Origin of the sequence: Pseudomonas sp. WS 5410, assembly GCF_012985645.1 — a bacterium.
Classification (GTDB): Bacteria; Pseudomonadota; Gammaproteobacteria; order Pseudomonadales; family Pseudomonadaceae; genus Aquipseudomonas; species Aquipseudomonas shahriarae.
This window is the reverse complement of sequence record NZ_JAAQWS010000003.1, coordinates 172,727-286,098: the sequence shown is the minus strand read 5'-3', so window position 1 is coordinate 286,098 and position 113,372 is coordinate 172,727. Positions and strand designations below refer to the sequence as shown.

General features: G+C 59.8%; 102 protein-coding genes, 2 tRNA genes and 1 pseudogene (2 of these 105 running past the window's edge). 36 read left to right on the top strand and 69 right to left on the bottom strand.

Annotated features, from left to right (window positions below; translation table 11 throughout):
• The 12 genes from HBO24_RS07100 to HBO24_RS07045 form a co-directional block, all read right to left on the bottom strand.
• A protein-coding gene (locus HBO24_RS07100) for a class I SAM-dependent methyltransferase (protein ID WP_115127146.1) crosses the window boundary here: on the bottom strand, positions 1–415 show its 5' portion. It extends 221 nt beyond the left edge of the window; 415 of the gene's 636 nt are visible here — the first part of the coding sequence; the start codon lies at positions 413–415; its stop codon lies beyond the left edge, outside the window.
• 40 nt (positions 416–455) lie between these two features.
• Positions 456–1,100 (bottom strand): methionine ABC transporter permease, encoded by a 645-nt coding sequence (locus HBO24_RS07095; protein ID WP_057957985.1) that lies wholly within the window; start codon positions 1,098–1,100, stop codon positions 456–458.
• Positions 1,090–2,205: an ATP-binding cassette domain-containing protein gene (locus tag HBO24_RS07090; protein WP_115127147.1), complete on the bottom strand. Its 1,116-nt coding sequence runs from the start codon at positions 2,203–2,205 to the stop codon at positions 1,090–1,092. Before HBO24_RS07090 ends, HBO24_RS07095 begins: the two co-directional genes overlap by 11 nt.
• 2 nt (positions 2,206–2,207) lie before the next feature.
• On the bottom strand, positions 2,208–3,017 hold the full coding sequence (locus tag HBO24_RS07085) for a MetQ/NlpA family ABC transporter substrate-binding protein (RefSeq protein ID WP_169959980.1): 810 nt from the start codon (positions 3,015–3,017) through the stop codon (positions 2,208–2,210).
• 43 nt (positions 3,018–3,060) lie between these two features.
• A complete protein-coding gene (locus HBO24_RS07080; protein ID WP_170044771.1) occupies positions 3,061–4,422 on the bottom strand; it encodes an LLM class flavin-dependent oxidoreductase in 1,362 nt (453 codons plus the stop codon).
• Entirely contained in the window at positions 4,422–5,615 is a 1,194-nt protein-coding gene (locus HBO24_RS07075) for an SfnB family sulfur acquisition oxidoreductase (RefSeq protein ID WP_170059479.1), read from the bottom strand. The genes HBO24_RS07080 and HBO24_RS07075 overlap by 1 nt, the downstream gene beginning before the upstream one ends.
• A 23-nt stretch (positions 5,616–5,638) precedes the next feature.
• Positions 5,639–6,880, bottom strand: a complete 1,242-nt coding sequence (locus HBO24_RS07070) for an SfnB family sulfur acquisition oxidoreductase (RefSeq protein ID WP_057957990.1) — start codon at positions 6,878–6,880, stop codon at positions 5,639–5,641.
• Positions 6,881–7,064: 184 nt separating this feature from the next.
• Positions 7,065–7,841 carry a hypothetical protein gene (locus HBO24_RS07065; protein WP_170059478.1) on the bottom strand — a complete coding sequence of 259 codons (777 nt, stop codon included), beginning with the start codon at positions 7,839–7,841 and terminating at the stop codon, positions 7,065–7,067.
• Between the two features lie 305 nt (positions 7,842–8,146).
• Positions 8,147–8,893: an L-cystine ABC transporter ATP-binding protein TcyN gene (gene tcyN / locus HBO24_RS07060; RefSeq protein ID WP_057437038.1), complete on the bottom strand. Its 747-nt coding sequence runs from the start codon at positions 8,891–8,893 to the stop codon at positions 8,147–8,149.
• Positions 8,894–8,896: 3 nt separating this feature from the next.
• On the bottom strand, positions 8,897–9,562 hold the full coding sequence (gene tcyL, locus HBO24_RS07055; protein WP_170059477.1) for a cystine ABC transporter permease: 666 nt from the start codon (positions 9,560–9,562) through the stop codon (positions 8,897–8,899).
• On the bottom strand, positions 9,562–10,356 hold the full coding sequence (gene tcyJ, locus HBO24_RS07050) for a cystine ABC transporter substrate-binding protein (RefSeq protein WP_057437040.1): 795 nt from the start codon (positions 10,354–10,356) through the stop codon (positions 9,562–9,564). Before tcyJ ends, tcyL begins: the two co-directional genes overlap by 1 nt.
• A gap of 177 nt (positions 10,357–10,533) precedes the next feature.
• The gene (locus HBO24_RS07045; protein ID WP_057437042.1) at positions 10,534–11,526 is read right to left on the bottom strand and encodes a D-cysteine desulfhydrase; all 993 of its coding nucleotides are present in this window, start codon (positions 11,524–11,526) and stop codon (positions 10,534–10,536) included.
• A gap of 166 nt (positions 11,527–11,692) precedes the next feature.
• Here HBO24_RS07045 and epsC point away from each other — a divergent pair, with 166 nt between their 5' ends.
• Positions 11,693–12,619, top strand: a complete 927-nt coding sequence (gene epsC / locus HBO24_RS07040) for a serine O-acetyltransferase EpsC (protein ID WP_057957992.1) — start codon at positions 11,693–11,695, stop codon at positions 12,617–12,619.
• Positions 12,620–13,011: 392 nt separating this feature from the next.
• On the top strand, positions 13,012–14,976 hold the full coding sequence (gene betT, locus HBO24_RS07035; protein WP_162947780.1) for a choline transporter BetT: 1,965 nt from the start codon (positions 13,012–13,014) through the stop codon (positions 14,974–14,976).
• 49 nt (positions 14,977–15,025) lie between these two features.
• Here betT and tauD read toward each other — a convergent pair whose 3' ends face one another.
• The 7 genes from tauD to HBO24_RS07000 all read right to left on the bottom strand — a co-directional run bounded on the left by tauD (position 15,026) and on the right by HBO24_RS07000 (position 23,235).
• The gene (tauD, locus tag HBO24_RS07030; RefSeq protein ID WP_057437048.1) at positions 15,026–15,862 is read right to left on the bottom strand and encodes a taurine dioxygenase; all 837 of its coding nucleotides are present in this window, start codon (positions 15,860–15,862) and stop codon (positions 15,026–15,028) included.
• Positions 15,863–15,874: 12 nt separating this feature from the next.
• Positions 15,875–16,702, bottom strand: a complete 828-nt coding sequence (gene tauC, locus HBO24_RS07025; RefSeq protein ID WP_170059476.1) for a taurine ABC transporter permease TauC — start codon at positions 16,700–16,702, stop codon at positions 15,875–15,877.
• Entirely contained in the window at positions 16,699–17,478 is a 780-nt protein-coding gene (tauB, locus tag HBO24_RS07020) for a taurine ABC transporter ATP-binding subunit (protein ID WP_170044768.1), read from the bottom strand. The genes tauC and tauB overlap by 4 nt, the downstream gene beginning before the upstream one ends.
• Positions 17,479–17,494: 16 nt before the next feature.
• On the bottom strand, positions 17,495–18,472 hold the full coding sequence (gene tauA / locus HBO24_RS07015; RefSeq protein ID WP_057957996.1) for a taurine ABC transporter substrate-binding protein: 978 nt from the start codon (positions 18,470–18,472) through the stop codon (positions 17,495–17,497).
• A 244-nt stretch (positions 18,473–18,716) separates the two neighbouring features.
• Entirely contained in the window at positions 18,717–20,300 is a 1,584-nt protein-coding gene (gene gshA, locus HBO24_RS07010; RefSeq protein WP_169990608.1) for a glutamate--cysteine ligase, read from the bottom strand.
• Positions 20,301–20,515: 215 nt separating this feature from the next.
• Positions 20,516–20,899 carry a PaaI family thioesterase gene (locus tag HBO24_RS07005; RefSeq protein WP_057437056.1) on the bottom strand — a complete coding sequence of 128 codons (384 nt, stop codon included), beginning with the start codon at positions 20,897–20,899 and terminating at the stop codon, positions 20,516–20,518.
• Complete coding sequence (locus tag HBO24_RS07000; RefSeq protein ID WP_170059475.1) at positions 20,899–23,235, bottom strand: Tex family protein; 2,337 nt, start codon at positions 23,233–23,235, stop codon at positions 20,899–20,901. The genes HBO24_RS07005 and HBO24_RS07000 overlap by 1 nt, the downstream gene beginning before the upstream one ends.
• A 334-nt stretch (positions 23,236–23,569) precedes the next feature.
• On the opposite strand from HBO24_RS07000, the gene ompR reads away from it, so the two are divergent.
• The gene (ompR, locus tag HBO24_RS06995) at positions 23,570–24,310 is read left to right on the top strand and encodes a two-component system response regulator OmpR (protein ID WP_032856582.1); all 741 of its coding nucleotides are present in this window, start codon (positions 23,570–23,572) and stop codon (positions 24,308–24,310) included.
• Between the two features lie 116 nt (positions 24,311–24,426).
• Positions 24,427–25,740, top strand: a complete 1,314-nt coding sequence (locus HBO24_RS06990; protein WP_057437058.1) for an ATP-binding protein — start codon at positions 24,427–24,429, stop codon at positions 25,738–25,740.
• A 126-nt stretch (positions 25,741–25,866) separates the two neighbouring features.
• Here HBO24_RS06990 and rimK read toward each other — a convergent pair whose 3' ends face one another.
• Together rimK and HBO24_RS06980 are read right to left on the bottom strand one after the other, a co-directional pair.
• On the bottom strand, positions 25,867–26,772 hold the full coding sequence (gene rimK, locus HBO24_RS06985; RefSeq protein ID WP_057957998.1) for a 30S ribosomal protein S6--L-glutamate ligase: 906 nt from the start codon (positions 26,770–26,772) through the stop codon (positions 25,867–25,869).
• The gene (locus tag HBO24_RS06980; RefSeq protein ID WP_169960036.1) at positions 26,769–27,218 is read right to left on the bottom strand and encodes an ATP-dependent zinc protease; all 450 of its coding nucleotides are present in this window, start codon (positions 27,216–27,218) and stop codon (positions 26,769–26,771) included. The genes rimK and HBO24_RS06980 overlap by 4 nt, the downstream gene beginning before the upstream one ends.
• A gap of 315 nt (positions 27,219–27,533) precedes the next feature.
• On the opposite strand from HBO24_RS06980, the gene HBO24_RS06975 reads away from it, so the two are divergent.
• Entirely contained in the window at positions 27,534–27,941 is a 408-nt protein-coding gene (locus HBO24_RS06975; protein ID WP_057437060.1) for a S4 domain-containing protein, read from the top strand.
• A gap of 41 nt (positions 27,942–27,982) precedes the next feature.
• Here HBO24_RS06975 and HBO24_RS06970 read toward each other — a convergent pair whose 3' ends face one another.
• Entirely contained in the window at positions 27,983–28,783 is an 801-nt protein-coding gene (locus HBO24_RS06970; RefSeq protein WP_170059474.1) for a phosphatase PAP2 family protein, read from the bottom strand.
• A 126-nt stretch (positions 28,784–28,909) separates the two neighbouring features.
• Here HBO24_RS06970 and hslO point away from each other — a divergent pair, with 126 nt between their 5' ends.
• Positions 28,910–29,812, top strand: a complete 903-nt coding sequence (gene hslO, locus HBO24_RS06965; RefSeq protein WP_057437064.1) for an Hsp33 family molecular chaperone HslO — start codon at positions 28,910–28,912, stop codon at positions 29,810–29,812.
• Positions 29,813–29,991: 179 nt separating this feature from the next.
• Positions 29,992–31,533 carry a phosphoenolpyruvate carboxykinase gene (locus HBO24_RS06960; RefSeq protein WP_057437065.1) on the top strand — a complete coding sequence of 514 codons (1,542 nt, stop codon included), beginning with the start codon at positions 29,992–29,994 and terminating at the stop codon, positions 31,531–31,533.
• A gap of 115 nt (positions 31,534–31,648) precedes the next feature.
• Here HBO24_RS06960 and HBO24_RS29485 read toward each other — a convergent pair whose 3' ends face one another.
• Positions 31,649–32,284 carry a DUF1493 family protein gene (locus tag HBO24_RS29485; protein ID WP_233092020.1) on the bottom strand — a complete coding sequence of 212 codons (636 nt, stop codon included), beginning with the start codon at positions 32,282–32,284 and terminating at the stop codon, positions 31,649–31,651.
• A gap of 4 nt (positions 32,285–32,288) precedes the next feature.
• Complete coding sequence (locus HBO24_RS06950) at positions 32,289–32,771, bottom strand: hypothetical protein (RefSeq protein ID WP_170059473.1); 483 nt, start codon at positions 32,769–32,771, stop codon at positions 32,289–32,291.
• A 292-nt stretch (positions 32,772–33,063) separates the two neighbouring features.
• Here HBO24_RS06950 and HBO24_RS06945 point away from each other — a divergent pair, with 292 nt between their 5' ends.
• The 3 genes and pseudogenes from HBO24_RS06945 (at position 33,064) to HBO24_RS06935 (ending at position 36,907) form a co-directional block, all read left to right on the top strand.
• Positions 33,064–34,239 carry a tetratricopeptide repeat protein gene (locus HBO24_RS06945; protein ID WP_057437068.1) on the top strand — a complete coding sequence of 392 codons (1,176 nt, stop codon included), beginning with the start codon at positions 33,064–33,066 and terminating at the stop codon, positions 34,237–34,239.
• A 273-nt stretch (positions 34,240–34,512) separates the two neighbouring features.
• Positions 34,513–36,452 (top strand): annotated as a pseudogene (locus HBO24_RS06940) (RecQ family ATP-dependent DNA helicase).
• Positions 36,453–36,475: 23 nt separating this feature from the next.
• Positions 36,476–36,907 carry a thioesterase family protein gene (locus tag HBO24_RS06935; protein WP_057437070.1) on the top strand — a complete coding sequence of 144 codons (432 nt, stop codon included), beginning with the start codon at positions 36,476–36,478 and terminating at the stop codon, positions 36,905–36,907.
• Positions 36,908–37,041: 134 nt separating this feature from the next.
• Here HBO24_RS06935 and HBO24_RS06930 read toward each other — a convergent pair whose 3' ends face one another.
• The 4 genes from HBO24_RS06930 to HBO24_RS06915 all read right to left on the bottom strand — a co-directional run bounded on the left by HBO24_RS06930 (position 37,042) and on the right by HBO24_RS06915 (position 41,913).
• On the bottom strand, positions 37,042–37,521 hold the full coding sequence (locus HBO24_RS06930) for a glycine zipper domain-containing protein (protein WP_057437072.1): 480 nt from the start codon (positions 37,519–37,521) through the stop codon (positions 37,042–37,044).
• Between the two features lie 222 nt (positions 37,522–37,743).
• Positions 37,744–40,092: an FdhF/YdeP family oxidoreductase gene (locus HBO24_RS06925; RefSeq protein ID WP_170059472.1), complete on the bottom strand. Its 2,349-nt coding sequence runs from the start codon at positions 40,090–40,092 to the stop codon at positions 37,744–37,746.
• Positions 40,089–40,928 carry a formate dehydrogenase accessory sulfurtransferase FdhD gene (gene fdhD / locus HBO24_RS06920; protein ID WP_170059471.1) on the bottom strand — a complete coding sequence of 280 codons (840 nt, stop codon included), beginning with the start codon at positions 40,926–40,928 and terminating at the stop codon, positions 40,089–40,091. Before fdhD ends, HBO24_RS06925 begins: the two co-directional genes overlap by 4 nt.
• 115 nt (positions 40,929–41,043) lie before the next feature.
• Positions 41,044–41,913, bottom strand: a complete 870-nt coding sequence (locus tag HBO24_RS06915; protein WP_057444600.1) for a LysR family transcriptional regulator — start codon at positions 41,911–41,913, stop codon at positions 41,044–41,046.
• Between the two features lie 133 nt (positions 41,914–42,046).
• Here HBO24_RS06915 and lysM point away from each other — a divergent pair, with 133 nt between their 5' ends.
• A complete protein-coding gene (gene lysM, locus HBO24_RS06910) occupies positions 42,047–42,487 on the top strand; it encodes a peptidoglycan-binding protein LysM (RefSeq protein WP_057437074.1) in 441 nt (146 codons plus the stop codon).
• Positions 42,488–42,614: 127 nt separating this feature from the next.
• Here the strand turns inward: lysM and yrfG are convergent, their stop codons facing one another.
• On the bottom strand, positions 42,615–43,277 hold the full coding sequence (yrfG, locus tag HBO24_RS06905) for a GMP/IMP nucleotidase (protein WP_057958005.1): 663 nt from the start codon (positions 43,275–43,277) through the stop codon (positions 42,615–42,617).
• Positions 43,278–43,368: 91 nt separating this feature from the next.
• Here yrfG and nudE point away from each other — a divergent pair, with 91 nt between their 5' ends.
• Positions 43,369–43,935, top strand: coding sequence for an ADP compounds hydrolase NudE (gene nudE, locus HBO24_RS06900; protein ID WP_057958006.1), 567 nt, complete (start codon positions 43,369–43,371; stop codon positions 43,933–43,935).
• Positions 43,932–44,768 carry a 3'(2'),5'-bisphosphate nucleotidase CysQ gene (gene cysQ, locus HBO24_RS06895; RefSeq protein ID WP_057958007.1) on the top strand — a complete coding sequence of 279 codons (837 nt, stop codon included), beginning with the start codon at positions 43,932–43,934 and terminating at the stop codon, positions 44,766–44,768. The genes nudE and cysQ overlap by 4 nt, the downstream gene beginning before the upstream one ends.
• Before the next feature lie 81 nt (positions 44,769–44,849).
• Here the strand turns inward: cysQ and HBO24_RS06890 are convergent, their stop codons facing one another.
• Genes HBO24_RS06890 through rfbB form a run of 6 tightly spaced genes read right to left on the bottom strand, consistent with a single transcriptional unit; the run spans position 44,850 to position 51,396 of the window.
• Positions 44,850–45,305, bottom strand: coding sequence for a thioesterase domain-containing protein (locus HBO24_RS06890; protein WP_057958008.1), 456 nt, complete (start codon positions 45,303–45,305; stop codon positions 44,850–44,852).
• A 26-nt stretch (positions 45,306–45,331) separates the two neighbouring features.
• A complete protein-coding gene (locus HBO24_RS06885) occupies positions 45,332–46,714 on the bottom strand; it encodes a sigma-54 dependent transcriptional regulator (protein ID WP_057958009.1) in 1,383 nt (460 codons plus the stop codon).
• On the bottom strand, positions 46,711–48,519 hold the full coding sequence (locus HBO24_RS06880; protein ID WP_115129342.1) for an ATP-binding protein: 1,809 nt from the start codon (positions 48,517–48,519) through the stop codon (positions 46,711–46,713). The genes HBO24_RS06885 and HBO24_RS06880 overlap by 4 nt, the downstream gene beginning before the upstream one ends.
• 35 nt (positions 48,520–48,554) lie before the next feature.
• On the bottom strand, positions 48,555–49,445 hold the full coding sequence (rfbD, locus tag HBO24_RS06875) for a dTDP-4-dehydrorhamnose reductase (RefSeq protein ID WP_233092021.1): 891 nt from the start codon (positions 49,443–49,445) through the stop codon (positions 48,555–48,557).
• Positions 49,442–50,317 carry a glucose-1-phosphate thymidylyltransferase RfbA gene (gene rfbA, locus HBO24_RS06870; RefSeq protein WP_057437086.1) on the bottom strand — a complete coding sequence of 292 codons (876 nt, stop codon included), beginning with the start codon at positions 50,315–50,317 and terminating at the stop codon, positions 49,442–49,444. The genes rfbD and rfbA overlap by 4 nt, the downstream gene beginning before the upstream one ends.
• Positions 50,314–51,396 (bottom strand): dTDP-glucose 4,6-dehydratase, encoded by a 1,083-nt coding sequence (gene rfbB, locus HBO24_RS06865; RefSeq protein ID WP_170059470.1) that lies wholly within the window; start codon positions 51,394–51,396, stop codon positions 50,314–50,316. The genes rfbA and rfbB overlap by 4 nt, the downstream gene beginning before the upstream one ends.
• Before the next feature lie 198 nt (positions 51,397–51,594).
• Between rfbB and HBO24_RS06860 the strand changes: the two genes are divergently transcribed.
• The 4 genes from HBO24_RS06860 (at position 51,595) to HBO24_RS06845 (ending at position 57,163) form a co-directional block, all read left to right on the top strand.
• Positions 51,595–54,504, top strand: coding sequence for an aminotransferase (locus HBO24_RS06860; RefSeq protein ID WP_170059469.1), 2,910 nt, complete (start codon positions 51,595–51,597; stop codon positions 54,502–54,504).
• 212 nt (positions 54,505–54,716) lie between these two features.
• The gene (gene aguB / locus HBO24_RS06855) at positions 54,717–55,595 is read left to right on the top strand and encodes an N-carbamoylputrescine amidase (RefSeq protein WP_170059468.1); all 879 of its coding nucleotides are present in this window, start codon (positions 54,717–54,719) and stop codon (positions 55,593–55,595) included.
• Between the two features lie 5 nt (positions 55,596–55,600).
• Positions 55,601–56,707, top strand: coding sequence for an agmatine deiminase (gene aguA / locus HBO24_RS06850; protein ID WP_170059467.1), 1,107 nt, complete (start codon positions 55,601–55,603; stop codon positions 56,705–56,707).
• 243 nt (positions 56,708–56,950) lie between these two features.
• Complete coding sequence (locus tag HBO24_RS06845) at positions 56,951–57,163, top strand: hypothetical protein (RefSeq protein ID WP_057437095.1); 213 nt, start codon at positions 56,951–56,953, stop codon at positions 57,161–57,163.
• Between the two features lie 186 nt (positions 57,164–57,349).
• Here the strand turns inward: HBO24_RS06845 and HBO24_RS06840 are convergent, their stop codons facing one another.
• Positions 57,350–59,416: a TonB-dependent siderophore receptor gene (locus tag HBO24_RS06840; RefSeq protein WP_170059466.1), complete on the bottom strand. Its 2,067-nt coding sequence runs from the start codon at positions 59,414–59,416 to the stop codon at positions 57,350–57,352.
• 460 nt (positions 59,417–59,876) lie between these two features.
• Between HBO24_RS06840 and HBO24_RS06835 the strand changes: the two genes are divergently transcribed.
• Positions 59,877–61,172 carry an OprD family porin gene (locus tag HBO24_RS06835; RefSeq protein WP_170059465.1) on the top strand — a complete coding sequence of 432 codons (1,296 nt, stop codon included), beginning with the start codon at positions 59,877–59,879 and terminating at the stop codon, positions 61,170–61,172.
• Between the two features lie 75 nt (positions 61,173–61,247).
• Here HBO24_RS06835 and HBO24_RS06830 read toward each other — a convergent pair whose 3' ends face one another.
• From HBO24_RS06830 to HBO24_RS06815, 4 genes are all read right to left on the bottom strand, one after another.
• Positions 61,248–62,813, bottom strand: coding sequence for a M48 family metallopeptidase (locus tag HBO24_RS06830; RefSeq protein ID WP_115127163.1), 1,566 nt, complete (start codon positions 62,811–62,813; stop codon positions 61,248–61,250).
• A gap of 12 nt (positions 62,814–62,825) precedes the next feature.
• On the bottom strand, positions 62,826–63,191 hold the full coding sequence (locus HBO24_RS06825; protein ID WP_057437096.1) for a hypothetical protein: 366 nt from the start codon (positions 63,189–63,191) through the stop codon (positions 62,826–62,828).
• A gap of 37 nt (positions 63,192–63,228) precedes the next feature.
• The gene (locus tag HBO24_RS06820; protein WP_170059464.1) at positions 63,229–64,575 is read right to left on the bottom strand and encodes a CHASE2 domain-containing protein; all 1,347 of its coding nucleotides are present in this window, start codon (positions 64,573–64,575) and stop codon (positions 63,229–63,231) included.
• 136 nt (positions 64,576–64,711) lie between these two features.
• Positions 64,712–65,590, bottom strand: a complete 879-nt coding sequence (locus tag HBO24_RS06815; protein WP_057958020.1) for an EamA family transporter — start codon at positions 65,588–65,590, stop codon at positions 64,712–64,714.
• Between the two features lie 119 nt (positions 65,591–65,709).
• On the opposite strand from HBO24_RS06815, the gene HBO24_RS06810 reads away from it, so the two are divergent.
• On the top strand, positions 65,710–66,507 hold the full coding sequence (locus HBO24_RS06810; RefSeq protein ID WP_170059463.1) for a helix-turn-helix transcriptional regulator: 798 nt from the start codon (positions 65,710–65,712) through the stop codon (positions 66,505–66,507).
• Between the two features lie 43 nt (positions 66,508–66,550).
• On the opposite strand, the gene HBO24_RS06805 is transcribed toward HBO24_RS06810, so the two are convergent.
• The 6 genes from HBO24_RS06805 to HBO24_RS06780 form a co-directional block, all read right to left on the bottom strand.
• Positions 66,551–66,841: a DUF3077 domain-containing protein gene (locus tag HBO24_RS06805; RefSeq protein ID WP_057958022.1), complete on the bottom strand. Its 291-nt coding sequence runs from the start codon at positions 66,839–66,841 to the stop codon at positions 66,551–66,553.
• 894 nt (positions 66,842–67,735) lie between these two features.
• Positions 67,736–69,340, bottom strand: coding sequence for a hypothetical protein (locus HBO24_RS06800; RefSeq protein WP_170059462.1), 1,605 nt, complete (start codon positions 69,338–69,340; stop codon positions 67,736–67,738).
• Positions 69,327–70,367: a hypothetical protein gene (locus tag HBO24_RS06795; RefSeq protein ID WP_170059461.1), complete on the bottom strand. Its 1,041-nt coding sequence runs from the start codon at positions 70,365–70,367 to the stop codon at positions 69,327–69,329. Before HBO24_RS06795 ends, HBO24_RS06800 begins: the two co-directional genes overlap by 14 nt.
• A gap of 150 nt (positions 70,368–70,517) precedes the next feature.
• Positions 70,518–70,925, bottom strand: coding sequence for an SHOCT domain-containing protein (locus HBO24_RS06790; protein WP_170059460.1), 408 nt, complete (start codon positions 70,923–70,925; stop codon positions 70,518–70,520).
• A gap of 418 nt (positions 70,926–71,343) precedes the next feature.
• A complete protein-coding gene (locus HBO24_RS06785; RefSeq protein ID WP_170059459.1) occupies positions 71,344–71,958 on the bottom strand; it encodes an NADAR family protein in 615 nt (204 codons plus the stop codon).
• Between the two features lie 41 nt (positions 71,959–71,999).
• On the bottom strand, positions 72,000–72,983 hold the full coding sequence (locus HBO24_RS06780; RefSeq protein WP_170059458.1) for a hypothetical protein: 984 nt from the start codon (positions 72,981–72,983) through the stop codon (positions 72,000–72,002).
• Between the two features lie 463 nt (positions 72,984–73,446).
• Here HBO24_RS06780 and HBO24_RS06775 point away from each other — a divergent pair, with 463 nt between their 5' ends.
• Together HBO24_RS06775 and HBO24_RS06770 are read left to right on the top strand one after the other, a co-directional pair.
• Positions 73,447–73,956 carry a hypothetical protein gene (locus HBO24_RS06775; protein WP_170059457.1) on the top strand — a complete coding sequence of 170 codons (510 nt, stop codon included), beginning with the start codon at positions 73,447–73,449 and terminating at the stop codon, positions 73,954–73,956.
• Between the two features lie 7 nt (positions 73,957–73,963).
• Positions 73,964–74,848 carry a Kiwa anti-phage protein KwaB-like domain-containing protein gene (locus HBO24_RS06770; protein ID WP_178124527.1) on the top strand — a complete coding sequence of 295 codons (885 nt, stop codon included), beginning with the start codon at positions 73,964–73,966 and terminating at the stop codon, positions 74,846–74,848.
• Between the two features lie 221 nt (positions 74,849–75,069).
• On the opposite strand, the gene HBO24_RS06765 is transcribed toward HBO24_RS06770, so the two are convergent.
• From HBO24_RS06765 to HBO24_RS06750, 4 genes are all read right to left on the bottom strand, one after another.
• Complete coding sequence (locus tag HBO24_RS06765) at positions 75,070–75,381, bottom strand: hypothetical protein (RefSeq protein ID WP_170059455.1); 312 nt, start codon at positions 75,379–75,381, stop codon at positions 75,070–75,072.
• The gene (locus HBO24_RS06760; protein WP_170059454.1) at positions 75,378–76,358 is read right to left on the bottom strand and encodes an integrase domain-containing protein; all 981 of its coding nucleotides are present in this window, start codon (positions 76,356–76,358) and stop codon (positions 75,378–75,380) included. Before HBO24_RS06760 ends, HBO24_RS06765 begins: the two co-directional genes overlap by 4 nt.
• A gap of 911 nt (positions 76,359–77,269) precedes the next feature.
• Complete coding sequence (locus tag HBO24_RS06755; RefSeq protein ID WP_170059453.1) at positions 77,270–78,592, bottom strand: integrase arm-type DNA-binding domain-containing protein; 1,323 nt, start codon at positions 78,590–78,592, stop codon at positions 77,270–77,272.
• Between the two features lie 172 nt (positions 78,593–78,764).
• Positions 78,765–78,840 (bottom strand) — tRNA-Thr (locus HBO24_RS06750).
• A gap of 253 nt (positions 78,841–79,093) precedes the next feature.
• Between HBO24_RS06750 and HBO24_RS06745 the strand changes: the two genes are divergently transcribed.
• Together HBO24_RS06745 and bcsQ are read left to right on the top strand one after the other, a co-directional pair.
• Entirely contained in the window at positions 79,094–79,942 is an 849-nt protein-coding gene (locus tag HBO24_RS06745; protein ID WP_170059452.1) for an SDR family NAD(P)-dependent oxidoreductase, read from the top strand.
• 190 nt (positions 79,943–80,132) lie between these two features.
• Positions 80,133–80,984: a cellulose biosynthesis protein BcsQ gene (bcsQ, locus tag HBO24_RS06740; protein ID WP_115129343.1), complete on the top strand. Its 852-nt coding sequence runs from the start codon at positions 80,133–80,135 to the stop codon at positions 80,982–80,984.
• A 230-nt stretch (positions 80,985–81,214) separates the two neighbouring features.
• On the opposite strand, the gene HBO24_RS06735 is transcribed toward bcsQ, so the two are convergent.
• From HBO24_RS06735 to HBO24_RS06715, 5 genes are all read right to left on the bottom strand, one after another.
• Positions 81,215–82,438 (bottom strand): methyltransferase, encoded by a 1,224-nt coding sequence (locus HBO24_RS06735; protein ID WP_170059451.1) that lies wholly within the window; start codon positions 82,436–82,438, stop codon positions 81,215–81,217.
• Positions 82,419–83,108, bottom strand: a complete 690-nt coding sequence (locus HBO24_RS06730) for an ABC transporter permease (protein WP_029295855.1) — start codon at positions 83,106–83,108, stop codon at positions 82,419–82,421. The genes HBO24_RS06735 and HBO24_RS06730 overlap by 20 nt, the downstream gene beginning before the upstream one ends.
• Positions 83,109–83,146: 38 nt before the next feature.
• Positions 83,147–83,842, bottom strand: coding sequence for an ABC transporter permease (locus tag HBO24_RS06725; protein WP_057437111.1), 696 nt, complete (start codon positions 83,840–83,842; stop codon positions 83,147–83,149).
• Between the two features lie 74 nt (positions 83,843–83,916).
• Entirely contained in the window at positions 83,917–84,669 is a 753-nt protein-coding gene (locus HBO24_RS06720; protein WP_057437113.1) for an ABC transporter substrate-binding protein, read from the bottom strand.
• 13 nt (positions 84,670–84,682) lie between these two features.
• On the bottom strand, positions 84,683–85,456 hold the full coding sequence (locus HBO24_RS06715; RefSeq protein WP_057437115.1) for an ABC transporter ATP-binding protein: 774 nt from the start codon (positions 85,454–85,456) through the stop codon (positions 84,683–84,685).
• Positions 85,457–86,009: 553 nt separating this feature from the next.
• On the opposite strand from HBO24_RS06715, the gene gabP reads away from it, so the two are divergent.
• Positions 86,010–87,401: a GABA permease gene (gabP, locus tag HBO24_RS06710; protein ID WP_057437117.1), complete on the top strand. Its 1,392-nt coding sequence runs from the start codon at positions 86,010–86,012 to the stop codon at positions 87,399–87,401.
• A gap of 255 nt (positions 87,402–87,656) precedes the next feature.
• Here the strand turns inward: gabP and HBO24_RS06705 are convergent, their stop codons facing one another.
• Together HBO24_RS06705 and HBO24_RS06700 are read right to left on the bottom strand one after the other, a co-directional pair.
• Positions 87,657–88,070 (bottom strand): hypothetical protein, encoded by a 414-nt coding sequence (locus tag HBO24_RS06705; protein ID WP_057437118.1) that lies wholly within the window; start codon positions 88,068–88,070, stop codon positions 87,657–87,659.
• A gap of 70 nt (positions 88,071–88,140) precedes the next feature.
• Positions 88,141–89,049 (bottom strand): alpha/beta fold hydrolase, encoded by a 909-nt coding sequence (locus tag HBO24_RS06700; protein ID WP_120731284.1) that lies wholly within the window; start codon positions 89,047–89,049, stop codon positions 88,141–88,143.
• Positions 89,050–89,371: 322 nt separating this feature from the next.
• On the opposite strand from HBO24_RS06700, the gene HBO24_RS06695 reads away from it, so the two are divergent.
• Positions 89,372–91,012, top strand: a complete 1,641-nt coding sequence (locus HBO24_RS06695; protein ID WP_170059450.1) for a glycosyltransferase family 39 protein — start codon at positions 89,372–89,374, stop codon at positions 91,010–91,012.
• A gap of 29 nt (positions 91,013–91,041) precedes the next feature.
• On the opposite strand, the gene HBO24_RS06690 is transcribed toward HBO24_RS06695, so the two are convergent.
• The 6 genes from HBO24_RS06690 to HBO24_RS06665 all read right to left on the bottom strand — a co-directional run bounded on the left by HBO24_RS06690 (position 91,042) and on the right by HBO24_RS06665 (position 98,027).
• The gene (locus HBO24_RS06690) at positions 91,042–93,117 is read right to left on the bottom strand and encodes a TonB-dependent siderophore receptor (protein ID WP_057437686.1); all 2,076 of its coding nucleotides are present in this window, start codon (positions 93,115–93,117) and stop codon (positions 91,042–91,044) included.
• A 303-nt stretch (positions 93,118–93,420) separates the two neighbouring features.
• Entirely contained in the window at positions 93,421–94,089 is a 669-nt protein-coding gene (locus HBO24_RS06685; protein ID WP_057437122.1) for a hypothetical protein, read from the bottom strand.
• Between the two features lie 206 nt (positions 94,090–94,295).
• Positions 94,296–94,371: transfer RNA gene (locus HBO24_RS06680), tRNA-Phe, on the bottom strand.
• A gap of 103 nt (positions 94,372–94,474) precedes the next feature.
• The gene (locus HBO24_RS06675) at positions 94,475–94,747 is read right to left on the bottom strand and encodes an oxidative damage protection protein (RefSeq protein WP_038445278.1); all 273 of its coding nucleotides are present in this window, start codon (positions 94,745–94,747) and stop codon (positions 94,475–94,477) included.
• Complete coding sequence (gene mutY / locus HBO24_RS06670; protein WP_057958032.1) at positions 94,744–95,811, bottom strand: A/G-specific adenine glycosylase; 1,068 nt, start codon at positions 95,809–95,811, stop codon at positions 94,744–94,746. The genes HBO24_RS06675 and mutY overlap by 4 nt, the downstream gene beginning before the upstream one ends.
• Positions 95,808–98,027: an AsmA family protein gene (locus HBO24_RS06665; protein ID WP_170059449.1), complete on the bottom strand. Its 2,220-nt coding sequence runs from the start codon at positions 98,025–98,027 to the stop codon at positions 95,808–95,810. The genes mutY and HBO24_RS06665 overlap by 4 nt, the downstream gene beginning before the upstream one ends.
• A gap of 296 nt (positions 98,028–98,323) precedes the next feature.
• Here HBO24_RS06665 and HBO24_RS06660 point away from each other — a divergent pair, with 296 nt between their 5' ends.
• The 7 genes from HBO24_RS06660 (at position 98,324) to HBO24_RS06630 (ending at position 104,107) form a co-directional block, all read left to right on the top strand.
• A complete protein-coding gene (locus tag HBO24_RS06660; protein WP_057958034.1) occupies positions 98,324–99,985 on the top strand; it encodes an OFA family MFS transporter in 1,662 nt (553 codons plus the stop codon).
• Between the two features lie 254 nt (positions 99,986–100,239).
• A complete protein-coding gene (gene hisB / locus HBO24_RS06655; protein WP_003218037.1) occupies positions 100,240–100,833 on the top strand; it encodes an imidazoleglycerol-phosphate dehydratase HisB in 594 nt (197 codons plus the stop codon).
• Positions 100,833–101,471, top strand: coding sequence for an imidazole glycerol phosphate synthase subunit HisH (hisH, locus tag HBO24_RS06650; protein WP_057437127.1), 639 nt, complete (start codon positions 100,833–100,835; stop codon positions 101,469–101,471). Before hisB ends, hisH begins: the two co-directional genes overlap by 1 nt.
• Positions 101,471–101,728 (top strand): DUF2164 domain-containing protein, encoded by a 258-nt coding sequence (locus tag HBO24_RS06645; RefSeq protein ID WP_029295898.1) that lies wholly within the window; start codon positions 101,471–101,473, stop codon positions 101,726–101,728. Before hisH ends, HBO24_RS06645 begins: the two co-directional genes overlap by 1 nt.
• Before the next feature lie 39 nt (positions 101,729–101,767).
• The gene (gene hisA, locus HBO24_RS06640) at positions 101,768–102,505 is read left to right on the top strand and encodes a 1-(5-phosphoribosyl)-5-[(5-phosphoribosylamino)methylideneamino]imidazole-4-carboxamide isomerase (RefSeq protein ID WP_038445290.1); all 738 of its coding nucleotides are present in this window, start codon (positions 101,768–101,770) and stop codon (positions 102,503–102,505) included.
• A gap of 9 nt (positions 102,506–102,514) precedes the next feature.
• Positions 102,515–103,285 (top strand): imidazole glycerol phosphate synthase subunit HisF, encoded by a 771-nt coding sequence (hisF, locus tag HBO24_RS06635; protein ID WP_003171107.1) that lies wholly within the window; start codon positions 102,515–102,517, stop codon positions 103,283–103,285.
• A 66-nt stretch (positions 103,286–103,351) separates the two neighbouring features.
• Positions 103,352–104,107: an ABC transporter substrate-binding protein gene (locus HBO24_RS06630; protein ID WP_170059448.1), complete on the top strand. Its 756-nt coding sequence runs from the start codon at positions 103,352–103,354 to the stop codon at positions 104,105–104,107.
• Between the two features lie 3 nt (positions 104,108–104,110).
• Here HBO24_RS06630 and HBO24_RS06625 read toward each other — a convergent pair whose 3' ends face one another.
• The 4 genes from HBO24_RS06625 to gpmI all read right to left on the bottom strand — a co-directional run bounded on the left by HBO24_RS06625 (position 104,111) and on the right by gpmI (position 109,294).
• On the bottom strand, positions 104,111–104,884 hold the full coding sequence (locus HBO24_RS06625; RefSeq protein WP_170059447.1) for a divergent polysaccharide deacetylase family protein: 774 nt from the start codon (positions 104,882–104,884) through the stop codon (positions 104,111–104,113).
• Between the two features lies 1 nt (position 104,885).
• Positions 104,886–106,193, bottom strand: coding sequence for a S41 family peptidase (locus HBO24_RS06620; RefSeq protein WP_057958036.1), 1,308 nt, complete (start codon positions 106,191–106,193; stop codon positions 104,886–104,888).
• Positions 106,194–106,222: 29 nt separating this feature from the next.
• Positions 106,223–107,509, bottom strand: a complete 1,287-nt coding sequence (locus tag HBO24_RS06615) for a murein hydrolase activator EnvC (RefSeq protein ID WP_169959946.1) — start codon at positions 107,507–107,509, stop codon at positions 106,223–106,225.
• Positions 107,510–107,767: 258 nt separating this feature from the next.
• Positions 107,768–109,294, bottom strand: coding sequence for a 2,3-bisphosphoglycerate-independent phosphoglycerate mutase (gene gpmI, locus HBO24_RS06610; protein WP_057958038.1), 1,527 nt, complete (start codon positions 109,292–109,294; stop codon positions 107,768–107,770).
• Between the two features lie 151 nt (positions 109,295–109,445).
• On the opposite strand from gpmI, the gene HBO24_RS06605 reads away from it, so the two are divergent.
• Genes HBO24_RS06605 through secB form a run of 3 tightly spaced genes read left to right on the top strand, consistent with a single transcriptional unit; the run spans position 109,446 to position 110,645 of the window.
• Positions 109,446–109,859, top strand: a complete 414-nt coding sequence (locus tag HBO24_RS06605; protein ID WP_029295907.1) for a rhodanese-like domain-containing protein — start codon at positions 109,446–109,448, stop codon at positions 109,857–109,859.
• A gap of 1 nt (position 109,860) precedes the next feature.
• The gene (gene grxC / locus HBO24_RS06600; protein WP_115127178.1) at positions 109,861–110,115 is read left to right on the top strand and encodes a glutaredoxin 3; all 255 of its coding nucleotides are present in this window, start codon (positions 109,861–109,863) and stop codon (positions 110,113–110,115) included.
• Positions 110,116–110,159: 44 nt separating this feature from the next.
• Positions 110,160–110,645, top strand: a complete 486-nt coding sequence (gene secB / locus HBO24_RS06595; protein WP_057437139.1) for a protein-export chaperone SecB — start codon at positions 110,160–110,162, stop codon at positions 110,643–110,645.
• A gap of 157 nt (positions 110,646–110,802) precedes the next feature.
• Here secB and HBO24_RS06590 read toward each other — a convergent pair whose 3' ends face one another.
• Complete coding sequence (locus HBO24_RS06590) at positions 110,803–111,258, bottom strand: tRNA (cytidine(34)-2'-O)-methyltransferase (protein ID WP_057437141.1); 456 nt, start codon at positions 111,256–111,258, stop codon at positions 110,803–110,805.
• Between HBO24_RS06590 and HBO24_RS06585 the strand changes: the two genes are divergently transcribed.
• Positions 111,257–111,697: a hypothetical protein gene (locus HBO24_RS06585; RefSeq protein ID WP_057958040.1), complete on the top strand. Its 441-nt coding sequence runs from the start codon at positions 111,257–111,259 to the stop codon at positions 111,695–111,697. The genes HBO24_RS06590 and HBO24_RS06585 overlap by 2 nt on opposite strands.
• 352 nt (positions 111,698–112,049) lie before the next feature.
• On the opposite strand, the gene ntrC is transcribed toward HBO24_RS06585, so the two are convergent.
• Positions 112,050–113,372, bottom strand: the 3' portion of a protein-coding gene (ntrC, locus tag HBO24_RS06580; RefSeq protein WP_057958041.1) for a nitrogen regulation protein NR(I). Its footprint extends 114 nt past the window's final position; only the last 1,323 of its 1,437 coding nucleotides appear in the window; its start codon lies off the right edge, out of view — the gene reads right to left on this strand; it ends in the stop codon at positions 112,050–112,052.

Here is a 113,372-nt window from a genome sequence, read left to right as displayed (position 1 = left end):
GCGCAGCCTGCAGTTGCTGGAGAATGCGCGGCAGTTCCTGCTTGGGGATATGAAACAGCACCGCATTGGCAAAAATCCCGTCGAAGCGCGCGGCCGGCAGATCCAGTTTGAGGAAGTCCTGGTGCAGTACTTCACAGCCGCTGTCCTGGCGCGCCATCTGCGCGAAACGCTCGGCGCCATCCAGGCCTACGGCGATATGCCCAAGCCGGGTGAAGGTCTGCAAATCCCGCCCCGGCCCGCAGCCGAAGTCCAGCACGGTAAACGGCGCCTGCGCCTGGATATGCCGCAGCAACGCGTCGATGTTCTGGCTCACATCATGGTCGCGGGTACCTTCGCGAAAATCTTCGGCCACCTGGTTGTAGTGACCCAGGGTGGTAGAGGTGATCTGGTCGAGGTCGTCGGGGGCGAGTTTCATGGCAGTCGGCACCAGGGCAAAGAGAGGTGCCGACTATACCTCAGCGCTTGTTCAGCCCGCGCGCCAGGCGATCGCCGCCCAGTTGGATCGCGGCCACCAGCAGGACCAGCAACACAATCACCGTGAGCATGATCTGGCTGTCGAAACGCTGGTAGCCGTAGCGGTAGGCAATATCCCCCAGGCCACCGGCGCCAATCGCTCCGGCCATGGCCGACGAGTTGATCATGGTCACCAGAGTAATGGTGAACCCGCCGACAATCCCCGGCAGCGCTTCCGGCAACAGCACATGCCTGACGATATGCCAGCGCCGGCAGCCCATGGCCTGGGCGGCTTCGATCAGGCCATGGTCGACTTCGCGCAGGCTGACCTCGGCGATTCGCGCAAAGAACGGCGTGGCGGCGATGGTCAGTGGTACCACGGCGGCCCACACACCGTAGGTGGTGCCCACAATCAGCCGGGTGAAGGGGATCAGCGCCACCATCAGAATCAGGAACGGGATGGAGCGGAACAGATTGACGAACGCCCCCAGCACCCTATTCAACGCGGGGGCCTGGTAGATGCCGCCCTTGTCGCTGGTGACCAGGAACACCGCCAGCGGGATACCCACCAGCAGCGCGATCAACGACGACACGCCGACCATCAACAAGGTGTCGATGGCGCCCTGCAATAAACGATCAAACCACATAGCCCAGCACCTCCACCTGTTGTGCCCAGCGCGTGGCGCGGGTGCGTAATGTGTCGGCGTCCAGGGCGGAGCCGGTCACTGCCAGCAGCAATTGCCCCAGGGCGTGGCCCTGGATGCGCTCGACCCCGCCTTGCAGCAGGCGCACGCGCCCACCCAGGGCGCTGAACAGTGCGGCGAGGTCCGGTTCATCCGCGCTGGCGCCGGTAAATTGCAGGCGCAGCACCACGGCCGCATCCGCCGACGCTGGCGTGGCCCGCAGGCGCTTTTGCAGTTCCTCGGGCAAGCCATGTTGCAGGGGCGCGAGCAGGGTTTTACTGACCTGATGCTTGGGGTTGCCAAACACTTCCCACACCGGGCCTTGCTCGACGATCCGCCCGTGTTCCAGCACCACCACGCGGTCGCAGATTTCGCGGATCACCGCCATCTCGTGGGTGATCAGCACGATGGTCAGGCCCAGGCGCTGATTGATCTCGCGCAACAGGCCGAGGATCGACTGGGTGGTCTCCGGGTCCAGGGCCGAGGTGGCTTCGTCACACAGCAGGATCTGCGGGTCGTGCACCAGCGAGCGGGCGATGCCCACCCGTTGCTTCTGCCCGCCGGACAACTGCGCCGGGTACGCCTGGTGCTTGTCCTGCAAACCCACCAGCTCCAGCAGCTCGCGGACCTTGTGCTCGCGTTGCGGCTTGGGCACACCGGCGACTTTCAGTGGCAGCTCGACGTTCTGCCACACGGTCTTGGCCGACATCAGGTTGAAGTGCTGGAAGATCATGCCGATGCGTCGCCGCAGGGCCACCAGACGGTCTTCGTCGAAATCGCCGATATCCACCTGGTCGATCAGCACTCGGCCGCTGCTGGGTTGTTCCAGGCGGTTGATGGTGCGGATCAGCGACGACTTGCCGGCGCCGCTGCGGCCGATGATGCCGAACACTTCGCCACGCTGGATCGCCAGGTCGATGCCTTGCAGCGCATGCACCGTGCCGTCGTAGGTTTTGCCCAGGTTGATAAAGCGCACATGGGCGTGGTTCAAGTCAGGGTGTAGCTCTGTCTGTTGCGCGTCCCTGGGCAATGTGCCCAGGTCGCGCAGTTGGGCATTGGCGGCGCTCATATTCAGCCTTCCCAGCCGACTTGGTACAGCGTGCCCAGGGATTTATCCAGGGCCGCGCGGACCACCGGCGAATGCTGGTAGATCTCGACGAACTTGATCACCCGTGGGTCGGTTGTGCCCTTGGGCTGGGTCACGAACTGGATCACGTATTCCGGGTGGTCAAGGCCATCGAACAGCAGCGCCGACTCGGCATTGAAGGTCTTGGACAGGCGGATATAGGCCGGGTAGCCCTGCACCAGGTCGGCGTCGTCATAGGCGCGCACCAGCTGCACCGCTTCGACCTGCAGGATCTTGAGCTTTTTCGGGTTGGCGACGATGTCGTCTTCGGTGGCCTTGTAGCCCACGCCCGGCTTGAGGGTGATCAGGCCGGCCTTGGCCAGCAACTGCAGGCCGCGCCCGCTGTTGATCGGGTCGTTGGCGATGGCCACGCTGGCGCCCTGGGGCAGCTCATCGAAGCTTTTGAATTTTTTCGAGTACAGACCGACGTTGTTGATGATCCCCGGCTTGAACGGCACCAGGTCAAAACCGGCGGCGGCCTTGGCGTTTTCCAGGAACGGAATGTGCTGGAAGTAATTCACGTCGATATCGCCGGCGGCGAGGCTGACGTTGGGCGCGATCCAGTCGGTGAACTCCACCAGCTCGACTTTCAGGCCCTGCTTACCGGCCTCTTCGACGGCGGCTTCGAGGGGAATGGCGAAGGCCGCCGTGGTGCCGACTTTCAGCGGCGCATCGGCGGCAAACACCGCCGAGCTGAACAGGCCGAGGGCCAGGGCCAGTGCTTTGACTGGGTGGGAGAGCAGTGTTGTTTTCATGGTCGATTTCCAGTCATAAGGTGTTGGTATGAGCAATAAAGGTCTAAATGTGGGAGTGGCGGTAGGTGGAACCGGTGTGTTGTTCGGGTAAGTGCGCTTCGCGGTGGAAGACCTTTTCTCGCAAGGTTCCGGTCTCATAAGCAGTCTTGTATGACCCACGCCTTTGCAACTCGGGAATCACCAGCTCGATAAAATCCACATAGCTCTCCGGCGTAACAATGCGCGTCAGGTTGAAGCCATCCAGCCCGGTCTCGCTGATCCAGGATTCCAGCTCATCAGCCACCTGCGCAGGCGAACCCACCAGGGTGATATAGCGCCCACCCAACGCGTGTTGTTCCAACAACTTGCGCCGGGTCCAGTCGTTGTTCTGCAAGGCTTTAGTGGCTGATTGGATCGCGTTGCTCTTCACGTACTGGATCGGTTCGTCCAGCTCGTATTGCGAGAAGTCGATGGCGGTGGAGGCGCTGAAATGTGCCACGCCGGCCTCGGCGCTGGCGTAGCTCAGGTACTCGGCATGCTTGGCCCAGGCCAGCGCCTCGGTGGCGCCGACAATCACGTTGAGCCCCATGAACACCTTGATGTCGTCTGGGTTGCGCCCGGCTGCGACCGCACTGGCGCGTACCTTGTCCACTTGCACCTTGGTCGCAGCCTTGTTCTGCCCGCTGATAAACACGCACTCGGCATGGCGCCCGGCAAACACCAGGCCGCGCTCCGAACTGCCGGCCTGGAACAGCACTGGCGTGCGCTGCGGCGAGGGCTCGCACAGGTGATAGCCCTGCACCTGATAGAACTCGCCATGGTGTTCGACCTTGTGCACCTTGCCCGGTTGGGCATAGATCCGTTGTTGCGGGTCGTTGAGTACCGCGCCGTCTTCCCAACTGCCTTCCCACAGCTTGTACAGCACCTCCAGGTACTCGTCGGCCTGGTCGTAGCGCCGGTCATGCTCGACCTGCTCGGTGAGGCCCATGGCCTTGGCGGCGCTGTCCAGGTAGCCGGTGACGATGTTCCAGCCCACCCGGCCACGGCTCAGGTGATCGAGGGTGGACATGCGCCGGGCGAACAGATACGGCGGCTCGTAAGTCAGGTTGGCGGTCAGGCCGAAGCCGAGGTTTTTCGTTACGGCGGCCATGGCCGAGACCAGTAGCAGTGGGTCGTTGACTGGCAGTTGGATCGACTCCTTGAGCGGCACCTCGACCGAGCCTTGATAGACGTCGTACACGCCAACGATGTCGGCGATAAACAAGCCGTCGAACAGCCCACGCTCCAGTAGTTGCGCCAGTTCGGTCCAGTATTCGACGGTCTTGTACTGGGTCGAGGTGTCCCGTGGATGCGTCCACAGGCCATGGTTGATATGCCCGATGCAGTTCATGTTGAAGGCATTGAGCAGGATCTTTTTCTTCAACATCAGAGAGTCCCCCGTAGCGGCGGGTTTTCATCGTTGAGGTAGTAATTGCCGACGGCGTGGTACTTCCAGCGCACCGGGTCGTGCAGGGTGTGCACCCGGGCGTTGCGCCAGTGGCGGTCCAGGCCATGTTCGGCGAGGGTTGCCTGGCTGCCGGCGAGTTCGAACAGGGTGCTGCCGGCGGCCAGGGAAATCTCGGTGCTCAGGGCACGTACTTCAGCCACGGCAATCGACGCCGCCGCGACGGTTTGCGCATTGCTGTCGGCCTGGGCGCGGTCGAGGAATTCGCCGGAGCGCTCCAGCAGGGCTTCGGTGGCGTGCAGGCGGATGCTCAGGTGGCCGAAGCTTTTCAGGGTCAGCGGGTCTTCGCTGGCCGTGTCATTGCCCGAGTCGATCCACGGCCGGGTCTTGGTGCGCACAAAATGCAGGGCATCTTCAAAGGCGGCGCGGGCGATGCCGGTGTCGATGGCCGCGTGAAGGATCTGCGCCAGCGGGCCCACGGTGGTCGGGCGCTCGAAGGCGCTCTGGAACGGGATCACGTCTTCGGCTGCGACCCACACATTGTCGAACACCACCGAACCGCTGCCGGTGGTGCGCTGGCCGAAGCCGCTCCAGTCGTCGATCACCGTCAGGCCCTGGCTGTCATGCGGCACAAAGGCCAGTTGCTGCACGCCGTGCTCATCCACCACCGAGGTGGGAATGCGCTGGGCGTAGATCGCGCCGGTGGCGTAGAACTTGCGGCCGCTGATGCGAAAATTGTCGCCGTCGCGCACAAGTTTCGTCACCCGGTCATGGGCGGTCTTGGTGCCCAGTTCCGCCAGGGCATTGCCAAAGCGCTGGCCGGCCAGCACCTCGGCATACAGGCGTTGTTGCTGCGCCGGGCTGCCATTGATGCGCAGCACTTCCAGGGCATAAAAATGGTTCTGCGGGATCTGCCCCAACGAGGCATCGGCCTGGGCGATCAGGGCAATGACCTTGGCCAGGGTGACGTTGGACACGCCAGCGCCGCCGTATGCCTTGGGCACGCTGATGCCCCACAGGCCGGAGCGGGAAAAGGCTTCCAGTTCGGCGAGTGGCAGGCGGCGTTCACGGTCGCGCAGGGCGCTGTCGCGGCGAAAGTCTTCGGCCAGGTCGCTGGCGACAATCAGGGCTTGTTCATCGCTGGTGATGACCGCGACGGAATGGGAAAGCGTCATGTTTTTCTCCAGAGGTCTGGTCGTCAGATCCAGGAATGCCGGGCCGGCAAGGTTCCGTTGAGGTGCCAGGCGCCCACCGCGTGATACTTCCAGCGCACCGGGTCGTGCAGGGTGTGCACCCGTGCATTGCGCCAGTGGCGGTCGAGGTTGAACTCGGCGAGGGTGGCGCGGCTGCCGGCCAGTTCGAAGAGTTTCTCGCTGACCAGCAGCGAGACTTCGGTGGTCAGCACCTTGGCTTGTGCCACGGCAATCGAGGCCCGGGCGGCGGAGTGTGCGGTGATGGGCGCGGCGCTGACCTGGTCCAGCACCTGGCCGGCCTTGCGCAGCAGGGCTTCGGCGGCGTGCAGTTCGATTTTCAGCTTGCCGATATCGGCGATCACATAGAGGTCGTCGCTGGCCCGTTCGACCTTGGCGTCGATCCAGGGCCGCGAGCGTTCACGGACAAAACTGATGGTGTCGTCGAGGGCGCCACGGGCGATGCCGGCGTCGATGGCCGCCTGGATCAATTGCGAGACCGCGCCCTGGATGCCCGGGGTTTGCCCCAGGCGCCAGATCGGTACCACCAGATCGGCGTCCACTGGCACATTGTTCAGCAACACGGTGCCGCTGGCGGTGGTGCGCTGGCCAAAGCCCGACCAGTCATCGACGATGCGCAATCCTGGGGTGCCGCGGCGCACAAACGCCATGACCTGGCGGCCTTCGTCGTCCAGGGCCTTGACCGCGACCCAATGGGCAAACAGCGCGCCGGTGGAGTAGAACTTCTGGCCGTTGATGACAAAACCGTCACCCTCGGCGCTGATCCGGGCCTTCACATCCAGGGTGTTTTTGGTACCGCGTTCCGGCCCGCCATTGCCGATGCGCCAGCCGTCGAGCACGCTTTGGAACAGCTGTTTTTTCTGTGATTCGCTGGCGGCGCCTTGCAGCACGTGCAAGATGCCAAAATGGTTCTGCGGGATCTGCCCCAGGGCCGGGTCGACGGCGCTGATAATCGCGAACACTTCAGCCAGGGTCACAAACGACACTTGCGGGCCGCCGTATTCGCGGGGGATGGAAATGCTCCCCAGGCCACTGCGGGTGAACTGTTCGATTTCGGCCCAGGGCAGTTTGCGCTGGCGGTCGCGCAGCCCGGCTTGCAGGCGGGCGGCCTGGGCAAGCGCGTGGGCAGCGGCGAGGGCTTCACTGTCGTTGCGCAGCACCTGGGTGGGCAACAGCAGCGGGGCGATATCCAGATCGCTCTGGAGGGGCGATTGCGCCAAGTTAGACATCGGTGCGCCCCTGCGTGGCGACCCGTAATGCCCTGGCGTTGTGCACCGGGGTAATGTTGACCATACCTACCTCACATCCGTGGAAAAGCTAAAAATCAGGAATGTCCGGTGGTCCGGTGCATATACCCTAAGCGTGTTTATTTTTTAAATAAACTAACTTTTAGGAATATGCATAGAAGGTCTGTCACCCCGGTTCGCACGGCGAGCCAGGACGTCGGGGCTGGTACACCGACAAAGCATCGGCTGCGCCTGTGGCGTTGGCCTGGGCGATGCTCACGATGCGCCCGGGTGCCCAGCGCGAGTTGTTGCCCACGCGGTCGATCACGCAGTAGGTGACCTCCTGGCGGGCATCGTCCCCGGCCTCCAGGATCAGCGCCGAAGGCACCCAGACCTGCACCGGGTGCCCCACCTCGGCGGCCTGGATCGGCGGCAGGTCCAGGCGCGCATCGCCCCAGCGCAGAGTGATTGCATCACCAGCGGCCATGTTCAGGTAGGGCTCGATGGTCAACGGCACGCCCCGCCGGATCTGGCTGGGGTTGACGCCATGGCGGCGGATGGTTTCAGGCAGGGCGACGGGGGCCAGGTTCTGGTTTTCTTCGGCACACAGCACTGAAGGCGGCCCACCCGGGCAAGCGGTCTTGACCTGCACCCGGGTAATCATGGAGCGCGCCGGGCCGCGCCCCACTTGCATGACCCGGTAATGAATGCGTGCAGCACCGTTTTGCACAAAGCTTTCGGGCACCCGCAGATGGCTGGTCAAGCCGATATCGGCGGCGCCTACACGCTTGGAGGCGGCAAAGCAGTTGTTCCAGAACAACTCGATCAAGTCGCCCTTGCCCATGTTCGGGTAGGGGGCGATATCGACCTGCAAATGAGTGGCGGCCTGCGCGTTGATACCTTGTTTATGAGCTTGGGGTACTGTCGGCGCGGCGAGCATGGTCAGGGGGGTAATGTGCGTCATAAATAATCTCCTTGATGCAGCCAGCAGCGATCGTTCCGAACCTCAGGCGTGGGGTTCGAAAGGAACGATTTTTTTGAAAAGCCAGGATGGGATCCAATCCTTTGAGCCCTAGATAAGAGGGTTGGCCAGGGGGCGTCAATGGCGGCAAAAGGCTAAACGGCGGGTTTGGGATTATTCAGAAGGGTCTTACTGGAGGGTGTTATTAAAGGGGGTTTTGACAGGCACTTTGCCGAATGAATACGGGGATTTTTCCGAAAGTCATAAACCTTGTAGGCGCCGGCAAGCCGGCTCCTACAGGGGGTGGGTCAGTGGGTGAGGAATTTGCTGAGGAACTGCCGGGTGCGTTCTTCCCTGGGGTTGGCAAACAGCGCCTTGGCTTCGCCTTGCTCGACGATCACACCCTTGTCGAAGAAGATCACCCGGTTGGCCACGTCACGGGCAAAGCTCATTTCGTGGGTGACGATGACCATGGTGCGTTTCTCTTCGGCGAGGCTGCGGATGGTCGCCAGGACTTCGCCTACCAACTCCGGGTCGAGGGCCGAGGTCGGTTCATCGAACAGGATCACTTCCGGCTCCATCGCCAAGGCTCGGGCAATGGCCACCCGTTGTTGCTGGCCACCGGACAGGCGCCGGGGGTAGGCGTCTTCCTTGCCCGCCAGGCCAACCTTGGCCAGCAGTGCGCGACCGAGGCGGTCAGCGGCTTCGCGTGGCATCTTCTTGACCACCAGCGGGCCTTCGATGACGTTCTCCAGGGCGGTGCGATGGGGGAACAAGTTAAAGCCCTGGAACACAAAACCCACATGCTGGCGCAGGCGCCGCACCAGGCCCTGTTGCTGGTTGAGCGGGCGGCTGCCGTCGATCTCGATGTCGCCGACCTTGATCCGGCCACTGGTGGGTTCTTCGAGGAAATTCAGGCAGCGCAGGAAGGTGGTCTTGCCCGAGCCGCTGGGGCCAATGATGGCGACAACTTCGCCTTCCTGGACCTCCAGGTCGATCCCGTTGAGCACCACCTGACCCTTGAATTGTTTGGTCAGTTTTTCAACCACGATCATGCTTCAAGACTCCAGGTCATGCCGGTTGACCCGGTCTTCCAGGCGATTCTGAAAATGCGCCAGGATGCTGGCCAGAACCCAGTAGATCAGGGCCGCGGACAGGTACATGGTGAAAATTTCAAAGGTGCGTGCCGATACCAGTTGGGCCTGGCGGAACAGCTCGGGCACCTGGATGGTGGCGGCCAGCGCCGTGTCTTTTACCAGCGAAATAAAGCTGTTGCCCAGGGGCGGCAGGGCCGTGCGCATCGCCTGCGGCAGGATGGCCCGGCGCAAGGTCTGTGCGCGGGTCATGCCGATACTGGCGGCAGCTTCCCACTGGCCACGCTCGATGGAGGCAATGGCGGCGCGCAGGATTTCACAGGCATAGGCCGCCATGTTCAGCGAGAAGCCGATCATCGCTGCCGGGATCGGATCCAGCTCGATGCCCACCTGCGGCAAGCCGTAGTAGATCAAGAACAGCTGCACCAGCAACGGCGTGCCGCGAAAGAACGAGACGTAGACCCTGGCCGTCCAGCTCAAGAGCTTGAAGTGCGACAGACGCATCAAGGCCAGGCCGAAGCCCAGCAGCAAGCCGAAAAACATCCCGCCGAGGCTGAGAATCACCGTGTAGTACGCGCCCTTGAGCAGAAAGGGCGCGGAATCGAGCGCGAGTTGGAAACCTGCTTCCATTATTGGGTGACGTCAGCGTTGAAGTATTTCTCGGACAGCTTCTTCAAAGTGCCGTCGGCGCGCAGTTTGTCGAGGGCCTGGTTGACCGCCTCAAGCAGCTCAGGCTCGCCTTTGCGCAGGGCAATCCCGGCTTCCTGGCGGGAGAAGGCTTCACCGGCAGCGGCGGTGTCCTTGGCTTTTTTCGCATATTCCAGGGCCGCCAGGCGGTCGATCAGAATCGCGTCGATACGGCCAATGCGCAGGTCCTGGAATTTGGTGGGGTCGTCGTTATAGGTCTTGATGATGGCTTTGGGCTGGTTGTCCTTGAGCCATTGTTCGTAGTTGGTGCCAAGGCCCACCCCGACTTTCTTGCCGGCCAGGTCGTCGGCGGTTTTGATGGTGTCGACGTTTTTCGCCAGGGTCAGCGCCTGGATCCCGGAGACGGTGTAGGGCTTGGAGAAATCGTATTTTTTCTTGCGCTCTTCGGAGATCGTCACCTGGTTGACCACTGCGTCGAGGCGCTTGGATTCCAGGGCGGCGAGGATGCCGTCCCACGGGGTAGCCTGCAGCTTGACCTTGACCCCCAGTTCCTTGGCCAGGGCTTCGGACAGCTCGGCTTCAAAGCCACTGAGCTTGCCGTTTTCATCGACGAAACTGAACGGTGGGTAGGTGCCTTCCAGGCCGATCTTGATCTCGCCGGCCTTCTTGATGTTGCCCAGTTGCTCGCCGGCAACTGCCTGGCCCAGCAAGCCGGCGCCAAGCGCCAGGCCCAATGTGCCAACCAGCAACGTGCGACGCAGTACAGAAATAGTCATGACAAGCCCCTGTGTTTTTTATGGTGAGCGAAGCAGGTGACGCAGTGGTCGTATCCTGCCCTAAAAACGCGGTGTGTGGGAGCGCGACTATAGGGCGAGTTTGAAAGCGTTAAAAATAATATAAATTAAACTTTATATTCCATTTTTGCATATGAAGTAGAGATTCAATGTGTCCAATCAGAACACTGAGTCATAGGCAAACAACGCCGGCGCGCCGCCGGTGTGCAGGAAGATAATCGGCCCTTCAGCGAAGGCCTGGCGACCGATACCGTCGAGCAACCCGGCCATGGCCTTGCCGGTGTAGACCGGGTCCAGCAACAGGCCTTCCTGGCTTGCCAGCAGCTTGATTGCCGCCAGGGTGCCGGCGTTGGGTTCGCCGTAGCGCGGGGCGAAGTATTCGTCCCATAAAATCACGTTGAAGGCGTCGGGTACCGCCACCCCCAGCAACTGCGCCGTGCGCTCGGCCAGGCCTTGAACCTTGGGCCGTTGCGCTTCGTCGGTGCGCGACACGGTGACGCCAATCACCGGCAAGTCCGGCAGCACTTCACTCAACGCCAGGGCCAGGCCGCTGTGGGTTCCGGCGCTGCCGGAGGCCAGGACCACTGCCGCGAACTGCAGGCCGCTGTCTTCGATCTGCCCGGCCAGTTCCAGCCCTGCCCGCACATAACCCAGGGCGCCCAGGGCGTTGGAGCCGCCAATGGGCACTATGTAGGGGTTTTTGCCGTTGCTGCGCAGGCGTTCGGCCAGAGCGTTGAGTTGCTCGTCGGCGTTGTCCAGGTTTTCGACCAATTCGACCTTGGCGTCGAACAACTCGACCAACAGGCGGTTGCCGTTGCCCAGGTAGTTGGGGTCGTCGGTGCCCGTGGGATTTTCCAGCAGGGCGACACAGCCCAGGCCCAGCTTGGCGGCGAGGGCTGCGGTCTGGCGCACATGGTTGGACTGGATCGCGCCGGCGGTGATCAACGTGTCGGCGCCTTGGGCCAGGGCATCGGCGGCGAGGTATTCGAGTTTGCGCAGCTTGTTGCCGCCCATGGCCAGCGGCGTGGTGTCATCGCGCTTGATGTAGATATCACGGCCCAGCCAGGTCGACAGTCGTTCGAGTTTTTCTAGGGCGGTGGCGCCGCCCAGCAGGTTCAGACGATTAAAACGGTCGAGCTGTTGTTTGATCATGGTTACGCACGGGTAATAGAAGATGGGGAGGACTATAGGCAGGGCTTTTTGCCGGGGCAACCGCCAGATGCTTATGCCAAAGTGTTATTAGCATCGCACCATTGGTTCTTAAGGGCCGCCCGGTTGCATACCGTAAAGTGTGGCCATTACCTCAGGAGGGAATACCGTGAGTGAGCGTTCCAGTCATTGGCAGTTACAGACCATCGTCAGCCAGTTGCGCGGCGCCCGGGATCAGTGGCGTACCCGCAATGGGCGGGTCAGCGGCGAACAGGGCGGTCGCGAGTTACCGTCGCGCGAGGCCGTGGCGCAAATTCTTGAAGCGCTGTGCGGTGCGCTGTTCCCGATGCGCCTGGGCCCGGTGGATCTGCGTGAGGAAAGTGAGGACTTCTACGTCGGCCATACCCTGGATGTGGCGCTCAACGCCTTGCTCGCCCAGGCCCGCCTGGAGTTGCGCTATGCCGCGCGCCAGGGCGGCAATGCCGATAAGGAAGTCGATGCCCTGGCCATCCGCTTGATCCAGGACTTTGCCCTGGCTTTGCCGGCGCTGCGCAGCTTGTTGGACACCGATGTGCTGGCGGCCTATCACGGGGATCCGGCTGCACGCACGGTGGATGAGGTGCTGCTGTGCTATCCGGGCATCCTCGCGGTAATCCACCATCGCCTGGCCCACCATTTGTATCGCGCCGGGCTGCCTCTGCTCGCGCGGATCAGCGCGGAAATCGCGCATTCGGCCACCGGCATCGACATTCACCCAGGCGCGCAGATCGGCCCGAGCTTCTTTATCGACCACGGCACGGGTGTGGTGATTGGCGAAACGGCGATCATTGGCGAGCGGGTGCGTATCTATCAGGCGGTGACCCTGGGCGCCAAGCGTTTCCCGGCGGATGAAGATGGGCAGTTGCAGAAGGGCCATCCACGCCACCCGATTGTCGAGGACGATGTGGTGATCTACGCCGGGGCGACGATCCTGGGGCGAATCACCATCGGCAAGGGTTCGACCATTGGCGGCAACGTGTGGCTGACCCGCAGCGTGCCGGCGGGGGCGAATATCACGCAGGCGAACTTGCAGCATGATGACGGGACGCAGAAGTAGCGACGACCTGATGGGGGAGCGGGCTTGCCCGCGATGACGGTAGGCCAGTCAAATACCTCTAACCTGACACTCCGTTATCGCGGGCAAGCCCGCTCCCACAGGGGATGGCATTTCAATTTAGGCAAGCAATCGCTGAACGTTTTACCTTTCCCACACGTCATACCCTTCCTTGAGCTAGTGTAGGAATTACCTACCACTCAGCCCTGCGATTAGTCCCAGACCGCCTATCCATGTTTAACTTGAACGTTCGTTCAAGTTAAACCGGTGGTTCGCTGCCCGCTCACAACAGGAGGCTTACCTTTGCTGAGTCCGTTTTATACAGCCACATCCAATACCCTCGAGGTGCACCGTTCATGAGTGCATCGTCTGTTCCTTCAAGCGGCCAGGTGCGTATGAATGCACCGGTGTTTTACTTCGCCGCCAGCTTCATCCTGCTGTTTGGTGTCACCGTAATCGCGATCCCCGAGCAGGCCGGCGCCTGGTTGCTGGCCGCGCAAAACTGGGCGGCCAATACGGTCGGCTGGTACTACATGCTGGCGATGACCCTGTATCTGGTCTTCGTGGTGGTCACCGCGTTGTCTGGCTACGGCAAGATCAAACTCGGTGCCGACCACGACGAGCCCGAATTCAGTTACCTGTCCTGGGCCGGCATGCTGTTTGCCGCCGGGATCAGCATCACGCTGTTTTTCTTCTGCGTCTCGGAACCCTTGACCCACCTGGTGCAACCGCCCCAGGGCGAGGCCTTGAACGCCGACGCGGCGCGCCAGGCCATGCAGGTGCTGTTCCTGCATTGGGGCCTGCATGGCTGGGGCGTCTTTGCGTTCGTCGGCATGGCCCTGGCGTACTTCGCCTACCGGCATAACCTGCCGCTGGCCTTGCGTTCGGCGCTGTACCCGCTGATCGGCAAGCGCATCAATGGCCCCATCGGCTATGCGGTGGATGGCTTCGGCATTATCGCCACGGTGTTCGGCCTGGGAGCGGACATGGGTTTTGGGGTGCTGCACCTCAACTCGGGCCTGGACTACCTGTTCGGCATCGCCCACACCCAATGGATCCAGGTCGGCCTGATCACCCTGATGATGGGCGCGGCGATCCTGGTCGCAGTGGCCGGTGTCGACAAGGGCGTGCGGGTCATGTCCGACATCAACATGCTGCTGGCCTGTGCGCTGCTGCTGTTTGTGTTGTTCGCCGGGCCCACCCAGCATTTGCTCAACACCCTGATCCAGAACATCGGTGACTACCTTGGCGCACTGCCGACCAAGAGTTTTGACGTCTACGCCTACAACGAGCCCAGCGATTGGCTCGGCGGCTGGACCGTGTTTTATTGGGCCTGGTGGATCGCATGGTCGCCGTTCGTGGGCCTGTTTATCGCACGCATTTCCCGTGGCCGGACCATCCGCGAATTTGTCTTCGGCGTGCTCCTGATCCCCCTGGGTTTCACCCTGGCCTGGATGTCGATCTTCGGCAACAGTGCGATTGATCAGGTGCTCAACCACGGCATGGCGGCGCTGGGGCAGTCGGCCATCGACAACCCGTCGATGAGCCTGTACCTGCTGCTGGAAACCTATCCATGGAGCAAGACTGTCATCGCGGTCACGGTGTTTATCAGTTTTGTGTTCTTTGTCACCTCGGCCGACTCCGGCACCGTGGTGCTGTCGACCCTGTCGTCCAAGGGCGGCAATGCCGATGAAGACGGGCCGAAGTGGCTGCGGGTGTTCTGGGGCGCCATGACCGCGCTGGTGACCAGCGCCTTGCTGTTCGCCGGTAGCATTGACTCGCTCAAGTCGGCGGTGGTGCTGACGTCGTTACCGTTCTCGTTGATCCTGCTGTTGATGATGTGGGGGCTGCACAAGGCGTTCTACCTCGAATCGCAGAAGCAGATCGCCCGGATGCATTCCCTGGCACCCGTCTCGGCGGCCTCCCGCAGGGGCCGTGGCGGCTGGCGCCAGCGCCTGAGCCAGGCGGTGCATTTCCCGTCGCGCGATGAGGTGTACCGCTTCCTCGAAACCACGGTACGCCCGGCGATTGAAGAAGTGACGGCAGTGTTTGTCGAGAAGGGCCTGAATGTCGTCACCCAGCCTGACCCGTCCAACGACAGTGTCAGCCTGGAAATCGGCCACGGCGAAGAGCGCCCGTTTGTCTATCAGGTGCAGATGCGCGGCTACTTCACGCCGTCCTTTGCCCTCGGTGGCCTGGGCTCCAAGGCAATCAACAACCGTCGCTACTACCGCGCGGAAGTGCACTTGAGCGAAGGCAGCCAGGATTACGACCTGGTGGGCTACACCAAGGAGCAGATCATCAACGACATCCTCGACCAGTACGAACGGCACTTGCAGTTCCTGCATCTGGTCCGCTGATGCAACCTTTGTAGGCGCCGGCTTGCCGGCGCCTACAGGGCGTGTCGGATCAGAACGGCACATCACCCAGAATCGTCGCCCGATGCATCACACGCCGCTGTGGCCGATAGTCGTCCACGGCGTAGTGCTGCGTCACGCGGTTGTCCCAGAAGGCCACGTCGTTGGCTTGCCAGCGCCAGCGCAGGGTGAATTCCGGGCGAGTGGCGTGGGCGAACAACAGCTTGAGGATGACTTCGCTTTCGGCCGGCTCCAGTTCGTTGATCTTGCTGGTGAAACCCTCACTGACAAACAGCGATTTACGCCCGCTGACCGGGTGGGTGCGGATCACCGGGTGGGACAGGGGCGGGTTCTTTTTGCGCGCCTCTTCCCAGCGGGCCAGGTCTTGGGCGGTGTTGCCGTAACGTTCCTGAGGGAACGAGCGGGTGAAGTCATGGGTTGCCGTCAGGCCGGTCAAAAAAATCTTCATCGGTTCCGACAGTGCCTCGTAGGCCGCAATACCGCTGGCCCACAACGTGTCACCGCCAAAGGCCGGCAGCAGCTTGGCGCTGAGCACCGCGCCCAGGGCCGGGGTGGGCAGGAAGGTCACGTCGGTGTGCCAGATGGCATTGTCGCGCACGTCGGTGACGGCGGTGTCGAGCACCAGCACTTCAGGCTGCTCGGGCACGTTGGGGTAGATCGGGTGAATATGCAGGTCACCGAAATTCGCCGCGAAGCGCGCTTGCTGCTGCGGGGTGATCGGCTGGTCGCGAAAGAACAGCACCGAATGCTGGAGCAGCGCGCGCTCGATGGCGTCGCGCTGTTCGAGGTTCAGCGCCTGGGTGATATCGACGCCACTGATCTGGGCGCCCAGGGCGGTGCTTAAGGGGGTAACGGTCAGGTGGCTCATGTTGTTCTCTTCCTAGTGGGCCTGGCCATGCCAAGGCACCCATTTACGCTGCAGGGCGCGCAGGCCCATTTCCATGGCAAAGGCGATCAGCGCGATCACCAGGATGCCCAGTACCACCACGTCGGTGACCAAAAATTGCGCGGCTGACTGCACCATGAACCCCAGGCCGCTGGTGGCGGCGATCAACTCGGCGGCCACCAGGGTCGACCAACCGACACCCAGGCCGATGCGCACGCCGGTAAGGATATCGGGCAGGGCGCTGGGCAAGATCACATGACGGATCAACTGCGCCCGTGTGGCGCCCAGGGACTGCGCTGCGCGCAATTTGGCCGGGTCGACCGTGCGCACGCCGGTGGCGGTGGCGATGGCAATCGGGGCGAAGATCGCCAGGTAGATCAGCAACACCTTGGACAGCTCACCGATGCCGCACCAGATCACGATCAAGGGCAGGTAGGCCAGCGGCGGGATCGGCCTGTAGAACTCGATCAGCGGGTCGAGAATGCCGCGGGCGATGCGGTTGGCGCCGATGGCAATGCCGATCGGCACGGCGGTCAGCACTGCAAAGCCCAGGCCCAGGCCGATACGGCCAAGGCTGGCACCCAGGTGCTGCCAGAGGGTGGAGTCCATATAGCCGCTGGTCGCCAGCAGCCAGCCTTTTTGCAGCACGGCAGACGGAGGCGGCAGGAACAGCGGCTCGATCAGCCCGCTGGCGGTCACGGTCCACCACAGCGCCAGCAGCGCACCCAGGGTCAGCCCACTGATCCAGCGTGTGCTCAGGTTGCGGCGCAGCGCGGGGGTGGCTGGGCTGACGGCGGTGGCCGGGATTTCATAACTGCTCATGCGGACTCCTGCCGTTGCGAGAACACTTTGCTCAGCACGTGTTCGCGGGTTTCGATAAACCGTGGGTCGGACTTGATCGCACGGGCCGACTCGCCGGCCGCGTAACGCTGGCCAAAGTCCAGGCTCAGGCGCTCGACGATTTGCCCGGGGTTGGGCGCCAGCAGAATCAGGTCGGTGGCGAGGAACACCGCTTCTTCGATGTCATGGGTGATCAGGAATACCGGCTTGGCCGTGCGCCGCCAGACTTGTAGCAGCAGCTCCTGCATCTGTTCACGGGTGAAGGCATCGAGGGCGCCGAAAGGTTCGTCCATCAGCAGCACCCGTGGGTCGGCAGCCAGGGCGCGGGCCAGGCCGACGCGTTGTTTCTGCCCGCCAGACAGCTGCCAGATGCGCCGGCTGTCAAAGCCGGCCAGGTCCACCAGGGCAAGCATTTCCCGGGCGCGGACCTGCCGCTGGGCCTTGGGCACACCGGCCAGCTCCAGGCCGAAGCCGACATTGGCCAGCACGTCTTGCCAGGGCAGCAGGGCGTCGTCCTGGAACACCACGCCACGCTCGGCACTCGGGCCTTGCACGGGCACGCCATCGAGGGTGATGCGTCCGGCGCTGGGTTCGACGAAGCCGGCAATCAGGTTCAACAGCGAAGTCTTGCCACTGCCGGAAGGGCCGAGGGCCACCAGCAATTGCTGGGGGCCGAGGGTCAGGGAAATATCCGCCAGCACGGGCGTGGTTGCGCCTGGGTACTGTGCGCTGATGCGCTCCAGCTGTAGCAAGGCCATCGCGATGAACTCCTGATCAGTTAGTGATGAACTTGGCGCTGACGTAAGGGGCGTAGTCCGGCAGCACGGCCTCGACCTTGCCTTGTTCCTTGAGGAACGCGGCGGTATCGGTCACGGCCTTGGTGGTCGGGGCGCCAAGTAGCGTCACTTGGTCGGCGGCCAGTGGGTAGACGTTACCTTGCAGCAGCAGCGGGATATCACTGGCCTTGGCGCCGGAGAGCTTCACCAGTTTGTCGACGTTGCCCTTATCGGCCAGCCAGGCTTGTGGGTCTTTACGGTATTGGGCGTAGGCATCAAGGGTGACTTTGGCAAAGGCGCTGACAATTTCCGGGTGCTTCTCGGCAAAGTCCTTACGCACGATCCAGGCATCGAAGGTCGGCGCGCCGAACTTGGCCAGTTCGCCCGAGGTGATCAGCACCTTGCCGTTTTCCTTGGCCACGCCCAGGGCCGGATCCCAGACATAAGTGGCGTCGATATCGCCACGCTTCCAGGCGGCGATGATGGCCGGCGGGGCGAGGTTGAGTACGGTGACTTTCGACGGGTCGATGTTCCAGTGCTTGAGCGCGGCCAACAGGCTGTAGTGGCCGGTGGAAACAAACGGCACGGCGATTTTCTTGCCGATCAGGTCCTGCGGGCTGTTGATCCCGGAACCGTTGCGCGCCACCAGGGCTTCGGCGCCACCGATCTGGGTGGCGACGAGGAAGGTCTGCACCGGCACTTTGCGGGTGATGGCTGCGGTCAGCGGGCTGGAGCCGAGGTAGCCGATCTGCACATCGCCGGACGCGATGGCGGCGATGATATCGGCGCCATTGTCGAATTTGCGCCAGTCGATAGTGGCGTTCGTGGCTTTTTCATAAGCGCCGTCGGCCTGGGCGACTTTGGCCGGGTCAACGGTGGTCTGGTAGGCGATGGTCACGTCGGCCGCCTGGGCAAACAGGCTGGCGCCGGCCAGGGACAGGGCCGCCAGGAGGCGTAAAGGGGAAGGTCGTAGCATGGAGAAGCTCCTCATCAGGCGGCCAGACGTTGGCGTGTGAGGAGACTAAATGATCTAAGAATCCGAAAATAAATAACCTTTTCGAATTAGCTTATGAGGAGAAAAGTGCAAACAGAGCTTCAGGGCCATGAAATTAATGGGGGAGCTGGCTTGCCTGCGATAGCGGTGTAACAGCCGACATCTTATTTGGATGTGACGGCCTCATCGCAGGTAAGCCAGCTCCCACTGGGGGCATCGGATGGCGTCAGTTACTGATCGCCAGGATGCTCGCCTGGTACGCCCCGACAAACACGTCGAAATCGCCCACTTCGTTCTGCTCCAGCTCCGCCTGTTGCGCCAGCGATGTACGCGCCAGCTCTTCAAAACGCGCCTGCTCGTCTGCCGGCAACGGCTCGCTACGGAAGTACTCGGCATGCACTTCGCTCTGACGCAGGGAGAACTGCGCAAAGCTTTCCTTGCGCTCCTGCATAGCGGCCAACACTTGGGCCGACGGGGTCAGGGACGAATCCTGGATCTTCGCCAACTGGGCATCCAGTGCCAGGCTGTGTTCGCTGATGCCCTGGCTCTGGTCCAGCAGGGCAGCCAGCGGGGCGATTTTCTCCAGCAGTTCGGCGGCCCATTCCTTCATTTCCACCGCCTGGCCGCGACGCTGCAATTGCAGCCCCGGCCGCCGGCCTTCCTTGACCACACTGAGGAAGTTCGACGTGGCATTGCCGCACTCGTTGTTTTCGAACAGCGGGCTGTCGTCCAACGCGCAGTACAGCAGGAACGCGTCGAGGAAGCGCGACTCCGGCAGGTCGATGCCCATCGGCAGGAACGGGTTGATGTCCAGGCAGCGCACTTCGATGTACTGGATGCCACGGGCCATCAGCGCCTGGATCGGCCGTTCGCCGGTGTAGGTCACGCGTTTGGGGCGGATGTTGGAGTAGTACTCGTTTTCGATCTGCAGGATGTTGGTGTTGAGCTGTACCCACTCACCATCCTTGTGGGTGCCGACTTCGACGTAGGGCGCGTAGGGCGTTGCCACCGCTTCGCGCAGGCTGTCGGTGTAGCTGGCCAGATCGTTATAGCAAGGGGTCAGGCCGGCCTGGGCGTTGCTCTGGTAACCCAGATCGCTCATGCGCAGGCTGGTGGCATAGGGCAGGTACAGGGTGTCGGCATCGAACTGTTCCAGCTGGTGGGAACGCCCGCGCAGGAAACCCGCATCCAGGGCTGGCGAGGCACCGAACAGGTACATCAGCAGCCAGCTGTAGCGGCGGAAGTTACGGATCAGCGCGATATAGGCCGTGGACTGGTAGTCACGGTCGGTGCCCACGAAGCCTTCGGCTTCCTTGAGCAACGGCCACAGCTCTTCCGGCAGGGAGAAGTTGTAGTGGATACCGGCAATGCACTGCATGGTCTTGCCGTAGCGCAGGGCCAGGCCCTTGCGATACACGTATTTGAGCTGTCCGATATTGGAGGTGCCGTAGTAGGCAATCGGAATATCTTCCTCGGCCGGCAACGGGCACGGCATCGATGGACTCCACAGGTACTCGTTGCCGAGCTTGCTGTAGGCAAAACGATGAATTTTGTCGAGGCTGCGCAGGGTATCTGCCGGGTTGGGCAGTGCCGGCGTGATGAACTCCAGCAGCGACTCGGAATAGTCGGTGGTAATCGACTCATGGGTCAATGCGGCGCCCAGGGCCTCTGGATGCGGCGTTTGAGCCAGGCGGCCTTCGCCGGTGACACGCAGGCATTCTCGCTCGATGCCGTGCAGGCAGTGCTCAAGCAAAGAGAGGTGTTCGCGCTTGCCGAGCAGAGCCAGGCGGCGGTTGAGAAGTTCGCTCAAGTTGGATTCCTTCACGCGTCAGTCGCCCCAATATGGGGGTGGGCAAGACGGTCTACAAGGGTGAAGTTAAAACTGGCGTTATCGCCTGGTTTTCGAGCCGGAACAACCTGCTCTGAAAGTGCCGACTTCATTCCCTGAATTTGGCTATCGCGCAGGAAGAAAATTCCGACGCTGTTTTCGCAGCGCCGAAATTAACCCAAATTGATGACAGGGAGCTATAGGACAGCGAAGGTGCCTTGTGCTTTTGCGACGAGTCTTTCGTCCTGATACACCTCGGCCTCGACCACCAGCGTGCGCCGGCCGGGGTGGATGACCCGGGCGGTGCACAGCACGTCACCGTCGGACACGGCACGGATGTAGTTGATTTTGCACTCGATGGTCGCGCTCTGCTGGTCAAAACCGTGGGAGCTGGAACAGGCCAGCCCCATGGCAATGTCCACCAGGCTGAAAATCGCCCCGCCATGGAGCTTGCCCGCGCGGTTGCGCAATTGTGGCTCCAGGCTCAGGGCAACCTCGGCAACGCCTTGGTCCAGGCGTTGCAGACGGCAGCCGAGCAGCTCGCTGAAGGCGCTGTGGGTCAAGCCGGCTGGCAGCTCCATCAGCGCTTTTTCAACTGCTTGGCGTTGGCGAACAGCGAAGCCATGGCGTTATTGGCCGGGGCTGCGGTGGTGGCTTCCTTACGCGGTGCAGTGTTTTCCGAACGGTTTTGCGACTGGCGCGGTGCTGAACCCGGGCGTGCGCCACGGGCACCGTCGATTTTCTCGCCGGGGGTATCGCTCATGCGCATCGACAGGCCCACGCGTTTGCGCGGGATATCCACTTCCATGACCTTGACCTTGACCACATCCCCGGCCTTCACCGCTTCACGCGGATCCTTGATGAACTTCTCTGAAAGCGCGGAGATATGCACCAAACCGTCCTGATGCACACCGATATCCACAAATGCGCCGAAGTTGGTCACGTTGGTCACCACGCCTTCGAGGATCATCCCCAGTTGCAAGTCCTTGAGGTCTTCGACGCCTTCCTGGAACTCGGCGGTCTTGAACTCCGGACGCGGGTCGCGACCCGGTTTTTCCAGTTCTTGCAGGATGTCGGTGATGGTCGGCACACCGAAGGTCTCGTCGGTGTACTTCTTCGGATCCAGGCGCTTGAGGAACGCGGCGTCGCCGATCAGCGAGCGGATATCGCGGTCGGTTTCAGCGGCGATGCGCTGTACCAGCGGATAGGCTTCCGGGTGGACTGCCGAGGCGTCGAGCGGGTTGTCACCGTTCATCACGCGCAGGAAGCCGGCGGCCTGTTCGAAGGTTTTTTCGCCAAGGCGTGCGACTTTTTTCAGCGCCGCTCGGGTCTTGAACGCGCCGTTTTCATCGCGATGGGTGACGATATTCTGCGCCAGGGTGGAGTTGAGGCCGGAAATCCGCGCCAGCAGGGCGACCGAGGCAGTGTTGACGTCGACGCCGACCTTGTTCACACAGTCTTCCACCACTGCATCCAGGCCGCGCGCCAGTTTCAGCTGCGACACGTCGTGCTGGTACTGGCCGACGCCAATGGATTTAGGGTCGATCTTCACCAGTTCGGCCAGTGGATCCTGCAGGCGGCGTGCGATGGACACCGCGCCACGGATCGACACGTCGAGGTCCGGGAACTCCTTGGAGGCCAGTTCCGACGCCGAGTACACCGAAGCGCCCGCCTCGGAGACCATGACCTTGGTCATTTTCATGCCTGGGTATTTTTTGATCAGCTCCAGGGCCAGCTTGTCGGTTTCGCGGCTGGCGGTGCCGTTGCCGATGGCAATCAGGTCTACCGCATGCTTGGCGCACAGGGCGGCGAGGATGGCGATGGTCTGGTCCCACTTGTTGTGCGGCACGTGCGGGTACACGGTGGCGTGGTCCAGCAGCTTGCCGGTGGCGTCGACCACGGCGACCTTGCAACCGGTGCGCAGGCCCGGGTCCAGGCCCAGGGTTGCGCGCGGGCCGGCCGGAGCGGCCAGCAGCAGGTCGTGCAGGTTGTGGGCGAATACGTTGATCGCCTCGGTCTCGGCGCCGTCGCGCAGCTCGCCCAGCAGGTCGGTTTCCAGGTGGGTGTAGAGCTTGACCTTCCAGGTCCAGCGCACGACTTCACTGAGCCATTTATCCGCAGGACGATTCTGATTCTGGATGCCGAATTGTTGGCCGATCATGCCTTCGCACGGGTGCATGGTGCCCGGCAGTTCGTCGCCGACCTTCAGCGCGGAGCTGAGAATGCCTTCGTTGCGGCCGCGGAAAATGGCGAGGGCGCGGTGGGACGGCATGCTTTTCAGTGGTTCGTCGTGCTCGAAGTAATCGCGGAACTTGGCGCCTTCTTCCTCTTTGCCGGCGATCACGCGGGCGCTGAGGGTGGCTTCCTGTTTCAGGTAGTTACGCAATTTTTCCAGCAGGTTGGCGTCTTCGGCGAAACGCTCCATGAGGATGTACTTGGCGCCTTCGAGGGCGGCCTTGACGTCGGCCACGCCTTTTTCGCTATCGACAAAGCGCGCGGCTTCGGTTTCCGGGGTCAGGGACGGGTCGTTGAACAGACCGTCGGCCAGCTCGCCGAGGCCGGCTTCCAGGGCGATCTGGCCCTTGGTGCGGCGCTTCTGCTTGTACGGCAGGTACAAGTCTTCGAGGCGGGTCTTGGTGTCGGCGAGCTTGATATCGCGTTCGAGTTGCGGGGTCAGCTTGCCCTGCTCCTGGATGCTGGCGAGAATGCTGACACGCCGTTCGTCGAGTTCTCGCAGGTAGCGCAGGCGCTCTTCCAGATGCCGCAGCTGGATATCATCGAGGCTGCCGGTCACTTCTTTACGGTAACGGGCGATGAAGGGCACGGTGGAGCCTTCATCCAGTAGAGCGACGGCCGCTTCGACCTGTTGTGGGCGTACACCGAGTTCCTCGGCGATGCGGCTGTTGATGCTGTCCATAAAACCACCTGAAATTCTTGAAAGCAGTGCGCAGGCCCGGAAAACAAGGCTCTGCGCGGCTGGTTGAGCGGCCCGACTGGCGCCGCTGCCTGGGTCAAGAGGCAGCCTATTGACCCTCGAAATCGAAAAAGTCACGACAAGCAGATGAAAAAACACCAGGCCGGCCACGGTATTGCCCGGCACTGAGGCGCGGCATTATAACCAGCGATCCGTTCTTGGGGGGATTGCGCCAGGCGCCGGCGCACTGGTGGTTGGAGAAAAATCTGCTAACAATGCGTACCGTGCGTATAACGGCAGCTAAGCCATAATGCGCGCCAGATAAGAGGAGCATCCAATGAGCAGCACTGCACAAACTGCTGAAGGCGAAAAAATTCTCATCGTTGATGACGATCCGGGGCTGAGCAGCCTGCTGGAGCGGTTCTTCACCTCCAAGGGCTACCGTGCCCGCGCGGTGCCGAACACCGAGCAGATGGACCGCCTGCTCGGGCGCGAAGTCTTCAACCTGGTCGTGCTCGACCTGATGTTGCCCGGCGAAGACGGCCTGACCGCCTGCAAGCGCCTGCGCAGCACCAACAACCAGATCCCGATCATCATGCTGACCGCCAAGGGCGATGAGCTGAGCCGTATCAAGGGTCTGGAACTGGGCGCCGACGACTACCTGGCCAAGCCATTCAACCCCGACGAGCTGATGGCGCGGGTCAAGGCCGTATTGCGTCGCCAGGCGGCTCCCGTACCGGGCGCGCCAGGCAGCGAAGATGAAAGCGTGACCTTTGGTGACTACGAGCTGTCGCTGGCTACCCGTGAGCTCAAGCGTGGCGAAGAAGTCCACATGCTCACCACGGGCGAATTCGCGGTGCTCAAGGCGCTGGTGATGAACGCTCGCCAACCGCTGACCCGTGACAAGCTGATGAACCTGGCCCGTGGTCGTGAATGGGACGCCCTGGAGCGCTCCATCGATGTGCAGATTTCCCGTCTGCGCCGGATGATCGAGCCGGATCCGTCCAAGCCGCGTTATATCCAGACAGTGTGGGGCGTGGGTTACGTGTTTGTGCCGGATGGCACGGCAACCAAGTAATCGATGATTTGCACATGCGGGTATTCCGGAGTTCGATCCCAAGGGGTCGGCCGGATGCCCGGCGTCTGCAATTCTGCGAGCGTGGCTCGCTCTTGCCAGGTGTCTAGCTGTCTTCTATGAAAACCCCGCTGTGGTTCCCCCAAAGTTTCTTCTCCCGCACCCTTTGGCTGGTGCTGATCGTCGTGCTGTTTTCCAAGGCGCTGACCCTCGTTTATCTGTTGATGAACGAAGACGTGCTGGTGGACCGGCAGTACAGCCATGGTGTTGCGCTGACATTGCGTGGCTACTGGGCTGTGGATCCCGAGAACCGCGAAAAAGTCGCCAAGGCGTCGACGTTGACCCGCGTGGATGGGGCTGGCGTGCCGGAAGGCGAGCAGCATTGGCCTTACAGCGAGATCTACCAGCGCCAGATGCAGGCCGAACTGGGTGAAGACACCGAGGTGCGCTTGCGCATGCATGTATCACCCGCCCTCTGGGTGCGCGCGCCGAGCCTGGGCGATGCATGGATCAAGGTTCCGCTGTATCCGCACCCGCTGCGGGGGCAGAAGATCTGGAACGTACTCGGCTGGTTCCTGGCTATCGGCCTGCTTTCCACCGCGTCGGCCTGGATTTTCGTGCGCCAGCTCAACCAGCCGCTCAAGCGCCTGGTGTTCGCCGCCAGGCAACTGGGGCAGGGGCGCAGCGTGCGCCTGCCGATCAGCGATACGCCCAGCGAAATGACCGAGGTCTATAGCGCGTTCAACCAGATGGCCGAGGATGTCGAACAGGCCGGTCGCGAGCGTGAGCTGATGCTGGCCGGGGTGTCCCACGACCTGCGCACGCCGCTGACACGCTTGCGCCTGTCCCTGGAACTGATGGGTAACCACACCGACCTGACCGATGACATGGTCCGTGATATCGAAGACATGGACGCGATTCTCGACCAGTTCCTGGCGTTTATCCGCGATGGTCGCGATGAAGTGGTGGAAGAAGTGGACCTGACCGACCTGGTCCGCGAGGTCGTGGCGCCCTATAACCAGAATGGCGAGCAGGTACATATGCGCCTGGAGCCGATCCAGCCCTTTGCGTTGCGCCGGGTCTCGATGAAGCGCCTGTTGAACAACCTGATCGGCAACGCCTTGCATCATGCGGGCACCGAGGTGGAAGTCGCCGCCTATGTGTCTGGTGACACCAACGCGCCTTATGTGGTGCTGAGTGTCATGGACCGTGGCGCCGGGATTGATCCTGCGGAGCTGGAGGGCATTTTCAACCCCTTCACCCGTGGCGACCGCGCCCGTGGTGGCAAAGGCACCGGCCTGGGGCTGGCGATTGTGCGGCGGATTGCCTCGATGCATGGTGGCAATGTTGAGCTGCGCAACCGTGCCGATGGCGGGCTGGAAGCGCGGGTGCGCTTGCCGTTGGGGCTGATGTTGCCAAGGGATGCGGTCTAAGCCACGACGAAAATCAAATGTGGGAGCTGGTTTGCCTGCGAAAAAAACTAACAGTGATGTTGAATGTTAGTCAGTCATCGCAGGCAAGCCAGCCACACTGGTTTGTGCTGCCCTAAAGGGCGTATTTCAGCCCTTGCCCTTGGTCCGGGTCAGATTCGGCCCGCTGTTCTTCTCCAGATGCTGAATGATGATCCCCGCCACATCCTTGTTGGTGGTGGTCTCAATTCCTTCCAGGCCTGGTGACGAGTTGACTTCCATCACCAGTGGCCCGTGGTTCGAGCGCAGGATATCCACGCCCGCCACACTCAAGCCCATGACCTTGGCTGCGCGCAGGGCGGTCATGCGTTCTTCCGGGGTGATCTTGATCAGGCTGGCGCTGCCACCCCGATGCAGGTTGGAGCGAAACTCCCCCGGCTTGGCCTGGCGCTTCATCGCGGCAATCACCTTGTCCCCCACCACGAAGCAACGGATATCGGCCCCGCCGGCTTCCTTGATGTATTCCTGGACCATGATGTTCTGCTTGAGGCCCATGAACGCTTCGATCACCGACTCTGCCGCCGTGGCGGTTTCACACAGCACCACGCCAATGCCCTGGGTGCCTTCCAGCACCTTGATCACCAATGGCGCACCGTTGACCATCTCGATCAGGTCGGGAATGTCATCGGGGGAATGGGCAAAACCAGTCACGGGCAAGCCGATGCCCCGGCGCGACAGCAATTGCAGGGAGCGCAGCTTGTCCCGGGAGCGGGCAATGGCCACCGATTCGTTGAGCGGAAACACCCCCATCATTTCAAACTGGCGCAGGACCGCGCAGCCGTAGAACGTCACCGAGGCCCCGATACGCGGGATCACCGCGTCGAAGCCTTCCAGTGGTTTGCCCCGGTAGTGGATCTGCGGCTTATGACTGGCAATGTTCATATAGGCGCGCAACGTATCGATCACCACCATCTCATGGCCCCGTTCGGTGCCGGCCTCGACCAGACGGCGGGTGGAATACAGACGCGGGTTACGCGACAGCACAGCGATCTTCATGCAACACCTGTGGCAGCAATAGTGGAGACCGGGAACACCGGCTTGTCTTGAACGTACTTGAGCCCCGGGTTGACCACTAACTGGCCGTCGATCAGGGCTTTGGAACCTAGCAACAGGCGGTAACGCATGGTTTTGCGGCAAGCCAGGGTGAACTCCACCCTCCATACCCGATCACCCAGGGCCAGGGTGGTGCTGATGACATAGCGCACCTGCGCCTGGCCGTTGGAGCTTTTAATGGTTTTCATGGCCACCAGCGGTGCTTCGCAGCGCCGGTGACGCAGTTGCACCACGCTGCCCAGGTGCGCCGTAAAGCGCAGCCATTTTTCACCGTCACGCTCAAAAGGCTCGATCTCGGTGGCGTGCAGGCTGGAGGTACTGGCGCCGGTGTCGATCTTTGCGCGCAGGCCCGCCACACCCAAATCGGGAAGCGCCACCCATTCACGCAGACCGACAACGGTCAAATGGTCAAATGTCTTCAATATGAACAACCGGCAATCAGGGAAGTTTCTACGTCATACGACACTAGCGTCCAATAGCTCACGGATTGTGACAACCCAGGACCGTTGACGAGCGCTTGGCGCCGAATTCGCGGTATTCACGCAGAATATTCACCAAATGGCGACAGATATCTTCACACCATAAAAAACCACGGCTGAAGGGAAACTGCCTGACACCTGGCGTATCTTAGGTGAGCCTTGGCGTTTGTGCGTCGAAGGGATTCGACTGTTAAGTTGCGACATTTTTCAGAGCGAGGAATTCAAGTGGCTCAAAAGCAGGAAGAGGACGAAAAAGTCCGTTTGGACAAGTGGCTGTGGGCCGCACGTTTCTACAAGACCCGGGCCTTGGCCAAGGCCGCCATCGAGAGCGGCAAGGTGCACTGCCGAGGCGAGCGCTGCAAGCCGGGCAAGGAACCGCGTGTTGGCGACGAGTTGCAGATTCGCATCGGCTTTGATGAGAAAACCGTGTTGGTGGAGGCACTCTCCATCGTCCGCCGAGGCGCGCCTGAAGCCCAGGCGCTGTACACCGAGACCCCCGCCAGTATTGCCAAGCGCGAGAATGCGGCGGCCATGCGCAAGGCCGGAGCCTTGGGTATGAGCACCGACGGCAAACCGAGCAAGAAACAGCGCCGCGACCTGTTCAAGTTTCGCGGCAGCGGCAATGATGATTGAGGGGTTACGTGCAGGAGCCGATCAGGCTCCTGCACCTGGGCTCAGGCGTTGCGGATCACGCTCAGGCGATTGATCGCGGGTACCCGTTGAAGCAGCCGGAATAGCGGTTCGGTTATGCGTAGCAGCCAAGCCGAGACCTTCGCCGCAAACGGTGTGTAATAACCCCAACCCAGCGCTAACAGCGCCAGCAGTACGCCACCGATGTAGTCGTCCTGCCCCCAGTGTGCACCTGCCACCAGGCGCGGCATCATAAACAGCAGTGCCAGGCCCCAGATCAGCACCACCTGGCCGATCCGCTTGGCAAACACGCTCATGAACATTCCCCAGATCAGCAACACTGAAGCATGATCACCGGGGAAACTCTGGCTGGAACGGTCTTTCAATTCCCAGGTTTTTTCCAGGTTCGGGAAATAGTCGCTCATATGGATCGCTCCACTGATCACCATCGACGGGCTATTGTGCTGCCAGCCCATCTGCGCCGCGAGCTTGGAAAACAGCATGCGGATAAACAGCAGTAACAGCAGAATCGCGAGGAAACCGAAAAACGCCTGGCGCACTTCAATCGCCTTGAACACCCATTCGCCGCGAATCAGCAGCATCAGCAGGATCACCCCGACCACCGCATCAAACGGCCGCAGGCTGGCGATCGCCCATATATGCAGCCAGGTCGGGTTACTGGCCAGCGGGTCGTTGAGCAGATGAAACAGCCATTCGTCGAATATCACGCAAAGCATCTGGCCTGCGGGCCATAGCCAAAAACACAGCAGCCCCAGAGCGAGTAAATTGCACATGGCCAATCGCCCGAGGTTCCACTTGGCTTGGAACAAACCCGGATTGTTCATAAACTGTTTCCTCTTCGCTCTAAACTCTCTTCACCTATCAGAAGAAAAGCGCACCAAATTGGTGCTAAAGCGCATAATTTTAGAAACATTGTCATCACTTTGTCATCAATTCAGATACCCAGACCTATGACTGATCTACCGGATACCGACTTCACCCAACGTTTCCTCTTTGACGACAACGACGCTCGTGGCGAGCTGGTTGCCCTGGAGCGCAGCTATGCCGAAGTCCTTGCCAAGCACCCCTATCCGGAGCCGGTCGCGCAGTTGCTTGGCGAACTGATGGCCGCCGCATCGCTGCTGGTGGGCACCATGAAGTTCGATGGCTTGCTGATCCTCCAGGCACGCTCCGAAGGCCCGGTGCCGATGCTGATGATCGAGTGCTCCAGTGAGCGGGAAATCCGTGGCCTGGCACGTTATGACGCAGACCAGATCCCGGCGGACGCGACCCTGGCCGACCTGATGCCCAACGGCGTGCTGGCGTTGACCATCGACCCGACCGTTGGCCAGCGTTACCAGGGCATTGTCGATCTGGACGGGGAAACCCTGTCCGACTGCTTCACCAACTATTTCGTCATGTCCCAGCAAGTGGGCACCCGCTTCTGGCTCAATGCGGACGGCAAGCGCGCCCGTGGCCTGCTGTTGCAACAGCTGCCGGCGGACCGTATCAAGGACGAGGATGAGCGCGAGGAAAGCTGGCGCGGCCTCACTGCCCTGGCCGGTACCCTGACCGCTGAAGAGCTGCTGGGCCTGGACAACGAAACCATCCTGCACCGCCTGTACCATGAAGAGGAAGTGCGCCTGTTCGATGCGCAATCGCTGCGTTTCCATTGCAGCTGCTCCCGCGAGCGCTCGGGCAATGCCCTGGTGAGCCTGGGCCTTGAGGATGCGCAGAACCTGGCGGTGGAGCACGGTGGCAGAATCGAGATCGACTGCCAGTTCTGTAACCAGCGCTACCTGTTCGACGCTGCCGATATCGCCCAATTGTTCGCTGGCGCTGGCGTTGACACCCCTTCTGGTACCCACCACTAAAACGTTTAAGCACAGGTAAATCACCTGACAAACGCCGGATTAGAGGTGTTCTGACGGGAGGGCCCTACTTTTTTTGGGCTTTTCTGGCATAATCCGGCCCACTTTTTTCGCGGTAGTAGTGCGCAACTTTCTACTACAAAACGTTTGGAGCACTCGGCCATAGGCCGACGGGGAACCTCATGACGCAAGCCAATAACGCCGTATACACCGATCTGAGTGTTGACGATCTGGTCAAAGAAGCCCTGCAGCGCGGTGAAGGCGTGCTTGCCGATACTGGCGCGCTGGTCGTAGAAACCGGTCACCGTACCGGTCGTTCGCCGGTCGACCGTTTCATCGTTGAAGAGCCATCCACCCAGGCCGCTATTGCCTGGGGCCCGATCAACCGCAAGTTCCCGGCCGACAAGTTCGATGCCCTGTGGGCTCGCGTCGAGGCTTTCAACAACGCGCAAGAGCATTTCGTTTCCCACGTGCATGTAGGTTCTGCCGAAGAACACTACCTGGCCGTGAAAATGACCACTCAGACTGCCTGGCAGAACCTGTTCGGTCGTTGCCTGTTCATCAACCCGGCCCAGTACAACCCGGCCGGGCGTGAAGAGTGGCAAGTGCTCAACGTTGCCAACTTTGAATGTGTGCCTGAGCGTGACGGCACCAATTCCGATGGTTGCGTGATCCTCAACTTCGCCCAGAAAAAAGTCCTGATTGCTGGCATGCGTTACGCCGGCGAGATGAAAAAAGCCATGTTCTCGGTGCAGAACTTCCTGCTGCCGGCCGCTGACGTGCTGCCAATGCACTGCGCTGCCAACATCGGTGAAGAAGGCGACGTGACCTTGTTCTTCGGCCTTTCCGGCACTGGCAAGACCACCCTGTCCGCCGACGAAAGCCGCTACCTGATCGGTGACGACGAACACGGTTGGGGCGAAGGCGTGGTGTTCAACATCGAAGGCGGTTGCTATGCCAAGTGCATCGACCTGTCGGAGAAGAACGAGCCGGTCATCTGGAAAGCCATCAAGCACGGCGCCGTCCTGGAAAACGTGGTGATCGACGATGCCAAGCACGCCGACTACACCAACGTCAGCCTGACCCAGAACAGCCGCGCGGCGTACCCGCTGGAGCACGTTGCCAAGCGTTCCGAGAAGAACCTGGGCGGCGAGCCAAACGCGGTGATCTTCCTGACCTGCGACCTGACTGGCGTACTGCCACCGGTGTCGATCCTCAATGAAGAACAAGCGGCCTACCACTTCCTGTCCGGCTACACCGCACTGGTGGGCTCGACTGAAATGGGTTCGGGCAGCGGCATCAAGTCGACCTTCTCCACCTGCTTCGGCGCACCGTTCTTCCCGCGTCCGGCTGGCGAATACGCAGAGCTGCTGATCAAGCGCATCCGTGGCTTCGGCTCCAAGGTCTACCTGGTCAACACCGGTTGGACCGGCGGTGGCTACGGCGTCGGCAAACGCTTCAACATCCCGACCACCCGTGCGGTGATCGCAGCGATCCAGAGCGGCGCGTTGATCGGTGCGCAAACCGAGCACCTAGACACCATCAACCTCGACGTGCCATTGGCCGTACCGGGCGTTGAGACCGGCCTGTTGAACCCACGCAACACCTGGGCTGACAAGGCTGCCTACGACGAAGCAGCGAAGGCCCTGGCCGGCCTGTTCGTCGAGAACTTCAAGAAATTTGAAGTGAGCGACGCGATCAAGGCAGCGGGTCCGAAGTTGTAAGATTCGCTAGCTGTTAAAAAGCCGCCCCTAGTGGGCGGCTTTTTTGTGCGCGTGGAAATCTCGATGATCGTAGAGCAGGGCGGCAAAAAGGCCCACATTAACCACTCAGTGTTCTTTAGCTCAGATTTTCCAGCGTCTGTGTATCCCAGCTATGAGTCTTGATCGCCAGGTAGAGCATGCCGATGGTGAGCGGCATTTTCTCGCCCCGGCCCTTGGCGCGGTGTTTGAGGAATACATCGAAGACCGGCGGGTTGAAGTAACGATAAGCATCATAGTCACCCAGGTCGAGATCGAATGTCTGCTCCAGCGCCTCCATAAATTGCCTGGCTTCGGCGCCGTCGCAGCCGAGGTCGAAGTTAAGCGAGGTTTTAAGGCGGAGGGTCTTGTGCTTGGGCAGGCCGATTTCTTCGTGCAGCAATTGCAGGAGCTGCTGCATGACAGGGTCTTCGGGGAAGTGGGGGGCCAGGTTCATGGTGGGAGCACGCAGGAGTGGGTGAGGGGGGAGGTGTTGCTGATGGTATTTGTTTCGAGTGAGCAGCAAACCGATGCCTATAAGAAAAGACAGAATCGGAAGGCTGTCTAATTGTAACTCTCTAATCCATCGGGTTGCGCCGAACAAAAGCGTTGGTCCGATAGCGACGAGAGCGAACCCAATCCATGTTCTGAGTATGGAGCACTTGATTCTCTTGTCGAGCAGAGCGGTAAGGGCGACGAGAATGGAGAGAGTGATCCAGGGGGCGTATTCGGTCATCGTATTACCCGCCCTGAAACTGTCGAACCAAGGCCGACAATGAGCGCTGAGGGCCGATCCCGCCATTGACCTGAGCGTCTAGGCCGATAACAACATCGCCGGCGTGGTAACTGCGAATAGCGCCCTTAATTATCAGGCCAAGAGTGCCTCCCACCGCGCCTCCAACCAGAGGCGATACCAGGCTTATGGGGGCGGAAAAGGCGCTACTAATTAGTCCTGCAACAATAGTCCCGCGCTCATTGAGTAAGTCGGCCTGTCGCCGAGTGAGTGGCTTGCAAATCGCGACGGCCATTTTGCAGGGTAAATCACGTGCGAGCATTTTTTCGTAGAGATCCATCAGTTGATAGCGCAGCTGGTTTGCGCAGATGCCTGCTTCTAGCAGATACAGGCTGGATAGCCCCTGCCGATCGCCAGGGAAAACAGTGAAACGAATCACGCTGAACGTGATGCCGTAATGGCCGATGTACTGAGTCCTTTCAAGGTTCACGGATTTCTTGCCGAGAAGGTTGCGAGGGCGCTAGTTTCGGTCAGTCTCGGCCGATTCTGTAGAGGGTTGAGTGGGCACCTGAGGCAGTTTGGGAAGCGTATGGTGCCCGACCAAGCAATTTCCTACAGAGTCTTCTGATGTTGGCAATTTGGCTGTGGGGCACCCTGGCGCAGGCGGGATAAAAACCACGTCACATTTTGTATAAAATCCCGGCAAAACCCCTGAATTCAGCGTATGTTTCACCGCAAAATCTTGTAGGGCAATTCCGCCCACTACTTAAAGGGAGTTAAGCATGGGTTTGCTTCGTATCGCCTCGGCGATGTCATTGTGTGCGGTGGCGTTTTCTGTCCAGGCCGAGCAGTTGCCAATTGAAGTGCTCAGTGCGGTGGTCAAGGACCAGAAAATCGCCGACGCTGAAGTCTTGCTGCAACGCAACGGCGCACAGAACGTGGTGGGGCGCACCAACGCCCAGGGCCAGGTCACCCTCACCAGCGAAGTTGCCGATGGCGCCGACAATCTGCTGATCATCAAGAAGCCCGGCTATTCCAACCTGGTGGTGAAGTGCCCGTGCAAAGGCATGACATACGCCATCAGCCCGGTGATGGAAAACCTCGACGGCCTGCGTGTAGTGCTGACCTGGGGGCAATCGCCTTCGGACCTCGACTCCCACATGATCTTCCCCGGCAACAACATCTACTTCAACAGCAAGACCGGCACCGATGCCGAGCTGGATGTGGATGACACCGACAGCTACGGCCCGGAAACCATCACCCTGCAGAAAAAACACTACGGCGAAAGCTACGTCTACGCCGTGCATGACTTCTCCAACCGCACCAATACAGGCTCCACTGCACTGTCCGAGAGCCAGGCCAAGGTGTTTGTGTACATGGGCCAGTCCCTGGTCCGCACCTACTACGTGCCGACCAACCGTACCGGTAACCTGTGGACCGTGTTCCGCATGACCGGCAGCGGCGACTTCCAGGACATCAATACCTTCACCGGCGTGCTGGTCGAAGCCAAGGATGTGCTCAACGAAGTCAAACCCCTGCTCAACGACAGCGTTGCCGTGGATGCGGTGGTGGTCAGTTCTGCGGTACAGGGCGATGCGAAGAAGCTGAACCTCAAAGGCGAAGCGGCCTACCAGGCCGGTAACCTGGACCAGGCAATCGACTACTTCCGTCAGGCTATCGAACTGGACAATTCCTTCGGTAAAGCCTACGGCAACCTCGGCCTGGCCTATCAGAAAGCCGGTAACACCGCCGAGTCGATCTGGGCCAACCGCAAGGCGATCGCCCTGGCCAGTGGCCCGACAGCGGCCACCGTGCGCGCCGGTTCCTACTACAACATTGCGCGGATCTACGAAGCGGCCGGGCAGTTTGCCGATGCGCTGCGCCACTATCAGTTGGCCAAGGAACAGAAGGCCAACCCGGTGTATGACAAAGCCATTGAGCGTGTGCAAAACCGCTGATTGAGCTGTAGCAAAGATCTGAAAATGTGGGAGCGGGCTTGCCCGCGATAGCGGTGTAACAGTCAACAGCAGTATCGACTGGGGCACCACCATCGCGGGCAGGCCCGCTCCCACTTTTGTTTTGGGGTGTTTTATAGATTGCCGTTTGCTACCGGCTTCACCCTCGCCGCCTGTGTATCATCCTGTCTTTCTTTTCCACGCGACCTTTCTCGATTCGCTGAAAATCCCGGGCTATGTTTTAGGCCTGTTCAGCGGTCAATGGAGTGACAGCTTATGCACGACACCCTCCAGCAGGTCTTTGGTTATCCACAGTTTCGCCAAGGCCAGGAGGCGGCTGTCAGCGCCGTGCTGGCCGGCCGCTCGGCGGCGGCGATCTTTCCCACCGGCTCCGGCAAATCCCTCTGTTATCAGCTCTCAGCCGTGTTGCTGCCGCACCTGACACTGGTAGTGTCGCCGTTGTTGGCGTTGATGCAGGACCAACTGGACTTTTTGCAGCGCCATGGCATTTCGGCCGGTAGCATTGATTCGACACAAAGCCGTGAGCAGGCCAATGACGTAATGGCCCGCGCTCGCTCCGGCGAATTGAAGATCCTGATGATTTCCGTAGAGCGCCTGAAGAACGAGCGCTTTCGCAACTTTTTGCACAGCGTTTCGATTTCGCTACTGGTGGTGGACGAGGCGCACTGTATTTCCGAGTGGGGCCACAACTTCCGCCCGGACTACCTGAAACTCCCCGACTACCAACACCAGTTCAACATTCCCCAGGCGCTGCTGTTGACGGCCACCGCCACGCCCAAGGTCATTGCGGACATGCAGGCCAAGTTCGCCATCGCCCCCGCCGACGTGATCACCACGGGGTTCTACCGGCCCAACCTCAACCTGTGGGTGGAGCCGGTCAGCGGCGCCGACAAGCGCCGGCGCCTGGCGGAGTGGATGGGCGAGCGGGCCAACCAGCCGAGCATCGTCTATGTCACCTTGCAGAAGACTGCCGAGCAGATCGCCGAGCACCTGAATCGCCATGGCATCCAGGCCGAGGCCTATCACGCAGGTTTACCCCATGATAAGCGCGAAGGCATCCAGCGCCGGTTCATGGGCGGCCAGTCCAATTGCATCGTCGCTACCATTGCCTTCGGCATGGGCATCGACAAGAGCGACATCCGCAATGTGGTGCATTTCGACCTGCCCAAATCCATCGAGAACTACAGCCAGGAAATCGGGCGTGCCGGTCGCGATGGCCAGCCTTCCGAGTGCCTGGTGCTGGCCAACCGCGACAGCCTCAATGTGCTGGAGAACTTTGTGTACGGCGATACGCCGGAGCAGGAAGGCATCCGCCTGGTGCTGGAGGAACTGCTGGCGGCCGGTGATGACGGGCAATGGGAGTTTCTGCTGCGCTCGTTAGCGGAACTGAGCAATATCCGCGAGCTACCGCTCAAGACTTTGCTGGTGCAGTTGGAGCTCAAGGGGGTGATTGCACCGCGCTATGCGTTTTATGCCGAGTATCGCTTCAAGTACCTGGTAGAGCCGGAGGTATTGCTGGCGCGTTTTTCCGGTGAGCGGCAGCAGTTTGTCGCCGCGATTATCCAAGCGTGCAAACGGGCCAGGAGCTGGGCCACCGTGGACTTTGATGCGCTTTATCAACAGCACCAGGCCGAACGCGGCCGGGTGGGGTCAAGGCGCTGGATTATTTCCAGGAGCAGGGCCTGATCGAGCTGGAGAGCAAGCAGATGACCGAGGTCTATAGCCTGCTCGATACCGGGTTTGAACCCCAGGCCTTGAGCGCCGAGTTGTACACAGGCTTCAAGCAGCACGAAGCCACGGAAGTGGCGCGGATCCATGGGATGTTGGCGTTGTTCGCCAGTGAGCGTTGCCTGGGCTTTCGGTTGGCCGAGTATTTTGGCGATGCCGCCGCCCCCCGCCAGTGTGGGCATTGCTCGGTTTGTCATGGCCAGGTCGCCCATCTGCCGGCACCACCGGGCCTGGCACCGCTTGTGGATAAAAACTTCCAGGGGCTGTGCGGGGATTTTATCCACAGGCATCATCAACACACCGGCAGCTTGCCAGGGGCCGAGCGCTTGACGCGGTTTTTATGCGGGATCAGCGTGCCACTGTTTACCAAGCTCAAGGCCCGGGGGATTCCAGGGTTTGCGGTGCTGGAAGAGTATCCGTATGCCGAGGTGCGGGATTGGGCCGAGGCCCATCTGAACGACCTGTAAATTCACTTCAACGAGACTTGTCCATGCCTGACTCAATGCCGCAGCGTGCCGATTACCGTCACTTCCAGCCGATCATTACGCGCTGGCACGACAATGATGTGTACGGCCATGTGAATAACGTCACCTACTACAGCTTCTTCGACACAGCAGTGAACACTTACCTGATTGAACAGGGCGGGCTGGATATCCATGACGGCGAAGTGGTGGGGTTTGTGGTGAGTTCGGCGTGCGACTACTTCGCCTCGATTGCTTTCCCCGACCGTATCGAGATTGGCCTGCGGGTGGGCAAATTGGGCAACAGTTCAGTGCAGTACGAATTGGCGGTGTTCAAGGCCGGCGAAGATGAGGCCTGTGCGGCGGGGCGGTTTGTGCATGTGTTTGTGGATCGGGCGACTAACCAGCCGGTGACTATTCCACAGGTACTGCGCGAAGCACTGCAACACCTGGCGGTCTGACGGCGGCCTGCGAAACAATGAAGAGCTAATGTGGGAGCCGGGCTTGCCCGCGCTAGCGCAGTGTCAGGCCACCTATTGGTTGCTGGCATTGCGCTAGCGCAGGCAAGCCAGCTCCCACATTGAGTTTGCTGTGTTTACCGGTGACGGTAGTGATGCTTGTTCTTGCGATGGCCATAAGCATGCCCACGGCCACGATGATCATCACGGTCATAGCGGCGGTTATCACGCCCGCGATAGCGACGGTCGTCGTCATCGCTCTTATTGCCCATATAGTTACCCAGCGCGCCGCCCGCGCCACCGCCGGCTGCCGCGCCGATCAGGCTGCCGGTGCTACCGCCGACACTGCGCCCGACCACGTTGCCGCCTGCTGCGCCCAGTGCGCCGCCAATGGCTGCTTCGCCACGGCTGCGTTTGTCTGCGCCCACTGCGCTACCGCCGGCGCCGCCCAGGGCCGCACCAATGGCCGAACCGGTATTGCCGCCGATCTGCTGGCCGACGACCGAACCTAAAACCCCGCCCAATGCGCCGCCTACACCGGCTTCGGTGGTGCCACCGGCCATGGCTGCGCCACTGACCAGGCCAAGGGACAACAAGAGAATCGAGGAGAACTTCATAGGTGAACCTCAAGGGGATGACGGCGCGATCCTGAGGTTGTCGGAATATTCTTACAATCGAATTCCGACCAGTGGTGCAGGTTGTATACAATTAGCTAAGTTACTGTTTTATCTAGGGAACTTAAGTCGTTTTTGCCGGTCTTTAGCTACTTCGGGAAGGCCGCTTTTATACAAAAGCGGCCTTTTTTGTGCCCGTAAAATCGTTCCCAGACATGGAGACGATCAGGCGGTCCGGGCCATGATCAGACCATTGTCGCTGGCCGCTTCCAGGCGAATCGCCACGAATTTGGAAGTAGGCGTATGGCTACCATCCCCAGTGCTTTCCAACGGAACCAGCGGGTTGACCTCCGGGTAATAGGCCGCCGCCTGCCCCGCCGGAATATCGAACGCCAGCAAGGTAAAGCCCTTGACCCGGCGTTCACGGCCATCGTCCCAGATCGACACGATATCGGCCTTCTGCCCCGGCTTGAAGCCCAGGCGGATGATGTCGGCTTCGTTGACAAACAACACGTCGCGCTGGCCCTTGACCCCACGATAGCGGTCATCCAGGCCGTAGATAGTGGTGTTGTACTGATCATGGGAGCGCATGGATTGCATGATCAGGTCGGGTAACTGGCCAGTGGCGCGGGTGCGTTCATGCACCAGGTCCTTGGGCAGGATGTTGGCGCGGAAGTTGGCGCGACCTGACGGCGTGTTCCAGCGGCGGGCGCCTGCGCTGTTGCCCAGGTAGAAACCGCCTGGGTGCTGCACGCGCTCATTGAAGTCCTTGAAGCCGGGAATGGTGTCGGCGATCAAGTCGCGGATGCGGCGGTTGTCGGCCACCAGCCAGTTCCAGTCCACCGGTTTGCTGCCCAGGGTGGCGGCGGCGATGCCGGCGACAATGGCCGGTTCCGACTTCATCAGCTTCGACAGCGGCTGCAATTGGCCGTTGGAGGCGTGCACCATGCTGAACGAGTCTTCCACCGTCACCGCTTGCGGGCCATCGGCCTGGATATCAATGTCGGTACGACCCAGGCACGGCAGGATCAAAGCCTGTTTACCGTGGGCCAAGTGGCTGCGATTGAGCTTGGTGCTGATCTGCACGGTCAGGTCGCAGTTGCTCAAGGCCTGGAAGGTGCGGGGGCTGTCAGGCGTGGCTTGGGCGAAGTTGCCGCCCAGGCCGATAAACACATTGGCGCGGCCCTCAAGCATGGCGTGAATGGCTTCGACCACGTTATGCCCGTTGTCACGGGGTACCTTGAACTGGAAGCGACGCTCCAGGGCATCCAGGAAGGCCACGGGCGGCCGTTCGTTGATGCCCATGGTGCGATCGCCCTGCACGTTGCTATGGCCACGCACCGGGCACAGGCCGGCACCTGGGCGGCCGATGTTGCCGCGCAGCAGCATCAGGTTGGCGATTTCCTGGATGGTCGGCACCGAATGCCGATGCTGGGTGATGCCCATCGCCCAGCACATGATCACGTTCTTGCCTTTGGCGTACATGCGCGCCGCTTGCTCGATCTCCACCAGGCTCAGGCCGGACTGTTCGACGATTTCATCCCAGGAGGTGTCGTCGATCTTGGCCAGGTAATCCAGCACATTGACCGTGTGTTCATTGAGGAAGTCGTGGTCGAACACTGCCTCTTTGCCTTCGGCCTGGGCCTGGCGCTCCCACAGCAGCAGGAACTTGGCCATGCCGCGCAGGATGGCCATGTCGCCCCCCAGCGCCGGACGGAAATATGCGGTGTTGGTCGGTTTATCACCGTTGGTGAGCATTTCCAGTGGATGTTGCGGGTGCTGGAAGCGTTCCAGGCCACGCTCTTTGAGCGGGTTGATACACACCACCTGGGCACCGCGTTTCACTGCTTCGCGCAGCGGTTCAAGCATGCGTGGGTGGTTGGTGCCGGGGTTCTGGCCCCAGACGAAAATCGCGTCGGCGTGTTCGAAGTCGTCAAACGTCACGGTGCCTTTGCCGACCCCCACACTTTGCGCCAGGGCTACGCCGCTGGCTTCGTGGCACATGTTCGAGCAGTCCGGGAAGTTGTTGGTGCCATAGGCGCGCACGAACAGCTGATACAGGTATGCCGCTTCATTGCTGGCGCGGCCCGAGGTGTAGAACTCGGCCATGTCCGGGCTTGGCAGGGCTTGCAGGTGCTTGCCGATCAGGTCGAAGGCCGACTCCCAGCTGATTGGCTTGTAGCGGTCGGTCTCGGCGTCATAGCTCATCGGCTCGGTCAGGCGGCCCTGGTATTCGAGCCAGTAATCGCTTTGCTCCAGCAGGGAGCTGACGCTGTGCTTGGCGAAGAACGCCGCATCCACCCGGCGCTTGGTGGCTTCCCAGTTGACCGCCTTGGCGCCGTTCTCGCAGAACTTGACCATGCCGCTTTCCGGCGAGTCACCCCAGGCGCAACCCGGGCAGTCGAAGCCACCGTTCTGGTTGGTCTTGAGCATCATGCGCAGGTTTTTCAGCGCGTTATCGCTGGTCAGCCACGCCTGTGCCACGCTGATCAGCGCGCCCCAGCCGCCCGCCGGGCCTTTGTAGGGCTTGTAGCGCGGGGTCGGGGTTTGGTCGGCTTGGTGATGATTGCTCATGGCTGGTACTCCATCGCAGGGCTGTAGACCCGCGGCGCGCTTTTTTGCGGCAGGTGGATAAGATTGAGGTTGTGCCGGCGCGCCCATTGCAGGGCCAGGCCGGTGGGTGACGACAGGCTGACCAGGGTCTGGATGCCCGCGCGCAGGACTTTCTGGATCAATTCGAGGCTGCAACGGCTGGTGACAATCGCCACGCCGCCTTCGGTCGAGATGCGCTGGCGCACCAGGGCGCCGATCAGTTTGTCGAGGGCGTTATGCCGGCCGATATCTTCGCGGCCCAGCAGCAGTTCGCCCTGGTTATTCATGAACACCGCCGCATGCACCGCGCCACTGTATTGGCCCAACGGCTGGAAGGCGCTGATGCGCTGGCGCAAGCCCTCGAGCCAGGCGGCAGGCGGCAGCGGTGCGCCCGGCAAAACCTGCAGGTCCGGCAACGCCTGCTCCACGGCTTCCACGCCACACAGGCCGCAGCCGCTGGTGCCGGCCAGTTGCCGGCGCTGTTGCTTGAGGTTCCAGAAGGCGCGGCTGCAGATCTGCACCTGGGCGTATTGGGCCGAGCCTGCGCCGCTCAGTTGCAGGTCATAGATGTCGCTGATGTCGCTGATGATGCCGCTGCCCAGGCTGAAGCCGACGATAAAGTCTTCAAGATCGGTGGGCGTCACCAGCATCACGGCCTGGCTGATGTCGTTGTAGGCAATCGCCAACGCAACTTCCTCGGCCAGCGCGGTGCTGGCCGATTCCGTGTGGTCGAGGCTGCAATATTGATAACTCTGGCTGGCGGCAGGCGCGGGCGTTGTCAGGGCAGGCGCCGCGCACGCTGGGCGCTGGGCGTTCATCAAGTCTAGTCACCGGCGAAGTGTTCAGAGTGAAGACTAGGCGCGACAAAGGGTCGCGTCTAATCGCCAATACTGATCTACCGATAGATGACGTCGATCAATGCTCCGGTAGCGATTACTGATAAAGCGCGAAACACGCCTCGGCCAACGCCGAACGTGGCGCGCTGCGCCGCATGATCAGCCCCAGCTTGGCCAGGGTTTGCGCGTTTTCGATAGGTTGCAGGCGCAGGTGTTCGGTCAGGGCGTCGAGGCCGCCGTCCAGGGGCATCACCGCACAACACAGGCCGCCATGCACGGCCTGCAGCAACTGATGGACGGCATCGGTTTGCAGCAAGGGGTGTGGCGTCAGGCCGCGGCTGTGGAAGTTATGGTCGATGGACTGGCGAAAATGCATGCCGCTGGTGAGCATGCCCAGGGGCAGCTCGATCAGCGCCTCCCAGCTCAGGGGCTTTTCGCCAAAGCTGAAAAAGCGTTGGTCGTACAACAGGCCCATGCGGGTTTCGTCCAGGGCCAGGGAGTCAAAGCGCTCGCTGTCGAGGCGTTCAAGGTAGGACACCCCCAGGTCCAGGCGATTGCTCGCCAGTTGTTCGAGGATCTGCTCGGAGCTCAACGCCGACAGCTCAAAGCGCAGGCTGGGGTGCTGCCTGTGCAACTGTTGCATCAAGGCCAGCGGATCAAAGCTCGACAGCGGCACCACGCCCAGGCGCAATGTCCCCACCAGGTTGCCCCGGCAGGCGGCCGCTTCGGCCTGCAGGCCGTCATAGGCGGCCAGCACCGTACGCGCCCACGCCAGCACCCGCTCGCCAGGGGCGGTAAAACCCTCGAAACGCTGGCCGCGATTGACCAGCGGCAGCTCCAGCTCTTCTTCCAGGCTGCGCAGGCGCATCGACAGGGTTGGCTGGGTGATGTGGCAGCGCGCGGCCGCCTGGCCGAAGTGACGGGTTTCGTCGAGGGCGATGAGGAATTTCAGTTGTTTGATGTCCATCTTCGCTCCGGGGGCTTATTCCAATGGCGCAGGGATTCTAGCGCGTTTGCGTCATTGGTCGGGCTGGAACCAAGGTCTGTAAGACTGGTCTAGTCTTTGGCATCTGGAAACCCAATCCCAAGGAGAGCGCACTATGAGTCTTTTTAGCTTTATCAAAGAAGCCGGCGAGAAAATCGTTGATCTGTTGACGCCGGGTAATGCAAACGCGAGTGAGCAGTTGAAGGATCACGTTGCCAAGGTCGGCCTGGGTAACCCGAATGTGCAGACCACCGTGGAGGGCGACAAGGTGACGGTGACCGGTGAAGTCGCCACCCAGGAGGAGAAAGAGAAGATTCTGCTGGCGCTGGGCAACATTGCCGGCGTGGCGACCGTGGATGACCAGATCACTGTGTCGGGCCCTGTTGTTGCGGCTGCCCGTTTTGTCGTGGTGAAAAAGGGCGACACCCTCAGCGCGATTTCCCTGTCGGTCTACGGCAATGCCAACCTGTACAACAAAATCTTCGAGGCCAACAAGCCGATGTTGTCGCACCCGGACAAAATCTACCCAGGGCAGACGCTGCGTATTCCTGAGTAATACCCGGAGCAACTGAATAATGTGGGAGCGGGCTTGCCCGCGATTGCGGTGTGTCAGTCAGCAGATCTAGCTCTGACCCACCGCTATCGCGGGCAAGCCCGCTCCCACAGGGGCCTCACATCTAGTTTTAGAGCCCGCTGATCAATTCCCGGTAATCCCCGACTGCATCAAACTCCGCCGTATCCTTCGGCCCTTTGCGGCTGTCCGGCTCTTTCACCGCCAGCAAATGCCCCACGCCAAAATCCCGCGCACTGCGCAGAATCGGCAAGGTGTCGTCGATAAACAGGCTGCGCGCCGGGTCGAAGTCGATGTCCGCTTGCAGGGCGTCCCAGAACTGCGGGTTTTCCTTGGCAAAACCATAGTCGTGAGAGCTGATCAACCGCTCGAAATACGGCGCCAACTCAATGCGTTCCAACTTCAACGACAGCGAATCGCGGTGGGCGTTGGTGATCAGGATCACGCGCTTGCCGGCCTGCTTGATGGCCGCCAGAAAGGTATCGGCGTCCGGCCGCAGGGCGATCAAGTGGGCGGTTTCCAGTTTGAGTTCGCGCACCGGGATCTTCAGTTCGGTGCTCCAGAAATCCAGGCAATACCATTGCAACTGGCCGGCGTTACGCTCGAACAGCGGCTGCAACTCCATCTCCGCCAGGGCAAGGCTCACACCGTGCAGTTCGGCATAGCGCCGGGGCAGGTGTTCCATCCAGAAGTGGTTGTCGAAATGCAGGTCAAGCAGGGTGCCGTCCATGTCCAGCAGGACGGTGTCGATATCGGACCAGGGCAGTGGCGGCATGGTGGGTTCTCAAGCAGGTAAGTAAATATATCCGACACAGACAATCGGAAAAGCCACGGTATAGTAACCCGATCACGCCAAGGAGCCCTCTATGCGCCAGAAACCCACCGTCCTCGCCCGCGAAATTGTCGCCAGTAGCCGTTTGTTCCGCGTGGAGGAAGTGCAACTGCGCTTTTCCAATGGCGTTGAACGGACCTACGAGCGCCTGGTGGGCCGGGGTGCAGGGTATGGCGCGGTGATGATCGTGGCGATGATCGACGCTGACCACGCGCTGCTGGTGGAAGAATACTGCGGTGGCACGGATGAGTATGAACTGTCATTGCCCAAGGGCCTGATCGAGCCGGGCGAAGACGTGCTGGCGGCGGCAGACCGCGAGCTCAAGGAAGAGGCGGGCTATGGCGCCCGGCAGTTGGAGCACCTGACCGAACTGTCCCTGTCCCCTGGCTACATGAGCCAGAAAATCCAGGTGGTGCTGGCCACCGAGCTGTACGAAGAGCGCCTGGAAGGCGACGAGCCCGAGCCGATGCGCGTGGACCGGGTCAACCTGCGCGAGCTGGCACAACTGGCGCAGAACCCGCAGTTCAGCGAAGGCCGGGCCCTGGCCGCGTTGTACCTGGTGCGGGACTTGTTGACCCAGCGTGGAGCCTTCCAGCCATGAGCGAATTGTTCCTCGGCCACCCGTACATTGCCCCGGTGATTGAACTGGCCCGCCAGGCCGGCGAGGTCATCCTGCCGTACTGGCGCGCCAATGTAGCCGTGACGGCCAAGGCGGATGATTCGCCGGTGACCGCCGCCGACCTGGCCGCCCATCACCTGATTCTCGCCGGCCTCACTGCGCTGGACCCAAGCATCCCGGTGCTGTCGGAAGAAGATGCCGATATCGACCAGAGCGTGCGTGCCGGTTGGCAGCGTTGGTGGCTGGTGGACCCGCTGGACGGCACCAAGGAATTTATCAGCGGCAGCGAAGAATTTACCGTCAACATCGCCTTGATCGAACAGGGGCAGGTGGTGTTTGGCGTGGTGTCGATGCCCACCAGTGGCCGCTGCTACTTCGGCGGCGCCGGGCTTGGGGCGTGGCGCTCCGACGTGAATGCCGCACCCCGGCCGATCCAGGTGCGCCAGAAGCCGGCCGCAGGCGAGGCGTTCACCGTGGTTGCCAGCCGTCGCCACACCAGCCCCGAACAGGAGCGCTTGCTCGATGGGTTGAGTGAAGGGCTGGGGGAGTTGAAGCTGGCCAATATCGGCAGCTCCTTGAAATTCTGCCTGCTGGCCGAAGGCAGCGCCGATTGCTATCCGCGCCTGGCGCCGACGTCGCAGTGGGACACCGCCGCCGCCCAGGGTGTGCTGGAAGGTGCTGGCGGCGAAGTGCTGGAGTTGAATGGCCAGCCGTTCAGCTATCCCGCACGCGAGTCGCTGTTGAACCCGTTCTTCCTGGCCTTGCCGGCCAAGGCCGCCTGGCGCGAGCGTTTGCTGACTCTGGCCCGTTCTTGAAGGCAATGCAGATCAAATGTGGGAGCGGGCTTGCCTGCTCCCACACAATCCCGCTCCCAGATAGGCCTTGGATGATCTTGCCTAGCGGTGCAACACGTACTGCCCGGTAAACGCCACCGCTCGCGCTTCACTGCCCTCATTCACGATCCACGCCTGCAACGCCAGCCGCGCCCGGCCATGGCGCCGGTACGTCGCCAAAAAGCGCTTCCACACCTTGTCCTCCGGGGCCTGGCAAATCGCCGTGGCGTCCTGGGTGACAGGCAATGGGTAGCTGATCTGCCCTTCCTGAATCACGATATGCCCGTCTTCAATCCCTTCCTCGCGCAATTGCAGGTGCAGCCAGCCCCAGCCCGCCAAGACCGCGCCGCAATACAGGCTGCCGCCGAACATGGTGCTCTTGTGGTTGATGTTGGCTTGCAACGGTAAGTGCAGGCGCAGTTGCCGGTCCTGCCAGTCGAGCACCTTGAGGCCCATCTCCCGGGTCAGGGGGATGTCATGGTGCAGAATGGATTCCAGGTAACGGCTATCGCGGCTCATGGCAGTCTCTTGGCAGGGGGAAAAGGTCAATCGTCGTCAGCGTGGGCGTTGCCGCTGTCGGCAAAGTTCAGGCCGTGCTTGCGTAACTTGTCATGCAGGGTTTTGCGCGGCACGCCCAGGGCTTCGGCCAGGCTGCGCACAGAGCTGTGAGGGCGGCCGAGTTCGGCCGCGATCAGGGCTTTTTCAAAGTGCTCGACTTGCTCGCTCAAGCCCCCCGTCGACATCGGTACACCCGGCGCCGGGCCGTCCGGTGCGTTGTCCAGGGCCAGTTCCAGGCCAAGGGCGAAGCGCTCGGCGACGTTTTGCAGTTCGCGCACGTTGCCCGGCCAGTTATGGCGCAACAGCATTGCCCGTTGGCCCGGCTGCAGCTCATGCAGCGGTAGGCCGTGGCGGCTGCTGGCCTCGTCGGCGAAGTGCTGGAACAGCATCAGGGCATCTTCGCCCCGCTCGCGCAGCGGCGGAATGCGCAGCGGCGCGACGTTCAGGCGGTAGTACAAGTCTGCGCGAAAGCGCCCCTGGTCGGCGGACTGGCGCAGGTCTTCCTTGGTCGCGGCGATGATGCGGATATCCAGCGGGATCTGCTGATTGCCCCCCAGGCGCTCGACCACCCGCTCCTGTAGCAGACGCAACAACTTGACCTGCACATCCAGGCTCATGCTCTCGATTTCATCGAGGAACAACGTGCCGCCGTTGGCAAATTCGAACTTGCCGATGCGCCGTTTCTGCGCACCGGTAAACGCCCCCGGCTCATGGCCGAACAGCTCGCTTTCGACCACGGACTCGGCCAGGGCACCTGCGTTGATGGCGACGAAGGGCCCGGTGCGGCGGTTCGACAGGTCGTGCAGGGCGCGCGCCACCACTTCTTTGCCGGCACCGGTTTCGCCGAGGATCAGCACGTCGGCGCGGGTCGCCGCCAGCGCGCCAATCTGCTCGCGCAGGCGCAGCATCGGCGCCGACTGGCCGACCAGGCGCGTGCTCAATTGCTGGCGGTCACTCAGGGCCAGGCGCAGGCTGCGGTTGTCCAGCACCAGCCGGCGCAGCGACAAGGCGCGGCGCACGCTGTCGAGCAGGGCGTCGCTGGCGAAGGGTTTTTCGAGGAAGTCATAGGCGCCGGCGCGCATTGCTTGCACCGCCAGTGGCACATCGCCGTGGCCGGTGATCAGCAGCACTGGCAACTCCGGGTCGAGGCTGTGGAGTTCGGTGAGCAGCTCCAGGCCGTCCATGCCGGGCATGCGGATATCGCTGACCACCACCCCTGGCCAATCCCGCGACAGGCGCGCCGTGAGGCCGGTGGCCTCGCCAAGGGGCAGGACTTTCAGCCCGGCCAGGTCCAGGGTCTGACACAGGGCCTGACGCAGGTGCGGATCATCGTCGATCAACACCACCTGAATCTGGTTTTCGATAGTCATACACTGCGGTCCTCGGACGGTTGCAGACTGACGCCGGGTGCTCCGGCGCGCAGTTTCAAGGTTATCAGTGCGCCGCCTTCCTTGTGGTTGGCGAACAGCAGTTCACCACCAAAGGCACGCATCAGGGTGTCACAAATGGCCAGGCCCAACCCCAGGCCCTGGGTGCGGGTCTTGGTGGTGTAGAAGGGCTCGCCGGCGCGACCCAGGGCTTCCATGCAGAACCCCGGCCCGTTGTCGCGGATGTACAGGTTGACGCCCTGCTCGGTGGATTCGGCACTCAGCCACAATTTGCGCGGCGGACCCTTTTCGGTCAACGCATCCAGGGCATTGGCCAGCAGGTTGCCCAGCACCTGGCGCAGGCGGGTTTCCCCGGCCTCCACCCACAGGGAGGCTTCTGGCAAGTCGCGGATCAGCTCCACTTCCATGGCCCGCCGGCGTTTGGCCAGCAATGCCAGCGCATCGTCCAGGGCCGGTTGCAGGGCCACGCTTTCCGGGGCATGCCGGTCGCGGCGGGCAAAGGCGCGCAAGTGGGCGATGATCGAGGCCATGCGCCCGGTCAGTTCGCTGATCAGTTTGAGGTTACCCCGCGCGTCGTCGGTGCGCTGGTGATCGAGGAGAATCTCAGCGTTTTCCGCGTAGCTGCGAATGGCCGCCAGGGGCTGGTTGAGTTCATGGCTGATACTCGCCGACATGGTGCCCAGCGCCGACAGTTTGCCGGCCTGCACCAGGTCATCCTGGGCGCGCACCAATTCCTGCTGGGCATTTTCGCGCTCCAGCACTTCCTGGCGCAGGCGACGGTTGAGGCCTTCGAGGTCGCTGGTGCGTTCGGCCACGCGCATTTCCAGCTCGCGCCGGGCCTTGGCTTCAAAGGCGATGCGTTCCAGGTAGTGGCGACGGCGCTGCATCATCAGGCCGAGCAGCAGCATCAGCACCAGTAAGGTCGCGCCGCCGACGGCAACCACCGTGCGCACAGGGCGGTCGATCAGGGTGCGCGGCGCAAGAATCTCCACCTTCCAGCCGGTTTCGGCGATTTCGGTGGATTGGCGCAGCCAGGCATTGGAGCTGAAAGTCAGGGGCTGTGGGTCGCGGGTCGGGTAGGGCTGGATCGCGACGATCGCCTGGTGCTCGGCCTCGGTCAGTGGCCGGGTCGCGCGAAAACGCCATTGTGGGCGTGAGGTCAGGATCACCACGCCGTTGTGGTCGGTGACCAGCAGCTGCTCGGGGGTCTGCCCCCAGAGGCTCTCGGTGTGGTCCAGGTCGACCTTGACCACCAGCACGCCAATCACATGTTCGTCTTCGCGCACCGCAGCGGCGAAGAAGTACCCGCGCTTGGCCGAGGTGGTGCCCAGGCCGAAGAAACGCCCCAGGCGCCCGGCCATGGCCTCACTAAAATAAGGGCGAAAGGAAAAGTTGCGGCCGACGAAGCTGTCCTGTTTGTCCCAGTTCGAGGCGGCCAGGGTCTTGCCACGGGTGTCCATCAGGTACATCACTTCCACGCCCGCCTGGGCTGACACCTCCTTGAGCAACTGGTTGGCGGCGACCAGGTTGGTGCTGACGTGAGGCGCTTCCAGGGCGGTACGCAAGGCCGGCAATTCGCCGAGAATTTGCGGCAGCACTTCGTAGCGGTGCAGGGTGCCCAGCAGGTTGGCGACGTACAGGTCGAGGGTCTGGCGGTTCTGCCCGGCCAGCTCGCTGCGGTAGTAACGTTCGGCCAGATGCTCCAGCGGCCACAGCAGCGGTGCCAGGCATAACGCCAGCAACGCCAGGCTGCGCCAGCGGGGTCTTCGTGGAAGGGGTGGAGTCATGTAAGTCTGCGCCTGTGGGTACAGGCGCATTATGCCTAGTGCTGCTGTGCAAGACACTCGCGCAATGCTTCGCGCCATTGCGGTTGGCCGACGTGCCATTGTTGTTGCAGGCGGCTGCAGTCCAGGCGCGAGTTCAACGGGCGCTTGGCGGGCGTGGGGTAGTCGCTGGCGGGAATCCCTTCCAGCTCGGCGCACGCCTTGCCTTCGGCCAGCAGTTGCTCGCCAATGGCCTGGGCAAAGCCGAACCACGAGGTCTCGCCCTGGGCCGTCAAGTGATAGACGCCCCAGTCCCCGGCCTGGCCGGCCTGCCAGCGCTCGATCAGTGCCCGGGTGCTGTTGGCGATGGTCCCGGCCCAGGTCGGCGCGCCGATCTGATCGGCGACGATACGCATCTGCGGTTTTTCCTGGAGCAGGCGCTGCATGGTCAGCAGGAAATTCTTGCCGTGGCTCGAATACACCCAACTGGTACGCAGGACCAGGTACTGACCGCCCACCGCCGCGATGGCCTGCTCGCCCGCCAGCTTGCTCTGGCCGTAGACACCCAACGGGTTGGGCGCATCGTCCTCGGTGTAGGGCGCCGGCTTGCTGCCGTCAAACACATAGTCGGTGGAGTAGTGGATCAACGGGATGCCCAGGGCCTTGGCTTCTTCGGCGAGGATGCCGGGCGCTGTGGCATTGATCGCGAAGGCCACATCGGGCTCGTTCTCGGCCTGGTCGACAGCAGTATGGGCCGCCGCGTTGATGATCAACCCAGGGCGATGGCTGCGCACCTGTTGGCGGATCTGCTCGGGGTTGGCCAGGTCGAGCTGGTCGCGACCGAGCACGACCAGTTCACCCAGGCCCTGGAGCCGCTGTTGCAGCTCGCGGGAAACCTGGCCGTGTTGGCCGGTGATGAGGATTTTCAACGGTGTACCGCTCACATTCATTGGGTTTCCCCTGCGAGGGAGAACAGGTACTGGCCATAGCCAGTCTTGCCGAAGTATTTGGCCCGCTCCAGCAGATGGTCGCGGTCGATCCAGCCGTTTTCGTAGGCGATTTCTTCCAGGCAAGCCACTTTCAAGCCCTGGCGGTGCTCGATGGTCTGCACATAGATCGAGGCTTCCAGGAGGCTGTCATGGGTGCCGGTATCGAGCCAGGCGAAGCCACGGCCGAAGCGCTCGACATGCAGGTCGCCGCGCTTGAGGTAGGCATTGTTGACGTCGGTGATCTCCAACTCGCCGCGTGGCGAGGGCTGGACGGCCTTGGCAATCTTGACCACATCGTTGTCATAGAAGTACAGGCCGGTCACGGCATAGCTGGACTTTGGCTTGGCGGGTTTTTCTTCGATGGAAAGCGCGCGGCCTTCACCGTCGAAATCAATTACGCCGAAGCGCTCCGGGTCCTTGACCCAGTAGCCGAACACCGTGGCGCCGGATGGACGCTTGGCGGCGGCGCGCAGTTGCTCGCTGAAATGCTGGCCGTGGAAGATGTTGTCGCCCAGGATCAGGCATACGGGGTCATTGCCGATGAACGCTTCGCCGATCAGGAAGGCCTGTGCCAAACCATCGGGCGAGGGTTGCTCGGCATAGCTGATCTGCACGCCGAACTGGCTGCCGTCGCCCAACAGGTTGCGGTATTGCGGCAAGTCCACCGGCGTAGAAATCACGAGGATCTCCTTGATTCCGGCGAGCATCAGCACGGAAATCGGGTAGTAGATCATCGGTTTGTCGTACACCGGCAGCAACTGCTTGGAAACCCCCAGGGTAATGGGGTGCAGGCGCGTCCCGGAGCCACCGGCCAGTACGATTCCCTTCATCATGCAATCAGGTCCTTCGCTTCGGTGTTGCCGAGGCGTTCGCCCTGATAACTGCCGTCCTGGACCCGGCGGCACCATTCCAGGTTATCGAGGTACCACTGCACGGTCTTGCGCAGACCGCTCTCGAAGGTTTCTTCCGGGACCCAACCCAGTTCGCGCTCGATCTTGCTGGCGTCGATAGCGTAGCGCTGGTCATGGCCTGGACGGTCCTTGACGAAGGTGATCAGGTCGGTGAACTGGGCAACGCCGGCCGGACGCTGTGGCGCCAACTCTTCGAGCAGTGCACAGATGTCACGCACCACGTCGATGTTCTTTTGCTCGTTGTGCCCGCCGATGTTGTAGGTCTCGCCCACTACACCTTCGGTGACTACTTTGAGCAGTGCGCGGGCGTGGTCTTCGACAAACAGCCAGTCACGTACTTGCAGGCCATCGCCGTACACCGGCAGGGCCTTGCCTGCCAAGGCATTGAGGATCACCAGCGGGATCAGCTTCTCGGGGAAGTGGAACGGCCCGTAGTTGTTCGAGCAGTTGGTCAGCAGCACCGGCAAACCGTAGGTGCGCTGCCAGGCGCGAACCAGGTGGTCGGACGCGGCCTTGCTCGCAGAGTAAGGCGAGCTGGGCGCGTAAGGCGTGGTTTCGGTGAACAGGTCATCCACACCATGCAGGTCGCCATACACTTCGTCGGTGGAAATGTGATGGAAGCGGAAGGCGCTCTTGGCCGGCTCTGCCAACTGTTGCCAGTAGGCGCGAGTGGCTTCCAGCAGGCTGTAGGTGCCGACGATGTTGGTCTGGATAAAGTCCGACGGACCGTCGATGGAACGGTCGACATGGGACTCGGCCGCCAAGTGCATGATGGCCTGGGGCTGGAAGCGTGCCAGCACTGCGCTGACGGTGGCCTGGTCGATGATATCGGCCTGGACGAACTCATAGCGGGTGTTGGTCGCGATGCTGGTCAGCGACTCAAGATTGCCCGCGTAGGTCAGCTTGTCGAGGTTGAGAACTTCATGTTCAGTGTTTTGAATCAAATGGCGGATCAGTGCGGAACCGATAAAACCGGCACCACCGGTAACAAGAATACGCATGTCGAGAGGCCTTTTCCTTAGACGGACATTGAGCGAATGGGGCATAGCTTGCGGGCTTGCGATGGGCGGTGCAAGGGGCGGTGGTCAGATTGGCCCGGCTTGCGTGCTCAAAGAAGACCATCACAATGGGCTAGGGTTGCATCCGACCTATTAACAATGGCGATATAAGCGCCGGACAAAAAAACCAGGGGCCGTCACATGTTGCTCGATACATTGATCCACCGCGCCAGTTTGCCGTGCCCTCAAGTCGGGCCGGAGCAAGCCTTGCAGTTGCTTGAGCAACATTACGGCCTCAGTGGCACGCTGCAGTCCCTGGGCAGCCAGCAAGACCTCAATTACCGGGTCGACAGTGACCGGGGCCGCTTCGTCCTGAAAATCTGCCGTGGCGAGTATGCTGCCGTCGAGCTGCACGCCCAGCACGCCGCCCTGGCGCACCTGCAGGCACATGCGGCGGTTCGGGTGCCCACGGTCATCAGTACCCTTGATGGCGAGCAACTGCTGAGCCTGACGGTGGCCGGGCAGGCGGTGCACCTGCGGGTGCTGGACTATATCGACGGCCAGCCGCTGACCCACCTGCCGCACCTGGGCCGTGAGCTGATCGCCGGGTTTGGCCAGCTGTGCGGGCAGATGAGCCGTGCATTGGCCGGGCTCGCCCATGAGGGCCTGGAGCGCACCCTGCAGTGGGACCCGCGCCACGCCCTGGAACTGATCCGTCATTTACTCTCGACACTCGACAACCTGCCCCAGCGTACGGCCCTGGAACAGGTCGCCGCCCAGGTCGAGCAGCGCCTGCGCCCCCTGGCCGAGCAATTGCCGTGGCAGGCGGTGCATATGGATATCACCGATGACAACGTGGTGTGGCAGCGGGATGCCGAGCGGCATTGGCAGGTGCAGGGCGTTATCGACTTCGGTGATTTGGTGCATACCTGGCGGATTGCCGACCTGTCGGTGACCTGCGCCGCTTTACTGCACCACGCTGACGGCGACCCGTTTGCGATCCTGCCGGCGATCCAGGCCTGTCACGCGTTGACCCCTTTGCAACCCCAGGAATTGCAGGCGTTGTGGCCGCTGATTGTGGCCCGTGCGGCGGTTCTAGTCCTGAGCAGCGAACAGCAGCAGCGTCTGGACCCAGATAACTCTTACCTGTTGAAGAATGCCGAGCACGAGTGGGAAATTTTCCACGTTGCCACCTCGGTGCCGTTTGAATTGATGGAGGCGGCGATCCAGGCGTGCGTCGGTGCAACCCCCAAACCAGTGGCCGGCGAAGGTTTTGCCCCGCTGCTGCCGGGCCTGGTGGGGCGCGAGTTCGCGCTGATCGACCTGGGTGTACTCAGTGAACATTTCGAAGCCGGAAACTGGGAAACCCCTGGCATCGACCAACATCTATTGCAGCAGGCTGCAACGGTCCACGGCTTGGCGGCCAGTCGTTATGGTCAGTATCGCTTGTCCCGCACGCGCCCGGACTGCGCGAGCGAACCGCACACGTTCGCCCTGCACGTCGAACTGTATGTGCCCCAGGGCAGCGTCGTAGAGGCGCCGTTCGCCGGCATCCTGCGCAGCACTGCCGATGGCGTATTAAGTCTGCATAGCGCGCAACTGAATGTACGGCTGCAGGGCCTGAAAAATGCCTTGCAACCCGGTGCCGCAGTGCTCAAAGGCCAGGTCCTGGGGGAGGCGTGCGGGGCATTGACCGTGCAACTGTGCCGGGTTGACCTTGATCCGCCATTGTTCTGCACGCCGTCCCGCGCTGCGGCCTGGCAGGCGTTGTGCCCATCGCCGGCGACGCTGCTGGGCCTGGCCTGTGACGCCGAGCCGGAGTTGGATCCAGAAGCCTTGCTGGCCCGGCGCGATGCCAGCTTCGCCCGCTCGCAGAAGCACTATTACGTCGACCCGCCGCGCATCGAGCGTGGCTGGCGCAATCATCTGATCGACATGCAGGGCCGCTCGTACCTGGACATGCTCAACAATGTCGCGGTACTGGGCCACGGCCATCCGCGCATGGCCCAGGTGGCGGCGCGGCAGTGGTCGCTGCTCAACACCAACTCACGCTTTCATTACGCCGCAATTGCCGAGTTTTCCGAGCGTCTGCTGGCGCTGGCGCCCGAGTCCATGGACCGCGTGTTCCTGGTCAACAGTGGCACCGAAGCCAACGACCTGGCGATCCGCCTGGCCTGGGCCTACAGCGGCGGGCGCGACATGCTCAGTGTGCTGGAGGCCTATCACGGCTGGTCGGTGGCGGCCGATGCGGTGTCCACCTCGATCGCCGACAACCCCCAGGCCCTGAGCAGCCGGCCCGACTGGGTGCACCCCGTGACCGCGTCCAATACCTATCGCGGCGAATTCCGTGGCCCGGACACTGCACCGGATTACGTGCGCAGCGTTGAGCACAACCTGGCGAAAATCGCCGCCAGCCAGCGCCAGTTGGCGGGCTTTATCTGCGAACCGGTATATGGCAATGCCGGTGGCATCTCCCTGCCACCGGGCTATTTGCAGCAGGTGTATGCCCTGGTGCGCGCCCAGGGTGGGGTGTGTATCGCCGATGAAGTGCAGGTCGGCTATGGGCGCATGGGCCATTTCTTCTGGGGCTTTGAAGAGCAGGGCGTGGTGCCGGACATCATCACCATGGCCAAGGGCATGGGTAACGGCCAGCCCCTCGGTGCGGTGATTACCCGCCGGGAAATCGCCGAAGCGCTGGAGGCCGAAGGGTACTTCTTCTCGTCCTCCGGCGGCAGCCCGGTCAGTTGCCAGATTGGTCTGGCGGTGCTGGATGTGATGGAGCAAGAAAAGCTCTGGGAAAACGCCCAGGTGGTCGGCGGGCACTTCAAGGCGCGGCTCGAGGCGCTGATCGAGCGCCATCCGCTGGTGGGGGCGGTGCATGGCTCGGGCTTTTATCTGGGGCTGGAGTTGGTGCGGGACCGGCAGACTCTGGAGCCGGCGACGCAAGAAACCGCCAAGCTGTGTGATCGCTTGCGTGAGCTGGGGATTTTTATGCAGCCGACCGGGGACTATTTGAACATCCTCAAGATCAAGCCGCCGATGGTCACGTCTAAACGCAGTGTGGATTTCTTTGTCGACATGTTGTCGAAGGTGCTGGATGAAGGGTTGTAACCCCCCTTCAATAAATTGAAATGCTCCCACAGTTGATTGGGGTTTCACTTTTAAAGCCGATTGTTATCGGGAATATTTTGAGTTTTTTAGATAGTCGGATGTTTGCGTGCTTTTAAAGCCGATTTTTATCCGCTATAAAGTCGCGCAGCATTCCCCTTTCTGTCATCGGCCCTGGTTATCCTGGCCGCTGACCACCGCCCAGGAGATGATTCATGAGCCGTATCGTTACCGTCGCCGCTACCCAGATGGCTTGTTCCTGGGACCTCGAAGCCAATATCGAGACCGCTGAAAAGCTGGTCCGTGAGGCCGCCGCCAAAGGCGCGCAGATCATCCTGATCCAGGAACTGTTCGAAAGCCCGTACTTCTGCCAGAAGCCGAACCCGGACTATCTGCAACTGGCGACCTCGGTTGACGACAACGTGGCCATCAAGCACTTCCAGAAAATCGCCAAGGAACTGCAAGTGGTGCTGCCGATCAGCTTCTTCGAACTGGCTGGCCGTGCGCGTTTCAACAGCATCGCGATCATCGACGCCGACGGCTCCAACCTCGGGATTTATCGTAAAAGCCACATCCCGGATGGCCCTGGCTACCACGAAAAGTACTACTTCAACCCGGGCGATACCGGCTTCAAAGTGTGGAACACCCGTTACGCGAAGATCGGCGTGGGCATCTGCTGGGACCAGTGGTTCCCGGAATGCGCCCGCAGCATGGCGCTGCAAGGTGCAGAGATCCTGTTCTACCCGACCGCCATCGGCAGCGAGCCACACGACAAGACCATTTCGTCCCGCGACCACTGGCAGCGCGTGCAACAAGGCCATGCCGGCGCCAACCTGATGCCGCTGATCGCCAGTAACCGCATCGGCAACGAAGAGCAGGACGGCTACGACATTACCTTCTACGGCTCGTCGTTCATTGCCAACCAGTTCGGCGAAAAAGTCCAAGAGCTCAACGAAACCGCAGAAGGCATCCTGGTGCACAGCTTCGACCTCGATGAGCTGGAGCACATCCGCAGCGCGTGGGGCTCGTTCCGTGATCGCCGGCCGAACCTGTACGGCGCGCTCAAGACCCTCGACGGTTTCCTGGAGTCCTGATCGCCATGACCACTTTGCACAGCACGCCTCGCGCTGACGGCTTTTATATGCCAGCCGAGTGGGCGCCCCAGACCCAGGCCTGGATGATCTGGCCCGAGCGCCCCGACAACTGGCGCCTGGGCGGCAAGCCGGCGCAGGCGGCCCATGCGGCAGTGGCCAAGGCCATTGCGCGTTTTGAACCGGTGACGGTTGCGGTCTCCGCCGGCCAGTACGAAAACGCCCGGGCGCGCCTGGATGTGCCGAATATCCGAGTGGTGGAGATGTCCAGCGACGATGCGTGGGTACGCGACAGCGGGCCGACCTTCGTGATCAATGACCAGGGTGAAGTGCGTGGCGTGAACTGGGATTTCAACGCCTGGGGCGGGTTTGACGGTGGCTTGTATGCGCCGTGGAACCGCGATTCCCAGGTGGGCGGCAAGATCCTTGAGATCGAGCGCAGCCCGCGTTATCGCACCGAAGGTTTTGTGCTGGAGGGCGGCTCGATCCACGTTGATGGTGAAGGCACGCTGATCACCACCGAGGAATGCCTGCTTAATCGTAATCGCAACCCGCACCTGGGCCGCGAAGAGATCGAAGCGGTCCTGAGCGCCAACCTGGCTGTGGATAAGATCATCTGGCTGCCCAACGGTCTGTTCAACGACGAAACCGACGGCCATGTGGATAACTTCTGCTGCTACGTGCGCCCGGGCGAAGTATTGCTGGCGTGGACCGACGACCCGCAAGACCCGAACTATGCACGCTGCCATGCCGCCATGGACGTGCTGCAAAACAGCACAGACGCCAAGGGGCGCGCGTTTATCGTACATAAAATGCCGATCCCGGGGCCGTTGTACGCCACTGAGGAAGAGTGCGCCGGTGTCGATCCGGTGGACGGTTCCCAGGAGCGTAATCCGACCGTGCGTTTGGCCGGTTCCTACGTCAACTTTCTGATCGTCAACGGCGGCATCATCGCGCCGAGTTTTGATGACCCGCTGGACAGCCGCGCCGAGGAAATCCTTCAGGGCCTGTTCCCGCAACATGAAGTGGTGATGGTGCCAGGTCGTGAACTGTTACTGGGGGGCGGCAATATCCACTGTCTGACCCAACAACAGCCCGCGCCGCACAAAAACTGAGTGCACTTGTAACAGGCGATTTCGCCGTACGACGGCTGATCGCCAGCCACTGCACTGGGCAATAACAGCAAGCCCACGGCCCATTGGGGCCGTGGGCTTTTTTGTGTGTGCAAGCCCGTAAATCGGGCTTATTGGCATAGCTCTTGTATCGGCGTGGTGACAGTGATCGGGGTTTGTGACTGCACAGTTCTGTCATAAACCTTGAGTAAGTTAGCCGCTCAAGCAGTAGGAGAGAGCGCTGAAATGAACGCCGATATCAACCTGGTCTATACACGCGCGCCCCATCCTTCGGTCGTGCGAGGTGATGCGATTCACACGCTGGCACTCTGGTTGAAGGCAAACGGCTCGCGCCGGATCCGGCAGGCTGATCCACGCAGGGTGATGAGTGAGCGCTACCCGCTGGGGTTGTTCAGTGAGGATGAAGTGCAGGTGCTGTGCGAATTGATCCGCAACTGACTGACACTGATCTGCAAGTGTGGGAGCGGGCTTGCCCTAATGCCAGTCAGTTAAGCGCAGATCCCCTGTGGGAGCGGGCTTGCTCGCGAAAGCGGTGGGTCAGTCAACATCAATGTTGGCTGGGCCGACGTCTTCGCGGCGATGCGGCGATCCGACAAGCCCGCTCCCCCATGAGCCGCATGTGGCTTAGAAGTTGTACGTCCCCGTTACCACCAGGCTGCGCGGCTCGCCGAACTGGATCTGGTTGGCGCTGGTCGCCGACGCGTAGTACGTCTTGTCGCTGATGTTATTGAGTGCCGCCTTCACATCCCAGTCCTTGTGCCGGAACCCGGCCAGGGCGTCCCAGCGGCCATAGCCCGGCAACACCACGGTGTTGGCGTTATCGGCATAACGATCACCCACCAGGGTCAGGCCGGTTTCGGCGTACCAGCCCATTTCCGGTTTCCAGGTAACGAACAGGCTGGCGTTGCGCTTGGCCACGTCGCTGATGCGTTTGCCTTCAAAGCCATTGTTGTCTTTCACCACTTTGGCATCCTGTACGCCGATGCCGCCGCGTACATACCAGTTGCCGACGATTTTGCCGGTGGTGGTCAGCTCGATACCACGGGAACGCTGGATTCCGCTGAGCAGGGTGATCAGTGGCTTCTCCGGGTCGCGGGTGCGGCGGTTGTAGAGCTCCAGTTCATACACGGCGAGGGTGGTGCTCAAGCGGTCGTCGAGCCAGTCGCTCTTGACCCCGATTTCCTTTTGCTTGGTCAGCTCGGGGCTCAGGTCATTGGTATTGTCCGTCGCATTCGGGGTGATGCCGATCAGGCCGCCGCCGGTGGGGGAAAACGTCTTGCTCCACGACGCGTAGAACGAATGGTTCTCCACCGGCGTCCACACCACGCCCAGCCGGGGGCTGGTGTTGTGGCTGTCGACCTTTTTGCGCAGGTTGATGATTTTATTGGTGGTGTCCACTTCAAAACGGTCGTAGCGCAAACCTGCGAGCAACTGCCACTGATCGTTCAGGCGCAGTTGGTCCTGCACATACAGGCCTTGGCTTTCGACCTCGGTGTGGTTGTTGCTCGAGATCGTCATCGGCCCGGTATGGCTCAGGTCGCGGTTGGGGTGGTTCAGATCCAGCGCCGGGACGCCCTGGCCACTGTACAACTTCGGATCACGGCGCTGGCTGCCCAGCTCCACGCCGGTCAGCAGGCGGTGTTCCAGGCCAAAGGTATTGAAGCCACCTTCGAGTTCGACGTTATTGAATACGTTGCGCGTCGTCAGGTCTTGCTGCCAGCGCTGGCGCCCGACCATGTTGGTCACGGGGTTGTAGCCGGTCAGGTAGGTGTTGTCGAAGTCACTGTCGAGCTTGAACACGCCCAGGGTGTGGCGCAGTTGCCAGCTGTCGTTGAGTTCATAGGCGAGCTTGGAGCGCAGGGACTGGGTGGTGTCGTCGATATAGTCCCGTGGGTCGCCGTAGGTGGTGTCGCGGCTCACATCGGCCGGGCGCCCGCGCACGCCGGGGATGCCACGGTCCGGGGTGCGGTCGTAGCGGCTGTATTCGTATTGCACCAGCCAGTTCAGTTGCGGGGTCAGTTGCCAGCTTATCGACGGCGCGAACAGTTTGCGGTTGCCGCTGATGCCGTCGCGGAAGCTGTCGGTGTCCTCGTTGCCCATGTTCAGGCGCAGGCTGATGTTCTCGGTCGGGTCAGCGCTCAAGTCGGTGTACAGACTGCGCAGCCCGTTCGTGCCGCCCTGGGCCTCGAGGCTGGAAGCACGCCCGGCCTGGGGCAATTTGCTGACGCGGTTGACGATCCCGCCCTGGCCACCACGGCCGTACAACACGGCGGCGGGGCCCTTGAGCACGTCGATGCGTTCGATGTTGTGCAGGTCGCGCACGTACTGGCTGTCGTCGCGGATGCCATCGAGGTAGAAGTCGTTGCTGGCTTCGAAGCCACGGATGCGCAAACTGTCGAAGCGCGTGTCGGCGCCGCTGCTGACGTTGGGGATGCCACTCAGGGCCTGGCCCAGGTCGTTGGTGCCGTAGGCGCGCAGGTTCTCGGTCTTTACCGAGTCGATCGCCTGGGGCACGTAGCGCACCGGCGTGCTTGTGCGCGTGGCGGTGTTGGTGTCTTTGACGCGCGGGTCGTCCTCGTCAGCTTCGGCGCTGATGGAGGTGGCGGGCAGTGTGGTCGCGGCGCAGGCAAATCCGGCGCACAGCAGTGCGGAAAGCCCAAGGGTTATGGGCGTCAGGCGAGAGGCAGGCATCGAGGGGCGCATCCGTAAGAAGGAGGAAGAAAACGCGCGAATGATAATGCTTGCTATTTGCGCGCGTTAATCATTCCTCGACCTTCCGCGAAAACAAATGTTTCAAGATGTGTTTTTTATGGAATTTTACGCCGCAGGGGAAAATGCGTTACCCACCAGCGGCTTATTCAGGCGATGAATTGGCCGAGCGTATATATCGCGTAAATAATGGCTAAATAATATCGCTTAGACTTTTTTTGCCTAAATACAGACGATTCACGAAATTGACATGCGGCTGAGGGCGCGGATAGGATTCGCCTCAACGCCTGTGGCTAACCGCCATGACTTCCCTATAAAAAAAGGCCCGCGGCATATTCGGTCGTCCGCGGGCCTTTTTTTATCCGGGGAAAATTGATACCAAAAAAGCCAAATGGAGCCAGGTGTCACAGCGCGTACTCAACCAGTAATAAGGAATAAGAAAATGTTGAATAAACGGATGGGTCTGATTGCTCTGGGGATTTTGAGCGCTACTCAGGCAATGGCAAACGACCAGGAGCAATCCAAAGGCTTCGTGGAAGACAGCCACCTGAACATCGCGGCGCGTAATGCGTATATCAGCCGCGATTACAAAGACGGCGGTAAAGATAAAGCTGAATGGGGCCAAGGCTTTATCGGTAAGTTTGAGTCCGGCTTCACCCAAGGCGCCGTCGGTGTGGGTGTGGACGTGATCGGCCAATACGCCATCCGTCTGGACGGTGGTAAAGGTCGCAGCGGCGCTGGTGGCATCAACTTCTTCAAGCAAGGCGACAGCGGCGCAGCACCACACGACCTGGCCAAGGGCGGCGCAGCCGTCAAGGCACGCATCTCCAACACCGTACTGAAGTACGGTGACCAGATGCCAGCCGTGCCGGTCCTGCAGTACGACAACTCCCGTCTGTTGTCGGAAACCTACACCGGTACCTCGATCGTTTCCAAAGAGATCAAGGGTCTGGAGCTGCAAGGCGGTTACTTCACCAAGGAAGCCCAAAAAGGCGCCGAAGGCACCGACAGCGGCAACCTGAAAAACATCGCTTACCTGGGCGGTAGCTACAAATTCACCGAAAGCCTGTCGGCCGCGCTGTACGCATCCGACATGGAAGACGTGCTGAAGAAGCAATACGTCAATGTCAACTACGTGCTGGCCCTGCCGCAAGAGCAGTCCCTGACGTTTGACTTCAACGGCTACAAGACCAAGCTGGACAAGAGCTTCGCCCAGCTGACTCAAGGTGATGCCGACGCTCGCGACAATAAAATCTGGAGTTTGGGCGCCACTTGGGCCTTCGGTCCGCACAGCCTGACCCTGGCACACCAGCGCAGCACCGGTGACACCGGCTACATGTACGGCGGCTACCGTAACAACACCAAGGGTAGTGGTATCGGCGACGGTGGTAACACCATCCTGCTGGCCAACTCCTTCTGGTCTGACTTCAACGGTAAAGACGAGCGCTCCTGGCAGGTCGGCTACGGCATTGACTTCACCACCTTTGGCGTACCGGGCCTGAGCTACAACATCGCTTACGTGCGCGGCACCAACATCGACGACGGTAGCAACCGTGGCGATGGCACCGAGCGTGAAATCTTCAACCAGTTCAAGTACGTGGTACAGAGCGGCCCGGCTAAAGACCTGAGCCTGCGTGCCCGTGCCTCCTGGTTGCGTGTTTCGACCAACGCCAACAACTACAACGTTGGTGGTAACGAAATCCGTCTGTTCGCCGACTACCCGATCAACGTGTTCTAAGATCGTGCGTCGTGCCTGATACCAGGCAATAAAAAACCCCGACGTGTCGGGGTTTTTTTATGGCTGCCTGAAACCCTACGCCTTGACCTGCGCCAACTTCTGGCAGTTGGCCTTGCGTGTCGGGTACTGCCCGCATTTGCGCAGTACGCTTTGCACCTGTTGGGTGTTCTGCAGTTGCTGATTGGCCAGCAGCTTCTCGGTGATAAACAACTCTTCCGAACCCAGGTGGCGCTCGGCTGTGTCGATCATGGCCAGTGCGGCCTTGCCATCGCCGCGCTTGAGGTAGTAGCTGATCATCAAGTCATAGGTCGAAGGCCCGGCCAGGGACCAGTCCTTGATCGCCTGCAATTGCTGGAGCGCCTCGGCGTTTTTGCCCTGGGCCAGGCGCACGGCGTAGGCGGTGCGGCGGATGTTCGGCTGATCCTTGACCGGCGAGCTCAAGGCGCGCCGGATAAACGCATCGGCCTCGGGCACCTTGTTTTTTGCCAGGGCGGCGGTGGCGGCGTAGGCGTCCTTGTAACCCTGCATGGCCTTGGCCACAGGGGCTGCGTCACGCACCTTCGGCCAGTTCGTGGTGTTGACCCGGGCGCGGCGCTCCTTGCGGTACTCGCGTTGCAGGTACTGGCGCAGCTCGGTGTCACGGTCGATGGCGGACATGTGGGAGCGGTTGAAGTAATCGGTGGTGGCGGTGATGGTATTGGTCAGGCCGTCCTTGACCAGCACGTCCAGCTCCTTGGTAAAGCGGTCGAGGTTGAACTGCTGCAATGAGTCTTGCATCGCATCCTTGCGGGCGGTGAGAAAACCCGTCAGCAATGGTTTCTGCTTGCCCTGGAAATCATTCAGGCGCTCCAGGCTGTGGGTGGCCGCACGGGGCGCGTAGCCGGCCCGGATCATCAGGTCGGTGCCGAGCAGATCGGCCTGGTCTTCCTGGCTGCGGCCCCACGCAGTGCTCCACACGTTGTCGGAAAAACTGTTGGCCAGCGAGGTATACAGCACAGTATTGCCGATGGTTTTTTGCGTGCCGGCCGGGTCTTTGCTGAACAGTTTCATGGTGCCCGAACTGCGGTCCACCCCGGTGTTGGCCGCCACGGTTGCCAGGGCCACGGTGGACGCCACGGTGGTGAACATATCCTTCTGCTGCTGGAAGGCGGCGGCGCGGTCATGGTGATGCAGCAGCACATGGCTCATTTCATGGCCGAGCATGGCGGCGATTTCATCTTCACTGCCGACGTTTTCCAGCATGCCCAGGGGCACGAAGATATTGCCGTACGGGTCCGCCGACGGCCCGAAGCTGTAGCTGTCGGTGATCTTCACCTGCAACAGCGGCAACTGCCCCGGCCAGCCCTTGGACAGGCGCGTGACGATGCCCTGCAAGTACACCTGCAGCATCGGGATATCCACCAGGTTCTGCTGGCGTGCCTCGGCGGCAGGTACGGTGCGCCCGTCGTAGCTCAAGCGCTGCTGGCCCGCGCGCTGCGGGTCGAGCTTGTAGTACTGGCGCACGTCGGCGTTATCCACATAGTGGCCTTCGACGCGCGACTGCGTCGATGGCCCCACCAGGTTCATAAACGCCTGGTCTGCCCCCTTCAAGGTGGCGCAGCCGCTGAGCAATGCACTGGCCAGCAATAGATATCCCTTCACCGCGATACTCCCTTATTGATTGCAGCCGGCACCGTAGCCGAGGGTGGACTTGTTGTTACTGTCCTTGGCCAGGCTTTGGGGCATGAGCTGGCACGGCAGCTCGGTGACGTGGAAGGGCGGCTCGATGCGCAGGTCCCCGGTATCCAGCCAGACTTTCTGCCCAGCCAGCTCCACCTGGACCAGTTCCAGTTCCTTGTTGAGTTTCAACACCTGAACGGGTTGCTTGGGTGTGTCTTTGCGGGCGATTTCCCGCTGCAGCTTGCCCTGCTCGTCCACCACCTCCACCGGGTCGGCCAGGAACTCCTTGATGACGTGGGTTTCGGCCAGCACACCCTGGCTGTAGAGCGCGGCGAGTAACACGATGAGGATTCTGTTCATCCTTGGTTTCCTTGAGTGAGACGACATGGCGGCACCCTCAGCGGCCACGGTCGAAGAAAGCTTCGATCCGCTCGCTGAACAGCGCCAATGACAGCAAAACAATACCCAGCACGTTGACCAGGGTGATGTGGTTCAGATACAGCACCCAGCACACCGCCAGCAGCACCAGCATCACCAGCCCCCACGACGGGTAGGGCGAGGTGAAAAAGCGGGTTTCGTGATCCCGCCAGCGAGTCCAGGTTTGCAAACCGGCCAGGCGCCGGGCATGCAGGGCCTTGAGCACGATAATCAGCGCCAGCAGCCCAAGCTCCAGAAAGTCTACCCAGTGCAGGTTCAACCTCGGGAAATTGGCCGGCTCGCGGTCGTAATCCATGCCCTTGTTGATCAGGTTGTCCAGGGCCATGGCATGCAGGTAAACCCCGGGGATCAGGCCATGCACGGGCGACTGCACCAGGTCGCCGGTGGAGGTGATACTGGCCCCGACCATCACCAGCCGGTCGCGCAGCAACCCGGCCACCAACGCCTGGTCTTCCGGCGAGCTGACCTCCAGGTCGCTGGCCGACAGGGTCAGGCTATACGGGCAACGGGCCTGGGCGGAGTCGTCGAGTTTCCAGAACACCGCCTGGAACAATTGCGCTACCCCATCCAGCACAAAGTTGCGCGGTGGTGCGCAGTGTCGGATATCCGCGATCTGCGCCTGCTGCGGCGCCAGCTTCAAGCCCCACTGCACGGCGATCGGCTGTAGCTGTGCAGCGGCTTCAGCATCCCGCGGCAGTTGGTCGGCACACGGCTGGCCCTTGCAGAACTGGCGGTACAGCGCCAGGGCCGGGGTTTCCATTACCCCCAGCGCGGTCGGCATCGCCAAGGGGTACTTGTCGTCCACACCGTCCCAGACCACCAGCCCTGGCTGGCTGAACGCGGCAAATTGCTCAAGGGTATTGGCCTGCCCATTCTCGCCCCGTGTCACCCCGGTATTGGCCAGCAGCAACGGAATGCCCCGGCGCTGATAGCGCTCGAACACATTCGCCAACAACTGGCTGCCCCGCGTCGGGTCGCCCAGGGAGTGATCGTGGCTGTACAGCAAATCCACAAACACCGCCTTGGGCTTGTAGGCCAGCAAGCGCTTGAACAACTTGCTCTGCTCGCTATACGGCATCGGCCATGAGGTGTTGTTGCGCATCAGGTAGGCGTCGTCGATCAACACCACGGTGATATGTTGCTGGCCGGTGCTCGGGTAATTGCTGGAGAACATCCGGTTGAGCCACTGGGCGGATGCCTTGTCACTGGAACTGGCCAGGCCGAAGGGGTCGAGCACCGCCAGCAACACGATAAAAAACGCGAGCAAATAGCGACGACGATTAAAAAGCGGCGGGTTCTTCGACATCCATGTCTCGATAAAAAACGGCGGGTGCTGTTGGGGGCAGGGTTCCCGCAGCGAATGCATGGGTTTTAAAGGACGGGGAGGGGGGTGTCAATTAGAAATATGGCTAAGTGCCATCTTGCGCGCGTCGCCCTTGGCATCAAGCGGCAGATGACGTCCTCGCTGGGCGCGATTTCACTAGCCCCACTGCCAAGGCCGACAAAATCAGCGCAATCGAGATTCCCTCGTTGAGATCGACCTGATGCCCCAGCAACAGCATGGAGCCGGTGACGCCAAACACCGGGATCAGCAACGACAACGGCGCCACTTTGGAGACCGGGTACTCGCGCAACAGCAGGTTCCAGCCCCAGTAACAAAAGTGCGTGGCCGCGTACACCTGGAACAACAGCGAGAACACCGTCAGCCACTCCATATGGGTGACCAGCGCAGTGAACGGCGCCGATCCATGGGCCAGCCACGTCAGCAGCAGCAACGGCAGCGGCGGGAACAGACTGGCCCACACCACAAAGGCAAACATCTCGCGCACTTTTGATTGCTTGATGATGACGTTGCCCACACTCCAACTGAACGCACTTACCAGCAACAGGCCATAACCCAGGGTTGTCGCCTCGCCCGGACTGCTGGCGATAATACCGACCAGTCCTACAGCCGCCAGCCCCACCCCGAGGATCTGGCCGACGCTCAGTTGCTCGCGAAACAACAACACCCCCCAACCCAGGGTAAAAAACGCACTGAACTGGATCAACAAGGCTGCCGTGCCAGGCGGTACACCCCATTCAATCCCCAGGTTGATCAAGGCCCACATTGCCACCCCGAAAATCAGCCCGTAGGCCACCAACCACTTCATGGCAATGGCCGGGCGCCGCACAAAAAACACCCACGGCAACGCCGCCAACGTAAAGCGCAGCGCAGTCAGCAACAGCGGATCAACCCCCGCCAGCCCCAACTTGGTAATCGGAAAATTCAGCCCCCAGACAGCCGTCACCAACACGGCCAGGGCCAGATGCTTCTTTTGCATGGTGTTCTGATTCCACAAAGCAGCGCCGGCACCTGTGTGCGCCAGCCAAGGCGCAACTATGCGCAATAGGCGCGATGGCTCGCTTGCACTATCAGGTCATAAATCATTAAATTCGGGCCATGCGCCAAACTGACATCGACCCCTACGAAAACACCCCCCGCGACGCCGTGGTCACTGCCAACGACTATGCCGATGGCCAGCACTTTGCGGTGCATACCCATCGCCGCGGGCAATTCGCCTACGCCGCCTGCGGCGTGATCACCGTCTTCACCCAACAGGGCAACTGGGTGGTGCCACCCCACCGCGCCATCTGGGTCCCGGCGGGCGTGCCCCACGAAATGAGCATGAGCGGCCCGGTGACCATGCTCAACACCTACATCCGCCCCCACGCCGCAACCCGCCTGAACCTGCCCGTGCAGTGCCAGGTGTTCGGCGTATCGACGCTGCTGCGCGAACTGCTGACCCGCGCCATCGACATACCGGCGCTGTACGAAAAGGACCATCTGCACGGCCGCCTGATGACCCTGCTGCTCGACGAAATAGCCGACATGCGCCCCCTGTCACTCAACGCCCCACTCCCCAACGACCCCCGGCTGGCCCCCATCTGCCGCCACCTGCTGGAACAGCCATCACTGGAAACCAGCATCGACGACATGACCCAACGCCTCGGCATGAGCCGCCGCACCTTCACCCGCTTGTTTCGCCAGCAAACGGGCATCAGCTTTGTGGAATGGCGCCAGCAAGCCTGCCTGTTGGCGGCGGTGGTCAGGTTGGGGAATGGGGAGTCGGTGACGCGGGTGGCGATTGATTTGGGGTATAGCAGCTCGAGTGCGTTTACGAGTGTCTTCAGGCGGGTGTTGGGGGAGGTGCCTAGTCGGTATTTTGCGAAGGATTCGGTTGCTTGGGCTCAGACCTAATGAGCATTTAGGCGCCCGACGCACAGCATCGGGCGCGAACGGCTTACTGCGGCTCAGGCCCCTCGGGCTGCATGGCCAGGAGCACATCGTCGAGGATCGCTTTACCCATCTCGCCCAGGTAGTGCGAAGAAAACGCATACTTTTCCCCGTCTACATCCATGGCGGCATCGAGCGAGAGAACATTGGCGTAGTAGAGCAGGTGGGAGGCGTGTTCAAGGGCTTCCTGGACGGGAATGCCGGCATTGACGCGGAAGACCTTCATATCGTGTTTGCTTTCGCCACAGTCTGCGAAGGTTACTGCACCGAGGGTGGTTGCTGGGGGTGAAGTGTTCATTGCTGGCCTCCGGAATACGGAAGGCCATAAGCGGGGAGTGCAGTGTGTCTTGAGGTCTTTTCGTACGGCATAAGCTTGCTCCTTTGGTACAACCAAAAAGAGCTGCCAGTCACGATTCCAAGCGTGAGGGTGGCAGCTGTACGCAGGTTGGAATCCGAGAAGAAGCGACTCGGCAGGCACGGGGCCTCCCACGTACAGCCGCCAAAAAGCACAAAAAACAGGCACAAAAAAAGCGCCCGCTGATTGCTTGACGACGCTGTAGCGTCTTCTTACTCGGGATTCCACGCCCGGTCGCTGATGAGCAGCGACGTTGGGGAGGTTAGCGCGACGGCTTATGGGGTGCAACTTGCAGGGTGTGGGATTTTTCTGGTGGAGCAGTTCTCCGGAATATCGGCGGTTCTGAAACCCAATTCCCAGAAACAACAAAGCCCCTACATTTCTGTGGAGGCTTCGTTTTGTATGGTGCGGCACCAGGAATCGAATATCTAAATAACTATATGATTTATATGTTGTTTTTATTCGATACTATTATAGGCTACCTCATGGAGTATCCTTAGTCCTAGCTCAATCCGGTGCAATATATATCGCGCATATGGACGGCTGAGCTGACACTGGTGGTTGCAGCTTTTTTGACTGATACATCGATATTCGGATAGACAAAAGTGAGATGTCGTGTTTAACCAAACTCTGATCTGGTACTACATTTTCTTCTGTCGAACCGAATACTTGGCCTTATAAGAAGAATTTAAACTTTGAATCTATCGCCATGAGCCTCGATACCAAAGATAGAGTCTTGGCAGTGAAAAAGAGAGAAAAAATATTCACTTGTAAAATTAAAATCCAGATGAGTTTTGGGCAGTCAGTTACATCATAAGACTGCCCAAGCGTACACAATCATATAGCGGCATTGAAACTCAACACGATGTCTGTAAAGCCTTTGACGTCTTCTTTATTTAAAATTCTACTGGTTGAATGACTGCTGTAATCGATAGCGTTTACATTGTCGAGTTCTGAATATATGTTGGACTGATATTCTTGCTGCTTTAGTGTGGAACTTAATATTTTTTGGCCGGGCAATTCATTGAGCTTTTTAATTGCATAAAGCTCTTTAGCAGTTGAAAGCTCACCATCACGAAAAGAGTCTATGATAATAGGGAAAGGATGATGTAATAGCTCTTTGAATGACACAATTTTAGAGAAGTAGAATTCTTGACCTTCGCTGCCAGAATAAACCATTCCTCGCTTTGAAAAAATACCATCAAATTCAAGACCACCTTCTGGGTCCATGTCTTGGTAGATGGATTGCATGCGTTCAACTATCTCTTCGATCAGGGATGTTTTTTTTGCTTTGGATGTGCCTTCTTTCTCGGATGCCGCGGCCAATATTTTCTCATTGATCTCCAGCTGAATATTTAATTCATTTATTTGTTTTCCGATTTGAGCGTCAGTTAGGATTTCTTCATGCTTTAACATTATTGTTTTAATGTCTTTTGGTAGTATCTCCAATTCGCGAGTCATGGACAATTGGTCGTTATTTATTTCTCGCGCTAGCTCTATAATGATTTCTTCCTTTAATAATATTTCGCTTCTAATTGTGGAGATTACTTCGTTCCTGATATCTTGGTTGCTCACCTCAAATGTGAAGTCGCGATTACCGTAAATGACTTTTTTGCTGCCACAATCGCCACACGCAACATTACCAACTTCGAGCTCTCTATTAAGCGAATTTAGCTCTCCTATAAGAGACTCTAGTCTGACTTTAAACGAAAGCTCTTTGTTACGCTTTTTTTGGTTATCAGTGATTCTCGCGTAAATCGTTTCAACTCTCTTTTTGGTTTCTTCATATATAAGCCTGTCAGTATTTGAGTTTGCAATTTTTGAAACTTGCGGCGTTCTTTTTGCTAATTTTTGAAGCTTGGCTAGGTCTTTTATTGTGGACTTTATCTCATCTATTTCTTTCTTGATAAAGATTAAATGCTCAGCAGGCTCAGGAGTTAGCTCTTCGTCGAAGAGTGCATATAGCATGTCGATGAAGTCGCTTTTGTTGTAGTATCCGCCGCCAATAACATTTGAGGTGTCTCGGTTATCTTGGGGGAGGAAAAAAAGCTGAAAAAATAGTGCTAGATCGGCTATTTTTATAATGCCATCTTTGTTTATTTTCGGTAAGGTATGTATGTTCTCATTGAAAAAACGCTTCAACTCTGCAACAGATTCGAATAAATTTATTTCAGAGCCTGACTTGACTAAGAATGAGTTTCCTTTTCTTAGGAATAACCATTCTTTTTCGTTGTAAATAAACTTGCTGTAGAAATAATATTCTTGATATGTAAAGCCGCTCGGGAAAATCGGATCATTACCTATCGAATACATGAGACCTTGTACTGTTAGTGTCTTGCCTTTATTGTTCTCATCGCTAAAAATTATATTAATGCCGTCTTGATACCGTCGCTCTATAAAAGCTTCAGATTTGTTCCCGAATCCTGATTCAATAAAGTGCATTTTCAAGGCCGTCGATTATGATTGAGATGAAAAAAATTCCTGGCATACCATAAAAATTGCTGCTCTCGAACCCACTAAACTCTTTTGCCTGCTCATACACTTGCCGGGAAGAAAGGTCAGGGTTATTACTGATAGCCAGCAATGAACGCTCTAAAAATTTCCAGAAAACCTGTTTTTTGTTTTTGTCAAAAAAAGCTTTGGTTATTTGCTGGTTGCATTCAAAAATCAGTTCGCCAACAGTGTCTTTCGAAAGACCTGATATCTCAGGTAAAAAACTCAGTGGGATTGATTTGAATTTGAATAGGTCATGTCCTACTAGCCTGTTTATGATTAGTTTTGACAGGTCTAAGGATGTTATGTGCCTTTCAAAAGCCAGCGCCTCAGCTATGGATTCAATTTTAGTGTTATGTATTGAAGATAATTTTTTTATGGTTTGCTGTTCTTTTATTTCTTTAAAAACTATTTCGTAGAATTCGTCTCCTTTAAGTTTTGTGCTTTTAAATGGAGTGATGCTCTTTATGTAGCTGCTAATTGGGGGTTTGTCTATGATGAAGCGTATTTTTGATAGGAAGTCATTTACTGCTGATAATTGTTTTGGGTCTAAGTCGCCAAGTGCTTTACGTTTTTTCCATTCCTTAACTAATCCTATTTTTATTTTTTCTTTAATGCTTTCTAGGTTTTCGATTCCATATTCTACAAGACTGTGATCTGTTACGTACTCGGCTTTAGGTTCCGGCATGAATAAAGCGAATTTGCAAAAATTCAAGGTGGAAAGATAGTTGAATAAAAGTGTGATCAGAGAGCGGCCGATTTGGGATGGAGACATATTGGCCACCCCTTTAGACTGGATATCCCAAAGCGCACTGCTGTGTTTATCTGTGCCGGTTATATCGTTGAAGCAATCTATAAATGCCAGAGATATTTTTTTCTTTTCTTTATCGATTCCTATCAAATAAAGTAAAGCTTTGGTTTCATATTCAGATGCTTTTTGCGCAGTTTTTTCCGTGTATTCGAAAACGTATTCCATGCATAGTTTTCCCGTGGAGTACTAAAGTATTTAACCTGCTCCAGCTACTTTTTGTTTTCTTGCCATTCGCTATGTGATTTCTATAATGATATAGATGGTGTTATTTTTGGGTGTTATTTGATCTATAGTTGAGATAGCGTAGAGAGAGGCTTAAATCTCCTCGAGGATCTCCTTTCGGCGGGTAGAATATTCAGCCTCATCAATTAAACCTCGCGTTTTAAGCATCGATAATTTTTCAAGTCTAGTCTCGATTTCATTAAAAGGAGGGTTTTCTGTATTGCTTAATCCGTGAGTAGCGGCACCAGCACAAGCGGCATTGATGTCGTTCATCAGTGCAACTTCATCAAAGATCGTCTGGCCTTTTTTGTCCCTCATGAGATTCGAGTATGCGCGGCCCAAGGCTAATGTCTGTTGACGTAGGTCTGGGTTGCGAGGATCAGCTTTGAGCATGGCCAACGCTTGCTGATACGCTTCGCGGGCTTCGGTCTTGCTTTTTTCCATTTGCCATCCCCACCAGACCGCGATTACTACAATACCTATCACAATGAACCAAACCATCACTTTAAGTCCTTTTTGAAAGCACGCCGGCGTGCGGATGAGCGATGATAGTATAGTGCCATTGTGCGCGGTTAAGGTGTGGGGGATGCGCATAAGAGAGCGGATCGACCGTAGCTCAGCCGACGCCCTGGTCGGCATCGCCGCCAATGGTTGGTGAGTAACACCGAAGCTCTGTTCCTCAAGCAGTGGCTGGAAAGCAACCTGATGCTTTGAATGACCCAGTGATCAACCTACTGTACTCACACCTGCCCTTGAGCAGGAGTGGGAGGGCGAGAGTTTGTGTTCGCCGCACCATGGCGTATGGATGGACAAGGACTGTTAGGCGTTTGACGGTGGAGGGAGTGAGCAGGACGGTGGATTACCTGAGGGTGGGCAGGTGGGTAATCCGGGGTGACTCAGGTATCAGTATTGTTTATATCTATTCGAACAAATCAGAAATACTATCTTTGACGCCCACTGGATACATGTCACCAATAAGGCTTCCGTTTAATAGGAAATTGATAACTTCAGGTGGGCAAAGAAGTTCAGTATTAAATGATCCATCTTGAACCGAATTTCTCAATTCCATAAGCAAGCGACCGAGCACATTAGCGCCGACTAAGGTGTCTTCACCGGTCGGTAACGCCCCCCAGAATCGATCTTTAGATGAGTGCTCAACTATTGATCTATCTTGAGTATCAATCAAGACTTTTGAAAATGTGGAGTAATTCTGTAACAGTTTTGCGCTTAGGCACCAACGCATAATTCGAACTCTTACTTTCATCCAGTCAGCACGAGTCTGCTCCTTTAATGGTTTGGCTCGCATTTTTGCAGTCATTGGGCTGGTCTGGGAAATTATTAGCTCTTGGGCTTCAGGGTTGTTAGGGAATCGGCATGCCTGATAAAGCGCCTCCGAAGTTAGTATGTGATGGTTGTTAATTAGAATTGGAAAGCCTGGAGCCATGTTGGAGAGCGCCCCGAATGCCTCTTTTGTCTTGTGAAAGACAATGCACTCAGATCGCTTGTAGGTTCTAATTCCAACCGTTTGTTTCATAGTTAGTCACGCTTCTAGGCTGCCCTAGTCTAGGTTTCTAATTAATTATTTGATCTTGGGAATAGAGGATACCATGGATGCCCTGCCCAGAGTGCTAAAGGAGCATTATTTGGACAGTTTCGGTATGTTACGATCATGGTTCCAAACCCAAGGCTTTCAAGAGACATGTATCCAAGTGGGCGATGTTGCACTTTGAATTTTGGACAAATTTCTTTTATTCGAGCGCCAGCTTTCAGAAATTCGTTCTCTAATAGCTGTCGACCAGCATCGCTCGAGAAAAACGCCCGACCACCTACATTGCCTGGTCGTCGGTATACTGGGGGCTTTGACATGGTTTGTATGTAATTATTTACGGACTGCCCATTGTCTCCAGCGACTGGACGCAATACATCTGAAGTGTCAGTAAATGCAAGCCGGTCCTCGATGATATTTCCATATACCCATTTAAGATTTATTTTTTTCTTGGATTCCGCAATTTTCTTTTCAATAAAGCCTGTGCTGTACCAGAGCGAAAGTCTGTGCATAGAGTGAGACATTATATATAGATTGCACTCTGGAGGGGCGGCTGCCAATATCCAGTTGGATATATCTGTACGCATGCGTTGGCCAGAATATATTACGTCATCAAGATATATCTGGTTTGTTGCGTTGGCATTATTAATACTGATATCAATGCCAGCATTGGCTTGAAGCAGCTCTCTGAAGATTGCAATGCAGTCTCGCTGGCTGTTCCCTGCGCCTTGTATGTCAAGTAGTGTGCTGTGGTTGAAGACTTGAGCATTGATTGTTGGCTTGGTGTGAGGGTGAATTATTTTGTTTTCAATGAAGTCTTGAAGGTGTTTTTTTTGTATATAGCTCTGCGCAAGAACAAAGTTCAACTCTTTAAGTAGGCTGTTTTGGCATTCTTCAGGAAATTGGTTAAGCCAGCGCTCGACATGGTTTGCGTTGAATGTACCAATTTTTCCGAGTTGATAATCCATTGAAAGGGTTACCAGCTGCTGGACCAGCACCGCACGTTCAGTCATTCTTGTCCTTCCTTGGCTTTGTGATGGTATGTCCTATCGACATTTACAGCGCATTTTCATGCGGAATTTCAAAAGACGCAAGCGATGTTAGTGAGTAACCCCAAACATCAAAGACCGCGTGAGGCTTAGCTGTCATTCGTCTCCAGCGTTACCAATAGGAAGGAAACGGAGTCGTCCGTCTAATCCGTCAGTCTCAAGTCGATTTTTATCGATCTTTACCGATGCTGTGGAACACACACACACCGATTGTATATTATGATATTCCGAGCTATCCTCAACTTCGCTAGACATTGCATGAAAAGGGATTTTTTATTGTTCATAATTACCGCATTTGTCACTCTATCTCCTTAGTAAAAACTGCTTCCTAGAGCAGCGACACACGCTGCCTCATCATGCGGTAAAACTTGGTTGGGTGATTTGTGCTTTTTTGTGGCTGTTAATATTTAATGCAAAAGGACGGAAATTGAGAAACTGGCTAAAAACAGTACTATTTGTCTCATCCTATTCTCCGGCACTTTTAGTTCTTGGAGGTGTTAGGTGGTACTCAATTGGAGAGATAGATACACTTGTTGTTCAGCTTGTAATAATTTCAATATTGGGAGTTGTCTTGCCGCTTTTGATACTCGCACTGCTCAGGGCGGAGGCTGAAAGCATAAACTTTAAGGCCAAAAAAGTAGAGTCGACTGACTATTTTCTACTTGTTTTTGTCGCAAGCTATCTTGCTCCTATTGCAATGAAAGTGGCTGAAGTTAATTTCGAAATGATTTTTTTGTTTGTTTGTGTGGTATTTGTTTTAGGGTGGCTCGTTTCAAACATACCCTGCCATCCAGTGCTGTATTTATTTAAGTTTAGATTTTATAAGATTGAATCTGATGATGGCATGGTTTATACGCTGATAACCAGAAGGCAAATACGAAGCCCGAAAAACATAAAGAACGTAAAAAAAATATCTAGCGGAATGCTAATGGAGTGATGTGGTGATGCTAAACCTTTTTGCGTTAACAAATAATCCAGCCAAAAGAATAGTGAGATTCAGCCTTTCAAATCCAGTGCAGATCGATCTGACCCGGTATATCAGAGAACAAGAAGTAGCATTTGATCAAGCAGGGCAAGAGATAGAGTTTGATGGGAAGTACAAGCCGGACCAAGGCGAAGTGCTGTATATTGATAATTATGATGATATCGATGACTTGCAGGCGGCAGTAGAAAATCCATTAGCCCTGGATGAGGTAGAGCCAACAGAAGAATTTTTTAATGAGATAAAAGCACTCTTTACTGGATATGTTACCCCGGGTGGGCACATCAGGGTTCTACTGCAGAATTTTGATCGCAGAAAAATTATATCGACCAATGGCCTTTCAATATTTCACTCCGCCAATGTGTATCGGAAAATTGAAGGCATAGGCTTGACGGTTGATTACAAACTTACCGCCACCCTTGAAGAGGGGCGACTTAAATTTTTTAGCTTTCATGCTGCTCGCCAAATATTTGATTTAAGTGAATACTATAAAGTTGCAACAGACGACGATGTGAGGGATTTTGCTGCGTCAGCTATAATTCAGGCGGTAAGCACAGAACGCCTTCTTGAGCTTTCTGATTCTTGGGTGAGAAGGAAGATTTCCCTCATACAACAAAGCGGCATTCTTCAAAACGTCCCAATCAACGAAATGAGGGCGGTTGCAATTGAGTTTAATATTCCATTTAACACAGTTGTATTCGGCGCTGCGGAGGTAATTACGGTTCCTGATAATAAGTCAGATCTGAAGAAGCTTTTAAGGTTTTTGGATGAGGATTACTATAAATCTCCGCTTTCAAAAACAAATTTCATAACGAACTCAAAGCGTATTGCTGGTGATCGGGATTAGTTTCAGGGTTTGTTGCGCTAGAGTTAAACTTAAGGCTTTCTGCACAAGATTTGAGCTGCACATGTCGGAATTAAAGTAAAGGTGTTTGCCAATGCATGCTTTGGATTGGTTTCAACCAGTCATCAACGACTGAGATGTTCCGACACTACTTCCGATGTGTGCGATTTAATCAGGATTTTTGTTTTGTTGTCAGGAGTCGGCCTTAGATTAGTGGGCGTGTTCTACAGTGCTCCTCTGACCGCTTCCTGACTTTCGCCTACTACTTTGAACTGCCAAGGTTTTCTTAAGCGTAAAGTGAGCGAATGCACGGTCAGCAGATAGTAATAGCGGGTCGATTCAGCGTGCTGATTTAGGTGCTGATTTAGAAACCAGTCGAGATGTTTTCGCTGCCAGGTCCATGGATTATCTCGGTGCCAGCGATTAGCAATCGCGGCTTGAATGACCTTTGCTTGGCGTAGGTGACGCTGGCGTGTGGCATTCGCTCCGGTGAGGATGCCCGCCAGGAAAAGCTCCATATCGAATGGCTTGCTCATGGTCGGCCGCCGATGTACGCCGAAACTACGTCGATACGACCGTGCCCCAGCTCATAGCTGATTTTTGCGCGTGCCTCCTGATCGAGGCGTCGGTCGAGCTGGTAGCACCTGCCACCGTTGATGGGTGCGAGATGCTGGGTGATTTGCTCGTAGCGTTCGCACGCATAGGCTGCCCGCAATTCGTGGAAGCCTTTGAGGTTGTGTGTATGGAGGACCTCCCGTGCGGGGCGGACGATTCCCCGTTGGAAATCAAGGTAGCTTTCGTTCGGTGCCAGTAGGTTGCGGCTGCCATGCGGTAAGACCTGCTCGGCATTTCTGAGTGCTTCGCAAACATGGTCATCCACCATGATCCAGCGAGGTGCTGTTGCTCCGCCGCGGCCACCTTTGGTGCCGTCCTGGATGTTGATCCTCCCGAGTTGCTCGGCTTCCCGTTGCAGTCGAGGAAGATCGGCCAAAATCGCCTCACGTAAACGCATGCCGGTGGCTCGCGCTAACTGAGCTATGGCCGCAGCGCGCGGCTGCTGATGTTCGAAAAGCTCGTCGACGATCCGCTTCACCTGTTCGCGGTCTTGGCCTTGCGGCACCGAGCGACGAACACTGGTGCGCCGCATTCCCAACGTCTTGCTCGGACTCACGACCTTCACATACTGATCACCGCGAAGCGCGGCTAAGGTTCGGTTCACGCTGGATAACCGGTTTTGCGCGGTGGCGATGCCGATAGCTCCTTGTTCGACTTGCTGCCGCAGATGTTCGGCGTACTCCAACAAGGTCTGTCGATCTATCTGCCGCGCATCGTTAAAACCTGGCCCATCCTCCGACCGACACCACCGCACAAACACCTGCCAGCGATCACTGTGCGCCTTCACCGTGCCGTAATGCCCATCGTCAAACAGATCCCGTAATGCCTGCGGCCCGGCATAGCTCAATTGCCGACCATAGCCAAAATTGCGCCCATCTCGTCTACCGACCAATGCCATGATCAATCTCCTCTCGAAGCCAAAACCTTTGAAACCTTCCCCACGTCATCCCGCCAAGAATGTTGAGTGTTATCAGGGATCAAGGCCCCTGCGACCTGTGAGGGTTGTCCACTAACGCGGGACTGGCGGCTCTTTACGACCGGGAGCTTGGGCATCTCATGATCTGGCCTCCTGAACACTTCCGAAGACGTGGGCGGGTGGAGGCTGCGCTGGCTGACGAGACCAATGCCGCGAGATCCTGAGTCGGGTGAAGGCAGTAATGCGATTACTGGGCGTGCCTGACTGTCAGTCAGGTGCGGTCCATTCCTTGGGCTGCGGCACCATCATCTGCATCGCTGTTGCTGGTGACTTCGGTGTTTGTCACGCCGATTGTCACGAGGGGGGAATGCCGCAAAGCCTTGTACGAGTTGGGCTGCAGCAGCGGTAGAAGCGCCCGTCTCTTTCCGGGAGAAAGAGACGGGCGCAGGTTGGCGCAAGGAAATGGCCAAGCGGATAGGTTGCTGCAGCGCAGCTATGAAAGGGGATGAGTTGCCGCAGTGGGCACACTGGTAAAAGTAGGCATCCATCACATCGTTGTGACCGTGCGAGCCGCCGGACGCTAATCGCACTTTGGGAGAACCACCACCGTGTGGCGTAGCCTTAAAGGTTCTGGCTACCTGGGTTGCTGTCGACGACAGCGCTTTGCCTGATCTTTTCTACGCCTGTGGATAATTCGGGTCAAGACTCCAATTTTCGGGAGTTCTGCGGCTGTGGATGAAATTATCCACCGGTGGAAATCAGTGGTTTTCCACAGACAGTTGCGCGGGCTTTAGATTTTTTAAGTGAGGTCCATCCAAGCAGGGCGGCTTTGCAGCCCTGTTTGGATGGACCCGCGTGGACAAGCGGATCGCTGAGATATGAAGATCGAGCGCTTACTCCGTTGCGCCACGTTTTGCTTTTAGGCGAGTGACGTTCGCTCCGGTCTGATTGGCGAATTCGTGTGGAGTGACGTGCTCCTGCCGGTTAGCCTCCAGATATCGGCTCCACCAGTTCATGATCAGCCTTCGCTCCTCAATGAACTCGGCCTTGTGGATGTAAGCGGCGCGGACGTTGTTGCGCTCCTTGTGGCTCATCTGCCGTTCAATAGCTGTCTCCGACCACAATCCCGACTCGATAAGTGCGCTGCAGGCCATCGAACGAAACCCATGTCCGCAGATATCGGTTTTGGTGTCGTATCCCATGGTCCGTAGCGCGTTGTTCACGGTATTTTCGGACATGGGCTTCCAGGGTTTGGCATCACCTGCGAAGACCAATGCGAATTTGCCTGTGAGTGCATAGATTTTTTCGAGTAGCGCCACTGCTTGCGGCGATAAGGGTACTAAATGGATATCCCCTGCCATCTTCGTACCCCTTGTGGAAAAGGGTACTCCCTCCAACGCGGGTCGAGTGTCCGGTATCTCCCAGGTGCCGCGCTTGAGGTCGAACTCGCTCCAGCGTGCGAAACGCAGCTCGCTGGATCGTACAAACACATGCAGCGACAGCATCACCGTCAGACGGGTAAGTGCCCGGCCTTTATAGGTGTCGATCCGCTCTTGCAGTTCCGGCAGTCGCGATAAGGGTAGAGCGGGGCGATGTACCACCCGCGGGGCTTTGATCGAGCCTTCGAGATCGTAAGCAGGGTTTATGGTGATAAGCCGGAGGCGCTTTGCCTCGCGCATGATGCTCTGCAGGTAATTTTGTACCCTTAAAGCAACGTCGATCGTTCCGCGCTTCTTGATCGCTTCCAAGGGCTGCATAAGGTCATGGGTGTCGAGATCAACAATGGCGCTTGCGCCGATCAGCGGGAATACGTGGGTTTTGAGGCGGCTCATCACTGTCTTGGAATGGCCTGGTGCCCACTTGGCCGACATTTCCGTATGCCAGTCGAGCGCAACGCTTTCAAAGGTTCTGCCTTTGATTACGGCTTCCGCCTTGGCTTGGTGCTTGGTCTCTATAGGGTCAACGCCATCCGCCAGCATTCGCTTAACTTCCAAGCGCTTGCGGCGCGCATCGGCGAGGCCAATGACGGGGTAGTTGCCGAACGAGGTCAGTCCTTCGCGTCCATCAGGTTTGACGTAACGGAGCCGCCAGCCTTTGCGGCCATTGGGTTGGACTAGGAGGTAGAGACCATCGCCGTCGAAAAGCTTGTAGGCGCGGTCTGTAGGTTTTGCCAAGCGGCAAGCTGCGTCGGAGAGCGGAGCTGTGGTGCGCGACATAAGGGTACTCCCTTTTATCGAAGTGACCTGTATCCCAAACTCTACCCTTAAAACGGTTGGAATCCACCAGTTTCTGACGGAAACCGATGGAACGCTAAAACGAAAAAACCCGCCAGAAGGCGGGTTTTTCGGGGGTTCCAGAGATTTTGAAAGCCTTCTCTGGAACCTTGTATGGTGCCGGCACCAGGAGTCGAACCCGGGACCTACTGATTACAAGTCAGTTGCTCTACCAACTGAGCTATACCGGCGTGTTAGGGCGACGATTATAGCGATTGGAAAGGTTCTGTAAACCCCTGAATTCTGACTATTTTTCAGAACGTGGTTTTTCCGCTGCCGGTCGCGCGCTCCAGCGCTTTGGCAAAGGGTGATGAGTGCCGGTGCCGAGGCCTTGGGGTGGCGTGAGGCTTGATACGCAGAAGGTATCAAACCGCCCCTTGATCAGTATTAAACAACGCCGTTGTTCATTGCTAAGTTGAGGTGGCACTCAATGAGGAAAAGCCAATGAATTTCGCAGGAAAAACCGCCGTTATCACCGGCGCAGGCCGTGGCTTGGGGTTTGTCTACGCACAAGCACTGGCCCAGCGCGGGGCCAATGTGGTGATCAGTGATATCGGCGCCGATAACCTCGGTTCGGGAAGCGACAACGCCATTGCCCTGGTCGCGGCACGCCGCCTGCAGGCCCAGGGGTTGAGCGCGGTTGCTCATCAGGGGGATTTGTCCAGCGAGCAAGGCTGTCGGCAATTGGTCGAGACGGCCATCGCGGCGTTTGGGCAGTTGGATATCCTGATTCATAACGCCGGCTGGGTGGGTTATCAATCCATTGAGGAGGCGGACGCGGCGTTTATCGGGCGTGCGCTGGGTATCAATGTCTATGCGCCCATCTGGCTATGCAAACATGCCTGGCAATACCTCAAGCCATCCACTGCCGCGCGGGTGGTGCTGACGTCGTCTGATCGGGCGATGTACCAGCAATATGCCCAGCCCGGGCTGGTGGCCTATGCGGCGGGCAAGATGGCGCAACTGGGCATCATGAATGCCCTGAGTATGGAAGGCGCGAAGGACGGGATCCTGGTCAATGCGGTGTCACCGGTGGCCAAGACGCGCATGTGGGGCATCGAGGGGGAGCCGGACAATCTCAAGCCGGAATGGGTGGCGCCGGGGGTGGTGTTCCTGGCGTCGGGGCAATGCCAGGACACGGGCTACATACTGCGTGCCAGTAATGGTCAATTTACCGCGACGCGGTTTGTCGAGAATCAGGGGGTGGAGTATCCCGTCGACCTGGCGCGGGTGAGTGCGTCCAGTGCCGAGCACGTTGCGCAGCAGTGGGAGCGCATAAAGCAGAGTCACTAGATTGACTTTCGACCGCTCGTCTAAATGAACATGATAAAAAACACCAAAATAATGACACCTCCACCGACCTGTCCCAGACTGCCTGAACAACATGTGCGCCCATGCTCTGCAAGCGGTGCCGGGACAAGGAGGGGCTGTGAGCCAGGCCGACGAAGGTTTTGCAAAGCATGCTATCCGTCAGGATCACCCGATGACGGCGACATTGCAGTTCTTCGAAGACACCCCCATCGACGACGCGCCTTCCCCTGCCGAACAACCCCAGCCAATCGACGCTTCAGCAAAACGCCCACGGGTGGTGGTGTTGGCCTCGGTCAATGGTGGCGTGGGCCGCAGCACGCTGGCGACGGCACTGGGCAGCGGCTTGCAGCGCCTCGGGCGGGCGGTGACGGTGCTGGAGCTGGATCCGCAAAACGCCCTGTACCTGCACTTTGACCTGCCCCAGGGCACCCCGGGCCTCGGTCGTGCCAGCCTGTGTAATCAACCTTGGGATCAGCTCGCCCAGCCCGGTTTCTGCGGCTGCCAGGTGGTGGTCTTCGGCGAGACCGATATGCAGCAGCAGGAAGACCTGCAGCGCTGGCTCAAGCAGGACCCGGAGTGGCTGGCCCAGCACTTGTCACGCCTGGGTTTGAGTGAGCAACACACGGTCATCATCGACACCCCTGCCGGCAATAATGTTTACCTGCACCAGGCATTACACGTCGCCGATACCGTGGTGGTGCTGGCCCTGGCAGACGCGGCGTCGCTGGGCACGCTGGAGCAGATGCAGCGCTTGTTGGCGCCGTATCTTGCGCGCCCGTCGGCGCCACGTTGCCTGGTGTTGGTCAACCAGCTGGATGAGGGCAGTGCCTTCAGCCTGGATATGCTGGACCTGTTCAAGCAGCGTCTTGGGGAAGGTGGCGTGGAAGTGATCCATCGTGACCCGCAGATCAGCGAGGCGCTGGCCTTTGGCGAGGACCCCCTGGATAACGAGGCCGCGAGCCTGGCCTGTGACGATATCCATGGGCTGTGCCAGTTACTGGATGGCCCTCCAGGCGCGGCCTGAACCACGTCTTATACGGTTAGGCGCAAATGCTTATGCACAATTTGTTGGTCGCACAAGTGTTGAAACAGCCATTTTGTGAAGATGTTCTCATTACGCTGCAACTGCCTGTTTTGCGTGCGTTTTATTTTGTGAACAAATAATGACCAGTCAGCATTTGTGCCTGTGGCGCCCGTCTTTACGGCACTCGACAGAATTTCATCAACAGACTTATCCACAGGGCGTCCTGCCCTTTAATCGCGCTCGGCGAGCACCATCAGGTTGCGCGGTGTCAGTGCTGTTTCGCAGAAGCGGCCTACTTGAGCCTGGTAGCCGTTCTCTTGAAGAAACAGTGCCCGATCCAGAACCAGCCACATTTCCAACGGGCGGCGAAAAAGCCCACGAACCAACTCCAGGTTTCGTACCTGCGCCAGGCGTTGCCAGCCATGCTGCTCCAGCGCGGCCCAGTCCTGCTCGCCTGTGGATAACCCCTTGAGCGCCGCCAGGTGCTGGCAGTAGTCAGCGAAGGACCGATGCAGCCATTCGCTGGGCAACGAAGGCGTGGGCAGGTACTCATCGCACCCGCGTAGCTGCCGCTGCAACTGATCGAAACCCAGGCGCCGGGCCATGGAGGTGTCGCGTTGCAGGCGCACCCGCAAGCCGGCGGTGACGGTTTCGCTCAGGGGCAGGCCCAGGTCTTCCCGCGACAAACGCAGCGCCGAGGCGCGTGCCGGGGCCGACAGCGCCTGGTATTGCTCGCTACTGATGCGGTTGTAACAGCAGGGCGCCACGGCCAGGTGCTTGCAGCCGGCGGCGCTGGCTAATTGCAGCAGGCGTACGTGCAGATCGCCACAGGCGTGCAGGGCGACGGGGGTGTGTTCGCCGAGCAGTTGTTGCACGGCGTCCTCGGCCATCACGTCTTGCGGGTGGTGGCGGGCGGGCATTTGATGATGGTCACTGAGGGCCTGGCCTGCGGCGATCAGCGCCGGGTCGTATTCCAGGCAGGTCAGGTGTTGCCCCGGTTGCAGCAGCCGCCGGCCGAGGTGGCCTTTACCGGCGCACCAGTCGAGCCAATGGGTGGGGCGCTCGGCAAACTGCAGGGCGCTGCCAAACGCTTCGATCTGCTGCCATTTGCGGCCCGGTACATCGACATTCAGGCGCGCCGAAGGCGCATGCAGCGCGCCCGCCGGTAACTTATCCACAGCACTGAGCTGGGCGGCCAGCTGCGCCCATTGAGGAAACGGCGCCGGCGCCTGTAGTTCGGTGGGCAGGTTATGGCTGCTTTCGGCTTCTGCCAGGGAGCGCCGGCGCAGCCATTGGGCCAGCGCTGGATGCTGGGCTTCCCAAGGCAATTGCAGATGGGTGAAGGGCCGTGGTCGCCACAGCCCTTGATGTTCGGTGAGGAACGCATCCAGCGCGAGAAAACGGGCCAGCAGTCGCTCGCCCGTCAACCCGCTGTCAGCGTCCCTGGCAGGCATCGACCCGCAACCAGCGTTCCAGCAGCTTGAAGCCGCGCACCAGCACATAGGCCATCAGCAGGTAGAACATCCCGGCGGCAAAGAAGATCTCCACCGGCAGGTAGGTGCGGGCAATGATGGTGCGGGCCATGCCGGTCAGTTCCAGCAAGGTCACGGTACTGGCCAGGGCGCTGGCCTTGAGCATCAGGATCACTTCGTTGCTGTAGGCCGGCAGGCCGATGCGCGCGGCACGCGGCAGGATGATGTAGAACAGCGCCTTGGGCTTGGACATGCCCAGTGCCCGCGCCGCTTCGATTTCCCCGGGCGGGATGGCCTGGATCGCGCCGCGCAGGATTTCCGCGATGTAAGCGGCGGTGTGCAGGGTCATGGTGACGGTGGCGCACCAGAACGGGTCCCGCAGGTAGGGCCACAGGGCGCTTTCGCGCACGGCGTCGAACTGCGCCAGGCCGTAGTAGACCAAAAACAGCTGCACCAGCAACGGTGTGCCACGGAAGAAGAAGATGTAGCAGTAGGGCAGGGTGCGCACGTACCACAGGCGCGAAGAACGGGCGATGCCCAGGGGGATCGCCAGCAGCAGCCCGGCGATGACCGCGATGGCCACCAGTTCCAGGGTCAGGGTCGCGCCCTGGGCCAGTCGTGGCAGCCACTTGATGATCACGGCCCAGTTCAGGCCCAGGTCGAAATGCGACAGCCAGCTGTAGTCGCCGTTCATTGCGTGCTCCTCGCAAAGCCGCGAGCGGCGCGTTTTTCCAGGAAGTACATGCCGACCATGGCCAGCACGGTGAGGCCCAGGTACATGAAGGCCGCGACCATGAAGAAGGTGAAAGGCTGCTTGGTGACGGTCACGCCGATTTGCGCGTGGCGCATGATTTCTTCCAGGCCGATCACCGAGACCAGCGCGGTGTCCTTCATCAAAATCATAAACAGGTTGCCCAGGCCCGGCAGGGCGATGCGCCACATCTGCGGCATGATCAACCGGGTGAAAATACGCAGCTTTGACAGGCCCAGGGCGATGCCCGCTTCACGATGGCCCTTGGGGATCGCCAGGATCGCGCCACGAAACACTTCGGTGGCGTAGGCGCCAAAGCACAGGCCCAGGGCAATCACGCCGGCAGCGAAGGCGCTGAGCGACAGGTCGGGGTTGCCGAAGAACTCCCCGAGGGCACGCATCATATTGACCGTGCCGAAATAAATCAGCAGGACCCACAGCAGTTCGGGAATGCCCCGGACAATGGTCGAGTAAGCGCCGCCAAGCCATTGCAGGAACTTGTACGGGGAAGTCTTGGCCAAGGCGCCGGCCAGGCCGAGCACCAGCCCCAGGCATAACGCCGTGAGTGCCAGTTTGACGGTCATCAGCGCGCCGGCAGCGAGTGCGGGGCCGAATCCGTAGAGATCGAAATTCATGGTTTTTTCATATCGCGCAAGGCTTGCGAAAAGCCGGCGCGCTCAAGCGAGCGCGCCGGACTGGCCAATCAGGATCATTCGATGCTGAAAGGGAAGTACTTGTCGTTGATCTTCTTGTAGGTGCCGTCGGCCTTGATTTCCGCCAGGGCCTTGTTCAGGCGCTCGCGCAGTGGGTCGCCTTTGCGCACGGCGATGCCGATCTTGTCGCTTTCTACAACCGGATCGCCTTTGAACTCGTAGGCCGAACCGTCTTTGCTCTTGAGCCACTCGTATTGCACGTACTTGTCGGCGAGCATCCCGTCCAGGCGGCCGGACGTCAGGTCGAGGTAGGCGTTTTCCTGGGTGTCATAGAGCTTGGCGGTGGTGTCTGGCAGTTTGTCTTCCAGATAGGTACCGGCCAATGTCGCGCGCTGGGCACCGATGATCTTGCCTTTGAGGTAGTCGGCGTCGGTCTTGAAGTCTTTGATGGATTTGGCCGCGATGAATTGCAGCTTGTTGGAGTAGTACGGGTCGGTGAAATCAACGGCCTGCTTGCGCTCGTCGGTGATCGACAGCGACGACACCAGGAAGTCGAACTTCTTGGCGTTCAGGGCCGGGATGATGCCGTCCCAGTCCGAGACATACACTTCGCACTTCTCGACTTTCATCTTGGCGCACAGGGCGTCGCCGATGTCTTTGTCGAAGCCGACAACGTTGCCGCTGGCGTCTTTATTGTTGAAGGGCGGGTAAGCCGCCTCGATCCCCATTTTCAAAGTCTCGGCCATGGCCGTGGCGCTGAACGCCATGGAAACGGCGGCGGCCAGGAGGAATTTTTTATAGTTCTGCATGCATGTTGCTCCGTTAGCGGTTGCTGGACATGAATTGTTTGCAGCGCGCCGAAAGCGGGTTGTCAAACACCTGCTGTGGCGATCCTTGCTCTTCGACCAGCCCCTGGTGGAGGAACACCACTTCGCTGGACACTTGGCGGGCAAAGCCCATTTCGTGGGTGACCAGCAGCATGGTGCGGCCTTCTTCGGCCAGCGCGCGGATCACATTAAGTACTTCCTGAACCATTTCCGGGTCAAGTGCCGAAGTGGGCTCATCGAACAGAATGACTTTAGGTTGCATCGCCAGGGTGCGGGCGATGGCCGCGCGTTGTTGCTGGCCGCCAGACAATTGCGCCGGGTAGGCGTGGCGTTTGTCGCCAATGCCCACCTTGGCCAGCAGCGCTTCGGCCACTTCGATGGCTTCGGCCTTGCTCTGGCCGAGCACGCGGCGTGGGGCCTCGATGATGTTGTCGAGGATGCTCATGTGCGGCCAGAGGTTGAAATTCTGGAAGACAAAACCGATTTCGCTGCGCAGGCGATTGATCTGCTTGCCGTCGGCGGCCATCAGCTCGCCGTTTTTCGCGGCCTTGAGCTTGAGCTCTTCGCCGGCCACCAGGATCTGGCCCTGGTGCGGGTTTTCCAGCAGGTTGATGCAGCGCAGGAATGTGGACTTGCCGGAACCGGACGAACCCAGGATCGAGATCACATCGCCGTCGCGAGCGGTCAGCGAGATGCCTTTAAGCACCTCCAGCTCACCATAGCGTTTATGCAAGTTGCGGATTTCAAGCGCGGGCGCGGCCAAAGCCATGTGCGGTCCTCATTGTGTTCATTGCGTTCCTGCTGTTGGGTCGCCTTCCTGGCGTGGCGCCAAGCTAGCATAGCGTTCGGATGACAGCCAACAGCGCCACGGGCGTTAAACAGGCGGTGTGTGACAGGTTGTCGCATCGGCACAGTAGCGTGTCGCGCCATCAACAACCGAACAGCCGTTTTAACCGATAAACCCGTGGCAGTCGCGTAAAAAAGGGCGCGATGGTGCCAGCTTTGGCCGGGTGTTGGAAGGGTTAAACGGGTAAACGGCCCCTATAGGCCCTTTAATTGGGCGTCACTGACTTTTTGTGTGTGTTTTTGGTGCGCTCATTCGTTCTTGAAGTGAGTCGACCGGTAACGCTGTGGCGGATTGCCAGTAATCTCAATGGCTTGCGAGCGCTGATGGATTGTCCTACAGGCCGCGTCAACCTTGGCTTTGTAACATTTTGGCGCAAATCTTGCGTAAAAAATAAAGAACGCCCCGTTTGTTTCTTTTCACGAAGACTCAGCAAATCGGGTGGACCGAATACGCAATTCCTCGCAAAGGTGTGTCAATGAGTAGTACGCAAAGCTCCAATGACCTCGAACAGGGGCTCAAACCGCGGCATGTCACCATGTTGTCGATTGCCGGTGTGATCGGCGCCGGTTTGTTTGTCGGCTCCGGCCACGCGATTGCGGCAGCCGGGCCTGCCGTGCTGCTGGCCTATGCCGCAGCCGGTACGTTGGTGGTGCTGGTGATGCGCATGCTGGCCGAGATGGCCGTTGCTTCGCCAGACACCGGTTCATTTTCCACCTACGCCGACCGGGCCATCGGCCATTGGGCCGGCTTTACCATCGGCTGGCTGTACTGGTGGTTCTGGGTGCTGGTGATTCCCCTGGAAGCCAACGCCGCCGCAACCATCCTGCATGCCTGGTTCCCCGATGTGGCGATCTGGGCCTTCACCCTGGTCATCACCCTGCTGCTGACCGCGACCAACCTGTTCAGTGTGAAGAACTACGGCGAGTTCGAGTTCTGGTTTGCCCTGATCAAGGTGGTGGCGATCATCGGCTTTGTGATCCTCGGCGTACTGGCGATCTTTGGCTTGCTGCCAGGCAGCCAGGTCAGCGGCGTCTCGCACCTGTTCGACACCCAAGGCTTTTTGCCCAACGGCATGGGCGCGGTGCTGGCGGCGATTCTGACCACCATGTTCTCGTTCATGGGCACCGAGATCGTGACCATCGCGGCCGCAGAGTCGAAGAACCCTGGCCAGCAGATCACCAAGGCCACCAACTCGGTGATCTGGCGGATCGGCTTGTTCTACCTGGTATCGATCTTCATCGTCGTGGCCCTGGTGCCATGGAACGATCCGACCCTGGCAGCCGTTGGTTCCTACCAGACTGTGCTGGAACGCATGGGCATCCCGAATGCCAAGCTGATCGTCGACCTGGTGGTATTGGTCGCCGTGACCAGCTGCTTGAACTCGGCGCTGTACACCGCGTCGCGCATGCTGTTTTCCCTGGGCCGGCGTGGTGATGCGCCGGCAGTGGCCAAACGCACCAACAAGAGCGGCACGCCTTACTGGGCGGTGATGCTGTCTACCGGCGCGGCGTTCCTCGCGGTGTTCGCCAACTACGTGGCCCCGGCGGCGGTGTTTGAATTCCTGCTGGCCAGCTCCGGCGCGATTGCGCTGCTGGTGTACCTGGTGATTGCCGTGTCGCAACTGCGCATGCGTCAGAAGCGTACAGCGGCGGGCGAGAAGATTGCCTTCAAGATGTGGCTGTTTCCGGGCCTGACTTATGCGGTGATCGTGTTTATCGTCGGCGCGTTGACCATCATGCTGTTCCAGGAAGCGCACCGGGTGGAGATTATTGCGACCGGTGTGTTGAGCCTGCTGGTGGTATTGGCGGGGTTGCTGGTGGCAAGTCGGCGCCGGGCCCAGAAGTTGGGGGCTGCGGTACTCAACTGACGAGTTGAAATGCTTGCTGCCTGGCACCACAAAGCACTGTGGGAGCCGGGCAGTTAAGCGCAGATCCCCTGTGGGAGCGGGCTTGCTCGCGAAAGCGGTGGGTCAGTCAACATCAATGTTGGCTGGGCCGACGTCTTCGCGGCGATGCGGCGATCCGACAAGCCCGCTCCCACATTTGCTCTTCACTACGTTGAGCATTGCGTTCGCTTAACTGATCGGCATTGGGGCTTGCCCGGCTCCCACATTGGTTTTGTATCAATCTTGCGCGCTGGTCAGCGCCTGGGATGCCGCCACGTAGTCCGCCTGGAACTGTGGCGATTCAATCCAGGCCAACGCCGCCGCTTCATCATCGCTGTCGGTGGACCACTGCCGATACTCGATCAGCGCCGCCAGGATAAAGTCCGTGGCGTTTTCTTCGCCTTCCTGCTCCAGCACCAGTGCCAGCAACGGGTGCGCCAGGAATGCCGCACACAGCGCCTGCTGGCTGGTCTCGCCGGCCGCGCGCATTTCCACGAACAGTTCGGTCAAGTCCACCGACTCAAGGTCAATGCGGTCGTCGTCACCGGCAAACGCATCCGGCTTCGGCGCATTGGCGCGCTGGGTGCGGTTCTGCTTGGCCTTGGCTTTTGCCCGTTGGGCACGTTTTTGCTGCTTGTCTGGCGAAGCCATGGGCTCACGTCCTTGGTTCAGGATCTGGGTGGCGTATTGAAGCGCAGGTCTGGCGAAATCCCAAGGGTTTCTACAGCCGGGTGCCCGGTGTGTCGGGCGCCAGTTGGCCGTGCTGCAGCCACGCCAGTGCAATCGGCCACAACCGATCCTGATATTCACTGCGGAAAAACGCGAAATGCCCGACGACCTCTTCGCCAATATCCCCCGGCGCGATACGCAAATGCGTGCGCTCGCTGGCCTGGAAGTAATTCAGCAGACGCTCAATGGCGGGCACGGTGCCAAACGGGTCGTCGCTGATGCTGATCGCCAGGATCTGTGCCTGCACCCGGGCAAAAGGCAACTCGTCCAAGGCCCGCCCGCTGGGGCGTGTCTCGTAGGTGGGGGTGGGTGTGCTCCAGTCCCGCACCACACCGGCGGGCGTGTCTTCCAGCCAGCCCAGGCGCTTGCCCGGGAAATACCCGCACACGGCAGTCACCAGCGGCATCACCAGGTGCCACTTGGCAAACATCCGCCAGCGCCCGCTCGCTTGATAGTCACGCCAGTAGGCGAACTGCGCGCCCACCGTCACCAGGCGCCTGATCGCGGCGCCCGACGCCCCAAGCCCGGCCGCGCAGCCGCCAAAGCTGTGGCCGACTACATCAATGGGCTGCCCGGCAAACTCGCGTTGCGCCCGTCGCAGGATGGCCTCGAAATCCAGCCGGCCCCAGTCTGACCACGATGCCTTGAACCCACGCAACGAGCCACTGCGCGACTCGCCGATGCCGCGATAGTCGTAGGTGATGACATCGAAACCCTTGGCAAACAGGTACTCGGCAAAGCGCGAATAGTGGCGGCAGCGCACTGAGGTGGCGGCGTTGATGATCACCACTGGGCGTTCGATATCGCTGCGGATATGGCGCCAGGTGAAGCCGCCGATGGGGTAGTGGTCGGCGGCGGGCTCGTGGAATGTCTCGGGGTGCGGGCGGCTGGGCAGGTTCATCACTGGCCTCGATCCATGCGCTTTCGATGGGGGTTGACGACCCGTGCGCAGTTTTTATTGGAGGCTGACACTAACAAAATCGTCAGCCAAAGGCGCGCAATACCTGCCAGCCAATCCCGTAAAAACGGCGGTTGTGGCGAGCGGGCTTGCCCGCGTTGGGTCGCGCAGCGGCCCCAAAAAATGGGACAGCCATGCAGCCCAGCGCGGGCAAGCCCGCTCGCCACAGGTGTGTACAGGTAAATGTTGCATTCGGTTCAGGCGTGATTCAGCCGTGCTGCCGGCAATATACGCCAGCATCTCCCCCGCCCTGGCAGGTTAAACCATGGAACACCGCAACCGTTTTCGTGTGGAGGCCCTGGGTGTTTTCCTGGTGGCCTTGTTGTTATTTACCCTGGGCATCTGGGATCAGTCGCCGCAAGGGTTTGACGGGCGTTGGGCGGTGTTTATGCAGGAGATGTTTCGCCACGGCGCGAGCCTCTTCCCCACCACCTACGGTGAGCCTTACCCGGATTATCCGGGCACGGCGACCTATTTCAGCCTGCTCTTTGCCCGGCTGTTCAGTGCGCCTAACGACCTGGCTAACGTGTTGCCCACCGCTCTGGCGTCGGCTGGGGTCGTGGCCCTGATCTACCGCTTGCTGGTGCCCTGCGGCCGGACCTGGGCGTTGCTGACGGTAGTGCTGACGGCATTGACCGCGCAATGGCTGGAGAAGTCGCGCTCAGTCTGCCTGGATCAGATGGTCTCCCTGCTGTGCCTGGGCTGTTTCTACTTGCTGCACACCGGCGAGCGCCTGGGCTCGCGGCTGCGCCAATACGCAATCTTTCCCTTGTTCGTGGCGGCGTTTGCCATGCGTGGCCCTTTGGGCTTGATCGAGGTCTGTGGGGTTGCTTGTGTGTACTGGGCGCTGGGGCCTGCCCGCACGCGGGAAGAGAAGATTGGCTTGCTGAAAAAGGTACTTGCTCACGGCGTGATCGGCCTGGTCCTGCTCCTTGCCTGTGGGTGGGTGTTGCTGAAGCTGGCGCGGATCAGCGGGGGTGATGCTTTTGCCGACGAGGTGATGAAGATGCAGGTGGCCGGTCGCCTGGATGAAAGCGGCGAGCCGTTCTACTTCTACTTCAAGCTGAGCCTGTATCGCTATTTCCCGGTGATCCCGCTGGCGCTGGCGACGTTGATTGCCCTGCGCCACACCTGGTCGGCGCGCAATGATGATGCCGATGTGCGGCTGATGCTGCGCCTGGGCGGCTGTGGCCTGATGATCCTGCTGGGGTTGTCGGTGCCGAACTTCAAGCGTGCCTACTACATCCTGCCGATGGTCCCGATGTTTGCCGCGGTGGCGGCTTATGGGCTGCTTCAGGCCCGGGGTTGGTTGCTTGGGGTGCGTCGGGGTTATGCGTGGCTGGTGGCGATCCTGCCGCTGCTGGGGGTTGTCGTGGTCTTGGTCTGCCGCCAGTTGTGGAGCAAACACGGTTACTGGCCTGATGTTTCAGTGCCGGGGTTGATTGCGCTGCTGATCGCCCTGCAGTTGGCGGCGGTGGTGGCCTGGCGTCGCTGGCGCAGCCGTGTGGGGGCGCGACTGGTGGTGCTCAGCCTGATCGCGCTGGCCACCCAATGGCTGGTGCTGGTGACGGTCGTGGAGCCGGCCAAGGATCTGCAATTCGACACCAAAAACTTTGTGGGTGCGGTGGAAACCCTGCGGGCCGAGCACCCTGGGCCGCTGGTGTTTCTCAACCTTGGCAAGGACACCTGGGCCATTCGCTACATCATGAACCTGGATCATGACGAGCAGCCGCTGTTTATCGGGCGCGATGACCTTGCGCGCCTGAACGCACTGCCGCGCTCGTCCTGGGTGATTGTCGCGCGCAAGGAAACCGAACTGCTGCAGGGCACGCCGCTGCAGCATCTGGTACCGGCTTTCAATGGGCGGCTTAATGACAACCCGTTGCTGGTGTTCCGGGTGCCATGATCAGCCGCCGCCGTGGATTTACAACTCAATCAAAAGTTGTAGGCCAGCGTACCGACGAGCGTACGACGGTTGCCGATAAAGCAGTCGCCTCGCGCCAGGCATGTGGTGTAGTAGGTCTTGTCTTCAAGGTTGGTCGCGTTGAGCGTCAGGTTCCAGTTCTGGTAGCGGTACCCGAGCATCGCATCCACCAGGGTAGAAGACGGCGTTTTCAGGCGGTCGGCGCCATCCCAGCTGGTTCCCACATAGCGAATACCGGCACCGACACTGAACCCGGAAATGTCGCCGATGCTGAACCGATGTTGGCTCCATACCGAGGCCATGTTTTCTGGAACGCTGGACAGGCGTTTGCCTTGCTCGGCGGGCGCGCCCTTGATGACGGTGGTGTCGGTGTAGCTGTAGGTGCCAATCAGGTCCCAGTCGGGCGTGACCGTCACCAGCGCTTCGAGCTCCAGGCCACGGGCGCGGGTTTCACCACTTTGCAGGGTGTTCATCGCATCCAGGGGGTCGGGCATGCGGCGGTTCTGCTCGCGAATGTCATACACCGCTGCGGTGTAGAGACTGTTGCTGCCAACCGGCTGATATTTCACCCCCAGCTCCCACTGTTTGCCCTTGAGCGGTACATAGGGCTCCAGCGTTCGCCGGTTGAGGCCGATTTGGGGCTGGAATGATTCGCTGTAGCTCAAGTAGGGCGCTATGCCGTTGTCGAACAGGTAGGTCAGGCCTGCGCGGCCGGTCACCTTGTCGTCCTTTTGCCGGGCGCTGCCTTGGGTTTGGCTGGCGGCCCAATCCTTGCGCAGGCCGAGGGTCAGCAGCCACTGTTCGTATTTGATCTGGTCCTGGGCATACAGCCCTTGTTGCATGACCCGTTGTTCCGGGTCTGCGGTGAGGCGAATGACCGAGGGATCAAAGGTGCCATACACCGGTTCGTACACGTTCAGTGGTGTTGCGTTACCGCTGGCACCTTCCCGGTTGGAGACCGCATGCTGGTAGTCGCCCCCCAGCAGCAGCGTGTGCTGTAGCGGGCCGGTGTCAAATCGGGCCTCGGCGTTTTGGTCGGCAACCCAGACTTTGACCTCTGGTTTGGAAACGTAATAGACACGGTCGAGGGTCTGGTTATCGGCGTTAAACGGTGGGTTTCTTGCGAATTTCGCATAAATCGACTGGTAGCTGACTTTGCTTTTCTGCCAGCGCAGGTTCTGGCGCAGCGTCCATGTGTCATTTAGGTGCCACGAGAATTGCGACGTCAGGGCTGTCTGGTCACTGTCGTATTCGTCGAACCCTGGCTCGCTGGCGAACCGGTTGCTGTGGATTCGGCCATATGGCGCATTCCAGACGGTACCTTTGTGTGGGAAGAACTGCGTGGTGGAGCCGCTGTCATCGCGCTGGATGTTGGCCATGACGGTCCAGTCGATATCTTCGTTGGGGCGCCAGGTCAGCGATGGCATCAGCACCTGGCGGTTGTCTTTGACATGATCAACCTGGGTGTCGCTGTCGCGCTGGATCGCCACCAGCCGGTACAGCAGCGTGCCTTGCGGGTTCAGAGCGCCGGTGGTGTCGACGGCGACCTGCTTGCGGTTGTAATTGCCGTATTGCAGTTGCAGTTCGGTGTGCTGTTCGGCTTTGGGGCGTTTGCTGACCTGGTTGATCAGGCCGCCCACCGGGCTTTGCCCATACAGCATCGACGCAGGACCCTTGAGCACTTCAAGGCGTTCCAGGGTGAAGGGGTCGGTGCGCACGTTGGTGTAAGTGCCGAAGCTCTGCTGTAAACCATCAAGGAACAGGGCCGGCGAGCTGCCTCGCACTTTCGACCAGTCTCCGCGGCTATCGAGCCCGAAGGTCTCGGCCCGCACCCCGGAAACATAACGCAATGCGTCTTGCACGGTCAGCGCGCCCTGATCGCGCATGCGGTCGGCGCTGATGACGGAAATCGACTGGGGGATCTCAGTGATGGGGGTGTCGGTCTTGGCCCCCGTTGTACTGCGCTTGGCGACGTAGCCTTTGACCGGGCCGTCGGCCGTTTCTTCTGAGGCAGTTGCCGTAATACTTTGGCTGGGCAGTTCGAGCTGGCCTGTTTTCTCGGCCGCGTCTGCGACCGGGACAAGCATCGAAGCGAATCCGAAGGGGGCAAGGCCAAACGCCTTCAACCATGAACCTGACTCGCGTGCAGAGGGCATCGCAGCTCCTTGATTATTGTTAGTGGGGCAGGGGGGGATTTTGCGCGCCAGCTTAAATGATAATAATTGCTATTAGCAACCATGAGCTTCAGTCGAGCCTGGCTTTTTGGCGGGGGTGTTCGATGCGGGCGACCGAGTGGGGTCGCCCTGAGCGGTGAGGGGCAATCAAGGCTGGCAGTCAGGCAGGGCTGCGAAGTGACATTCGTCCTGAACTACCTGGAAGGGGGCGACGAACTATTTGCAGCGATACCCCTCGGGCATCGTGACGGTGTAGTTGCGCTGCACGCGATCCTGGAAGTTCAGGTTCTGCAGGCCCTGCTGCACCAGGAAGGCTTCGACCTTGGCGGCCTGGCAGTCCTCGTTGTAGGACGTTACCCGCAGCAGGTACACCGCGCGTTTGCTCGCTTCATCCCGGGCCGTGGCGGTGAAGGTGGTGAGGGTGGTGTAGCCGGTGCGCTCCGAGCTGCCTACCGGGCCATAGGTGGTGTTCGGCGTGCTGGTGCAGATCATCTGGTCGCTTTTTTTCTTGCTGTTCTTGCACACGGTGGAGGTGCTGGTTGGCACCTGCCCATACTCGGTGGCGGTATAGCGGTAGGTCACCTGGTGACTGTCGATGTCGAGGGTGATCGTGATTTTCGGCGTGCGGTTCTTGGGCAGGGACACGTCGGTATACACCTCGCGAAACCCCTGGTCCTTCATGGCGCTGACCATATCGCGCAGGTAGTAGCGGGCATTGAGCGCGTTCTCGGCATTGCCGCCGACCGACGTCACCAGCACCGTCGCCTGTCGGTCAAAGTGATAGTCCGGGTCAGGGGTTGCGTTGATCGCGACGTCCATCGTAGTAGCGCATCCGCTGAGCAGCGCTGTCAGCATTAACAGCGTGCATAACAAGTACCGGGTCATGACGTAACTACCTTGTTGAAGATTGGATTAAGGCTAGACGGTTGAGCAGGGAAATAAATAACACATCAGGTGCCAGCAAGGCTTGGCGTTAACCTAAAAGTAACCAGAGGGGCGCTGGCGTACTAAATCGCAGGCAACAAAAAACCCGCACTAGGCGGGTTTCTTGGGTGTTTCAGATGATTTTTGCACCACCTGAAACTAATAAGTGGTGCCCAGAGACGGAATCGAACCGCCGACACGGGGATTTTCAATCCCCTGCTCTACCGACTGAGCTATCTGGGCAACGGGGCGCATTAAACGGGTTTTTCAGGGGGTCGTCAAGCAAGTTTTCAAAAAATATTTAATTATTACCGTCGCTTACGTGCCAACCCCGGTTTTTGCTCAATTATTGAGCAGGCGGCACGTAGCCGTCGGCCTTGGCGTAATCCTCGCCGGAAAAGTACTTGTCCATCTCGCCCTGCAGATATTTGCGGTCTTCGGCGTTCATCATGTTCAGGCGTTTTTCGTTGATCAGCAGGGTCTGGTGCTTCTGCCAGTCGGCCCAGGCCTTGGCGGAGACGTGGTCGAAAATGTCCTGGCCCTTGGCGCCCGGGAATGGGGCACGCTCCAGGGCTGGCAGTTCTTCGTGATACTTGCGGCAGATGATGGTGCGGGTCATGACGAAACTCCTGCGTTCAATACGTCGGCCGCGCGCTTCAGCAGTTTTTTCACCGGGGCGGCAAGGCCCAGGCGCGGCGGGGTGGCGAGGTTATACCAGAGCCAGTCGGCCTCGGCCACGTGATGGGCCGATTCCTCGACCTGCACCAGCCAGGGTTCGATAGCCAGCTGGAAGTGGCTGAAGGTGTGGACCAGCCCAGGTAGCGCCTGATGCTTGCCCAGCGCCAGTGAGTGCTGGTTGGCCAGGTGTTCCAGGTCGTTCAGGTCGTCCAGCTCCGGCAAGCTCCACAGCCCGCCCCACAGGCCCGTAGAGGGGCGACGGTAAAGCAGGATCGCGCCCTCCTGGTTGGCCAGCATTGGCATCAGCGTGCGCTTTTGCGGGATGGTCTTGCGCGGCTTGGGGATCGGGTAGCGGGTTTCCAGGCCCAGCATGTGCGCCTCGCAGCCCTTTTCCAGGGGGCACAGCAGGCAACTGGGCTTGCTGCGGGTGCAGAGGGTGGCGCCCATGTCCATCATGGCCTGGGTGTAGGCATTGACGCGGTCGTGGGGGGTAAAGCGCTCGGCAGTGGCCCACAGCTGCTTGGCCACCTTGGGCTCGCCCGGATAGCCCTCCTGGGCAGTAAAACGTGCCAGCACGCGCTTGACGTTACCGTCGAGGATCGGTGCGCGCAGGCCCATGCTCAGGCTGGCGATGGCACCGGCGGTGGACAGGCCGATGCCCGGCAGTTCGGTGAGTTTCTCTACATCGCGGGGAAACTCGCCGCCGTATTCGGCCACCACGATCTTGGCAGTCTTCTGCAGGTTGCGCGCCCGGGTGTAGTAGCCCAGCCCGGTCCACAGGTGCAGTACTTCATCTTCCGGCGCGGCCGCCAGGGCCTCGACCGTTGGCAGCGAAGCCATGAAGCGGTCGAAGTAATTGAGCACGGTGCTGACCTGGGTCTGTTGCAGCATGATCTCCGAGACCCACACCCGATACGGGGTGATGCCCTGTTGCCAGGGCAAGTCATGGCGACCGTGACGGTCGTACCAGTCGAGCACGGCCGCTGAAAATTGCTCGTTTCTCATCGGTTAAACAAACCTTTGAGGGCGTCTTTGAGCTTGGGATTGACCTTGTCGAGCTTCTCTTCAAGTTTCTCGCTGAGCTTGTTGCCCGCCATCTTGGCGGCCACCTGGCCCAGGCCATCCTTGTCCAGGCGGCAGGCTTTGGCGCCCAGTTCCAGCGGGCCACGGCAGCGCAGCGGCACTTCGATACCCTGGAAGTTCGAGCCGACCTGGCAGGCCGGGTCCGGCATGTCGCGCTTGTCGCCCTCGACGATGATGCCCACGCGGTAGTCCATGCCCAGTACACGCAGGTCCACGTCGCCATTGCCGTTGACGGTCAGGCCGGGGATGCGCACTTTCAGGTCCGGGTTGCTCGCCACGCCGTTACGGAAGGTCAGGTTGCCCTTGAGTTCCTGGAACGGTGTGTCCTTGCTGCGCGGTGTGGTGGCCAAGGTCTTGCGGTTGAGCAGGGCGATACCCGTGCACAGCTGTTGCTCAAGGTTGGCATTGAGCAGCACGCCATTGTTGATCACAAAGCTGGCGGTGCCGTTGAGGCTGTCGATCAGCGCTTTCTGGCTGTTGCCACGCCCGTTCAGGTTGCTGTCGAGGGTGATCTGGCCCTTGACCGGCGGGGTTTGCCCCTGGGCTTGCAGGATGCGCTCGACCGGTACTTGCTTGATTTTGGTCTGCAGCGCCAGCACCGGCACATCTTCCCGTACATCGAGGCTGCCGTTGGCCTGGAACGTGCCGTTATAGAGGCCACCGCTCAAGGTGTCGAGCTTGAACTGGCCACCCTGGCCGGAGGCCTTGAGGGCTGCATTCTCGATGGGCAACTGGCTCAGGGTCAGTTGGCCGAAGGACAGGTCGGCAATCACGTCCAGGCTGCGCAGGCGCGCCAGGGGCAGCAGCTTGTCGGTGCTCCAGGCGCCTTTGGTCGGCGCGTCCGGCAACGGCGTGGTGCCACCGGCGGCCATGGCTCCGGCTTCGCTGCTTTGCACTTCGGCCTGGCGTGCGACGGCGGCGCTGTTGGCGGCTTCGGACTTGGCGGGCAGGTAATGGTCGGCATTGAACGTGTCGCCCTTGAGCTGCACGCGCAGGGATTGCTTGGCAAAGTCCTCCACCGCCAGGCGCCCGGTAAAGGTGCTGCCGTCGACTTTCAAATTGAGGTCTTCCAGGGCCATGCTCGACGGCGTGCCTTGCAGGCGGCTGACCAGTTCGACTTTGCTCAGGCTACCTGGGGCCATGGCCGGCAGGGGCTGGCCGACGCTGTCGAGGAACTTGGCCAGGTCAAACTGGGCAATCGACAGGGCGCCGCTGATCTGTGGGGTTTTATCCAGGTCGTTGACCTTTACTTCGCCCAGTGCCCGCAGTTGGTTGAGCGACAGCTTGAGGCCGGTCCACTCGGCAATGTTCGCCGACAGGTCCACCAGCAACTGGCCCTGGGTGGCAAAGGTCACGGTCTTGCCTTGCAGCGGCTCGCCGGTGGCTTCGCCTGCGACTTTCATGTCTTCGAACTGATAGCGCTTGAGGGCGCGATCAAAACGCAGTTCGCCGCTGAGTTCGCTCTTGACCCGCATCACTGGCTGGTTGCTGCCGAAGAAGGCAGTGAGCTTGACCGGGATGCTCGCGCCTTCATGCACGGCACCGGTGCTCAACTGAATGCTCTCGGCGCTGAATTGCTTGCCGGTCTGCTCGTCGTTGTACTCGATGCGGGCGTTGTTGACCGTCAGGCTGTCGATATCCAGGCGGATCGGCTGAGCCGGTTTGTCCGGCGCTGGCGCCGTGGTTGGCGCAGTCGTCACGGGTGCCTCGGCGGTGCCGGTGGCTGCAACGGGCGGTGCCTTGCCGATATCTTCCCAGTTGCCGTGGCCTTGCTTGTCGCGGTTGAGGCGCAGGTTCAGGCCCTCGACGCGCACATCGCTCATCTGCACTTCACGACGCAGCAGCGGCAGTACCCGTACCGACAGGCCGAGCATCTGCAGATCGGCAAACGGCTGGGCAGGATTGCTCAGGGTGGCCACGCTGGCTTCATGCAACTCCAGGCCCAGCCACGGGAACAGGCTCCAGCCGATATCGCCATTGAGCGTCAGCTCGATGTGGGCCTTGTCGCGGGCAATCTGGCGAATCTCGTCTTTGTAGTCGTTGGGATCGAAGAGGTGGGTCAGGGCAAAGCCCAGAGCCACAATGATCAGTAACAGCCCGAGAAGTACCAGACCCAGGATTTTGCCGAACGCTTTCATGGGCGAGTCCTTGTATGTCGATTTCAAAATTTAGCCGCAGAGTATAACGCCGCTGGACCTGCGGCTGTTTACGCATCGTTACATAGTGTCAAACAAAACAGATGAGCCGAAAAAGGTAGTGTCAGTTTGGTTTTTCTCGCGGCGCCAAATGCTAATCTTTGCGCGTTCGCCCGCCTTCTGCGACGAAACGTCGCGCTTACAGGGAGCTTCACTCGACAAAACGGCCACGCATTGCGTGCAAAGGCCGAGGAGGAGAGCGCCTGGCGAACACAGACCAACAACTGGGGGAAACACCAATGAACACTAGCACTGCGGCCGGCATTCCTGCTGCGCAGCCTGCGTTCCTGTCCAAGGAACGCATCATCGCCAAGCCAGGGTTTAACCGCTGGCTGGTTCCGCCGGCCGCCCTGGCTATCCACTTGTGCATCGGCATGGCCTACGGCTTTTCGGTGTTCTGGCTGCCACTGTCCAAGGCGCTGGGCGTCACCGCACCGGTCGCGTGCGCGCCGGACATGAGCTTTATCGCGCAGATCTTCTCGTCGTCCTGCGACTGGCCGATCTCCATGCTGGGCTGGATCTACACCCTGTTCTTCATCTTCCTGGGCTGCTCGGCAGCGATCTGGGGCGGCTGGCTGGAACACGCCGGGCCGCGCAAGGCCGGTGTGGTCTCGGCACTGTGCTGGTGTGGTGGCCTGCTGATCTCGGCGCTGGGAATCTATACCCACCAGATCTGGCTGATGTGGCTCGGCTCCGGGGTCATCGGCGGTATCGGCCTTGGCCTGGGCTATATCTCGCCGGTCTCGACCCTGATCAAGTGGTTCCCGGACAAGCGCGGCATGGCCACCGGCATGGCGATCATGGGCTTTGGTGGTGGTGCGATGGTCGGCGCCCCCCTGGCAGCGGCACTGATGGGCCACTTCGCTTCGCCGACGGGCGTGGGTGTATGGCAGAGCTTCCTGGTGATGGCCGCGATCTACTTCGTGTTCATGATCGGCGGCGCCTTGTCCTACCGCGTCCCGCCGACCGGCTGGAAGCCTGAGGGCTGGACCGCGCCGGCGAAAAAAGCCAGCAACGCGATGATTACCCATCGCCATGTGCACGTGAACGTGGCCTGGAAAACCCCGCAATTTCGCCTGGTATGGCTGGTGCTGTGCCTGAACGTATCGGCCGGTATCGGCATTCTCGGCATGGCGTCGCCGCTGTTGCAGGAAGTGTTTGGTGGCAAGTTGCTGGGTGTGGATGTGCCATTTGGCCAACTGGATGCCGGGCAACTGGCCTCCATCGCAGCCATCGCCGCCGGTTTCACCGGGTTGTTGAGCCTGTTCAACATTGGTGGGCGGTTCTTCTGGGCGTCGTTTTCTGACTACCTGGGCCGTAAAAACACCTACTTCGTGTTCTTCGCCCTGGGCTTTGCCCTGTATGCGCTGATCCCGAACCTCGGCCACCTGGGCAACGTCTCGCTGTTCGTGGCGGCGTTCTGCATCATCCTGTCGATGTACGGCGGCGGCTTCGCGACCGTGCCGGCATACCTGGCGGACCTGTTCGGTACGCAAATGGTCGGTGCGATCCACGGTCGCCTGCTGACTGCCTGGGCGGCAGCCGGCGTGCTGGGCCCGGTGCTGGTCAACTACCTGCGTGAGTATCAGCTGAGCATTGGCGTCGAGCGCGCTGCGGCCTATGACATCACCTTGTACATCCTCGCCGGCCTGCTGGTGCTGGGCTTTATCTGCAACCTGCTGGTGCGTCCGGTGGCCGACAAGTACTTCATGACCGACGCCGAACTGGCAGCCGAACAGGCGCTGGGCCATGACAAGGGCGCCGATGCCAGCACTTCCCTGGAGTGGAAAGCCGCTTCCGGCACCGTGCCATTGGCGATTGCTGCGTGGCTGGTGGTGGGTATTCCGCTGGCGTGGGGCGTGTGGGTGACCTTGCAGAAGACTGCAGTGCTGTTCCACTAACACCGCATAACCCGTGTGGGCCCGGTTCCAGTGGGAGCCGGGCTTGCCCGCGATAGAACCCGCTCGGTGTATCTGTAGTACGCAGGCGTCTGCATCGCAGGCAAGCCAGCTCCCACACACGCCAGCTCCCGCACTTGTACTGACATGTCTATGCCCGACAGGCCGTCAGTCTTATCCCCTTCGATGTTTCTGTTTAGCGCCCGCAGCCCCTATAATGGCCACCTTTTTCGCCCAATGATTTTGCGGAGCTGGTGATGGCCGAACGTAAGGCGTCCGTCGAGCGCGACACTCTGGAAACCCAGATCAAAGCCTCGATCAACCTGGATGGCACCGGAAAGGCCCGATTTGATATCGGTGTTCCTTTTCTTGAGCACATGCTGGATCAAATCGCCCGTCATGGGCTGATCGACCTGGATATCGTCAGCAAGGGTGACCTGCATATCGACGACCACCACACCGTGGAGGATGTCGGTATCACCCTCGGCCAGGCGTTTGCCAAGGCCATCGGCGACAAAAAGGGCATCCGCCGTTACGGCCATGCCTATGTCCCGCTGGACGAGGCGCTGTCGCGTGTGGTCATCGACTTCTCGGGCCGCCCAGGCCTGCAGATGCACGTGCCTTACACCCGCGCCACGGTGGGTGGCTTTGACGTGGACCTGTTCCAGGAATTCTTCCAGGGCTTCGTCAACCACGCTCTGGTCAGCCTGCACATCGACAACCTGCGTGGCACCAACACCCACCACCAGATCGAAACCGTGTTCAAGGCTTTCGGCCGCGCCCTGCGCATGGCCGTGGAGCTTGATGACCGCATGGCCGGGCAAATGCCGTCGACCAAGGGCGTTCTGTAATGCAGACGGTCGCGGTTATCGACTACGGCATGGGTAACCTGCATTCGGTGGCCAAGGCCCTCGAGCACGTCGGTGCCGGCAAGGTGCTGATCACCAGCGATGCGCAGGTGATCCGCGAAGCCGACCGTGTGGTGTTCCCCGGTGTGGGCGCGATTCGCGACTGCATGGCCGAAATCCGCCGCCTGGGCTTTGACAGCCTGGTGCGCGAAGTCAGCCAGGACCGGCCGTTCCTCGGGATCTGCGTGGGCATGCAAGCCTTGCTCGACCGCAGTGAAGAGAACGGCGGCGTCGACTGCATCGGCCTGTTCCCAGGCGCGGTGAAGTTTTTCGGCAAGGATCTGCACGAAGACGGCGAGCATCTGAAAGTCCCGCACATGGGCTGGAACGAAGTGCGCCGCACCGTCGATCATCCGCTGTGGCATGACATCCCGGACATGGCGCGTTTCTACTTCGTCCACAGCTACTACATCGCCGCCGGTAACCCGCGCCAGGTGGTGGGTGGCGGGCACTACGGCGTCGATTTCGCCGCAGCGCTGGCCGAAGGTTCGCGCTTTGCCGTGCAGTTCCACCCGGAGAAAAGCCATACCCATGGCCTGCAACTGTTGCAGAACTTCGCCAGTTGGGACGGGCGCTGGTAATGGCCAAGAAGATCAAGCCACCGATCCTCAATCTCACTCCCCAGCAGGAGAGTGAGGCGACCGACAAGATCAAGCGTTTCATGGAAGATCGCTTCGAGCTCCGTCTCGGGTCGTTCGAGGTGGCTGAGATCCTCGAGCTGTTCACCACTGAAATTGCTCCGCACTATTACAACAGGGCGATTTTCGATGTGCAGACGCACCTTAAAGAAAGGTTCGAAAGCATCGAAAGCGACTTGTGGGCGCTCGAAAAACCCTGATTTTCCGAGCAATGCTGAATATCGAATAAGGTTTGCCAGATGCTGATTATTCCCGCTATCGATCTCAAGGACGGCGCTTGTGTACGTCTGCGCCAGGGCCGCATGGAAGATTCCACGGTGTTTTCCGATGACCCGGTGAGCATGGCTGCCAAGTGGGTGGAGGGTGGCTGCCGTCGCCTGCATCTGGTGGACTTGAACGGCGCCTTTGAAGGCCAACCGGTCAATGGCGAAGTGGTGACGGCCATCGCCAAGCGCTACCCGAACCTGCCGATCCAGATCGGTGGCGGTATCCGCTCCCTGGAAACCATCGAGCACTACGTCAAGGCGGGCGTCAGCTACGTGATCATCGGCACCAAGGCGGTGAAAGACCCGGCCTTCGTCGCCGAAGCCTGCCGCGCGTTTCCGGGCAAGGTCATCGTGGGCCTGGACGCCAAGGATGGTTTCGTCGCTACAGACGGCTGGGCGCAAATCAGCACCGTGCAGGTGATCGACCTGGCCAAGCAGTTCGAGGCCGACGGTGTGTCCGCCATCGTTTATACCGACATCGCCAAAGACGGCATGATGCAGGGCTGCAACGTACCGTTTACCGCTGCGCTGGCGGCCGCCACCAAGATCCCGGTGATTGCTTCCGGCGGTATCCACAACCTGGGCGATATCAAGTCGCTGCTGGACGCCAAGGCGCCGGGGATCATCGGCGCCATCACCGGCCGGGCGATCTACGAAGGCACCCTGGACGTTGCCGAAGCCCAGGCTTACTGCGATGCCTACAAAGGCTGAGGACTGACCATGGCGCTGGCCAAACGCATCATCCCTTGCCTGGACGTCGACAACGGTCGGGTGGTCAAGGGCGTCAAGTTCGAGAACATCCGTGACGCCGGCGACCCGGTGGAAATCGCCCGTCGCTACGATGAGCAGGGTGCCGACGAGATTACCTTTCTCGACATCACCGCCAGCGTCGACGGCCGCGATACCACGCTGCATACCGTCGAGCGCATGGCCAGCCAGGTGTTTATCCCGCTGACCGTGGGCGGTGGCGTACGCACCGTGCAGGATATTCGTAACCTGCTTAACGCGGGTGCGGACAAGGTCTCGATCAACACGGCCGCGGTGTTCAACCCGGAGTTTGTCGGCGAAGCCGCACAGCACTTCGGTTCGCAATGCATCGTCGTCGCCATCGACGCCAAGAAAGTCTCCGGCCCGGGTGAAACCCCGCGCTGGGAGATCTTCACCCACGGCGGGCGCAAGCCGACCGGCCTGGATGCGGTGGAGTGGGCGATGAAGATGGAAGGCCTGGGCGCCGGTGAAATCCTGCTGACCAGCATGGATCAGGACGGCATGAAAAACGGCTTTGACCTGGGCGTGACCCGCGCCATCAGTGACGCACTGGGCATTCCAGTGATTGCGTCCGGTGGTGTGGGCAACCTGCAACACCTGGCCGACGGCGTTATCGAAGGCCACGCCAGCGCGGTGCTGGCGGCGAGTATTTTCCACTTTGGCGAATACACCGTGCCTGAGGCAAAGGCCTACATGGCAGCACGCGGAATCGTCGTCCGCTAAACGTCACTGGACACCATGGCAGGCTCGCGGCACTCTGGGGCCTGCCATGGATTCCGGTACCCCTACATGCTCAAAGACCTGCTGCTTGCCCTCGCCAGCTCTTCCATTCTGTTGGCGGGTTCGGCCAATGCCGCTGAGCCGTCTGGCACTTCTCTGGTGCTGCTGACGGAAAACTTTCCGCCCTACAACATGGCGAAAAACGGCAAGAACTTCGCCAAGGACGAGAACATCGAAGGCATTGCGGTGGACATTGTCCGCGAGACTTTCAAGCAGGCTGGCATTTCCTACAACCTCACGCTGCGCTTCCCTTGGGAGCGGATCTATAAGCTCGCCCTGGAAAAACCAGGCTACGGCGTGTTCGTCATGGCGCGCCTGTCGGACCGCGAAGCGCTGTTCAAGTGGGTCGGCCCCATCGGCCCGGATGACTGGGTGCTGCTGGCCAAGGCTGACAGCAAGATCCAGCTGACCGACCTTGAGCACGCCCGTAGCTACAAGATTGGTGCCTACAAAGGCGATGCCATTGCCCAGACCCTGGAAAAGCGCGGGCTCAAGCCGATCATCGTGCTGCGCGACCAGGACAATGCGCAAAAGCTGATGGAGGGGCAGATTGACCTCTGGGCCACCGGCGACCCGGCCGGGCGCTATCTGGCGCGCCAGGTGGGGGTTTCCGGGCTCAAGACGGTGCTGCGCTTCAATAGCGCCCAGTTGTATCTGGCGCTGAACAAGGAGGTGCCGGATGAGGTGGTGGCCAAGCTGCAGGTGGCGCTGGACCAGCTACGCAAGGACGGTGTGGTGGATCAGATCATGGCGCGCTATCTGTAGGTTTCAGCGGTAAACCCCATCTTTGCCGTGCCCAGCCATCGCCCGATTGCTGCGCACACTGATCATCAGCTTGATATCAATCCACTCGATACCCTGGGCCTTGAGCTTGGGCAGTTCGCGCTCCAGCACCGCCAGGGTCTGTGGATAAGGATGGCCGATCATCACCGCCGAGCCCTGTTTGTGGGCCAGCTTGATAGCCGTCTGCAACTGCGTGGCGATGGCCGCTTCGGTCCGCTCGTCATCCAGAAATACATCCCGTGAGACGTGGGCCAGGTTGATTTTCTGAGCCTCGGCGGCCGCCACGGTCTTGGCGCTGGTCCGGCTGTCGACGAAAAACTTGTGCCGACGCTGCAACTCGCCCATCAACCACGCCATGGCACCAGGCTCGGCGGTCATGCGGCTGCCCATGTGGTTGTTGATGCCGGCGGTGTAGGGCACGGCCTTGAGCGCCGCATCCAGGCGCTTGCCCAGTTCTTCGATGGGCAGCTCGGGGTGCCAGGCGAAGGGGCCGGTGGCCGGGTCCATGGGCATGTGCAGAATCACGATCTTGCCGGCGCGGTGGGCCTCGCGGGCGACTTCAGCGGCGTGGGGCGTGTCGGGCATGATTGCCGCCGTCACCGGGCCGGGCAGGGCCAGCACACGACGATCCCTGGGCAGGTTTTGCCCAAGGTCGTCGATGATAAGCGTGAGGTAGGCTTTGTGGGGCTTGTCGGCCGGCGTCGCTTGGGCGACTCCGGCCAGGCTGCACAACATTGCAAGGATTAGCGCAAAACGCATATCAACGGCTGCGCGTAATGCTCAAGCCCTTGAGCAGGCTCAACGCCTGGGCCAGTTGGTAATCGTCGTCCTGTGGCATCGGCTTGGCTTTCGGGCCGCTGCCGGTTGGCTGGTCGGCGCCGCCGTTGCCATTGCCCAGGTGACCTTGCAGGTCGGCTTCCTTGAAGTACTCGTTGTCGCTTTCGTTGGTGATCTTGGCCCGACGCACCTCGATATCCGGCACGATGCCCTGGGCCTGGATCGAGCGACCATTAGGCGTGTAGTACAACGCCGTGGTGATCTTCAGCGCCCGCTCGTTGTTCAGCGGCAGCACGGTTTGCACCGAGCCCTTGCCGAAGCTGGTGGTGCCCATCAGTACGCCGCGTTTCTGGTCTTGCAGGGCGCCGGCGACGATTTCCGAGGCCGAGGCGCTGCCGCCGTTGATCAGCACCGCCAGCGGTACGTTTTCGCTGAGGTCCTTGCCGGTGGCCGAGAAGCGCAGCTCGGAGTTGGCAATGCGGCCCTTGGTGTACACGATCAAGCCTTTGGTGATGAAGTGGTCGACCACTTCCACCGCTGATTGCAGCACGCCGCCGGGGTTGTTGCGCAGGTCCAGGACGATGCCGTTGAGCTTCTTGCCGTTGTCCTTGCGCAGCTTGGCCAGGGCCTTGGCCACTTCGTCGCCGGTCTTGACCTGGAACTGGGTGATGCGGATATAGCCGTAGCCAGACTCCAGCAACTGGCTCTTCACGCTCTTGACCACGATGGTGGCGCGGGTCAGGGTCACGTCAAACGGGCTGCCGCCGTCGCGCACCAGGGTCAGGGTGATTTTCTGGCCGACCTTGCCGCGCATCTTGTCGACGGCTTCGGTCATGGTCTGGCCACGGGTCGGCTGGCCGTTGATCTTGACGATCAGGTCGCCGGCCTGGATGCCGGCCTTGGACGCCGGGGTGTCGTCGATTGGCGACACCACCTTGATGATGCCGTCCTCGGCGCCGACTTCGATGCCCAGGCCACCGAATTCGCCGCTGGTGCTTTCCTGCAGCTCGGCGAAATCTTCCGGGCCCAGGTAGGCAGAGTGCGGGTCGAGGTTGCTGAGCATGCCTTTGATGGCGTTTTCCAGCAGGGTCTTGTCGTCCACGGGTTCGACATAGGCGGCCTTGATCCGGTCCATGACCTCGGCAAAGGTGCGCAATTCGTCCAGCGGCAGCGGTGCCTTGGTGGTCGCGGCCATGGCAGACGGTGCGGTCTGGTCGGCGAATGCCATAGGCGCGCCGATCACCAGGGCGATCGTCAGGGCCAGCGAAGTGAGGCGGGACAAATGCAGCATGTCGAACGAACTCCTAATGTAGGTGCGGCCTATCCTTGGGCGCGACACCATTGTGCAGGGTCGCTCGGGCGGCCCTGCTGACGAATAGCAAAGTACAGCGCCGGGGTGTCCTGGCCACCACTGTTACCGACAGTGGAGATGGATTCACCGGCTTTTACAACATCACCTGCGGCCTTGAGTAACGTCTGATTGTGGCCGTACAGGCTCAAATAGCCATTGCCGTGGTCAAGAATCACCAGCAACCCGGCGCCGCGCAGCCAATCGGCGAACACCACGCGCCCGCCGTGGACGGCGTGCACCTGGCTGCCCGCAGAGGCGCTGATCATCACGCCGTCCCACTTAGTACGGGTGTCATCGCCACGGGTTTCACCAAAGCGTGCCAGTAGTCGACCATCAACTGGCCATGGAAGTTTGCCTCGGGCAGTAGCAAAAGGCCCGCCAAACGATTCGCCGGCACTGGAAACCAGCGGGCCGGGTGCTGCGCGCGCCGGTTTACGCGGGGCGTCGCTGGCGAGCGCCTCGGCTTCACGCTGGCGCTTTTTTTCTGCTTCCTGCTGGGCGATCAGCGCTTTCTGCCGCGCTTCTTCGGCCTCGCGGGCCTGGCGTGCCAGGGTTTCCTCGATGGTTTTGAGTACTTTGGCCAGGTCGGCCTGGTCCTGCTGACGCGCCTGCAACTTGGCATCACGGGCTTTTACGTCGTTGTTGAGCTTGGCCAGGGCCTGCTGGCGCTCCTTGCGCACTTTGTCCAGTTCGTCGCGCTGGGTGTCCAGGCTGCTCTTCTGGGCCAGCAGTTGGCTTTGCTGGTCAGCGATTTCCTGCTCGACGTTGGCCAACTGGCGTAGGGTCTCGTTGAAACTCTTGAGTTGCTCCAGGCGCGCGGTGCTCAGGTAATCGTAGTAGGTCAGGGTGCGGGCGAATTTTTCCGGGTTCTGCTGGTTGAGCAGCAGCTTGAGGTATTCCTGGCGGCCGTTCTGGTAGGCGGCACGGGCCTGGATCGCGATCAGGCGTTGCTGTTCAACGCGCGCGCTCTGGAGTTTTTTTTTCTCACCGTCGAGTCGCTCCAGTTCCGACTCGCTCTTCTTTAATTCTTTTTGCAGCTCCTGGACCTGCTTCTCCAGCTTGCCCATTTCGGTTTCCGTGCCGCGCAGGTCTTTCTGCACCCCGGATTTTTCTTCCTGGAGCTTGCCGAGCAGTTTTTTCAGCTCGGTAATGTCCTGACGCGTAGCGTCCAACTGTTGTTGGGTTTGCGCACGTTCGTCGGCCAAGGCCGGTTGGAGCACGCAGACAAGAGCAAGGGTAATCAAGGCGCGAAGCATAGAGGCGGGCGACACCAGGGAAAGGGACGGCCTAGTATGCCCGCCCCACGCTGCAAAAAAAACGCCCAATTCAGGCTGGCGGGCAAGTTAGGTGCCGAGTGGCGGGGGTGTGGCTAAAAGCCACCTTCAAAAACGCCACTTACCCATGTGGGAGCGGGCTTGCCCGCGATTGCGCTGTGTCGGCCATAGCAATGTCGGCCGATCCGTCGCTATCGCGGGCAAGCCCGCTCCCACATCGTTTGGTGGTGGGTTTGAAAGTCAGACCAGAATCGAGGTGCCGGTCATCTCGGCAGGCTTCTCCAGGCCCATCAGCATGAGCATGGTCGGTGCCACGTCCGCCAGCACGCCGCCTTCGCGCACCTTGAAGTCGCGTTTGCCGACATAAATGAACGGCACTGGCTCGGTGGTGTGGGCTGTGTGGGCCTGGCCAGTGGATTCGTCGGACATCTGCTCGCAGTTGCCGTGGTCAGCGGTGATCAGCGCTTCGCCGCCGACCTTCTCCAGGGCCTCGACGATCCGGCCTACGCACAGGTCCAGGCATTCCACGGCCTTGATTGCTGCTTGCAGGTTGCCGCTGTGGCCGACCATGTCGCCGTTGGCGTAGTTGACCACGATCACGTCATAACGCTGGTGTTCGATGGCGTCGACAATTTTATCGGTAACTTGCGGTGCGCTCATTTCCGGCTGCAGGTCGTAGGTGGCGACTTTCGGCGACGGGATCAGGATGCGCTCTTCGCCGGGGAACGGTTCTTCGCGGCCACCGGAGAAAAAGAACGTGACGTGGGCGTATTTCTCGGTCTCAGCGATGCGCAGCTGGGTCTTGCCGTTCTTCGCCAGGTAATCACCCAGCACGTTTTCCAGGCTGCCCGGGGCGAAGGCCGACGGGGCCGGGATGTTGGCGGCGTATTGGGTGAGCATCACGAATTCGACCTGCGGGCGGCGGGCGCGCTCGAAGTCTTTGAAACCCTCATCGACGAACACATGGCTCAACTCGCGGGCACGGTCGGCGCGGAAGTTCATGAACACCACGGCGTCGCCATCTTCGACCTTCACCGGCTCGCCGATGGTGGTGGCCTTGACGAACTCATCGCTTTCGCCACGGGCGTAGGCGGCTTCCAGGCCTTGCTGGGCGGTGGCAGCGTTGAATTCGGCGTTGCCGTCGACGATCAGGTTGTAGGCCTGGGACACGCGGTCCCAGCGGTTGTCGCGGTCCATGGCGAAGTAGCGGCCGACCAGGCTGGCGATACGGCCCTTGCCGAGGGCGGCGAAGGTCGCGTCCAGCAGTTCGATGGACGATTGCGCGCTTTTGGGCGGGGTATCGCGGCCATCGAGGAAGGCGTGCAGGTAGATCTTCTCGGCACCGCGCTTAAAGGCCAGTTCGGCCATGGCCACCAGATGATCCTGGTGGCTGTGTACGCCACCGTCGGACAGCAGGCCCATGAAGTGCACGGCCTTGCCGGCGGCAACGGCTTTATCCACCGCGGCGCAGATGGTCGGGTTCTCGAAGAACTCGCCATCGCGGATGGCTTTGGTCACACGGGTGAAGTCCTGATATACCACTCGTCCGGCGCCCAGGTTCATATGGCCGACTTCGGAGTTGCCCATCTGGCCGTCCGGCAGGCCGACGTCCATGCCCGATCCGGAGATCAGGCCATTGGGTACGCTGGCGCACAGGCGGTCCAGTACCGGCTTGTTCGCCGCGAATACGGCGTTGTCGTGGGGGTTTTCACTGTGACCGAAGCCATCGAGAATCATCAGGACCAAAGGTTTAGGCGTGGTAGTCATAGATCCTCTCGCGGCGTTATTAAAGGAAGGCGATTGAAAAGGGAGTGGCAGTTTAAAGCGAAGTTCCGATGCCGTCACCGCTTTACGGGGGTTGGCCCCCCATGGCGGCTGTGTATACTTACCGCCATTTTAACGCCCTGGAACCTCCTTGATGGTTGATCACCTGATTGCATTTGCTACCTCTCACTATCTGCTGGTCGGTGCCTTCGTCGTACTGCTGGCGCTGCTGATTGCTCATGAAGTGAGCCGTGGCGGCCGTAGCCTCAGCACCGCCGAGCTGACCGCGCTGGTCAACAAGGACCAGGCCGTTGTCGTCGACATCCGCCCGGCCAAGGACTTTGCCGCCGGTCATATCGTCGGCGCGCTGAATATTCCCCAGGACAAGCTGATCGCCCGCATCGCCGAGCTGGAAAAGCACAAGGCCAAGACCATTATCCTGGTCGACGCCCAAGGCCAGCACTCCGGTGGCCATGCCCGCGAAATGATGAAAAGCGGCTTCACCGCCGCCAAGCTGTCGGGTGGTATCTCCAGCTGGCGCGCCGATAACCTGCCGTTGGTGAAGTGATATGAGCCAGGTTGTCGTTTATTCCAGCGATTATTGCCCCTATTGCATGCGAGCCAAGCAGTTGCTCCAGAGCAAAAAGGTTGCCTTCGAAGAGATCAAGGTCGATGGCAAGCCTGCGGTGCGTGCCGAGATGGCCCAGAAGGCGGGGCGCACCTCTGTGCCGCAAATCTGGATCGGTACCCAGCATATCGGTGGATGCGACGACCTGTTCGCCCTGGAGCGCGCCGGTAAACTCGACGCGCTGCTTCACGTCTGACTCCAAAAACCTAAAAGACCCCAAGATCAAGAAGGATCTGCGAGATGACTGACCAACCGAACATCGAAGCGGCAGCAGAAGAGGCTCAAGGCCCACAATTTTCCCTGCAGCGTATCTACGTGCGTGACCTGTCGTTCGAAGCGCCGAAAAGCCCGGCGATCTTCCGTCAGGAATGGACCCCAAGCGTCGGCCTGGACCTGAACACCCGTCAGAAGCAGCTCGAAGGCGACTTCCACGAAGTGGTACTGACCCTGTCGGTCACCGTGAAGAACGGTGAAGAAGTGGCATTCATCGCTGAAGTCCAGCAGGCCGGTATCTTCCTGATCCAGGGCCTGGACGATGCGTCCATGAGCCACACCCTGGGCGCGTTCTGCCCGAACATCCTGTTCCCGTATGCCCGCGAGACCCTGGACAGCCTGGTCACCCGTGGCTCGTTCCCGGCCCTGATGCTGGCCCCGGTGAACTTCGATGCCCTGTATGCGCAAGAGCTGCAGCGCATGCAACAGGAAGGCGCACCGACGGTTCAGTAAGCTGAACCCGACGCTGCTCTAAATGTGGGAGCGGGCGTGTGTGGGGGCTGGCTTGCCAGCGATAGCATCACCTCTGTGTCACTGACACACCGAGGTGCCTGCATCGCGGGCAAGCCCGGCTCCCACACACGCCCGCTCCCACATTTGGTTTTGGGGGTTATTTGAACCCGAGCTGGCGCCAGCCTTCATAGACGGCGACGGCCACGGTGTTGGACAGGTTCAGGCTGCGGCAGCCTTCGCGCATCGGCAGGCGCAGGCGCTGGCCGTCGGGCAGGGCGTCGAGTACGTCTGCCGGCAGGCCACGGCTCTCTGGGCCGAACAGGAAGGCGTCCCCTTCGGCAAAGCTGGCATCATGAAACGGCCGCGAGCCCTTGGTGGTGAACGCAAACAGGCGCGGCTGGCCCAGGCTCTCCAGGCAACTGGCGAGGTCGGCGTGGCGCTGCAGGGTGGCGTACTCGTGATAGTCCAGGCCCGCGCGGCGCAGGCGCTTGTCGTCCATCTCGAAGCCCAGCGGCTCGATCAAATGCAGGTGGCAGCCACTGTTGGCGCACAGCCTGATAACGTTGCCGGTATTCGGCGGAATTTCTGGTTGAAAAAGGATGACGTGAAACATGCACGGCTCCGAAGATAAAGATGCAGCGCATTCTACCCCTGAAGACGACCCCAGGCCGAAGCTATTGCCTCGCGTCCTGGGCTCGCTGGCGATTGTCGGCCTGATGGTGGGTTTGATGATCGGTCGCCTGACCACCCCGGACCCGACTGCCTTGCTGCAGGTCGAGCCCGCCGCAGATGGCCTGGTGGTGTGGTTCAACAGCGAGCCGAAGCTGCATGGCGAGCATATCGACGGCACCGTGGCGCTGCTGTTCGACGCCCAGGGCCAGGCCCAGGCGGGGCAATTGAAGGTCAATGACAAGGATGTGAACTGGCGCGTGCGCAAGACCGATGCTGGCTTGCTGCTGAACCTGGTGGCGGCGCGGCCGCTGCGGGGGGAATGGTCGGGCAAGGCGGTCGATGACCGCTGGCGACTGGAGATCCATCTCCTGGAGCAATAAAAGAGGGAGTTCCCGGCCTGCCTGTACCAGGGCTCCCAAAACGGTTTGACGCTCGAATTAAAGAGGGGATTCTCGGCCTGCCTGTACCAAGGTCCCCGAAACTGGGTAGTACCAGGGTTATTGCAGGGGGCGTGCCAGAGTGGCGAGATTGTCTGAGAGTTTTCTTTTATAAAGCGCAAAGCCCCGGATTACGGGGCTTTGGTGTTTTCGGGGCTCAGGACTTATTTAAAAGTGGCCTGGGTTTTGTGCGCGATACCGGTTCATGGTGCGTTGAAGCGGTGCACACCAAACAAATGTGGGAGCAGGCAAGCCAGCTCCCACATTAGGTCATTCATGTGCTGGAGGGCTGTACTCAGCCCTCTTCGCCCTCATCATCATCCCCACCATCGACCTTCATCCCCAATTCCTTGATCTTGCGGGTCAAGGTATTGCGGCCCCAGCCCAGCAGCACTGCGGCATCACGACGCCGGCCTGCGGTGTGCTTGAGGGCGGTTTCGATCATGATCCGCTCAAAGGTCGGCACGGCGCTGTCCAGCAGGCTTGACTGGCCACGGGCCAGGGCCTGGTCGGCCCATTGGCGCAGGGCCTGTTCCCAGTTGGTCACCGGTGCTGAATCTTGCGGCAGGCTCAACAGCTCCGGTGGCAGGTCGCTGATATGCACTTCGCGCCCGGACGCCATCACCGTGATCCAGCGGCAAGTGTTCTCCAGTTGGCGCACGTTGCCCGGCCATGGCAGGTTCTTCAGGTATTCCTCGGTCTCCGTCTTCAGCAGCTTGGGCTCCACCGCCAGCTCCTGGGCGGCGCGGCTGAGGAAGTGGCGGGCCAGGGTCGGGATATCTTCGCGGCGGTCCGACATGCGTGGGATATGGATGCGGATCACGTTCAGGCGGTGGAACAAGTCCTCGCGAAACTTACCGGCGTGCACCAGGGTTTCCAGGTTCTGGTGGGTCGCGGCGATGATGCGCACGTCGACCTTGACCGGCGTATGGCCGCCGACACGGTAGAACTCACCGTCGGCCAGTACCCGCAACAGCCGGGTCTGGGTGTCGGCCGGCATGTCGCCGATTTCATCGAGGAACAGCGTGCCGCCGTCCGCCTGTTCAAAACGCCCGCGACGCAGGTTGGCCGCGCCGGTAAACGCGCCTTTTTCGTGGCCGAACAGCTCGGACTCCATCAAGTCCTTGGGGATCGCCGCCATGTTCAGTGCGATGAACGGCGAGGCCGCCCGTGGGCTGTGACGGTGCAGGGCATGGGCCACCAGCTCTTTACCGGTCCCGGACTCACCGTTGATCAACACGGTGATGTTGGAGTGGCTCAGGCGCCCGATGGCGCGAAACACTTCCTGCATCGCCGGTGCTTCACCGATGATCTCCGGGGTGCGGGTCAGGGTCGGTACCACGGCCTGGCCTTGCTGTTCCTGGGCGTGCTGGTTGGCGCGCTTGACCAGCGCAACCGCCTCATCGACATCGAACGGCTTGGGCAGGTACTCGAAGGCGCCGCCCTGGTAGGACGCGACAGCGCTGTCCAGATCCGAGTGCGCGGTCATGATGATCACCGGCAAACGCGGGTGCTGCTCGCGAATCCGCGCCAGCAAGTCCAGGCCACTGGCGCCGGGCATGCGGATATCGGAGATGATCACGTCGGGCTGCTGGCGCGCCAGGCGGCTCATCACTCC

Excerpts from the sequence above, each read along its gene's own strand:
- HBO24_RS06660 (WP_057958034.1), top strand. The coding sequence starts at position 98,324 with ATGAACACTAGCACTGCGGCCGGCATTCCTGCTGCGCAGCCTGCGTTC.
- hisF (WP_003171107.1), top strand. The coding sequence starts at position 102,515 with ATGGCGCTGGCCAAACGCATCATCCCTTGCCTGGACGTCGACAACGGT.
- fdhD (WP_170059471.1), bottom strand. The coding sequence starts at position 40,928 with ATGAACGCCCAGCGCCCAGCGTGCGCGGCGCCTGCCCTGACAACGCCC.
- HBO24_RS07000 (WP_170059475.1), bottom strand. The coding sequence starts at position 23,235 with ATGGACAGCATCAACAGCCGCATCGCCGAGGAACTCGGTGTACGCCCA.
- HBO24_RS06795 (WP_170059461.1), bottom strand. The coding sequence starts at position 70,367 with ATGGAATACGTTTTCGAATACACGGAAAAAACTGCGCAAAAAGCATCT.
- HBO24_RS06820 (WP_170059464.1), bottom strand. The coding sequence starts at position 64,575 with ATGTCGAAGAACCCGCCGCTTTTTAATCGTCGTCGCTATTTGCTCGCG.
- bcsQ (WP_115129343.1), top strand. The coding sequence starts at position 80,133 with ATGACGGCGACATTGCAGTTCTTCGAAGACACCCCCATCGACGACGCG.
- HBO24_RS06945 (WP_057437068.1), top strand. The coding sequence starts at position 33,064 with ATGGGTTTGCTTCGTATCGCCTCGGCGATGTCATTGTGTGCGGTGGCG.
- HBO24_RS06745 (WP_170059452.1), top strand. The coding sequence starts at position 79,094 with ATGAATTTCGCAGGAAAAACCGCCGTTATCACCGGCGCAGGCCGTGGC.
- tcyL (WP_170059477.1), bottom strand. The coding sequence starts at position 9,562 with ATGGAAGCAGGTTTCCAACTCGCGCTCGATTCCGCGCCCTTTCTGCTC.
- HBO24_RS06880 (WP_115129342.1), bottom strand. The coding sequence starts at position 48,519 with ATGACTCCACCCCTTCCACGAAGACCCCGCTGGCGCAGCCTGGCGTTG.
- HBO24_RS06790 (WP_170059460.1), bottom strand. The coding sequence starts at position 70,925 with ATGGTTTGGTTCATTGTGATAGGTATTGTAGTAATCGCGGTCTGGTGG.
- tcyN (WP_057437038.1), bottom strand. The coding sequence starts at position 8,893 with ATGATCGTGGTTGAAAAACTGACCAAACAATTCAAGGGTCAGGTGGTG.
- HBO24_RS07045 (WP_057437042.1), bottom strand. The coding sequence starts at position 11,526 with ATGATCAAACAACAGCTCGACCGTTTTAATCGTCTGAACCTGCTGGGC.
- HBO24_RS07065 (WP_170059478.1), bottom strand. The coding sequence starts at position 7,841 with ATGACGCACATTACCCCCCTGACCATGCTCGCCGCGCCGACAGTACCC.
- HBO24_RS06625 (WP_170059447.1), bottom strand. The coding sequence starts at position 104,884 with ATGCGTTTTGCGCTAATCCTTGCAATGTTGTGCAGCCTGGCCGGAGTC.
- nudE (WP_057958006.1), top strand. The coding sequence starts at position 43,369 with ATGCGCCAGAAACCCACCGTCCTCGCCCGCGAAATTGTCGCCAGTAGC.
- HBO24_RS07085 (WP_169959980.1), bottom strand. The coding sequence starts at position 3,017 with ATGAAAACAACACTGCTCTCCCACCCAGTCAAAGCACTGGCCCTGGCC.
- HBO24_RS06930 (WP_057437072.1), bottom strand. The coding sequence starts at position 37,521 with ATGAAGTTCTCCTCGATTCTCTTGTTGTCCCTTGGCCTGGTCAGTGGC.
- HBO24_RS06590 (WP_057437141.1), bottom strand. The coding sequence starts at position 111,258 with ATGTTTCACGTCATCCTTTTTCAACCAGAAATTCCGCCGAATACCGGC.
- HBO24_RS06845 (WP_057437095.1), top strand. The coding sequence starts at position 56,951 with ATGAACGCCGATATCAACCTGGTCTATACACGCGCGCCCCATCCTTCG.
- HBO24_RS06585 (WP_057958040.1), top strand. The coding sequence starts at position 111,257 with ATGCACGGCTCCGAAGATAAAGATGCAGCGCATTCTACCCCTGAAGAC.
- mutY (WP_057958032.1), bottom strand. The coding sequence starts at position 95,811 with ATGAGAAACGAGCAATTTTCAGCGGCCGTGCTCGACTGGTACGACCGT.
- HBO24_RS07095 (WP_057957985.1), bottom strand. The coding sequence starts at position 1,100 with ATGTGGTTTGATCGTTTATTGCAGGGCGCCATCGACACCTTGTTGATG.
- cysQ (WP_057958007.1), top strand. The coding sequence starts at position 43,932 with ATGAGCGAATTGTTCCTCGGCCACCCGTACATTGCCCCGGTGATTGAA.
- HBO24_RS06760 (WP_170059454.1), bottom strand. The coding sequence starts at position 76,358 with ATGGCATTGGTCGGTAGACGAGATGGGCGCAATTTTGGCTATGGTCGG.
- HBO24_RS06700 (WP_120731284.1), bottom strand. The coding sequence starts at position 89,049 with ATGAACCTGCCCAGCCGCCCGCACCCCGAGACATTCCACGAGCCCGCC.
- HBO24_RS07080 (WP_170044771.1), bottom strand. The coding sequence starts at position 4,422 with ATGTTGAAGAAAAAGATCCTGCTCAATGCCTTCAACATGAACTGCATC.
- rfbA (WP_057437086.1), bottom strand. The coding sequence starts at position 50,317 with ATGATGAAGGGAATCGTACTGGCCGGTGGCTCCGGGACGCGCCTGCAC.
- tauC (WP_170059476.1), bottom strand. The coding sequence starts at position 16,702 with ATGAGCAGTTATGAAATCCCGGCCACCGCCGTCAGCCCAGCCACCCCC.
- HBO24_RS06885 (WP_057958009.1), bottom strand. The coding sequence starts at position 46,714 with ATGACTATCGAAAACCAGATTCAGGTGGTGTTGATCGACGATGATCCG.
- hslO (WP_057437064.1), top strand. The coding sequence starts at position 28,910 with ATGACTGATCTACCGGATACCGACTTCACCCAACGTTTCCTCTTTGAC.
- HBO24_RS06720 (WP_057437113.1), bottom strand. The coding sequence starts at position 84,669 with ATGCAGAACTATAAAAAATTCCTCCTGGCCGCCGCCGTTTCCATGGCG.
- tcyJ (WP_057437040.1), bottom strand. The coding sequence starts at position 10,356 with ATGACTATTTCTGTACTGCGTCGCACGTTGCTGGTTGGCACATTGGGC.
- tauB (WP_170044768.1), bottom strand. The coding sequence starts at position 17,478 with ATGGCCTTGCTACAGCTGGAGCGCATCAGCGCACAGTACCCAGGCGCA.
- HBO24_RS06665 (WP_170059449.1), bottom strand. The coding sequence starts at position 98,027 with ATGAAAGCGTTCGGCAAAATCCTGGGTCTGGTACTTCTCGGGCTGTTA.
- HBO24_RS06840 (WP_170059466.1), bottom strand. The coding sequence starts at position 59,416 with ATGCCTGCCTCTCGCCTGACGCCCATAACCCTTGGGCTTTCCGCACTG.
- HBO24_RS06615 (WP_169959946.1), bottom strand. The coding sequence starts at position 107,509 with ATGCTTCGCGCCTTGATTACCCTTGCTCTTGTCTGCGTGCTCCAACCG.
- aguA (WP_170059467.1), top strand. The coding sequence starts at position 55,601 with ATGACCACTTTGCACAGCACGCCTCGCGCTGACGGCTTTTATATGCCA.
- HBO24_RS06860 (WP_170059469.1), top strand. The coding sequence starts at position 51,595 with ATGTTGCTCGATACATTGATCCACCGCGCCAGTTTGCCGTGCCCTCAA.
- gpmI (WP_057958038.1), bottom strand. The coding sequence starts at position 109,294 with ATGACTACCACGCCTAAACCTTTGGTCCTGATGATTCTCGATGGCTTC.
- rfbB (WP_170059470.1), bottom strand. The coding sequence starts at position 51,396 with ATGCGTATTCTTGTTACCGGTGGTGCCGGTTTTATCGGTTCCGCACTG.
- tauA (WP_057957996.1), bottom strand. The coding sequence starts at position 18,472 with ATGCTACGACCTTCCCCTTTACGCCTCCTGGCGGCCCTGTCCCTGGCC.
- HBO24_RS07075 (WP_170059479.1), bottom strand. The coding sequence starts at position 5,615 with ATGACGCTTTCCCATTCCGTCGCGGTCATCACCAGCGATGAACAAGCC.
- ompR (WP_032856582.1), top strand. The coding sequence starts at position 23,570 with ATGAGCAGCACTGCACAAACTGCTGAAGGCGAAAAAATTCTCATCGTT.
- HBO24_RS29485 (WP_233092020.1), bottom strand. The coding sequence starts at position 32,284 with ATGACCGAATACGCCCCCTGGATCACTCTCTCCATTCTCGTCGCCCTT.
- HBO24_RS06770 (WP_178124527.1), top strand. The coding sequence starts at position 73,964 with ATGCTAAACCTTTTTGCGTTAACAAATAATCCAGCCAAAAGAATAGTG.
- HBO24_RS06620 (WP_057958036.1), bottom strand. The coding sequence starts at position 106,193 with ATGCTGCATTTGTCCCGCCTCACTTCGCTGGCCCTGACGATCGCCCTG.
- yrfG (WP_057958005.1), bottom strand. The coding sequence starts at position 43,277 with ATGCCGCCACTGCCCTGGTCCGATATCGACACCGTCCTGCTGGACATG.
- tauD (WP_057437048.1), bottom strand. The coding sequence starts at position 15,862 with ATGAGCCACCTGACCGTTACCCCCTTAAGCACCGCCCTGGGCGCCCAG.
- HBO24_RS06695 (WP_170059450.1), top strand. The coding sequence starts at position 89,372 with ATGGAACACCGCAACCGTTTTCGTGTGGAGGCCCTGGGTGTTTTCCTG.
- HBO24_RS06935 (WP_057437070.1), top strand. The coding sequence starts at position 36,476 with ATGCCTGACTCAATGCCGCAGCGTGCCGATTACCGTCACTTCCAGCCG.
- HBO24_RS06780 (WP_170059458.1), bottom strand. The coding sequence starts at position 72,983 with ATGACTGAACGTGCGGTGCTGGTCCAGCAGCTGGTAACCCTTTCAATG.
- HBO24_RS06970 (WP_170059474.1), bottom strand. The coding sequence starts at position 28,783 with ATGAACAATCCGGGTTTGTTCCAAGCCAAGTGGAACCTCGGGCGATTG.
- HBO24_RS06915 (WP_057444600.1), bottom strand. The coding sequence starts at position 41,913 with ATGGACATCAAACAACTGAAATTCCTCATCGCCCTCGACGAAACCCGT.
- HBO24_RS06725 (WP_057437111.1), bottom strand. The coding sequence starts at position 83,842 with ATGAATTTCGATCTCTACGGATTCGGCCCCGCACTCGCTGCCGGCGCG.
- HBO24_RS06705 (WP_057437118.1), bottom strand. The coding sequence starts at position 88,070 with ATGGCTTCGCCAGACAAGCAGCAAAAACGTGCCCAACGGGCAAAAGCC.
- grxC (WP_115127178.1), top strand. The coding sequence starts at position 109,861 with ATGAGCCAGGTTGTCGTTTATTCCAGCGATTATTGCCCCTATTGCATG.
- HBO24_RS06715 (WP_057437115.1), bottom strand. The coding sequence starts at position 85,456 with ATGGCTTTGGCCGCGCCCGCGCTTGAAATCCGCAACTTGCATAAACGC.
- HBO24_RS06675 (WP_038445278.1), bottom strand. The coding sequence starts at position 94,747 with ATGACCCGCACCATCATCTGCCGCAAGTATCACGAAGAACTGCCAGCC.
- HBO24_RS06735 (WP_170059451.1), bottom strand. The coding sequence starts at position 82,438 with ATGCCTGCCAGGGACGCTGACAGCGGGTTGACGGGCGAGCGACTGCTG.
- HBO24_RS06835 (WP_170059465.1), top strand. The coding sequence starts at position 59,877 with ATGTTGAATAAACGGATGGGTCTGATTGCTCTGGGGATTTTGAGCGCT.
- HBO24_RS06805 (WP_057958022.1), bottom strand. The coding sequence starts at position 66,841 with ATGAACACTTCACCCCCAGCAACCACCCTCGGTGCAGTAACCTTCGCA.
- HBO24_RS07090 (WP_115127147.1), bottom strand. The coding sequence starts at position 2,205 with ATGAGCGCCGCCAATGCCCAACTGCGCGACCTGGGCACATTGCCCAGG.
- hisH (WP_057437127.1), top strand. The coding sequence starts at position 100,833 with ATGCAGACGGTCGCGGTTATCGACTACGGCATGGGTAACCTGCATTCG.
- HBO24_RS06810 (WP_170059463.1), top strand. The coding sequence starts at position 65,710 with ATGCGCCAAACTGACATCGACCCCTACGAAAACACCCCCCGCGACGCC.
- hisA (WP_038445290.1), top strand. The coding sequence starts at position 101,768 with ATGCTGATTATTCCCGCTATCGATCTCAAGGACGGCGCTTGTGTACGT.
- aguB (WP_170059468.1), top strand. The coding sequence starts at position 54,717 with ATGAGCCGTATCGTTACCGTCGCCGCTACCCAGATGGCTTGTTCCTGG.
- HBO24_RS06685 (WP_057437122.1), bottom strand. The coding sequence starts at position 94,089 with ATGACCCGGTACTTGTTATGCACGCTGTTAATGCTGACAGCGCTGCTC.
- HBO24_RS06645 (WP_029295898.1), top strand. The coding sequence starts at position 101,471 with ATGGCCAAGAAGATCAAGCCACCGATCCTCAATCTCACTCCCCAGCAG.
- betT (WP_162947780.1), top strand. The coding sequence starts at position 13,012 with ATGAATGCACCGGTGTTTTACTTCGCCGCCAGCTTCATCCTGCTGTTT.
- HBO24_RS06800 (WP_170059462.1), bottom strand. The coding sequence starts at position 69,340 with ATGCACTTTATTGAATCAGGATTCGGGAACAAATCTGAAGCTTTTATA.
- HBO24_RS06815 (WP_057958020.1), bottom strand. The coding sequence starts at position 65,590 with ATGCAAAAGAAGCATCTGGCCCTGGCCGTGTTGGTGACGGCTGTCTGG.
- HBO24_RS06785 (WP_170059459.1), bottom strand. The coding sequence starts at position 71,958 with ATGAAACAAACGGTTGGAATTAGAACCTACAAGCGATCTGAGTGCATT.
- HBO24_RS06605 (WP_029295907.1), top strand. The coding sequence starts at position 109,446 with ATGGTTGATCACCTGATTGCATTTGCTACCTCTCACTATCTGCTGGTC.
- HBO24_RS06960 (WP_057437065.1), top strand. The coding sequence starts at position 29,992 with ATGACGCAAGCCAATAACGCCGTATACACCGATCTGAGTGTTGACGAT.
- HBO24_RS06755 (WP_170059453.1), bottom strand. The coding sequence starts at position 78,592 with ATGTCGCGCACCACAGCTCCGCTCTCCGACGCAGCTTGCCGCTTGGCA.
- HBO24_RS06690 (WP_057437686.1), bottom strand. The coding sequence starts at position 93,117 with ATGCTTGTCCCGGTCGCAGACGCGGCCGAGAAAACAGGCCAGCTCGAA.
- HBO24_RS06630 (WP_170059448.1), top strand. The coding sequence starts at position 103,352 with ATGCTCAAAGACCTGCTGCTTGCCCTCGCCAGCTCTTCCATTCTGTTG.
- hisB (WP_003218037.1), top strand. The coding sequence starts at position 100,240 with ATGGCCGAACGTAAGGCGTCCGTCGAGCGCGACACTCTGGAAACCCAG.
- gabP (WP_057437117.1), top strand. The coding sequence starts at position 86,010 with ATGAGTAGTACGCAAAGCTCCAATGACCTCGAACAGGGGCTCAAACCG.
- HBO24_RS06765 (WP_170059455.1), bottom strand. The coding sequence starts at position 75,381 with ATGAGCAAGCCATTCGATATGGAGCTTTTCCTGGCGGGCATCCTCACC.
- HBO24_RS06990 (WP_057437058.1), top strand. The coding sequence starts at position 24,427 with ATGAAAACCCCGCTGTGGTTCCCCCAAAGTTTCTTCTCCCGCACCCTT.
- lysM (WP_057437074.1), top strand. The coding sequence starts at position 42,047 with ATGAGTCTTTTTAGCTTTATCAAAGAAGCCGGCGAGAAAATCGTTGAT.
- rfbD (WP_233092021.1), bottom strand. The coding sequence starts at position 49,445 with ATGAATGTGAGCGGTACACCGTTGAAAATCCTCATCACCGGCCAACAC.
- secB (WP_057437139.1), top strand. The coding sequence starts at position 110,160 with ATGACTGACCAACCGAACATCGAAGCGGCAGCAGAAGAGGCTCAAGGC.
- HBO24_RS06925 (WP_170059472.1), bottom strand. The coding sequence starts at position 40,092 with ATGAGCAATCATCACCAAGCCGACCAAACCCCGACCCCGCGCTACAAG.
- rimK (WP_057957998.1), bottom strand. The coding sequence starts at position 26,772 with ATGAAGATCGCTGTGCTGTCGCGTAACCCGCGTCTGTATTCCACCCGC.
- HBO24_RS06825 (WP_057437096.1), bottom strand. The coding sequence starts at position 63,191 with ATGAACAGAATCCTCATCGTGTTACTCGCCGCGCTCTACAGCCAGGGT.
- HBO24_RS06890 (WP_057958008.1), bottom strand. The coding sequence starts at position 45,305 with ATGAGCCGCGATAGCCGTTACCTGGAATCCATTCTGCACCATGACATC.
- HBO24_RS07005 (WP_057437056.1), bottom strand. The coding sequence starts at position 20,899 with ATGGAGCTGCCAGCCGGCTTGACCCACAGCGCCTTCAGCGAGCTGCTC.
- HBO24_RS07070 (WP_057957990.1), bottom strand. The coding sequence starts at position 6,880 with ATGTCTAACTTGGCGCAATCGCCCCTCCAGAGCGATCTGGATATCGCC.